This window comes from Marinactinospora endophytica, assembly GCF_054780875.1.
The window spans coordinates 1-113196 of sequence record NZ_BAAGVM010000008.1 but is presented as its reverse complement, the minus strand read 5'-3'; the positions used below and the strand labels follow the sequence as shown (position 1 = coordinate 113196).

At 71.0% G+C, this 113196-nt stretch carries 108 protein-coding genes and 2 tRNA genes (1 of these 110 only partly in view); 31 read left to right on the top strand and 79 right to left on the bottom strand.

Going from position 1 to position 113196, the window contains the following annotated elements:
- The 4 genes in view from proC to ACYVHU_RS16315 are tightly spaced (at most 10 nt apart) and all read right to left on the bottom strand, a layout consistent with a single transcriptional unit that may run on beyond the window.
- A protein-coding gene (gene proC, locus ACYVHU_RS16330) for a pyrroline-5-carboxylate reductase (protein WP_078763176.1) crosses the window boundary here: on the bottom strand, positions 1 to 678 show its 5' portion. Its footprint begins 117 nt before the window's first position; the window shows 678 of its 795 coding nt (coding positions 1-678); the start codon lies at positions 676 to 678; the stop codon falls past the left edge of the window.
- Positions 679 to 686: 8 nt separating this feature from the next.
- Positions 687 to 1571: a proline dehydrogenase family protein gene (locus tag ACYVHU_RS16325; protein ID WP_498948934.1), complete on the bottom strand. Its 885-nt coding sequence runs from the start codon at positions 1569 to 1571 to the stop codon at positions 687 to 689.
- Positions 1571 to 2206: a TetR/AcrR family transcriptional regulator gene (locus ACYVHU_RS16320; protein WP_498948932.1), complete on the bottom strand. Its 636-nt coding sequence runs from the start codon at positions 2204 to 2206 to the stop codon at positions 1571 to 1573. Before ACYVHU_RS16320 ends, ACYVHU_RS16325 begins: the two co-directional genes overlap by 1 nt.
- A 10-nt stretch (positions 2207 to 2216) precedes the next feature.
- On the bottom strand, positions 2217 to 3140 hold the full coding sequence (locus tag ACYVHU_RS16315) for a sugar phosphate isomerase/epimerase family protein (protein ID WP_078763173.1): 924 nt from the start codon (positions 3138 to 3140) through the stop codon (positions 2217 to 2219).
- A gap of 148 nt (positions 3141 to 3288) precedes the next feature.
- Between ACYVHU_RS16315 and ACYVHU_RS16310 the strand changes: the two genes are divergently transcribed.
- A complete protein-coding gene (locus ACYVHU_RS16310; RefSeq protein WP_200813718.1) occupies positions 3289 to 3906 on the top strand; it encodes a class I SAM-dependent methyltransferase in 618 nt (205 codons plus the stop codon).
- Positions 3907 to 3949: 43 nt separating this feature from the next.
- Here ACYVHU_RS16310 and ACYVHU_RS16305 read toward each other — a convergent pair whose 3' ends face one another.
- Entirely contained in the window at positions 3950 to 4645 is a 696-nt protein-coding gene (locus tag ACYVHU_RS16305; protein WP_144390207.1) for a hypothetical protein, read from the bottom strand.
- A gap of 180 nt (positions 4646 to 4825) precedes the next feature.
- Positions 4826 to 5734, bottom strand: coding sequence for an SGNH/GDSL hydrolase family protein (locus tag ACYVHU_RS16300; protein ID WP_078763170.1), 909 nt, complete (start codon positions 5732 to 5734; stop codon positions 4826 to 4828).
- A gap of 298 nt (positions 5735 to 6032) precedes the next feature.
- Between ACYVHU_RS16300 and radA the strand changes: the two genes are divergently transcribed.
- Positions 6033 to 7394, top strand: coding sequence for a DNA repair protein RadA (gene radA, locus ACYVHU_RS16295; protein WP_078763169.1), 1362 nt, complete (start codon positions 6033 to 6035; stop codon positions 7392 to 7394).
- Between the two features lie 34 nt (positions 7395 to 7428).
- On the opposite strand, the gene ACYVHU_RS16290 is transcribed toward radA, so the two are convergent.
- The gene (locus ACYVHU_RS16290) at positions 7429 to 8196 is read right to left on the bottom strand and encodes a hypothetical protein (protein WP_235001107.1); all 768 of its coding nucleotides are present in this window, start codon (positions 8194 to 8196) and stop codon (positions 7429 to 7431) included.
- Between the two features lie 86 nt (positions 8197 to 8282).
- Between ACYVHU_RS16290 and ACYVHU_RS16285 the strand changes: the two genes are divergently transcribed.
- Complete coding sequence (locus ACYVHU_RS16285) at positions 8283 to 9158, top strand: iron-sulfur binding domain-containing protein (protein ID WP_078763168.1); 876 nt, start codon at positions 8283 to 8285, stop codon at positions 9156 to 9158.
- 9 nt (positions 9159 to 9167) lie between these two features.
- Here the strand turns inward: ACYVHU_RS16285 and ACYVHU_RS16280 are convergent, their stop codons facing one another.
- The 4 genes from ACYVHU_RS16280 to ACYVHU_RS16265 form a co-directional block, all read right to left on the bottom strand.
- A complete protein-coding gene (locus ACYVHU_RS16280) occupies positions 9168 to 9755 on the bottom strand; it encodes a thioredoxin-like domain-containing protein (protein ID WP_235001106.1) in 588 nt (195 codons plus the stop codon).
- A 426-nt stretch (positions 9756 to 10181) separates the two neighbouring features.
- Positions 10182 to 12689 (bottom strand): ATP-dependent Clp protease ATP-binding subunit, encoded by a 2508-nt coding sequence (locus tag ACYVHU_RS16275; protein WP_078763167.1) that lies wholly within the window; start codon positions 12687 to 12689, stop codon positions 10182 to 10184.
- 440 nt (positions 12690 to 13129) lie between these two features.
- Positions 13130 to 13468, bottom strand: coding sequence for a histone-like nucleoid-structuring protein Lsr2 (locus tag ACYVHU_RS16270; RefSeq protein WP_078763166.1), 339 nt, complete (start codon positions 13466 to 13468; stop codon positions 13130 to 13132).
- A gap of 220 nt (positions 13469 to 13688) precedes the next feature.
- On the bottom strand, positions 13689 to 13964 hold the full coding sequence (locus ACYVHU_RS16265; RefSeq protein ID WP_078763165.1) for a hypothetical protein: 276 nt from the start codon (positions 13962 to 13964) through the stop codon (positions 13689 to 13691).
- Positions 13965 to 14535: 571 nt separating this feature from the next.
- On the opposite strand from ACYVHU_RS16265, the gene ACYVHU_RS16260 reads away from it, so the two are divergent.
- Positions 14536 to 17805 carry a UvrD-helicase domain-containing protein gene (locus ACYVHU_RS16260; RefSeq protein WP_078763164.1) on the top strand — a complete coding sequence of 1090 codons (3270 nt, stop codon included), beginning with the start codon at positions 14536 to 14538 and terminating at the stop codon, positions 17803 to 17805.
- A 24-nt stretch (positions 17806 to 17829) separates the two neighbouring features.
- On the opposite strand, the gene ACYVHU_RS16255 is transcribed toward ACYVHU_RS16260, so the two are convergent.
- The 21 genes from ACYVHU_RS16255 to dacB form a co-directional block, all read right to left on the bottom strand.
- Positions 17830 to 18360, bottom strand: coding sequence for an amino-acid N-acetyltransferase (locus tag ACYVHU_RS16255; protein WP_078763163.1), 531 nt, complete (start codon positions 18358 to 18360; stop codon positions 17830 to 17832).
- Positions 18361 to 18428: 68 nt separating this feature from the next.
- A complete protein-coding gene (locus tag ACYVHU_RS16250; RefSeq protein ID WP_078763162.1) occupies positions 18429 to 18743 on the bottom strand; it encodes a LuxR C-terminal-related transcriptional regulator in 315 nt (104 codons plus the stop codon).
- Between the two features lie 649 nt (positions 18744 to 19392).
- The gene (gene lysX / locus ACYVHU_RS16245) at positions 19393 to 20889 is read right to left on the bottom strand and encodes a bifunctional lysylphosphatidylglycerol synthetase/lysine--tRNA ligase LysX (protein WP_078763161.1); all 1497 of its coding nucleotides are present in this window, start codon (positions 20887 to 20889) and stop codon (positions 19393 to 19395) included.
- A gap of 76 nt (positions 20890 to 20965) precedes the next feature.
- On the bottom strand, positions 20966 to 21748 hold the full coding sequence (locus ACYVHU_RS16240) for a type III pantothenate kinase (RefSeq protein WP_498948928.1): 783 nt from the start codon (positions 21746 to 21748) through the stop codon (positions 20966 to 20968).
- Between the two features lie 29 nt (positions 21749 to 21777).
- Positions 21778 to 24342, bottom strand: a complete 2565-nt coding sequence (locus ACYVHU_RS16235) for an L-aspartate oxidase (protein WP_078763159.1) — start codon at positions 24340 to 24342, stop codon at positions 21778 to 21780.
- A gap of 34 nt (positions 24343 to 24376) precedes the next feature.
- Entirely contained in the window at positions 24377 to 25249 is an 873-nt protein-coding gene (gene panC / locus ACYVHU_RS16230) for a pantoate--beta-alanine ligase (protein ID WP_078763158.1), read from the bottom strand.
- Between the two features lie 32 nt (positions 25250 to 25281).
- Positions 25282 to 26175, bottom strand: a complete 894-nt coding sequence (locus ACYVHU_RS16225) for a Rossmann-like and DUF2520 domain-containing protein (protein ID WP_498948927.1) — start codon at positions 26173 to 26175, stop codon at positions 25282 to 25284.
- 167 nt (positions 26176 to 26342) lie between these two features.
- On the bottom strand, positions 26343 to 26597 hold the full coding sequence (locus ACYVHU_RS16220; RefSeq protein WP_498948926.1) for a chaplin family protein: 255 nt from the start codon (positions 26595 to 26597) through the stop codon (positions 26343 to 26345).
- A gap of 273 nt (positions 26598 to 26870) precedes the next feature.
- Entirely contained in the window at positions 26871 to 28148 is a 1278-nt protein-coding gene (locus tag ACYVHU_RS16215; protein ID WP_498948925.1) for a PH domain-containing protein, read from the bottom strand.
- Between the two features lie 882 nt (positions 28149 to 29030).
- Positions 29031 to 29609, bottom strand: coding sequence for a PH domain-containing protein (locus tag ACYVHU_RS16210; protein ID WP_498948924.1), 579 nt, complete (start codon positions 29607 to 29609; stop codon positions 29031 to 29033).
- Between the two features lie 91 nt (positions 29610 to 29700).
- Positions 29701 to 30204 (bottom strand): DUF3180 domain-containing protein, encoded by a 504-nt coding sequence (locus tag ACYVHU_RS16205; RefSeq protein WP_078763154.1) that lies wholly within the window; start codon positions 30202 to 30204, stop codon positions 29701 to 29703.
- The gene (gene folK, locus ACYVHU_RS16200) at positions 30205 to 30726 is read right to left on the bottom strand and encodes a 2-amino-4-hydroxy-6-hydroxymethyldihydropteridine diphosphokinase (protein WP_078763153.1); all 522 of its coding nucleotides are present in this window, start codon (positions 30724 to 30726) and stop codon (positions 30205 to 30207) included.
- Positions 30723 to 31100: a dihydroneopterin aldolase gene (gene folB, locus ACYVHU_RS16195; protein ID WP_078763152.1), complete on the bottom strand. Its 378-nt coding sequence runs from the start codon at positions 31098 to 31100 to the stop codon at positions 30723 to 30725. Before folB ends, folK begins: the two co-directional genes overlap by 4 nt.
- Before the next feature lies 1 nt (position 31101).
- Positions 31102 to 31545 carry a nuclear transport factor 2 family protein gene (locus ACYVHU_RS16190; RefSeq protein WP_078763151.1) on the bottom strand — a complete coding sequence of 148 codons (444 nt, stop codon included), beginning with the start codon at positions 31543 to 31545 and terminating at the stop codon, positions 31102 to 31104.
- The gene (gene folP / locus ACYVHU_RS16185; RefSeq protein WP_078763150.1) at positions 31542 to 32450 is read right to left on the bottom strand and encodes a dihydropteroate synthase; all 909 of its coding nucleotides are present in this window, start codon (positions 32448 to 32450) and stop codon (positions 31542 to 31544) included. The genes ACYVHU_RS16190 and folP overlap by 4 nt, the downstream gene beginning before the upstream one ends.
- A gap of 105 nt (positions 32451 to 32555) precedes the next feature.
- Positions 32556 to 33173, bottom strand: coding sequence for a GTP cyclohydrolase I (gene folE / locus ACYVHU_RS16180; RefSeq protein ID WP_498948921.1), 618 nt, complete (start codon positions 33171 to 33173; stop codon positions 32556 to 32558).
- A complete protein-coding gene (gene ftsH, locus ACYVHU_RS16175; protein ID WP_498948919.1) occupies positions 33170 to 35200 on the bottom strand; it encodes an ATP-dependent metallopeptidase FtsH/Yme1/Tma family protein in 2031 nt (676 codons plus the stop codon). The genes folE and ftsH overlap by 4 nt, the downstream gene beginning before the upstream one ends.
- 362 nt (positions 35201 to 35562) lie before the next feature.
- On the bottom strand, positions 35563 to 36117 hold the full coding sequence (gene hpt / locus ACYVHU_RS16170) for a hypoxanthine phosphoribosyltransferase (RefSeq protein ID WP_078763148.1): 555 nt from the start codon (positions 36115 to 36117) through the stop codon (positions 35563 to 35565).
- 104 nt (positions 36118 to 36221) lie between these two features.
- Positions 36222 to 37193, bottom strand: a complete 972-nt coding sequence (gene tilS / locus ACYVHU_RS16165; protein WP_498948918.1) for a tRNA lysidine(34) synthetase — start codon at positions 37191 to 37193, stop codon at positions 36222 to 36224.
- A 75-nt stretch (positions 37194 to 37268) separates the two neighbouring features.
- Positions 37269 to 38381: a zinc-dependent metalloprotease gene (locus ACYVHU_RS16160; protein ID WP_498948917.1), complete on the bottom strand. Its 1113-nt coding sequence runs from the start codon at positions 38379 to 38381 to the stop codon at positions 37269 to 37271.
- Positions 38382 to 38475: 94 nt separating this feature from the next.
- Positions 38476 to 39840, bottom strand: coding sequence for a D-alanyl-D-alanine carboxypeptidase/D-alanyl-D-alanine-endopeptidase (gene dacB, locus ACYVHU_RS16155; protein WP_498948916.1), 1365 nt, complete (start codon positions 39838 to 39840; stop codon positions 38476 to 38478).
- Positions 39841 to 39924: 84 nt separating this feature from the next.
- Between dacB and ACYVHU_RS16150 the strand changes: the two genes are divergently transcribed.
- A complete protein-coding gene (locus ACYVHU_RS16150; RefSeq protein WP_078763144.1) occupies positions 39925 to 40443 on the top strand; it encodes an inorganic diphosphatase in 519 nt (172 codons plus the stop codon).
- Positions 40444 to 40514: 71 nt separating this feature from the next.
- Here the strand turns inward: ACYVHU_RS16150 and ACYVHU_RS16145 are convergent, their stop codons facing one another.
- Positions 40515 to 41111 carry an RNA polymerase sigma factor gene (locus tag ACYVHU_RS16145; protein ID WP_498948915.1) on the bottom strand — a complete coding sequence of 199 codons (597 nt, stop codon included), beginning with the start codon at positions 41109 to 41111 and terminating at the stop codon, positions 40515 to 40517.
- Between the two features lie 169 nt (positions 41112 to 41280).
- Entirely contained in the window at positions 41281 to 41874 is a 594-nt protein-coding gene (locus tag ACYVHU_RS16140; RefSeq protein ID WP_235001105.1) for a hypothetical protein, read from the bottom strand.
- Between the two features lie 694 nt (positions 41875 to 42568).
- Here ACYVHU_RS16140 and ACYVHU_RS16135 point away from each other — a divergent pair.
- A complete protein-coding gene (locus ACYVHU_RS16135) occupies positions 42569 to 43129 on the top strand; it encodes a hypothetical protein (RefSeq protein WP_498948914.1) in 561 nt (186 codons plus the stop codon).
- A gap of 5 nt (positions 43130 to 43134) precedes the next feature.
- On the opposite strand, the gene ACYVHU_RS16130 is transcribed toward ACYVHU_RS16135, so the two are convergent.
- Together ACYVHU_RS16130 and ACYVHU_RS16125 are read right to left on the bottom strand one after the other, a co-directional pair.
- Positions 43135 to 43506, bottom strand: coding sequence for a hypothetical protein (locus ACYVHU_RS16130; protein WP_078763141.1), 372 nt, complete (start codon positions 43504 to 43506; stop codon positions 43135 to 43137).
- A 146-nt stretch (positions 43507 to 43652) separates the two neighbouring features.
- Complete coding sequence (locus ACYVHU_RS16125) at positions 43653 to 43871, bottom strand: hypothetical protein (protein ID WP_078763140.1); 219 nt, start codon at positions 43869 to 43871, stop codon at positions 43653 to 43655.
- Positions 43872 to 44072: 201 nt separating this feature from the next.
- On the opposite strand from ACYVHU_RS16125, the gene ACYVHU_RS16120 reads away from it, so the two are divergent.
- The 3 genes from ACYVHU_RS16120 (at position 44073) to ACYVHU_RS16110 (ending at position 47281) form a co-directional block, all read left to right on the top strand.
- Positions 44073 to 44933, top strand: coding sequence for a 3'-5' exonuclease family protein (locus ACYVHU_RS16120; RefSeq protein ID WP_498948913.1), 861 nt, complete (start codon positions 44073 to 44075; stop codon positions 44931 to 44933).
- A 284-nt stretch (positions 44934 to 45217) separates the two neighbouring features.
- Positions 45218 to 46990 carry a BCCT family transporter gene (locus tag ACYVHU_RS16115; RefSeq protein ID WP_498948912.1) on the top strand — a complete coding sequence of 591 codons (1773 nt, stop codon included), beginning with the start codon at positions 45218 to 45220 and terminating at the stop codon, positions 46988 to 46990.
- 141 nt (positions 46991 to 47131) lie between these two features.
- On the top strand, positions 47132 to 47281 hold the full coding sequence (locus ACYVHU_RS16110) for a hypothetical protein (RefSeq protein WP_498948911.1): 150 nt from the start codon (positions 47132 to 47134) through the stop codon (positions 47279 to 47281).
- 11 nt (positions 47282 to 47292) lie between these two features.
- On the opposite strand, the gene ACYVHU_RS16105 is transcribed toward ACYVHU_RS16110, so the two are convergent.
- Complete coding sequence (locus ACYVHU_RS16105; protein ID WP_078763135.1) at positions 47293 to 48456, bottom strand: carbohydrate kinase family protein; 1164 nt, start codon at positions 48454 to 48456, stop codon at positions 47293 to 47295.
- Between the two features lie 204 nt (positions 48457 to 48660).
- On the opposite strand from ACYVHU_RS16105, the gene ACYVHU_RS16100 reads away from it, so the two are divergent.
- Positions 48661 to 50022 carry a 6-phospho-beta-glucosidase gene (locus ACYVHU_RS16100; protein WP_498948910.1) on the top strand — a complete coding sequence of 454 codons (1362 nt, stop codon included), beginning with the start codon at positions 48661 to 48663 and terminating at the stop codon, positions 50020 to 50022.
- A gap of 12 nt (positions 50023 to 50034) precedes the next feature.
- Here the strand turns inward: ACYVHU_RS16100 and ACYVHU_RS16095 are convergent, their stop codons facing one another.
- Positions 50035 to 50475: a hypothetical protein gene (locus tag ACYVHU_RS16095; RefSeq protein ID WP_498948909.1), complete on the bottom strand. Its 441-nt coding sequence runs from the start codon at positions 50473 to 50475 to the stop codon at positions 50035 to 50037.
- Positions 50476 to 50725: 250 nt separating this feature from the next.
- Between ACYVHU_RS16095 and ACYVHU_RS16090 the strand changes: the two genes are divergently transcribed.
- A complete protein-coding gene (locus ACYVHU_RS16090; RefSeq protein ID WP_498948908.1) occupies positions 50726 to 51772 on the top strand; it encodes an FUSC family protein in 1047 nt (348 codons plus the stop codon).
- Between the two features lie 18 nt (positions 51773 to 51790).
- On the opposite strand, the gene ACYVHU_RS16085 is transcribed toward ACYVHU_RS16090, so the two are convergent.
- The 4 genes from ACYVHU_RS16085 to ACYVHU_RS16070 form a co-directional block, all read right to left on the bottom strand.
- On the bottom strand, positions 51791 to 52582 hold the full coding sequence (locus ACYVHU_RS16085) for a glucose 1-dehydrogenase (RefSeq protein WP_498948983.1): 792 nt from the start codon (positions 52580 to 52582) through the stop codon (positions 51791 to 51793).
- A 639-nt stretch (positions 52583 to 53221) separates the two neighbouring features.
- A complete protein-coding gene (locus ACYVHU_RS16080) occupies positions 53222 to 53689 on the bottom strand; it encodes an NUDIX hydrolase (RefSeq protein WP_498948906.1) in 468 nt (155 codons plus the stop codon).
- Positions 53676 to 54155 (bottom strand): transcriptional regulator, encoded by a 480-nt coding sequence (locus ACYVHU_RS16075; protein WP_498948905.1) that lies wholly within the window; start codon positions 54153 to 54155, stop codon positions 53676 to 53678. Before ACYVHU_RS16075 ends, ACYVHU_RS16080 begins: the two co-directional genes overlap by 14 nt.
- 654 nt (positions 54156 to 54809) lie before the next feature.
- Complete coding sequence (locus ACYVHU_RS16070; RefSeq protein ID WP_078763127.1) at positions 54810 to 55235, bottom strand: ATP-binding protein; 426 nt, start codon at positions 55233 to 55235, stop codon at positions 54810 to 54812.
- 155 nt (positions 55236 to 55390) lie between these two features.
- On the opposite strand from ACYVHU_RS16070, the gene ACYVHU_RS16065 reads away from it, so the two are divergent.
- The 4 genes from ACYVHU_RS16065 to ACYVHU_RS16050 all read left to right on the top strand — a co-directional run bounded on the left by ACYVHU_RS16065 (position 55391) and on the right by ACYVHU_RS16050 (position 57648).
- Complete coding sequence (locus tag ACYVHU_RS16065; protein ID WP_498948904.1) at positions 55391 to 55699, top strand: putative quinol monooxygenase; 309 nt, start codon at positions 55391 to 55393, stop codon at positions 55697 to 55699.
- The gene (locus ACYVHU_RS16060; RefSeq protein WP_078763125.1) at positions 55696 to 56907 is read left to right on the top strand and encodes a helix-turn-helix domain-containing protein; all 1212 of its coding nucleotides are present in this window, start codon (positions 55696 to 55698) and stop codon (positions 56905 to 56907) included. The genes ACYVHU_RS16065 and ACYVHU_RS16060 overlap by 4 nt, the downstream gene beginning before the upstream one ends.
- Positions 56908 to 57060: 153 nt before the next feature.
- Entirely contained in the window at positions 57061 to 57465 is a 405-nt protein-coding gene (locus ACYVHU_RS16055) for a plasmid replication, integration and excision activator (protein ID WP_498948903.1), read from the top strand.
- A gap of 39 nt (positions 57466 to 57504) precedes the next feature.
- Complete coding sequence (locus ACYVHU_RS16050; RefSeq protein WP_498948902.1) at positions 57505 to 57648, top strand: integrase; 144 nt, start codon at positions 57505 to 57507, stop codon at positions 57646 to 57648.
- Positions 57649 to 57714: 66 nt separating this feature from the next.
- On the opposite strand, the gene ACYVHU_RS16045 is transcribed toward ACYVHU_RS16050, so the two are convergent.
- From ACYVHU_RS16045 to topA, 7 genes are all read right to left on the bottom strand, one after another.
- A tRNA-Thr gene (locus tag ACYVHU_RS16045) sits at positions 57715 to 57788 on the bottom strand.
- Between the two features lie 75 nt (positions 57789 to 57863).
- Positions 57864 to 59354, bottom strand: coding sequence for a molybdenum cofactor sulfurase family protein (locus ACYVHU_RS16040; protein ID WP_498948901.1), 1491 nt, complete (start codon positions 59352 to 59354; stop codon positions 57864 to 57866).
- 126 nt (positions 59355 to 59480) lie between these two features.
- Positions 59481 to 61013, bottom strand: coding sequence for an alpha/beta hydrolase (locus tag ACYVHU_RS16035; RefSeq protein ID WP_498948900.1), 1533 nt, complete (start codon positions 61011 to 61013; stop codon positions 59481 to 59483).
- On the bottom strand, positions 61010 to 61861 hold the full coding sequence (locus ACYVHU_RS16030) for a PSP1 domain-containing protein (protein WP_078763118.1): 852 nt from the start codon (positions 61859 to 61861) through the stop codon (positions 61010 to 61012). Before ACYVHU_RS16030 ends, ACYVHU_RS16035 begins: the two co-directional genes overlap by 4 nt.
- 76 nt (positions 61862 to 61937) lie before the next feature.
- Positions 61938 to 63110, bottom strand: coding sequence for a DNA polymerase III subunit delta' (locus tag ACYVHU_RS16025; protein ID WP_078763301.1), 1173 nt, complete (start codon positions 63108 to 63110; stop codon positions 61938 to 61940).
- Between the two features lie 609 nt (positions 63111 to 63719).
- A complete protein-coding gene (tmk, locus tag ACYVHU_RS16020) occupies positions 63720 to 65777 on the bottom strand; it encodes a dTMP kinase (RefSeq protein WP_078763117.1) in 2058 nt (685 codons plus the stop codon).
- 214 nt (positions 65778 to 65991) lie between these two features.
- Positions 65992 to 68733, bottom strand: a complete 2742-nt coding sequence (topA, locus tag ACYVHU_RS16015) for a type I DNA topoisomerase (RefSeq protein ID WP_498948899.1) — start codon at positions 68731 to 68733, stop codon at positions 65992 to 65994.
- A 242-nt stretch (positions 68734 to 68975) separates the two neighbouring features.
- Here topA and ACYVHU_RS16010 point away from each other — a divergent pair, with 242 nt between their 5' ends.
- Positions 68976 to 69161 (top strand): DUF5703 family protein, encoded by a 186-nt coding sequence (locus ACYVHU_RS16010; protein WP_078763113.1) that lies wholly within the window; start codon positions 68976 to 68978, stop codon positions 69159 to 69161.
- Between the two features lie 443 nt (positions 69162 to 69604).
- On the opposite strand, the gene ACYVHU_RS16005 is transcribed toward ACYVHU_RS16010, so the two are convergent.
- The 3 genes from ACYVHU_RS16005 to ACYVHU_RS15995 all read right to left on the bottom strand — a co-directional run bounded on the left by ACYVHU_RS16005 (position 69605) and on the right by ACYVHU_RS15995 (position 73696).
- Positions 69605 to 70621, bottom strand: coding sequence for a chaplin family protein (locus ACYVHU_RS16005; RefSeq protein WP_498948898.1), 1017 nt, complete (start codon positions 70619 to 70621; stop codon positions 69605 to 69607).
- A gap of 590 nt (positions 70622 to 71211) precedes the next feature.
- Positions 71212 to 72135 carry a hypothetical protein gene (locus ACYVHU_RS16000; protein ID WP_498948897.1) on the bottom strand — a complete coding sequence of 308 codons (924 nt, stop codon included), beginning with the start codon at positions 72133 to 72135 and terminating at the stop codon, positions 71212 to 71214.
- A gap of 238 nt (positions 72136 to 72373) precedes the next feature.
- Positions 72374 to 73696 (bottom strand): M20/M25/M40 family metallo-hydrolase, encoded by a 1323-nt coding sequence (locus ACYVHU_RS15995; RefSeq protein ID WP_498948896.1) that lies wholly within the window; start codon positions 73694 to 73696, stop codon positions 72374 to 72376.
- Positions 73697 to 73881: 185 nt separating this feature from the next.
- On the opposite strand from ACYVHU_RS15995, the gene ACYVHU_RS15990 reads away from it, so the two are divergent.
- Positions 73882 to 73969 (top strand) — tRNA-Leu (locus ACYVHU_RS15990).
- 118 nt (positions 73970 to 74087) lie between these two features.
- Here ACYVHU_RS15990 and ACYVHU_RS15985 read toward each other — a convergent pair.
- The 10 genes from ACYVHU_RS15985 to ACYVHU_RS15940 all read right to left on the bottom strand — a co-directional run bounded on the left by ACYVHU_RS15985 (position 74088) and on the right by ACYVHU_RS15940 (position 81400).
- Complete coding sequence (locus ACYVHU_RS15985) at positions 74088 to 75269, bottom strand: tyrosine-type recombinase/integrase (protein ID WP_498948895.1); 1182 nt, start codon at positions 75267 to 75269, stop codon at positions 74088 to 74090.
- A gap of 21 nt (positions 75270 to 75290) precedes the next feature.
- On the bottom strand, positions 75291 to 75467 hold the full coding sequence (locus ACYVHU_RS15980; protein WP_498948894.1) for a helix-turn-helix domain-containing protein: 177 nt from the start codon (positions 75465 to 75467) through the stop codon (positions 75291 to 75293).
- Positions 75464 to 76858, bottom strand: coding sequence for a replication initiator (locus ACYVHU_RS15975; protein ID WP_498948893.1), 1395 nt, complete (start codon positions 76856 to 76858; stop codon positions 75464 to 75466). Before ACYVHU_RS15975 ends, ACYVHU_RS15980 begins: the two co-directional genes overlap by 4 nt.
- Before the next feature lie 109 nt (positions 76859 to 76967).
- A complete protein-coding gene (locus tag ACYVHU_RS15970; protein ID WP_498948892.1) occupies positions 76968 to 77117 on the bottom strand; it encodes a hypothetical protein in 150 nt (49 codons plus the stop codon).
- 97 nt (positions 77118 to 77214) lie between these two features.
- Positions 77215 to 77661: a hypothetical protein gene (locus tag ACYVHU_RS15965; RefSeq protein ID WP_498948891.1), complete on the bottom strand. Its 447-nt coding sequence runs from the start codon at positions 77659 to 77661 to the stop codon at positions 77215 to 77217.
- Positions 77662 to 78215: 554 nt separating this feature from the next.
- Entirely contained in the window at positions 78216 to 79061 is an 846-nt protein-coding gene (locus tag ACYVHU_RS15960) for a hypothetical protein (RefSeq protein ID WP_498948890.1), read from the bottom strand.
- 103 nt (positions 79062 to 79164) lie between these two features.
- Positions 79165 to 79314: a hypothetical protein gene (locus tag ACYVHU_RS15955; protein ID WP_498948889.1), complete on the bottom strand. Its 150-nt coding sequence runs from the start codon at positions 79312 to 79314 to the stop codon at positions 79165 to 79167.
- The gene (locus tag ACYVHU_RS15950) at positions 79314 to 80642 is read right to left on the bottom strand and encodes an FtsK/SpoIIIE domain-containing protein (RefSeq protein ID WP_498948888.1); all 1329 of its coding nucleotides are present in this window, start codon (positions 80640 to 80642) and stop codon (positions 79314 to 79316) included. The genes ACYVHU_RS15955 and ACYVHU_RS15950 overlap by 1 nt, the downstream gene beginning before the upstream one ends.
- Positions 80643 to 80852: 210 nt before the next feature.
- A complete protein-coding gene (locus ACYVHU_RS15945) occupies positions 80853 to 81065 on the bottom strand; it encodes a hypothetical protein (RefSeq protein ID WP_498948887.1) in 213 nt (70 codons plus the stop codon).
- Positions 81065 to 81400 (bottom strand): SCO3933 family regulatory protein, encoded by a 336-nt coding sequence (locus tag ACYVHU_RS15940; RefSeq protein WP_498948886.1) that lies wholly within the window; start codon positions 81398 to 81400, stop codon positions 81065 to 81067. Before ACYVHU_RS15940 ends, ACYVHU_RS15945 begins: the two co-directional genes overlap by 1 nt.
- Positions 81401 to 81575: 175 nt before the next feature.
- On the opposite strand from ACYVHU_RS15940, the gene ACYVHU_RS15935 reads away from it, so the two are divergent.
- The 5 genes from ACYVHU_RS15935 (at position 81576) to ACYVHU_RS15915 (ending at position 86162) form a co-directional block, all read left to right on the top strand.
- Positions 81576 to 82322 carry a GntR family transcriptional regulator gene (locus tag ACYVHU_RS15935; protein WP_498948884.1) on the top strand — a complete coding sequence of 249 codons (747 nt, stop codon included), beginning with the start codon at positions 81576 to 81578 and terminating at the stop codon, positions 82320 to 82322.
- The gene (locus ACYVHU_RS15930; protein ID WP_498948883.1) at positions 82315 to 82740 is read left to right on the top strand and encodes an NUDIX hydrolase; all 426 of its coding nucleotides are present in this window, start codon (positions 82315 to 82317) and stop codon (positions 82738 to 82740) included. The genes ACYVHU_RS15935 and ACYVHU_RS15930 overlap by 8 nt, the downstream gene beginning before the upstream one ends.
- Before the next feature lie 1832 nt (positions 82741 to 84572).
- The gene (locus tag ACYVHU_RS15925) at positions 84573 to 84836 is read left to right on the top strand and encodes a hypothetical protein (RefSeq protein WP_498948882.1); all 264 of its coding nucleotides are present in this window, start codon (positions 84573 to 84575) and stop codon (positions 84834 to 84836) included.
- Positions 84833 to 85360: a GNAT family N-acetyltransferase gene (locus ACYVHU_RS15920; RefSeq protein WP_498948881.1), complete on the top strand. Its 528-nt coding sequence runs from the start codon at positions 84833 to 84835 to the stop codon at positions 85358 to 85360. Before ACYVHU_RS15925 ends, ACYVHU_RS15920 begins: the two co-directional genes overlap by 4 nt.
- Before the next feature lie 88 nt (positions 85361 to 85448).
- A complete protein-coding gene (locus tag ACYVHU_RS15915) occupies positions 85449 to 86162 on the top strand; it encodes a DUF7737 domain-containing protein (protein WP_498948880.1) in 714 nt (237 codons plus the stop codon).
- 506 nt (positions 86163 to 86668) lie between these two features.
- Here the strand turns inward: ACYVHU_RS15915 and ACYVHU_RS15910 are convergent.
- A complete protein-coding gene (locus ACYVHU_RS15910) occupies positions 86669 to 87361 on the bottom strand; it encodes a TetR family transcriptional regulator (RefSeq protein WP_498948879.1) in 693 nt (230 codons plus the stop codon).
- 39 nt (positions 87362 to 87400) lie between these two features.
- Between ACYVHU_RS15910 and ACYVHU_RS15905 the strand changes: the two genes are divergently transcribed.
- A complete protein-coding gene (locus ACYVHU_RS15905) occupies positions 87401 to 88285 on the top strand; it encodes a CPBP family intramembrane glutamic endopeptidase (RefSeq protein ID WP_498948878.1) in 885 nt (294 codons plus the stop codon).
- Positions 88286 to 88502: 217 nt separating this feature from the next.
- Here ACYVHU_RS15905 and ACYVHU_RS15900 read toward each other — a convergent pair whose 3' ends face one another.
- The 6 genes from ACYVHU_RS15900 to ACYVHU_RS15875 form a co-directional block, all read right to left on the bottom strand.
- Positions 88503 to 89450, bottom strand: a complete 948-nt coding sequence (locus ACYVHU_RS15900) for an aromatic prenyltransferase (protein ID WP_498948877.1) — start codon at positions 89448 to 89450, stop codon at positions 88503 to 88505.
- Between the two features lie 732 nt (positions 89451 to 90182).
- Complete coding sequence (locus ACYVHU_RS15895) at positions 90183 to 91397, bottom strand: SMI1/KNR4 family protein (protein ID WP_078763100.1); 1215 nt, start codon at positions 91395 to 91397, stop codon at positions 90183 to 90185.
- A 129-nt stretch (positions 91398 to 91526) separates the two neighbouring features.
- On the bottom strand, positions 91527 to 92567 hold the full coding sequence (locus tag ACYVHU_RS15890) for a FecCD family ABC transporter permease (protein WP_078763099.1): 1041 nt from the start codon (positions 92565 to 92567) through the stop codon (positions 91527 to 91529).
- On the bottom strand, positions 92564 to 93607 hold the full coding sequence (locus tag ACYVHU_RS15885; protein WP_078763097.1) for a FecCD family ABC transporter permease: 1044 nt from the start codon (positions 93605 to 93607) through the stop codon (positions 92564 to 92566). The genes ACYVHU_RS15890 and ACYVHU_RS15885 overlap by 4 nt, the downstream gene beginning before the upstream one ends.
- Entirely contained in the window at positions 93607 to 94629 is a 1023-nt protein-coding gene (locus ACYVHU_RS15880; protein ID WP_498948875.1) for an iron-siderophore ABC transporter substrate-binding protein, read from the bottom strand. Before ACYVHU_RS15880 ends, ACYVHU_RS15885 begins: the two co-directional genes overlap by 1 nt.
- A 294-nt stretch (positions 94630 to 94923) precedes the next feature.
- Positions 94924 to 95763 carry an AraC family transcriptional regulator gene (locus ACYVHU_RS15875; RefSeq protein ID WP_498948873.1) on the bottom strand — a complete coding sequence of 280 codons (840 nt, stop codon included), beginning with the start codon at positions 95761 to 95763 and terminating at the stop codon, positions 94924 to 94926.
- A 705-nt stretch (positions 95764 to 96468) separates the two neighbouring features.
- Here ACYVHU_RS15875 and cas6e point away from each other — a divergent pair.
- Positions 96469 to 97182: a type I-E CRISPR-associated protein Cas6/Cse3/CasE gene (gene cas6e / locus ACYVHU_RS15870; protein ID WP_327309028.1), complete on the top strand. Its 714-nt coding sequence runs from the start codon at positions 96469 to 96471 to the stop codon at positions 97180 to 97182.
- Between the two features lie 331 nt (positions 97183 to 97513).
- Here cas6e and ACYVHU_RS15865 read toward each other — a convergent pair whose 3' ends face one another.
- Both ACYVHU_RS15865 and ACYVHU_RS15860 read right to left on the bottom strand, forming a co-directional pair.
- Positions 97514 to 97825, bottom strand: a complete 312-nt coding sequence (locus tag ACYVHU_RS15865) for a hypothetical protein (protein WP_498948871.1) — start codon at positions 97823 to 97825, stop codon at positions 97514 to 97516.
- Between the two features lie 15 nt (positions 97826 to 97840).
- Complete coding sequence (locus ACYVHU_RS15860; protein ID WP_078763091.1) at positions 97841 to 98188, bottom strand: hypothetical protein; 348 nt, start codon at positions 98186 to 98188, stop codon at positions 97841 to 97843.
- A gap of 111 nt (positions 98189 to 98299) precedes the next feature.
- Here ACYVHU_RS15860 and ACYVHU_RS15855 point away from each other — a divergent pair, with 111 nt between their 5' ends.
- Complete coding sequence (locus tag ACYVHU_RS15855) at positions 98300 to 99214, top strand: helix-turn-helix domain-containing protein (protein WP_078763300.1); 915 nt, start codon at positions 98300 to 98302, stop codon at positions 99212 to 99214.
- Positions 99174 to 99302 carry a DUF397 domain-containing protein gene (locus tag ACYVHU_RS15850; protein WP_327308939.1) on the top strand — a complete coding sequence of 43 codons (129 nt, stop codon included), beginning with the start codon at positions 99174 to 99176 and terminating at the stop codon, positions 99300 to 99302. Before ACYVHU_RS15855 ends, ACYVHU_RS15850 begins: the two co-directional genes overlap by 41 nt.
- A 955-nt stretch (positions 99303 to 100257) precedes the next feature.
- Here the strand turns inward: ACYVHU_RS15850 and ACYVHU_RS15845 are convergent.
- The 3 genes from ACYVHU_RS15845 to ACYVHU_RS15835 are packed head-to-tail and all read right to left on the bottom strand — an operon-like array spanning position 100258 to position 102367.
- A complete protein-coding gene (locus ACYVHU_RS15845) occupies positions 100258 to 100458 on the bottom strand; it encodes a ferredoxin (protein ID WP_078763088.1) in 201 nt (66 codons plus the stop codon).
- On the bottom strand, positions 100455 to 101159 hold the full coding sequence (locus ACYVHU_RS15840) for a TetR/AcrR family transcriptional regulator (protein ID WP_078763087.1): 705 nt from the start codon (positions 101157 to 101159) through the stop codon (positions 100455 to 100457). Before ACYVHU_RS15840 ends, ACYVHU_RS15845 begins: the two co-directional genes overlap by 4 nt.
- On the bottom strand, positions 101153 to 102367 hold the full coding sequence (locus tag ACYVHU_RS15835) for a cytochrome P450 (protein WP_078763086.1): 1215 nt from the start codon (positions 102365 to 102367) through the stop codon (positions 101153 to 101155). Before ACYVHU_RS15835 ends, ACYVHU_RS15840 begins: the two co-directional genes overlap by 7 nt.
- A 426-nt stretch (positions 102368 to 102793) precedes the next feature.
- On the opposite strand from ACYVHU_RS15835, the gene ACYVHU_RS15830 reads away from it, so the two are divergent.
- The 3 genes from ACYVHU_RS15830 (at position 102794) to ACYVHU_RS15820 (ending at position 105289) form a co-directional block, all read left to right on the top strand.
- Entirely contained in the window at positions 102794 to 104119 is a 1326-nt protein-coding gene (locus tag ACYVHU_RS15830) for an MFS transporter (RefSeq protein WP_235001111.1), read from the top strand.
- Positions 104120 to 104328: 209 nt separating this feature from the next.
- On the top strand, positions 104329 to 104757 hold the full coding sequence (locus ACYVHU_RS15825; protein ID WP_432937267.1) for an MFS transporter: 429 nt from the start codon (positions 104329 to 104331) through the stop codon (positions 104755 to 104757).
- 115 nt (positions 104758 to 104872) lie between these two features.
- A complete protein-coding gene (locus ACYVHU_RS15820) occupies positions 104873 to 105289 on the top strand; it encodes a DUF6924 domain-containing protein (protein WP_078763083.1) in 417 nt (138 codons plus the stop codon).
- Positions 105290 to 105367: 78 nt separating this feature from the next.
- Here ACYVHU_RS15820 and ACYVHU_RS15815 read toward each other — a convergent pair whose 3' ends face one another.
- Entirely contained in the window at positions 105368 to 106447 is a 1080-nt protein-coding gene (locus ACYVHU_RS15815; RefSeq protein ID WP_078763082.1) for a maleylacetate reductase, read from the bottom strand.
- Between the two features lie 181 nt (positions 106448 to 106628).
- On the bottom strand, positions 106629 to 107417 hold the full coding sequence (locus ACYVHU_RS15810) for an MBL fold metallo-hydrolase (protein ID WP_078763081.1): 789 nt from the start codon (positions 107415 to 107417) through the stop codon (positions 106629 to 106631).
- Between the two features lie 90 nt (positions 107418 to 107507).
- Here ACYVHU_RS15810 and ACYVHU_RS15805 point away from each other — a divergent pair, with 90 nt between their 5' ends.
- The gene (locus tag ACYVHU_RS15805; RefSeq protein WP_078763299.1) at positions 107508 to 108116 is read left to right on the top strand and encodes a CGNR zinc finger domain-containing protein; all 609 of its coding nucleotides are present in this window, start codon (positions 107508 to 107510) and stop codon (positions 108114 to 108116) included.
- Positions 108117 to 108430: 314 nt separating this feature from the next.
- Here the strand turns inward: ACYVHU_RS15805 and ACYVHU_RS15800 are convergent, their stop codons facing one another.
- Entirely contained in the window at positions 108431 to 109090 is a 660-nt protein-coding gene (locus tag ACYVHU_RS15800; protein ID WP_078763080.1) for a TetR/AcrR family transcriptional regulator, read from the bottom strand.
- A 98-nt stretch (positions 109091 to 109188) separates the two neighbouring features.
- Between ACYVHU_RS15800 and ACYVHU_RS15795 the strand changes: the two genes are divergently transcribed.
- Positions 109189 to 110388 carry a DUF418 domain-containing protein gene (locus ACYVHU_RS15795; RefSeq protein WP_498948869.1) on the top strand — a complete coding sequence of 400 codons (1200 nt, stop codon included), beginning with the start codon at positions 109189 to 109191 and terminating at the stop codon, positions 110386 to 110388.
- 298 nt (positions 110389 to 110686) lie between these two features.
- Here the strand turns inward: ACYVHU_RS15795 and ACYVHU_RS15790 are convergent, their stop codons facing one another.
- Together ACYVHU_RS15790 and ACYVHU_RS15785 are read right to left on the bottom strand one after the other, a co-directional pair.
- On the bottom strand, positions 110687 to 111511 hold the full coding sequence (locus tag ACYVHU_RS15790) for a methyltransferase domain-containing protein (RefSeq protein WP_498948868.1): 825 nt from the start codon (positions 111509 to 111511) through the stop codon (positions 110687 to 110689).
- Positions 111512 to 112159: 648 nt separating this feature from the next.
- Positions 112160 to 113196 (bottom strand): beta-ketoacyl reductase (locus ACYVHU_RS15785; protein WP_498948867.1); only part of this gene is annotated, 1037 nt, incomplete at its 5' end.

The window sequence follows — 113196 nt, the reverse complement described above, 5'->3', positions numbered from 1 at the left end:
CGAGCTGACCGCCTCGCGCAGCACGACGGGGTGCTCCCCGGAGTCGCGCAGCATGGACGCCGAACCCGCGATCGTCTGCACGACCAGCTTCTCGGCGATGTCACGCGACATGCCCATCAGCACCCCGGCGTCGATCATCGTCTCGACGATGAAGTAGAAGTAGGCGGGGCCGCTGCCCGACAGGGCGGTCACCGTGTCCATGTGCCGCTCGGCGACGCGCAGCACCTCGCCGACCGGGCGGAGCAGCGCCTCGGCCCGGTCGAGGTGGTCGGCGGTGGCGTGCCGGCCGGCCGCGATGGCGGTCATCCCCTGGCCGACGACCGCCGGCGTGTTGGGCATCGCCCGCACGACCGCGACGTCACCGACCAGGTGCTTCTCCAGCAGGCCGGTCGTGATGCCGGCCGCCACCGAGATGACCAGCGTGTCGCCGCTGATCGCGGGCGCGACGTCGACGAGCAGGTCGACCATGTCCTGGGGCTTGAGCGCCAGGACGAGGGTGTCGGCGCGTCGCGCGGCCTCCTCGGCCGGGACGATCTCGACCCCGTAGCGCTCGCGCAACCGCCGCGCCTGTTCGGCCCGCGGCTCGGTGACGAGGACCTCGGCGGCGGCGTGGCCGGTGCCGAGGAGTCCGGCGAGCAGGGCTTCGCCCATCTTGCCCGCGCCGATGATCGCGATCATGTGGTCCCCTACCTTTCGACTGGGTCCCACGTTAGCGGTCCGGGCCCCAGGCGCGCCGACGGCGGTCCTCCCGGTGTGGACACCGGTCGAGGACCCCTGCGAGGACTCCCACGATGTCCCGGGCCGTAGGCGAGACCGACCCGTACCCGGGCACCCGGCTCGCCGATGTCACGAGGACGCGCGCCACGACCGACCTGGTACTCGATCTCCTCCGTCGCGAGCGCCGCGAGCGCGCCCGCGATCGCCATCAGACGGGGGTCGTGGGTGGCGACCACCAATTGGGCCCCGCTGTCGATGAGCCGGCGCAGCGCGCGGACATAGGCGAGGTCACCCTCATGACGGGAGAGCAACGTGGCCGCAGGTGCCCCCTCGGGAGCGCCCGAGCACAGCCGGACCCGGGAGCCGGGCCGTAGGGGAGGCTCGCCCGTGAGACGCGACCGGGGCCAGACCTCCACCCCGAGCCGGGGGTGGTCGGTGCGCACGGCGGCCACGAGGCGCGATACCGCCTCATTGGTTCCCCCGGTCCCCGCCCGCACGGTGACGGTCGCTCCCGTCCGCTCGGCCCCGGCGCAGAGCCGGGCGAGAGAGGCCACGGCCAGCGCTTCGCCCTCCGCGCCCAGGTGCAGGCCCAGTTCCGTGGGGTGCACCGACAGCTCGGTCACCGTCGAGAGCCCCTCCGCTGCCAGTCGGTCCAGGAGACGCAGGTGCCGGTGGAGGGCGGCCGACACCTGCTCGGGGTGGCGGACCTCCTCCCCGTGGTACTCGACGGAGGCGGACAGCCCCTGGTCGGCGAGCCGCCGCACCGCCCGCACCAGGGCCTCGGTCCCCTCTCCGACCGGAAACGGGCGCGGCCCGTGCCGGTCCCGCCTCCGCGGGGACGGTCCGATGTCCATCAACGTCCTCCTGGCTCGCCGGTTCCCGCGCGCCGGCCCTCGTCGTCCGGCTCGGCACCGTCCGCGTCGATGAGGGCGCGCAGGGCGGGCGCGTAGACCGCCACGATGTCGTCGACCGTCGCCGAGGCCAACGGCTCGACCTCGACCACGTAGCGCATCGCCAGCAACCCGAACACCTGGGAGAGGAGCGCGGTGGCGCGCAGCGGAGGAACCTCGAACCGCTCGGCGATGTGCCGGGAGAGGACGTCCTCCAGGAAGCCCCTGACGGTCACGGCGAAGGCGTCGTGGGCGGCCGCCGAGCGCAGCAGCGCCAGCAACGGCCCCCGGGTCCGGGGATCCTCCCACGCCCCCAGCAGGAAGCGGAGCAGCGCCTCGGCGCGGTCGTGCCGGGAGGAGGAGGCCGTGATCCCGCGCAGCACCTCGGCGGGATCGTAGGGCAGCCGCATCGCGGCGACGAACACCTGTTCCTTGGCCCCGAAGAAGTGGTGCACGAGCGCGGGGTCGACGCCGGCGGCCCGGGCGATACCGCGAACGGAGGCGCCCGTGTACCCCTTGTCGGCGAATTCCTCGCGGGCGACCTCGAGGATCCGCTCCCGGGTCACGGTCGCGCCGGGACGCCGTCCGGTACGTGCCACGGGTCCCGGTTCAGGTCTCGTCGACGATCGTGCCGTCGGGGCCGGCCGAGAACCGTCGGGGCGCGGTCTGGGCGGTCGCGCGCCGCAGGGCGATGCGCTCACGGCGGTCCGGCCTCTCGCCCGTCCCCCCGCCGGCCCTCGCGAAGTGCAGGCGGGCGAACGCCAGCGCCTCGGCCAGCTCGGTACGCCGGGTCTCGCGGTCGGGTGCCTTGCGGGTGCTGACCTCCAGGACGATCTGACCGTCGTACCCCGTGCCGGCGAGGTGTTCGAGCAGTTCCGCGCAGGGCTGGTTGCCGCGCCCGGGGATCAGGTGCTCGTCGATGTTCTGGCCGCCCAGACCGTCGGCGAGGTGGACGTGGGACAGCCGGTCGCCCAACTGCGCGGCCATGTCCATCGCGTCGGAGCGCGACATGGCGGTGTGGGAGAGGTCGAGGGTGACGTCGGGGTAGTCGCGGTCGAGCGGGTTCCAGCTGGGCGCGTAGGGGACGACCTCCTTACCGCGCATGTGGACCGGGTACATGTTCTCGACCGCGAACACGATGTCGGTCTCCTCCTGCATGCGCGCCAGTCCCGTCTCGAACTCCTTGGCGTACTCGCGCTGCCAGCGGAAGGCGGGGTGGACGACGACCGTCCGCGCCCCCAGGGTCTCGGCCATCTCCTTGGAGCGGACCAGCTTGACCCAGGGGTCGCGTCCCCACACCCGCTGGGTCACGATCAGACAGGGCGAGTGGACGGCGAGAATGGGGACCTGGTGATAGTCGGAGAGCCGCCGCAGCATGTCGACGTCCTGGCTGGCCGGCTCACCGGTGACCATGACCTCGACACCGTCGTAGCCGAGCTCAGCGGCGATCTCGAAGGCCGCGGGGGTCTTCTCCGGGTAGACCGACGCTGTCGAGAGGACGACAGGCGCGTCTGGAACCTGGATAGCGCTCACCTCATCAACCCTATGCGTTGTAACGGAAATTGGCTCGCACGCCAATGATGCGGATAGCGTCTGCCGAGTGAACGCGACGCCGTCGGGGGCGATTCCCAGCCCCAACATCTGGAACAGCCCGCAGGTCTATGAGCTGGAGAACCGGGCGGTGGATCCTGACGGGGTGATCGACGCCGCCATGCGCGCCATCCGCGACTGGGACGGCGCACACGTCCTCGACATCGGCTGCGGCACGGGCTACCACCTGCCCTACTTCGCGGAGCGCGCCCGCGGGGTCGTGGGCGTCGAACCGCACGCCGCCCTGGCCTCCGTCGCCCGCGCGCGCGTCCGCGACCTGCCCAACGTCGAGGTGCGCACCGGGGTCGCCCAGAGCCTGCCCGTCGCCGACGCCTCCGTGGAGGTCGCGCACGCCCGCTGGGCGTACTTCTTCGGCCCCGGATGTGAGCCCGGTCTCGCCGAACTGGAGCGGGTGATGCGGCGAGGCGGCGTCGCCTTCGTCATCGACAACGACGCCACCCGCAGCACCTTCGGCCGCTGGTTCCGCCGCTTCCTGCCCTCGTACGACCCCGTGGCGGTCGAGCGGTTCTGGAGCCGTCAGGGCTTTGCGCGCCGGCCGCTGGACATGCGGTGGCGCTTCGAACGGCGTGAGGACTTCGAGGCGGTGGTCCGCATCGAGTTCTCCGCCGCGATCGCCCAAGAGGTCATCGCCTCGCACGAGGGGCTGGAGGTGGACTACGCGGTCAACCTGTGGTGGCGGGAGTACTGAGGCCGTTCCCGCCCGCACAGACCGGCGGGCGAGCCCGTCCGGCTCAGACCATGGTGAAGCTGACGTAGCCGTAGGCGCTCACCTCGACGTTGTAGGACTCCACCCCGTACTCGGTCTGCGCGTCGCACACGACCCCGCTGTCGATGTCGGGGGTGGCGAGCTGGGCCTCGTCCATGTCGCAGCGCACGGCCTCGGCGTCGGCCCAGTAGCGCAGCGCGTCCTCGACCACGTCGCGGACCATCGGGACGCTGTCGGCGCGGTACTCGTAGCTGAAGATGTAGGAGCCGCCGGTGACGTCGACCGTGTAGGGGATCTGGAGCCCCTGGTAGGTGACGGTGCAGTCGATGGTCTCGTCCACCGACGCCTGCGTCTCGGTGCACTCCGCGGTGGAGGAGGGGTCATAGAGCAGCGACGCCTGGTTCGCGCTCTTGAGGACCTCCCACTCGATCTGCTCGGTGGGGGTGGCGGTGTCACCCGGTTCCGCCGGCAGGGTGGACTCGTCGAACTCCGGGGAGGACGCCGGGATCGGCCCGGTGCGGTAGTCACCGGAGACGAGGCCCTCGGTACCGTCGGCCTGCTGGGCGGGCACGGTCTCCTCGATCGGCACCTCGGGCTCGGGGGCGGGGACGAAGGGGAACGGGAAGAGCAGGCCGCAGCCGGAGAGCGCGAGGGTCGCACCGACGGCGACCGGCGTCATGACCACGGCTCGGGACAGTCGCTTCCTGGCGGGGGACGTCACGGGGGCCTCTTTCACTGCGCCGGGACAGCGGGAAGTCCGTCCCGGTCTGAGATGGAATGACCCTCATGGGACTCCGTGGGATCGGATCCGGTTCCCGATCCCCGCCCCCGTCTTCGCCACCGGTACCGCCCGGGACGACACGGCCGGAGGGCCGCGCCCTCCCGGACCCGCCCTCGGCGCCTAGGCCAATGGGGCCTGTTCGACGCCGACCGCCTCCAAGACGCGCTGCGCGGTCGCCGCCATGCCCGAGGCGTTGGGGTGGACCGGGGCGGCCGGCCGGGTGGGGAAGATGCCCTCGACCCACTTCTCGTCGGCGGCGGCGCATACGTCGTGCCCTCGTTCGCCGACGTCCACGAACACCGCGCCGGCCTCGGCCGCCTCTTTCGCCAGGACCGTGTTGAGGTCGCTCTGCGCGGCGTCGAGGTAGGCGACGTCCCCACGGGCGATGGGCACCAGCGGCCAGCATCCGCGCTCGGCCGGCAGGATCTGCAGGTAGCCGACGACGACCACGGTCGCCTCAGGGCTGCGCTCGGCGATCTCGGCGAGTACCGCGGCGACCTTCTCCCCGGTCTCGTCCGCTCGTCGGGCCAGTTCGTCGCCGCCCTCGTCGTCGACGTAGCGGTCCCGGCAGGGGTCGCCGGCGGGATCGGTGGCGCTCAACGTGGCGCAGGTGATCAGGATCTCCGCGAAGCCGAAGTCGTTGCCCCCGATCCCCAGGGTGACGAGGTCGGTGTCGGGGGTGAGGGCGTCGAGCTGGGGGGCGTTCTCGGTGTCGAGCGGCAGTCCTTGGGGCCGGGTCATGTGCTCGGTGGTCGCCCCGGAACAGCTGGCGTCGTGGAACTCGGCCGAGCCGAGCGCCTGCGCGACCAGGTTGGGGTAGTTCTTCCGGGAGCGCAGGCAGAACACCGGCCTGCCGTACTGTCCCGGGATGAGCGGTCCCGCGGTGAAGGAGTCGCCGAGGGCGACGTAGCGTCCCGTGACGTCCGCGGTGGCCGCCTCGGCCTGGGCGGGGACGGTGGCCAGGGCCAGGACTCCTGCGGCGCTGAGCGCGACGGCCGTGAGACGACGTGCGGTGGTGGTGGGGGACACGCGCTTTCCTCCTCGGGAACGCGAAGGCCGGGAACTCGAACGTGACCCGCCCCCGCCGTTCGGTCAACGAACAGGCCGACAACGGTCATTCACTTGACGCGACGAATTGTATACGTACAGTGACGCATTTGGGGAGGACTGTGCCGGTCATCCCGACGGCATGTCTGATATGTCGCTGCGGTGGGCCGATCGGACCAGCCGTGACGCTTGCCGCCGGCGAGGCAGCGGTCCCGCCGTCCACGGCGCGGGGCTGTGGAGGACCGTACGGAGTGTCACCGGGACACGCTAGCGTGCAGACATGGCCAGGTCTGCGAAAAGTACGTTCCGGTGCGCCGAGTGCGGCTGGACCACCCTCAAATGGGTCGGCCGCTGTGGCGAGTGCCAGGCGTGGGGCACCGTCGAGGAGGTCGGTCCCGCCGTCTCGGGAGGCCTGGTGGCGGCCAAGGTCAGCTCCCCCGCCCGCCCCATCACCGAGATCGACGTCGAAGCCGCCCATGCCGCCCCCACCGGTCTGGAGGAGCTCGACCGCGTCCTCGGCGGCGGCCTGGTCCCCGGAGGCGTCCTCCTGCTCGCCGGCGAGCCCGGCGTGGGCAAGTCCACCCTGCTGCTCGAGGTGGCGGCGCTGTGCGCCGACTCCGGGCCGGTGCTCTACGTCACCGGTGAGGAGTCCACCGGCCAGGTCCGTCTCCGCGCCGAACGCCTGGGGGCGCTGTCCTCCAAACTGTTCCTCGCCGCCGAGACCTCGGTGGCGGCGCTGGCGGGCCACGTCGACGAGATCGCGCCGAAACTGCTCATCGTCGACTCCGTGCAGACCATGAGCTCGCCCGACGTCCCGGGGGTTCCCGGCGGCGTCACCCAGGTCCGCGAGGTCGCCGGGTCCCTGATCAGACTGGCCAAGGCCCGTGGCATCGCCACCGTGCTGGTCGGCCACGTCACCAAGGACGGCTCCATCGCCGGTCCCCGGCTGCTGGAGCACCTGGTCGACGTCGTGCTGCAGTTCGAGGGCGACCGCCACTCCCGGCTGCGGATGCTGCGCGCGGTCAAGAACCGCTACGGCCCCACCGACGAGGTCGGCTGTTTCGAGCTCACCGACTCCGGCATCATCGGCCTGCCCGACCCCAGCGGCCTGTTCCTGACCCGCCGCAACGAGCCCGTCCCGGGCACCTGCGTCACGGTCACCCTTGAGGGACGTCGCCCCCTGATCGCCGAGGTCCAGGCGCTCGTCGCGCCCACCGCGCTGCCCCAGCCGCGACGCGCCACCTCGGGGCTGGACTCCGCCCGGGTCGCGATGGTCATGGCGGTACTGGAGCGCAGGGCGGGCCTGCGCATCGGCTCCTCCGACGTCTACGCCTCCACCGTCGGCGGGGTGCGGCTCGGCGAACCCTCGATCGATCTGGCCCTGGCCCTCGCGCTGGCCGGCTCCCACACCGACCTCGCGTTGCCACGCGGCTTCATCGCCATCGGCGAGGTCGGGCTGGCCGGGGACGTGCGCGCGGTCAGCGGCGTGCAACGGCGGCTCTCCGAGGCGCAACGGCTCGGTTTCACCAAGGCCATCGTCCCGCACAACAGCGACGAACCCGTCGACGGCATCGAGGCGATCGGCGTCGAGGACCTCGGCGAGGCGCTCCGCCTCGCCCTGCCCGCGAAACAGCGTCGTTGAGGATGGTGGCCGGGTGCCCTACCCGGCCACCGTCTCAGTTGAGCCGGAAGACCTGTGGCTCGGCCCCGTTGACGTAGTCGCCGTACAGCGTCACGACGTAGGTGCCCGGACGGGCCTGGCTGTCCGCTTCGCGGCAGTCCGGCCAGGAGCGTTCGCGCTCCCAGGTGACGGTCGTCGTGAGCGGCACCCCGCGGCGCAGCTGTTCGTTGTCGGTGCCCCGCCCCTCGACACAGTCGGCGGTGGAGAAGATCCGGTCCTCACCCGAGGTGATGCGCAGCTCCATCGCCTTGGGCCCGACGTCGATCGTGCAGGTCTGCTCCGCGGTGTTGACCACGGTGACCTCGATCTTGGGCTGGGCGTCCCAGGCGTAGTCGGTGCGGTCCGTCGCGAGGGTCACCACGACGTCCTGGGGACGACAGGGGTCCTCGGAGCGCTGCGGGGCCGGGATGTCGGGCGCTGCCCCGCCGTCCCCGCCTCCCGCGGGGGCCGCGGCGCCGGGACCGCCGGCCCCTCCCCCGGAGCCTTCCCCGCCCTCGCCGGCCGCCCCTTCGGACCCGCCCGCGTCCTCGTCCCCCGCGGGGTCCCCGTCCTCCGAACCGGCACCGGTGGAGGGCGATGCTGCGATACTGGGCGAGGCGGAGGAATCGGGCGACGCACCGGTACCGGGATCAGGGGACACGCCGGCCGCCCGCTCCCCGTCGTCCGAGGGGGAGGCCGAGCAGGCATAGGCGATCAGCGCCACTATCAGAAGTATCCCGGCCAGCACGAAGACACGCCGTTTCATGTACGTCTCGGAACTCACGGGTCCAGTGCTTGAGGGCATGGGCGTAGTATCCCGGCTTTCCGACTTTGCACCTACTCAACCCGCCGTTGGGCAACTGATTACGCATGAACGAAAACCCTTACAGCACAGCGGTTCTCGCATGGTACGAGGCCAACGCTCGCGACCTTCCGTGGCGACGTCCCGAGGCCACCCCGTGGGAGATCCTGATCAGCGAGATCATGCTCCAGCAGACGCCCGTGGTGCGGGTGCTGCCCGCCTGGGAGGCGTGGGTGGAGCGCTGGCCTCGACCGGCCGACCTCGCCGCGGAACCCGCGGGCGAGGCCGTACGCATGTGGAACCGGCTCGGCTACCCCCGTCGCGCGCTCAACCTGCACGCCTGCGCCCGGGCGATCGTGGAACGGCACGACGGGCGGGTGCCCGACTCCCACTCCGACCTGCTGGCCCTTCCCGGGGTCGGCCCCTACACCGCCGCGGCGGTCGCGAGCTTCGCGTTCGGGCAGCGCCACGCGATCCTCGACACCAACGTGCGCCGGGTGCTCGCGCGGGCGGAGACCGGAATTGAGTACCCTCCGAAAACCCAGACCAAGGCCGAGGTGAGGTTGGCGGAGTCCCTGCTGCCGGACGCGCCAGCCGTGGCCGCGCGCTGGGGCGTGGCCGTGATGGAGCTGGGCGCGCTCGTGTGCACGGCCCGCTCCCCCAAGTGCGCCGACTGCCCCATCCTGGACCGGTGCTCCTGGGTCCTCGCCGGCCGCCCCCCGCACGACGGCCCGCCCCGGCGCGGACAGACCTACGCCGGAACGGACCGCCAGGTCCGGGGCCGGCTCCTCGCGGTGCTGCGCGAGGCCCCCGGCCCGGTGGCCAAGGAGGCGCTCGACGCGGTCTGGGACAAGAGCGTGCAGCGCGAGCGAGCGCTGGACGCGCTCGTCGCCGACGGTCTGGTCGACCCCCTGGAGGACGGCACCTACGCTCTGCCCGGGTGAGCGACGGGGTCACACCCCGATGCTGCCGGCCTCGCCGACGCTGGGCTCGCCCATCCCCTCCGAACAGGGGGCGCCGGGCTCCGGTGTCTGCGGTCCCTGCTCGTAGCGGGCGATGAACTCCTGGAGACGCGGGTCGCCGGCGTCGTCCACCCCCAGCTGCTTTCCCCAGGCCGAGGCCACCACGGGCGCCGGCAGACCGGGGACCGGGCTGACCAGAAGGTAGCTTCCCGGCCGGTACAGCCCGGTGAGCAGGTCGACCTGCCCGTCGTCGATGGTTGGGTCGTAGGTGATCCAGACGACACCGTGTTCCAGGGAGTGGACGGCGTTCTCCGCCGGCACCTCCTCCGCGTAGACACCGCAGTTGAGCCAGACCGCCGCGTGGTCGCCGCCCACGGGCGGATTCTGCGGGTAGTCGACCGTCCCGGTGACGTGGTTCATCGACAGGCCGTCGAATGTCTGCACGCCGTCGATGTCACCGGCCTCGCTTCGCCCCTCGGCCAGGCCCGGGTGGGGGCCCGACGCTCCTCCGCCCAGGAGGAGGACGGTCGCGCCGGCGCCGACCAGGAGCACGACGACAAGCGCCGCGGCCCCCAGCACCCACCACAGCGCTCGCGGGCCGCGTCGGGGCGGAGTCGGCGGGCGGAAGCCGGGGGGAGCCCCCGGCGGATACGGACCGTGCGGATGGGCGCCTCCGGGCCCCTGCGGATACGGGCCGCCGGGAGCCTGCGGAGGAGGTCCGGGCGGCCACGCCGCGGACCCGTGCGGTGGGTGGGGGAAACCGGGTGGATACGGGCCGGGGGCGGGCACGCCCGGCCCGGGCAGAGGTCCCGGCCCGGGCACACCGGGAGGGTGCGGCCCGGGAACGCGCGGACCCTCAGGGCCGCCGGCCGGGCCGGATGGGGGGTCTGCTGGATTCGTCACGGTCCGGACACTACCGGCCGATGCCGGCGGGCACCGGCTCGTGGACACGGGAAAGGGGTGGCCATTACGGCCACCCCTTCGTCACCCGAAGCGGACGGGACCTCAGTCGCCCTTGCCCGCGGCGGTCTCGACCTGCGGCGTGTCAGGGACCGACGCCGGCTTCGGCACGCCCCGGAAGGTGAACTTCGCGTCCGTGCCGCTGCCCTCGGCGTCGACGATGACGATCTGTCCCGCCTTCAGCTCGCCGTAGAGGATCTTCTCCGAGAGCGCGTCCTCGATCTCGCGCTGGATCGTCCGGCGCAGCGGCCGGGCTCCCAGAACCGGGTCGTACCCGCGCTCGGCGAGGATCGTCTTGGCCGCCGGGCGCAGCTCCAGACCCATGTCGCGGTCCTTGAGGCGCTCGTCCAGCCGCGCGATCATCAGGTCCACGATCGTGATGATCTCGGTCTCGGTGAGCTGGTGGAAGACGATGATGTCGTCCACGCGGTTGAGGAACTCGGGCCGGAAGTGCTGCTTGAGCTCCTCACCGACCTTCGCCTTCATCCGGTCGTAGTTGGTCTTCTTGTCATCCTCCTTGGCGAAGCCCATGGAGACGCCGCGGGAGATGTCCCGGGTGCCCAGGTTCGTCGTCATGATGATGACGGTGTTCTTGAAGTCGACGTTGCGGCCCTGGGCGTCGGTGAGCCGGCCTTCTTCGAGAACCTGGAGCAGCGAGTTGAAGATGTCGGTGTGGGCCTTCTCGATCTCGTCGAACAGGACGACCGAGAACGGCTTGCGCCGCACCTTCTCCGTGAGCTGACCGCCCTCCTCGTAGCCGACGTAGCCGGGAGGCGAGCCGAACAGCCGGGAGACGGTGTGCTTCTCCATGAACTCGCTCATGTCGAGCTGGATCAGCGCGTCCTCGTCACCGAACAGGAACTCCGCCAGCGTCTTGGACAGCTCGGTCTTGCCGACACCGGAGGGGCCGGCGAAGATGAACGACCCACCCGGACGCTTGGGGTCCTTCAGGCCGGCGCGGGTACGCCGGATCGCCTGGGAGAGCGCCTTGATGGCGTCCTCCTGGCCGATGACGCGCTTGTGGAGCTCGTCCTCCATGCGCAGCAGCCGGGAGCTCTCCTCCTCGGTGAGCTTGAAGACCGGGATGCCGGTGGCCGTGGCGAGGACCTCGGCGATGAGCTCCTCGTCGACCTCGGCGACGACGTCCATGTCGCCGGCCTTCCACTCCTTCTCCCGCTGCGCCTTCTTGGCCAGCAGCTGCTTCTCGTCGTCGCGCAGGGACGCGGCCTTCTCGAAGTCCTGCGCGTCGATCGCGGACTCCTTGTCGCGGCGCACCTGGGCGATCTTCTCGTCGTACTCGCGCAGGTCCGGCGGGGCGGTCATCCGGCGGATGCGCATCCGCGAACCGGCCTCGTCGATGAGGTCGATCGCCTTGTCCGGCAGGAAGCGGTCGCTGATGTAACGGTCGGCGAGCTGCGCCGCGGCGACCAGCGCGCTGTCGGTGATGGAGACGCGGTGGTGGGCCTCGTACCGGTCGCGCAGGCCCTTGAGGATCTCGATCGTGTGCTTGATCGTGGGCTCGTCGACCTGGATCGGCTGGAACCGGCGTTCGAGCGCGGCGTCCTTCTCCAGGTGCTTGCGGTACTCGTCCAGCGTGGTCGCGCCGATGGTCTGGAGCTCGCCGCGGGCCAGCATCGGCTTGAGGATGGAGGCCGCGTCGATGGCGCCCTCGGCGGCACCCGCTCCGACCAGGGTGTGCAGCTCGTCGATGAACAGGATGATGTCGCCGCGGGTGCGGATCTCCTTGAGGACCTTCTTCAGGCGTTCCTCGAAGTCACCGCGGTAGCGGCTGCCGGCGACCAGCGCGCCGAGGTCCAGCGTGTAGAGCTGCTTGTCCTTGAGCGTCTCGGGGATCTCGCCCTTGACGATCTTCTGGGCCAGGCCCTCGACCACGGCGGTCTTGCCGACACCGGGCTCGCCGATGAGCACCGGGTTGTTCTTGGTCCGGCGCGACAGCACCTGCATGACGCGCTCGATCTCCTTGTCCCGGCCGATGACCGGGTCGAGCTTGCTCTCGCGCGCGGCCTGGGTCAGGTTGCGGCCGAACTGGTCGAGCACCAGGGAGGTCGACGGAGTCGACTCCGAGGAGGCACCCGTGGCCTGCGGCTCCTTGCCCTGGTAGCCGTGGAGGAGCTGGATGACCTGCTGGCGGACCCGGTTGAGGTCGGCGCCGAGCTTGACCAGCACCTGGGCCGCCACGCCCTCACCCTCGCGGATGAGGCCGAGCAGGATGTGCTCCGTACCGATGTAGTTGTGCCCCAGCTGCAGGGCCTCGCGCAGAGAGAGCTCCAAGACCTTCTTCGCGCGCGGGGTGAAGGGAATGTGGCCGGAGGGGGCCTGCTGGCCCTGCCCGATGATCTCCTCCACCTGCTGCCGGACCGCCTCGAGGCTGATGCCGAGGCTCTCCAGAGCCTTCGCAGCGACGCCTTCACCCTCGTGGATGAGGCCGAGCAGGATGTGCTCCGTACCAATGTAGTTGTGGTTGAGCATCCTGGCCTCTTCCTGGGCCAGGACCACCACGCGCCGTGCGCGGTCGGTAAACCTCTCGAACATGTCTCGTCGCTCCTCACAGAGCGGTCAGGCAGGGACGGAAGTTCCGACCCTCACTTTTCCGCATATCGGCCCTTCAAGGAGAAAGTCCCCCTGGAGGGCGCTCCCGCACCCGTCTCCACCGCGCCACCGGTTTTGCCGGCGCCCCGGCGAGCACATCCCACACGTCCCGTCCACACACGGGCCGTGCAAGAGACTTTCCCCGACGATAGGGCGTTCACCCTCATCCAACTACCAATCGGGCCTTCGATGTTCCAAGTACGCCGCAAGCGAACGGCCCGCGGCCCCCGAACAGGTGGGGACGCACGGGCCGTGATGGGCGTTCGTGCCGGAATTTGCTCTCAGCGAACAAGTCCCGTCGGTGATCGAGAACCGATTACCGGGTGCGCGGCAGACCGCATTCGCGCCGGGTCGGGCGCGGCAGGAAGACGAGCCTAGCGCTCCTAGCGCTGCTGGGCGGCGTCGTACTCGGCGACGATCGAGGCCGGGATGCGGCCACGCTCGTTGACCTGCTTGCCCGCAGCCTTGGCCCACGCCCGGATCTCGGCGCTGCGCTCACGGCTGGGGGCGTTGCGCTGCTGGCGACGGCTGCTCCGACCGCTCTTCGCCGGCGCCTTGCGGGCAGCCTCGACGAACGGAGCGAGCGCGTCGCGCAGCTTGGCCGCGTTCTTGCCGCTGAGGTCGATCTCATAGGACGAGCCGTCGACGGCGAAGGAGACGGTCTCCTCCGCCTCGCCGCCGTCGAGGTCGTCGACGAGAAGTACCTGAACCTTTTGCGCCATGGATACAGACCTTTCAGCAGAGCAGTGCGATGAGCACTTGAATATAAAGCTATACCGGATAGAACGGGAAAGACAATTCTCGGCGCGGCGAAAGTCGCCATCCCGCTATGCCGGTCCGGTGCCGTCTCTCGGTTTTTCGGCCCCAAGGCTCGATACGGCCCCGGCCTGACGGCCGGGACCGATAACGCTGGGGACGCGCCCCATTCCCTAACGTTGCCAGTTAGCGATCGGTCGAGCCACGCTCCGCACCGGTGACTTCCGGCGTGGAGTCCTGCCCGTCCTTTGCCCCGCCTTCGGCGGTAACGGCATCGGTATCCACCGGCGCCACCGAATCGGCGGCCGCGGGCTCGGTACTCGACGCGGTGCCGGGAGAACCGACGAGCCGCCCATCCGACGTTCTTGGCGCCATCTCCTTACGGAGCAGCCGATAGATGAACGTGCAGAAGACCGTCGCGACAACAGCAGGGGGGAGCAGCGCCGACAATACGTCCCACATCGAACGCAGGCCCCTTCCTTGTTGTGACTTTATGCAGTAATTACCCGTCTGGGGGTACTGGCCAGCTTACGCGCGCGTCAAGCCGGTCTCTCCCGCCCCCCACTAACACGCCCTCGACATCATAGACACCATGTGATCCGGTTCCGTCCACCGAGGGCGCCGGATCCCCTTTACCCCTCCCGGGTTAACCCACTCCCCCTTAGCGGACCGGTATGTCCCACTTGCCGGAAGCCCTTAAAGACAAGGGATCCGCGAAGACCGGCGGACGATAATGAGGGACCGGGCCCCTCTCGGCGAAGAGAAACCTTCCTCCGTGAAGACAGAGGGATCCAGCAATATCGAACTGGATCACCCAGGCCCGCGCCATGTGCGGGATGAACCAGAACCCGGCCGGTTCTTGGGCACTTTGCACAGAGCGCCCCTCGGGACCGGCTCTCGCCTGCCCCTCATTGGCGGTCGTGCCAGGCCGGTCATGGGATCGTGGCATCGTAGCGGGAAGGAACGGGCATCCACGCGAGGATCGCGTATGCGCCCGCGAGTCCGACATCGAGGGCATTGGGAGGGCCTGATCGTGGAGTTCCACGCAGATCTACATATTCACTCCAAGTACTCGCGGGCTTGCAGTAAGGATTGCGACCTTGAACACCTCGCCTGGTGGGCCGCCCGCAAGGGCATTGACGTGGTCGGTACGGGTGATTTCACTCACCCTGCCTGGCGCGAGGAGCTGCACACCAAACTCGTCCCGGCCGAGCCGGGCCTGTTCCGGCTGAAGCCCGAAATCGAGCGACAGATCGCCCGAACCCTCCCTCCCGCCAGTAGCCGCCTCCCTCGCTTCATGCTGTCGGTGGAGATCTCGACCATCTACAAGCGGGACGAGCGCACCCGCAAGGTCCACCATTTGCTCTACGCCCCGAGCATGACGGCTGCCGAGGCGATCACGGCCGATTTGGCGAAGATCGGCAATCTCGCTTCCGACGGACGCCCCATCCTCGGCCTCGATTCACGCGATCTGCTGGAGATCACGCTTTCCAGCGACCCTGGCTCCTATCTGGTGCCCGCCCACGTGTGGACCCCGTGGTTCGCGGCGCTGGGATCCAAATCGGGTTTCGACGCGATCGCCGACTGTTACGTGGATCTGGCCGAGCACGTCTTCGCCGTGGAGACCGGACTTTCCAGCGACCCGGCGATGAACTGGATGGTGTCTTCTCTCGACTCCTACACCCTCGTGAGCAATTCCGACGCGCATTCACCCCCGATGCTGGCTCGCGAGGCGACCCGCTTCGACACCGACCTGGACTACTACGCCATCCGAAGGTCGCTGGAAACCGGCGAGGGCTTCCGGGGAACGGTCGAGTTCTTTCCGGAAGAGGGCAAGTACCACCTCGACGGGCATCGCAAGTGCGGCATTCGGTTCGAACCGGAACTCACCCGTGAGCACGGAGGCCGCTGTCCCGTGTGCGGCCGGCCGTTGACCGTGGGCGTTTTCCACCGTGTCCACGAACTCGCCGACCGCCCCGTGGGATATCAGGTTCCGGGCGCCGCGGGATTCACCAACCTGGTCCCCCTGCCCGAGATCGTCAGCGAGATCGTCGGCGTCGGTCCGAAGAGCAAGCGGGTGCTCGGCGAGGTGGCCCGGCTCGTGGGTGAGATCGGCCCCGAGCTGAGCATCCTGCAATCCGTTCCCCTGGACGAGGTGACCCGGGTCGGCGGCGAACTGCTGGGCGAGGCGATCGGCCGGTTGCGGCGCGGCGAGGTCATCCGGGACGCCGGTTACGACGGCGAGTACGGCGTCATCCGGATGTTCCGGCCCGAGGAGCTGACCGCTTCGGCGAACGCCCCCGCCCTGTTCGAGGAGCACGAGATCGTCCCCAAGGAGGCACGGCGCGCCGGTGACGCGAAGAAGGGGAGGACGCGGCCGCGCCCCACCACCCGGCGCGACGGCCCCGGGGCGGCGCGTGCCGACGCTCCCCTCTCCGACACCACGGCCGACCTGTTCTCCGAGCCGTGGCCCTCCGGCAAGGACGACGCGGACCCGCTCGCCCACGACGGGACCGACGAGGGGGAGCCCGCGCTCTTTCCCGCGGAAGGCGACGAGCCCCCCTTGCGTTCCTCGAACCTGCTCACCGGCCTCGATCCGGAGCAGCGCGCGGCCGCCGGAAGCCCTCCCGGTCCCCTGCTCATCATCGCGGGGCCCGGCACCGGCAAGACCCGCACCCTCACGCACCGGATCGCCCATCTGGTCACCGAGGGCGCTTTGGCGGCCGAACAGTGCCTGGCGATCACCTTCACCCGGAGATCCGCGGAGGAGCTGCGCGAGCGGTTGACGGACCTGGTGGGAGCGCGGGCGCGGTCGATGACCGTGACGACCTTCCACGGCCTGGGCGCGCTCATCCTGCGCGAGCAGTACGAGCGCGTCGGCCTGTCCGCCCGTTTCCAGGTCGCCGACGACGCCCGGAGGCTGGAGGTCGCCACCGAGGTGACCGGCTCCCCGGCCTCGGCCCGTCGCCTCCTGGAGGCCCGTGACGAGGCGACGGCGCGAGGAGCCACCGCGGCGGCCGACGAGGGCGAGGCGGGCGCCTACGAGCGGCGGCTCCGCGAACAGGACCTCGTGGACTTCACCGACCTGCTCGCCCTGCCGGTCCGCCTGCTCGAGGCGGACAACGGGCTCGTCGAGCGCTACCGGCGCCGCTGGCGGTGGATCGGCGTGGACGAGTACCAGGACGTCGACGCCGCGCAGTACAGGCTGCTGCGCCTGCTCACCGCCCCTGACGGGGACATCACCGCGATCGGCGATCCCGACCAGGCCATCTATGGGTTCCGTGGCGCCGACGTGGGTTTCTTCCTGCGTTTCACCGAGGACTTCCCGGCCGCGCGGACCGTCCGCCTCTCACGCAACTACCGGTCCAACGCGACGATCGTGGACGCCGCCGTGCAGGCGATCGCGCCGGCCTCCCTGGTGCCGGGCCGCGAGCTGCGGGCCGTCGGGGACTTCTCCGATCCGCCGCGGATCGGGATCCACGTCGCCGCGGACGAACGCGCCGAGGCGTCGTTCGTCGCGCGGGCGATCGACCGCCTGCTGGGCGGCACCTCCCTGCACTCGCTGGACAGCGGGCGCGTGGGGGAGGACGGGGAGGAGGGGCTGTCCTTCGGTGACTTCTGCGTGCTCTACCGCACCGACGCCCAGAGCGAGGCGCTCGCCGCCGCGTTCGACAACGCCGGGGTGCCGTTCCAGAAGCGTTCCCACGACCGGTTGACGGCGCGTCCGGCGGTGCGCATGGTCGCCGGAGAGCTGGCGCGGGTCGCCGGTGCGGGTGTCGAGGAGCGCGTGCGCAACGCGGTCGCCGCACTGTGCGATCGGCACCACGGTGACACGGGTCTGACCACGTCCGTCCGCACCGCGGGGGAGCTCCTGGCGCCCCTGGCCCGGCGATGCGGCGACGACCTGGAGGGCTTCCTCGCGGAGTTGTCCCTGGGCGCCGAGGTCGACGCCCTGGATCCGCGCGCCGACCGGGTGTCGCTGCTGACCCTGCACGCGGCCAAGGGACTGGAGTACCCCGTGGTCTTCCTCGTCGGCTGCGAGGAGGGGCTGTTGCCCTTGCGCTTCCCCGGGGCGGAGCGTGACGACGACGCGGAGGAACGCCGGCTGTTCTTCGTGGGCCTCACGCGGGCCAGACGGCGCCTCTACCTTTCCCGGGCCCGCCGGCGGACCCGCCGGGGGTCTCGTGTCGAGAACGCCGCGTCCTCGTTCCTGGAGGCGATTCCGTCCCGGCTGACGATGCCGGTGGACGAGGAGACCGCGACCCGGCGACGGCCGAAGGACCGCCAGCTCCGTCTGTTGTGACGAGGGGGCTTGTCCCGTGTCGGGTCAGGCCCCCTCGTCCAGGGACAACAGCATGCGCGTGTTGCCCAGCGTGTTCGGTTTGACCCGCTCCAGGTCCAGGAACTCGGCGACCCCCTCGTCGTAGGAGCGCAGAAGCTCCTCGTAGACGCGCGGGGAGACCGGTGTGCCCTGGATCGGCCGGAACCCGTGCCGGCCGAAGAACCGGGTCTCGAAGGTCAGGCAGAAGACCCTGCGCACCCCCAGCTCGCGGGCCGTGCTCAGGAGTTCGGCGACGATCCGGTGGCCCACTCCGTGTCCTTGGGCCACCGGGTCCACCGCGACCGTGCGTACCTCGGCGAGGTCCTCCCACAGAACGTGGAGGGCACCACAGCCGACAACGGTGCGCTGGGCACCGTTGTCGGCCTCGGCCACCCGGAATTCCTGGATGTCCTCGTAGAGGTTGACCGTGCTCTTGGACAGGACGCGCCCCTCCCCACTGAACTCGTCGACGAGACGACGGATGTGGATGACGTCGCTGGTCCGCGCACGGCGGATGGTCACGTGTTCGACGGACATGATCGGCCCAGATTACCGGCCGGTCCCCCTATGGCCGGCCGGTCCTGGGACGATCAGGCCCGGGCTGCTCAGATGAGTTGGCGACGAGCCGCCCACACGACGGCCTCGATCGGCGTGTTGACCCCTAGACGGTCGCAGATCGAGCGCAGACGGCGCCGCAGGGTGCGAGCGCTCAGTTCGAGCCGGCGGGCGGCGACGTCGGTGGTGACTCCGGTGGCGATCTCGGCCAAGAGCTGGATCTCGTCCTCGCTCAGTCCCGGAAGCTGACTCCCGGCCGGGGTGATACCGGGCTCGCGCGGCGCGGGCGGGGTGACGATCCCCTCCCGAAGCTGCGAGACGCTCGGCTCCTTGGCGACGTGACGTACGAGTGTGGCCTGTTCCACTCCGTCCTCCCTCATCCGTGGTGAGTGCGGAACAACAACTCGTCGCCGCAGGGACCCCGGACAAGCCGAGGCCGAGACCTCCCGACGGACACGCTCGACAACCGGCCCGCGTCCACAGCCCGCCACCGGCACTCTCGTTTCCCTGGCACAGAAACGGGTGCGCCGGCGCGGCGAGGACCCGGGGAGCCGATCACGACGACCTGGGACGGACAGGTCGTGCGCGGGCGCGCCCGGCAAGGGATGCTGGAAACCGCCGAAGCCGATGTCAGCCATCCCTGCTCACCGTCTATTGGATCCGCTACGACAGACACGCGGAATTCTCCGCTCGCTTCGAAACGCTAAGCGGATGAGCAGCGAGCGTCAAGGTCCTTTTGGTTACACAGGGCGACTAAACGGTTCTTCCGGGTCACGGCAGGTCATCGAGAGAACCTACGACACGCGGGCTGACCTGCGAAAATATTCTTCGTCCCAACAGCGGTAAACAGTGCGCCGGGGATTCAAAGAGTATTCTCAAAGTGACTGTCGGGACAGACCCATTGGCCAGCGGTTTCCATATTGGCCGCCGCTGGCCAGCGACAAAACGTGGCCAGGACCACAGCGGGTAATGGACGGGGGCGGCCGCGCCGGCACGCGACCGCCCCCCGGAAGGTCAGTTCGGCTTCACGAGCGGGAACAGAACCGTTTCCCTGATGTTCTTGCCCGTGAACGCCATCAGCAGACGGTCGATCCCCATCCCGACACCGCCCGAGGGAGGCATCGCGTACTCCAGCGCGCGCAGGAAGTCCTCGTCGAGCTGCATCGCCTCGGGGTCGCCCCCCGCCGCCAGCAGGGACTGCTCGGTGAGACGGCGGCGCTGCTCCACCGGGTCGACCAGCTCGGAGTAGCCGGTGCCCATCTCCATACCGAACCCGATCAGGTCCCACTTCTCCGTGAGGAGCGGATCCTCGCGGTGCTGGCGGGTCAGCGGGCTGGTCTCCAACGGGTAGTCGCGGACGAAGGTCGGCTGGATCAGGGTGTGCTCGACGAGCTCCTCGAACAGGTGCTCGACCAGCTTGCCCGGACCCCAGGCCGGGTTCCACTCGATCTCCCGGGCGTCGGCCAGCTTGCGCAGGGACTCGACGGGGGTGCGCGGCGTGACCTCCTCGCCCAGCGCCTCGGAGACCGCCCCATAAAGCGTCACCGACGGCCACTCGCCGCCGAGGTCGATCTCCTGGTCGCCACGGCGCACCACGGTGCTGCCGAACGCGCCGACCGCGGCCTCCTGGATGAGCTCGCGCGTGACGTCGGCCATCACGTTGTAGTCGGCGTAGGCCTGGTAGAACTCCAGCATCGTGAACTCGGGGTTGTGCGTGGAGTCGGCGCCCTCGTTGCGGAAGTTCCGGTTGATCTCGAAGACCCGCTCGACACCGCCCACCACCAGGCGCTTGAGGTACAGCTCCGGGGCGATGCGCAGGTAGAGGTCGAGGTCGTAGGCGTTGATGTGGGTGGTGAACGGCCGCGCCGTCGCCCCGCCGTGCACCTGCTGGAGCATCGGGGTCTCGACCTCGACGTAGCCGCGACCGTGCAGCCCCTCGCGCAGCGCGCGGATGGCGTCGGCGCGACGGCGCACCATGTCGCGCGCCTCGGGGTTGACGATCAGGTCGACATAGCGCTGCCGGACCCGGGCCTCGGGGTCGGTGAGCCCCTTGTGCTTCTCCGGCAGCGGACGCAGGCACTTGGCCGTGAGCCGCCAGGAGTCGACCATGACCGACAGCTCGCCACGCTTGGACGTGATGACCTCGCCCTCGACACCGACGTGGTCGCCCAGGTCGATGTCGCTCTTCCAGGCGGCCAGGGAGTCGGCTCCGAGCTTGTCCAGCGCCAGCATGATCTGGATGTCACCGGAACCGTCGCGGATGGTGGCGAAGCAGAGCTTGCCCCCGGTGCGGTACAGCATGACCCGGCCGGCGATCCCGACGCGCTCCCCCGTGACCGTGTCCGGCCCGAGCCCGCCGTGTTTCTCACGGATCGCGGCGATGGAGGTGGTGCGGGGGTAGGAGACCGGATAGGGGTCCACCCCGTTCTCCCGCAGGCGGTCCAGCTTCTCGCGGCGGACCCGCATCTGCTCGGGCAGGTCGTCGTAGGAATCGTCCAGCACGTCACTCACAGGGACGATCCTATCCGCCCTACCACGTGCCCCGGTGTCCTTCAGCGCCCCGGTCCGCTCCCACGGGACGGCGGGTTCAGCCCACGTTGCGCTCGTAGATCAGGCGCAGGCCGATCAGGGTCAGCCAGGGCTCGTGCACGTCCACCGTCTCGCACTCGTCCACGACGAGCGGGGCGAGCCCGCCCGTGGCCACGACGGTCACGGAGTCGGCGTCGTCGGCGAGCTCCTGCGCCATACGGTCGACGATGCCGTCCACCTGCCCGGCGAACCCGTAGACGATCCCGGACCGCAGCGCCTCGGTCGTGTTCTTCGCGATGACCGCGCGCGGTTTCACGATCTCGACCATGTGCAGTTGCGCGCCGCGGCGCGACAGCGCCTCGACCGAGATGTCGATGCCCGGCGCGATCGCCCCGCCGACGTACTCGCCCTTCTCGCTGACCGCGTCGAAGGTGGTCGCGGTGCCGAAGTCCACGACCAGGCATGGACCCCCGTAGGAGTGCGCCGCCGCCAGAGCGTTGACGATCCGGTCGCTTCCCACCTCCCGGGGGCTGTCCATGCGGATGGGGACCCCGGTCTTGACCCCCGGCTCGACGATGACCGCCTGCACGTCGCCGAAGTGCCGGCGGAACATCTCCCGCATCTCGTGCTGGACCGAGGGGACCGTGCAGCACATGGCGATCCCGTCGACGTCGGTGCGCTCCACCAGCGTGGCCGCGCCGATGAGGCCCTGGAGGACCACCGCCCACTCGTCGGCCGTACGGCGCGGCTCGGTCGCGACGCGCCACTGCTCCATCAGTTCCTCGCCGTCGAACAGCCCGAGCACCGTGTGGGAGTTCCCGACGTCGATCGCCAACAGCATCGTTTCCCCATCCCCCGTCCGTCGTTGGGTCAGGGCGTTTCCCTGAGATCCAGCGCGATGTCCAGTGCCGGACTGGAATGGGTCAGCGCGCCAACCGCAAGATAGTCCACCCCGGTCGCCGCGACATCGGCCGCGACGTCGAGGGTGAGCCCACCGCTGGACTCCAGCCGGGCCCGGCCGGCGACCAGCGCGACGGCCTCGCGCAGCGCCTCGACGGTGAAGTTGTCGAGCAGGATCTCCTCGGCCCCCGCCTTCAGCGCCGGCTCGATCTGGTCGAGACGGTCCACCTCGACCTCCAGCGGGACATTGGGGAAGGCCGTCCGGACGGCCCTGACCGCTTCGGCGACCCCACCGGCCGCGACAACGTGATTGTCCTTGATCAGCGCGGCGTCGGCCAGTCCGTAGCGATGGTTGGTGCCCCCGCCGCAGCGCACCGCGTACTTCTCCAGGACGCGCAGGCCCGGCAGGGTCTTGCGGCTGTCACGGATCCGCGCCCCGGTGCCGGCCACCGCGTCCACCCAGGAGCGGGTCGCGGTGGCGACGCCGGACAGGTGGGTGAGGAGGTTGAGCGCGGTCCGCTCGGCGGTGAGCAGGTCACGGGTGCGCGCGCTGACCGTCATGAGGACGTCGCCCCGGGCCACCGGGTCGCCGTCGGCGGCACGGCGTTCGATCTCGACGATCCCCTCGCTGACCATATGGAATACCAGCTCGGCCAGTGGGAGCCCGGCGACCACGCCGTTGGCGCGCGCGACCACGTCGGCGGTGCTGATCTGGGCGGCGGGGATGGTGGCGGCCGTGGTGACGTCCACCGACCCCGGCGCGGGCAGGTCCTCGGTCAGTGCGCCGGCCACGAGCCGAACGAGACCGGCGGCGCCCCCGCCACCGGGCATGACGGAGGTGAGGGCGTCGAGCTCGGCGGTCAGCCCCGCGGGGAGGGGCGCGCCCGCGTCCCGGTGCGCGGCGGCCCCGCCGCCCAGCCGGATCCGGACGTTGCGGCGGTCGCGGGAGGACCCCGCGCCCCCGTCCGCCTCCGCGAGGTGACGGGCGCGGTACAGCGCGGCCTCGGTCAGCACGGTGGCCACGGTGAGCAGGTTGGTGGCCTCCCAGGCCGCGATCCCCGGTTCCGCGGTGGTGTTGCGCGGGTCGACGGCGAACGCGCGGAGCTCGGCCAGCGCCTGTTCCAGGCCGCGCGCGTCCCGGACGACGCCGACGTGGCGGGACATGACGGCGCGGATCGCCGGAACGAGAGCGGGTTCCACCAGGCCGGCCCGGCGTGACGGCGCTCCCGTCGCCCCCTCCACCGTGCCTCCCGTCGTCGCGGCGATGTGGCCGGCGACCCGTCGGGCGAACACGACGCTTTCCAGCAGGGAGTTGGACGCGAGCCGGTTCGCCCCGTGCACCCCCGTGCAGGCGACCTCGCCCACGGCGTAGAGCCCGGCCACGCTCGTCCGGCCGTCCAGGTCCGTGCGCAACCCGCCCGAGGCGTAGTGGGCGGCTGGGGCGACCGGGATCAGCTCGGTCACCGGGTCGATACCGTGCTCGCGGCACGACGCCAGGATCGTGGGGAAGCGGCGCTCCCACTTGTCGGCGCCGAAGTGCCGGGCGTCGAGGAAGACGTGGTCGGCGCCGGTACGCGCCATCGCCTCGGCGATGCCGCGGGCGACGACGTCCCGTGGGGCCAGGTCCGCGAGCTCGTGACGCCCCCGCATGAATCTGCGGCCCTCGGCGTCCACGAGGAACGCGCCCTCACCGCGCACGGCCTCGGAGATCAGCGGCTGCTGACCGCGGGCCTCGGCGCCGAGCCACAGCACGGTGGGGTGGAACTGGACGAACTCCAGGTCCTGGACCTCGGCTCCGGCGCGCAGTCCCAGGGCCACCCCGTCGCCGGTGGAGACCGCGGGGTTGGTGGTGGCGGCGAAGACCTGGCCGATGCCCCCGGTGGCGAGGACGACGGCGGCGGAGCGGACGGCGCCCACGCCGTCGCGCTCTCCCTCGCCCATGACGTGGACGGTGACGCCGCGGACCGCGGTGCCCGCCTCGCCGTCCTCCTCGAGGATCAGCTCGGGCACGAAGGCGTGCTCGATCACCTCGATGCGCGGTTGGGCCTGTACGGCGTCGATCAGCGCCCGTTCGATCTCCGCCCCGGTCGCGTCGCCTCCCGCGTGGGCGATCCGGTCGGCCCGGTGGCCGCCCTCCCGGGTCAACGCCAGTTCACCGGCCGAGGTCCGGTCGAACGCGGTGCCGACGCCGATGAGCCACCTCAGCGCGTCGGGGCCTTCGGTGACGAGGGCGCGGACCGCCGCGGCCGAGCACAGCTCACGGCCGGCCACGACGGTGTCGACCATGTGCGCCAGCGGGGCGTCGGAGGGGTCGACCACCGCCGCGATCCCGCCCTGGGCCCAGCGGGTGGAGCCGTTGGACAGCACGTCCTTGGTGACGAGCACGACCCGTCCCGTGGGGTGCGCGCCGACGTAGCGCAGCGCGGTGCTCAGGCCGGCGATGCCCGAACCGACGATCACCAGGTCGGTCTCGATGGCCCATCCGGGCTCTGGCGCGCGGAGCCGGGACGGTAGTGCAGTGTCGGGCGTGTTCACCGATTGCTCCCAAATCTGGGCGATATGAGGCGAATTACAGCGTCAGCGGCACGTTATCAATGAGCCTCGTCTCGCCCACCCACGCGGCCACCGCGAGCACGGCCGACCCCCGGTGACCTGGCCGGACATCGGTGAACGTCGCGGGATCGACCAGGGCCAGATAATCGACGAGCACCGGCGGGACCGCTCCCGCAGCCGCGTCGAGCACCTTGCGCGCAGCGGCGAGGATCGCCTCGGGTCCCCCCGACGAGGCGTCCGCCCCGGCCAGCAGCGCCCGGGACAGCGCAAGGGCGCTGTCCCGCTCCGCCGCCGAGAGGTAGACGTTGCGGCTGGAGGTGGCCAGCCCGTCGCCGTCGCGCACGGTCGGCGCGGCCACCACGGTCACCGGCAGGCACAGGTCACGCACCATCCGGCGCACGACCGCGACCTGCTGGGCGTCCTTCTGTCCGAAGACCGCGACATCCGGGCGGACCAGGTTGAACAGTTTGGCGACGACCGTCAGGACCCCCTCGAAGAAGCCGGGACGGAACTCCCCCTCCAGCACCCGGCCCATCTTCCCGGCGTCGACCGTCACGATCTGCTCGCCGGGATACATCACCTCGACCCCCGGCGCGAACACCACGTCCACCCCCTCCTCGGCGCACACCCGGAGATCGGCGTCGAGGGTGCGGGGGTAGCGGTCGTAGTCCTCGTTGGGGCCGAACTGGAGCGGGTTGACGAAGATGCTGACCACGACGGTGTCGGCGTGGCCGCGAGCGGCCGACATGAGGCTGCGGTGTCCCTGGTGCAGCGCCCCCATCGTCGGTACCAGCGCCACACGTCCCATCGAGGCGCGCAGACGGGCCAGTTCCTCGGGGGTGCGGACCACGGTGGGGGCCTTCGGCGTGGAGGGCGTCGTTTCGGTCATGCTCTGGCCTCCGGTCGTTCAGGGTGGGAGATCTATGTCTGGAGGACGTCCAGCAGCCGTTCGGCGTCCTGCGGTTTGAGCAGGCCCGCGGCGAGCGCGCGATCCGCGGTGAGCCGGGCGAGCGCCACGTAGGCCGCCGCGCTCTCGGGCGAGTGGGCGCGCAGCTCGGCGATGTGCTCCGCCACCGTCCCCGCGTCACCTCGCACGACCGGGCCGCTGAGCCCACCGACCCCCAGCCGCAGCGCGTTGTCCAGGGCGGCGCCGAGGAGGGGACCCAGCATCCGGGCGGGCTGGTCCACGCCCGCCTCCCCCAGCAGGGCCGCGCTCTCGGCGACGAGCGTGACGAGGTGGTTGGCCCCACCGGCGAGCGCCGCGTGGTACAGCGCGCGCCGTTCCTCGGCGATCCACACCGGTTCGGCGCCCATCTCGACGACGAGCGCCTCGGCGATGGGCCGGAGCGGCTCCGGGGCGGTCACCCCGAAGGAACAGTTCGCCAACCGGTCGATGTCCTCGGGCCGCCCGGTGAAGGTCATCACGGGGTGCAGCGCGAGCGGTAGCGCGCCCGCCTCGGTGAGAGGGGCCAGCACTCCGTAGCCGTACCGGCCACTGGCGTGCGCGACGAGCTTGCCCTCGACCCGCGTACCGGTCCCGACCAACCCACGGACGAGCGGGTCGAGCACGTCATCGGGCACGGTGAGCAGTACCAGATCCGCCGCCGACACCACGTCGGCGGGTTCGCACACCCTGGCACCGGGCAGCCGCTCGGCGGCCCGGTCACGGGAGGCGTCGGAGACCGCGGAGACCGCGACGACCTCGTGGCCGGCGCGGCGGAGGGCGGCCCCCAGGACCGACCCGACCCTGCCCGCGCCGATGACGCCGATGGCCAGGCGGGCGGGCCGCTGTCGTGTCTCTTCCGTCGGATCCATGTTCCTCGTTCCAGTCCACTCGGGGTACCGGACGTCGTGGCCACAGCCTACTGCCGGGGCTGATCAGCGTGGACGACGGGTTGGACCGGAGGGAAACGAGAACGGCGCCGGCCCATGACGGGCCGGCGCCGGCTGTCCTCGTCCTCGTCGGTGGAGGAGACGGTGGACTAGTCCTTGTCGATGTCCTTCTCGACCACGACCGCGCCGGACTCCTCGCACTCGGCGCTGGAGATGCCCAGGACCGCGACGGAGACGCCGCAAACGTTCACCGGGACGTTGGCGTCGACAACGAGCTGGTTGCCGCTGAGGACACCACCCGCACCAGAGGTCTCGACCTCGTCGGCGGAGGCGGGGGCAGCAGCGAAGAGCACGCCCGCGGCGGCAGCGGCGATGGCACCGGCGGCGAAGGTCTTCTTCAGCACAGCAATCTCCTCATCAGGCCGGAACGGGGGCTCCGGCCGATTCGTTGACAGTAAGCGTCACTTCGAACACGTTGCGTGTTCGTTGACCATCTAGCCATATCCGGGAGACTCGCGGGACCCTTTTCAAGAATTCGATCACTTTGTGCGACCAAGTCCACGCCCAGAGTGACCGGACATGTCCATACTTGCCGCATGAATTTCCTCGAAGGATCCTCATATGGTGATGGACATCACAAGCGGATGACTCGATCCGGGAGCGGTGGCGCGCCGTCCCTATCCGAAAAGGTCCCCACGCGTGGCCCACCTTTCGGGCCCCGCCGTGGTGGAGCGAGCGGTGTGGGCCCTCCGGGCCACCCCGTCGATCACCCGCCGGGCCTCGGCGACGTCGCGTCCGGTCGCCCGGGCGCGCACCGGCCCCGGCGGGGTGTCGGCCTCGACCGTGGCGGTGCCCCGCAGGCGCTCCACGGGCCCCACGGTCATCCGCAGCACCTGGGTCCTGGCGTGCGGAACGACGTCGATGACCCGGCACAGCAGTCCGCTACGGGTGACGAAGACACGGTCGTCCACGCCCAGAGCCGCCCCGGGCAGCCCACCCGGCTTCGCCGGGTGCAGCACCGCCCCGGCCAGGTCCGTCCCCGGAAACACCTCGTTCACCAGGGCGAACGCCAGACGCCGGGGAACAACGGGCAGCAACGTCGAGGAGTCCATCTGCCGCTCCCCCACATAACCGGCCACGTTCGCCTCGACCCGGACCACGCCCAGCGAGCGCCACAGCAGCGGTTCGACGATGCGCACGGCCTGGACCCGCCCCGGCGGGACCGTCTGCATCCGCGCCTGGAAGACCCCGTAGCGCAGCCGCAGACCATCGGGCGACAACGAGGCGTAGAAGTCCGTGTAGCGCAACAGCGGACCGAGGAAGCCGCGCATCAACCCCAGCAGCAGGGGGACCGCTCCCCCGAGCACCCCGAGCTCGCCGAACGCCAGCCCGGTCACGAGCAGGAGCAGGAGCAGCACGAACGCCCCCAGTACCGGGAGGCGGAACGCCAACGCGCCGAGGAGCAGCCCGAAGGGCAGTTTGTAGAACGGCCACTCCGGCGCCTCGGGCGTCCGGCCGGACAGCCCGGCGGCGTGGGCAAGCAGGACCGCCCGCAGCCGCTCCGCGGTACCACGGCCGAGGTAGCGCAGCCTGATCTCGCTGCTGTCGCCTCCCGCGAGCTCCACGCGCAGCTCTGCCAGCCCCATGACCTGCATCAGGAGCGGACGCACCACATCGACCGCCTGGAGCCTGCTCAGCGGGATCTCGCGGGACAGACGCCTGAACACCCCGGTGTGGACGACCAGATGGTCGTCTCGCAGTCCGAAGGTGACGTTCCACCAGGCCGCGAGCGCGTAGGCCGCGGCACCGAAGGCCACCGTCAGCGACAGCATCAGCACGAATCCCCAGCCGAACTCGACCAGCACCACCCCGGGCACGGCGAGGAAGACCAGGACGAAGACGAGCGCCTGGAACGGGATCGTCGCCCAGTGCAACCGGTGCGTTCCCGTCGTCACGTCGGGTTCGGGGGCCGGCCGCGCGGAAGGGCGCGGGACGGTCGCCCCCGGCGGGTGCGGGGGCGGCGATCCCGGCCCGGTCGGGGGCAGGAAGCGCACCGGTCCGGCCGGTGCGGGAGGTGGCAGGTGCCCTTGCGGCACGTGCCCCCCGGGCATCGGCGGCACGGGCGGAGGACCCGGCGGGCGCGGGGGCTGCACCGCGGGCCAGGGTCCCCCCGGCGGCACGAATCCGGTCGGCGGGCCGGAGGGCGGGGGCGCGGGCGCGAAGCGCGGACGGCCCCGTGGCGGGTCGGACGGCGCGCGGGAGGGCCCCTCGTCCTCGCCCGACCCCCGGGTCATGGGGCCGGCCGCGGGCGTCCCCCACAGGGGAGTGGTGCCGCGTCCGGGTCCCTTCCCGGGGCTCCCCTCCCACGGGTGGGCTCCGTCCGGGAGCGGACCGGCGTTCCGATCGGGTGTCCCCCTCAGCGGGGCGGACGCCGGCCGGTCGGACGGCCCGTCGCGGCCCGGTCCGAACGGTTCCGCGGAGCCCGATGCCTCGGGGCCGGCCGCCGTGTGCGGGGTGCGCCGCGCCGCGCGGCGCAGGTCCCCGAAGGTCCAACGCGCGATCGGCGGGGATTGGGGATCCTCAAGGGGAACCGCGTCGTTCGGCGCGGTCACCTCGCGCAGCCCGGAGCCGGATTCCCCGCGTGGGGCGGGATGCGGTTCCGGCGGGCCGGAAGCCTCGCGGGCGGCGGAACGGCGCCATCCGAACCATCCCCCGCTGTTGGAGGGGGAGCGCTGCCCCGGCGCGGTGTCCTCGGCCCGGCGGAGCCCCCTCCGGCCACGGAGATGGCCGGAGTCGGGTCCCTCCGGGGAGGAGGTCTCGTCAGGTCCGTTCACGTGTCACAACCCCGTGGAGAACGTCTCGCTGCGCGCCGCCAACCGGTCGCGCAGTTGCGCGGCGGCCTCCAGGCGCAGTCCCGGGACACGCGCGTCGGTCGTGGTGGCCGCGGTGCGCACTCGCACCGTGGCGATCCCCAGCGCCTGTTCCAGCAGGTTCGCGGTGACGTCGACGACCTGCATCCGTCCGTAGGGGATCACGATGAGCTGACGGACGAGGACACCGTGGGTCAGGTGGAAATCGGTCGGTCCCTCCGCGTACCCCCAGGAGGCGTGGACCCGCGGCGCGGTCACCCAGCCCAGCGCGCCGGCGGCCAGGACGAGCGCGACCAGCGGCACGGACCATCCCCATCCCGCCCACAGGCCCGCGCACAGGCCCACGACGGCGGCGGAGGGGATCGTGGCCGCGAGGATGAGCAGCCGCCGGTACCAGGTCAGGACGGGATCGACCCGGTTCCAGGTCGTTCCCCGTGGAGGGGCGAACGCCGTCTCCATGGGGGAGGGCACGTCCGGACCGGCGGGCGTCCCGGTGGACCCGCCGGTGGCCTCGGAGGGCGGCTGCGATGCGGAGATCTCCACCATTCCAGTCAATCATCCTGAAGGCGATAGAGCGTGCGACACCACCGAAAACGGCGGGAAAGCATAGAAATCAATCCCGTTGTCGGCTCTCGTGTCACGCCCCGCGGGGCCGATCGGATTCGTCCCCGCCCCCCGGGACCCGGCAGGCGTACTCCAGGAACAACGCGGCCCCCATGAGCGCCCCACCGGCCAACGCCGTTCCCGCGGCCGTGATCGCGTCCGTCCGGGGCGAGGGGATGTCGAGCATGTCCGTCAGGGCCAGCGCGACACCGCCGAAGACGCCCACCACGAGCGCCCCGAACAACGCGCTGGCCTTGGCCAGGGCCACCAACCGGGCCGCGCTGAGCGGTTCGACCGGTTCGGTCCCGGGGACCCGGCGGATGCGCCGGCGCGTCTGGACCCCGGTGACCAGCTCCCCGATGGCGAGCAACGACAACGTGGGGATGGCGGTCCAGGGCAACAGGGGCAGGGAGCCGTAGGCGAACTCGACGACCAGGTAGGCGACCACCCCGCCGACGAGGGCGATCCCCACGAGCAGCCGCCAGGAGGTCGGGCGCATGTTCCCCCGCCGCGGGGGGAGGTAGTCGTCCTCGCGCATCTAGGCCGACACCCTGAGCACGAGATCGTCCCGCCGGCTCAGCTCCTGGTCGCCGACCCCCGCGAGCAGGTCGCGAACGGCTCCCCGTCCGGGCAGGACCGCATCAGGGGCCACGTCGAACCAGGGGCGCAGCACGAACGCGCGCTCATGGGCCCGGGGGTGGGGCAGCTGGAGTCGGGGATCGTCGCTGGTGAGGTCGCCGTAGGTGATGATGTCGACGTCGAGCGTGCGGGGACCCCAGCGCACGTCCCGCACCCGCTCGAACGCCTCTTCGGCGCCCTGCGTCCGCTCCAACAGGAGCTCGGGGCCGAACACCGTGTCGGCGACGACGACGGCGTTGAGGTAGGGCCCCTGGTCGGGGCCGCCCACGGGAGCGGTCTCATAGACCGGGGAGACCGCGACGAGGGTGAGCCCCGGAGGCTCGAACAGCGCGTCGACCGCCCCCTGGAGCATCGCCATGCGATCGCCGAGGTTGCTGCCCAGCGCCAGAACGGTCCTGACCGTCCTGTCCGGTCCTGTCATTGACGCCTCCGATGGATGGTGACGGCCACGTCGTCGAACTGGTGGGGGATGGGCGCCTGGGGCTTGTGCAGCGTGACCTCCACCTCGTGGACCCCCGGCCGCGCCAGGCACGTGTCGGCGAGCCGTTGGGCCAGCGTCTCGATGAGGTTCACCGGTTCCCCCTCGATCACCTCGACCAGGGCCGTGGCGAGCAGACCGTAATGGACGGTACGGGACAGGTCGTCGGTGCGCGCCGCGGCGCGGCTGTCGACCCCCAGGACCACGTCGACGACGAACTCCTGCCCCTCGCGGCGCTCGTGCTCGAACACTCCGTGAAAGCCCCGGGCGCGCAGACCCCGCAGTGAGATCCGGTCGAGCGGTGTCTCCTGCCCCACGTCACTCCTCGTCCTCGTCGTCCTCTTCGAGCAGGACCGGGGAGGCGTGGTGGGACCACAACCGCCACCCCTGCGCGGTCCGGATGAAGAGGTTGGTGGTGACCACCTGACCGCCCGCCACGAAGCCGGGGCTGTCGTCCTCGGCGGTGAGGACGTTCTCACCGCAGGTGACCATGGCGATGTCGCCGTTGACCCCGATGTGGGTCTCGGTGAGCACGTACTGGATGTAGGGCACGTTCGCCATGATCAGCGACCAGGCGCGCAGGATCTCGGCGCGCCCGCGCAGAAGGGGCCACCCCGGGTTGACGCAGACCAGGTCCGGAGCCTGGTCCTCCTCGGCCCACACTCGGCGCATCAGGTCGATGTCACCGGTCTCGATGGCCTGGTAGAACTCGGCGTTGGCCTCGGCCACACGCTCCGCGATCTCGTGCTGGCGCGGGCTCACCGGCGGCTCCGACCACCGACGGGGTCGGCCCGTCCCTCGTCGAGCGCGGCTCCCCCGCTGCTCCAGGCGGCCGCGACCCGCACGGCGTCGGCGGTGGGGGCCACGTCGTGGACGCGGACGCACCAGGCGCCGTTGGCCGCGGCCAGGGTGGACAACGCCGCGGTGGCGGCGTCGCACTCGGTGAAGGGGCGGTCCCGGCCGTCGGCGTCGGCGAGCAGCCGGCCGAGGAAGCGCTTGCGGGAGCCCGCGATGAGCAGCGGCCGGCCCAGCTCGTGGAATCGGTCCATCTCGGCCAGCAGGGCCCAATTGTGGCCGCGGTCGGGTCTCTTGGAGAAGCCGAGACCGGGATCGAGGACGATCTGCCCCGGGTCGACCCCTTCGGCGATCATCGCCTCCATCCGTTGCCGCAGCTCCTCATGGACCTCGTGGACGACATCGGTGTAAACCGCGCGGTTCTGCATGTCGTGACTATGCCCACGCCAGTGCATCACTACATAGGCGACACCGGATTTGGCGACGAGACGGGCCATCGCCGGGTCGGCGAGGCCCCCGCTGACGTCGTTGACCAGCGCCGCCCCCGCCTCGACGGCGTGTTCGGCGACTTCGGCGCGCATGGTGTCGATGCTGACCGGAACCCCCTGACGGACGAGTTCGCGCACCACCGGGCCGATCCGGCGCAGCTCCTCGTCGCGGGAGACCCGCTGGGCCCCGGGCCGGGTGGACTCGCCGCCGACATCGATGATGTCGGCGCCCTCGTCCACCAGCCGCAGACCGTGCTCGATCGCGCGTCCGTGGTCGAACCAGTCACCGCCGTCGGAGAACGAGTCCGGGGTGACGTTGACAACCCCCATGACCAGACAGCGGCCGAGGTCGGGTAGGCCGGGAAGTTTCATCATCGACGCCATAGCAGCCACTTTATGGTTTCCTACAAGTCAGTGTGACCAGGCTTCCCAGGCAAGCAGCGCGCCCGGCCCCCTGGGGGAACCGGGCGCGTCGGTAGACGTCCGGGGCTAGTCGCGCAGGATCAGGCTCATCGCCTCGGCCCGGGTGCGATCGCGGTTGCGGAAGTCCCCTCGCACCGCCGAGGTGACCGTCTTGGCACCGGGCTTGCGCACCCCGCGCATCGTCATGCACAGGTGTTCGGCCTCGACCACCACGATGACCCCACGGGGCTCCAGGTGGGTCATGACCGCGTCGGCGACCTGGGTGGTGAGCCGCTCCTGGACCTGTGGCCGCCGGGCGTAGACGTCGACCAGCCGGGCCAGCTTGGACAGCCCGGTGATCTGCCCCTTGGCGTTGGGGATGTACCCCACGTGCGCCACCCCGTAGAAGGGGACGAGGTGGTGCTCGCAGGTGGAGTACAGCTCGATGTCCTTGACCAGGACCATCTCCTCGTGACCGGCCTCGAACACCGTGGTGAGCACGTCCTCGGGGCCCTGCCCGAGCCCGGCGAACTGCTCGGCGTAGGCGCGCGCCACCCGGGCGGGGGTGTCGCGCAGCCCGTCCCGGTCGGGGTCCTCGCCGATCGCCAGCAGGATCTCGCGGATCGCCTTCTCGATCCGGGGCTGGTCGACCTCGGTCGAGATCGGGTGCCCCAGGGTCAGGTCGTCTTCGACGGAGTCCGTCACGGCTCCTCACCCTGTTCCGGGGCGGGCTCGGCATCGGCGCCGCCCGACCCCCCTGTCCAGGAGGAACGCCCGTTGCCCCCGCCGGTCAGTCCCTCGACGTCCTTGGGTCCCATGAGGGCGAGCTCCTTGGGCGTCAGCACCGGAGGCTTGTCCGACGGCAGACGCTTGCCATAGCCCTTGTAGGAGCCTCGCGAGGGACGCTTGGTGACCGGGGCGAAGATCTCCAGGACCTCCTCCTTGGACAGGGTCTCCTTGTCCAAGAGCCCCAGCACCAGGTTGTCCAGGACCTCGCGGTACTCGACCAGGATCTCCCAGGCCTCGTCGTGCGCGGACTCGATGAGGCGGCGCACCTCCTCGTCGATGATGGAGGCGATCTCCTCGGAGTAGTCGCGGGAGTGCGACATCTCGCGGCCCAGGAACGGCTCGGTGTTGCCGTCCCCGAACTTGCGCGCCCCCAACCGCTCGCTCATGCCGTATTCGGTGACCATGTTGCGGGCCAGCGTGGTCGCCTTGTCGATGTCGTTGGCGGCGCCGGTCGTGGGCTCGTGGAAGACGAGCTCCTCGGCGGTGCGCCCACCGAGCATCATGGCGAGCTGGTCCATCATCTCCGAGCGCGTGGTGAGGAACTTGTCCTCCATGGGCAGGGTCATGGTGTACCCCAGTGCCCGGCCACGCGGCAGGATCGTCACCTTGTGCACGGGGTCGGCGTTGGGCAGCGCGTGCGCCACCAGGGCGTGGCCGCCCTCGTGGTAGGCGATGATCTTCTTCTCGGCGTCCGACATGACCCGCGTCTTGCGCTCGGGTCCGGCCATGACGCGGTCGATGGCCTCTTCGAGGGTCGCCATGTCGATCTGGTTGCGTCCCGCGCGCGCGGTGAGCAGAGCGGCCTCGTTGATGACGTTGGCCAGGTCGGCGCCGGTGAAACCGGGGGTCCGCCGGGCGATGACGTCCATGTCGACCGCGGGGTCGATGGGCTTGCCCTTGGCGTGGACGCGCAGGATCCCCTTGCGCCCCTCCAGGTCGGGGCGGTCCACGACGATCTGCCGGTCGAAACGGCCCGGACGCAGCAGGGCGGGGTCGAGGATGTCGGGCCGGTTGGTCGCGGCGATCAGGATGACGCCGCCCTTGACGTCGAAGCCGTCCATCTCGACGAGCATCTGGTTGAGCGTCTGCTCGCGCTCGTCGTGCCCACCGCCGAGACCGGCACCACGGTGGCGGCCCACGGCGTCGATCTCGTCGATGAAGATGATCGCCGGGGCGTTCGCCTTGGCCTGCTCGAACAGGTCGCGCACCCGCGAGGCACCGACGCCGACGAACATCTCGACGAAGTCGGAACCCGAGATCGAGTAGAAGGGCACACCGGCCTCGCCCGCGACGGCGCGGGCCAGCAGGGTCTTACCGGTGCCCGGCGGGCCGTACAGGAGCACGCCCTTGGGGATCTTGGCGCCCATGGACTGGAACTTGGCCGAGTTCTGGAGGAACTCCTTGATCTCCTGAAGCTCCTCGATGGCCTCGTCGGCACCGGCCACGTCGGCGAACGTGCTCTTCGGCGTGTCCTTGGTGATCAGCTTGGCCTTGGACTTGCCGAAGTTCATCACCCTGGAGCCGCCGCCCTGCATCTGGTTCATGATGAACAGGAAGATGGCGATGATGATGATCATCGGCAGGAAGCTGAACAGGAGCGAGACGAGGACGCTGTCCTGCGGGACGTCGACGTCGTAGCCCTTGAGGTTGCCGTCCTCGAGGTTGGCCTGAAGCTGCTGGGCGAGCTCCTGGCCCTGGCCGTCGACCCAGTACGCCTCGTAGACCTCACCGTCGGTGGTCGTCAGCTCGATCCGCTGTTCCTTGTCGACGATCTGGGCGTCTCTGACCTGGTCCTGCTGGATCAGGGAGAAGACCCTGGACGTGTCGACCTTGACGGGTGCGGACGAGCCCCCCACGCCCGAGAAGTTGAATACGACAATGATCATGAGGGCGATGGCCAGAAGCCAGAGCCACGGCCCACGGTACAAACGCTTGAGATTCATCTATGCGGAACCCCGCTGGGTCCGTCCCTCCTGACCAGGCGGTCTGCCCCGGGAGCCGTGGAGGGACCGACCGGAAGAACAGGCGGACCGGCGCTCGCATCGGCGCCGGAACTCCACCGCCCCACCGAAGGGCCTCTTCATGGCCACCGGAAGCGGGACCTATCGGACATGTGCTCCCTACAATGATGCCGGGATAACCGACGGTACACCCCTGCAACGGGCCGTCGCATGTACGCGCGGGCCGTCCGTCGTGGTAATCCGTCAAGAGACCAACGCTCACGGACGGCCCGGTTGTTCCCGGCGGGTGGGGTGACGCGGCCCGCTCACGGCTGTGCGGGGGCGCACCCGCCCACGTCAGGGAGTCAGCCCTGGTACATGTGCGGCGCCAACGTGCCGATGAACGGCAGGTTGCGGTACTTCTCGGCGTAGTCCAGCCCATAGCCGACGATGAACTCGTTCGGCAGGTCGAACCCGATGTACTTGACGTCGAGGTCGACGTCGAAGGCCAGCGGCTTGCGCACCATCGTGCAGATCTCGACCGAGGCCGGGCCACGGGACTTCAGGTTGCCCACGAGCCACGACAGGGTCAGCCCGGAGTCGATGACGTCCTCGACGATCAGGACGTTGCGGTCCTTGATGTCGGTGTCGAGGTCCTTGAGGATGCGCACCACGCCGGAGGAGGTCGTGCCCGCCCCGTAGGAGGAGACGGCCATCCAGTCCATCTCACAGGGGTGGTGCAGTTCGCGGGCCAGGTCGGCCATCACCATGACGGCGCCTTTGAGGACGCCGACGAGCAGCAGGTCCTTACCGGCGTAGTCGGCGTCGATCTCGGCGGCCAGCTCTGCGTTCCTGGCCTTGATCTGCTCTTCGGTGACCAGGACCTTCTCAAGGCCGTCGCCCATGTCTTTCGCGTCCACGCTTCAGTATCCTCGCTGCTCAGCTCGCGGTTGCTGGAACGCCAACCAGGATAAAGGGCCTAAACCGCTGTCCAGGTGGAGGACCCGCTCACGCCCCACGTGGTTCACCCGTGGAACCGGATCCGGCCCTCGACGCGCCGCCCCGCCACCCCGCCCGGCAGATCGACGTGGGCCTGTCCCCGCCAGCGCGTCACCAGGCGTTCCAGTCCGGCGACGTGGCCCGCGGTGAGCGCGCCGGCCGGGCAGCCGGCCGCTATCGCCGCTCGGCGCAGCACCCGGGTACGGATCGCGCGTGGCAGGTCGGCCAGGACCTTCACGTCGAGCCCTTCCCCCGGCGCCTCGGCGTCGCGGGCCGCCTGTTCGGCCCAGGAGTCGAGCGCGTCGGCGTCGTCGCGCAACAGCGACGCGGTGCGCGCGAGCGCGGCGGCGATCCCGGGCCCCAGGGTCCGCTCCAGCGCGGGCAGCGCGTCGTGGCGGACCCGCGACCGGGCGTAGGAGGGATCGCTGTTGTGCGGGTCGATCCACGGATCGAACCCCATCTCGGTCGCCGCGGTGTGCACCGTGGCGCGGTCCAGCTCCAGCAGGGGGCGCAGGTAGCGACCGGAGCTCGGGGCCATGCCGGCCAGCGACCGGGCCCCCGACCCCCGGGCCAGACGCAGCAGCACGGTCTCGGCCTGGTCGTCGCGGGTGTGGCCGAGCAGGACCGCCGCCGCGCGGTGGCGGTCGGCCGCGGTCTCCAGGGCGGCGTAACGAGCGGTACGCGCGGCCCCTTCGGGCCCGCCCCGCGCGGCCACGGTCACCGCGACGTCCTCGACCGGGTCCAGGCCGAGGCCGCGGAGCGTGGCCGCGACCTGCGCGGCGCGCTCGGCCGAGCCCGGTTGCAGCCCGTGGTCGACGGTGACGCCGCCCGCGCGCAACCCGGCGCGCGGCGCGACGAACGCGGTCGCCGCGGCGAGCGCGAGGGAGTCGGGCCCCCCGCTACAGGCGACCAGGACCAGGTCGCCGGCCTCCAGGTCGGCGAGGGCGCGGCGCACCGCGACGCGCACCGCCGCGACGGCGGGTGGAGGTCCGGTCATCGTCTCCTCGAAGAGATCCGGTCGGCGCCGGAAGGGGCCGCCCGGTCCGGACGCCGGGCATGGCCGTGGCGGTGATCAGGGGGCGGGGTCGGTGTCGGGCTCGGCGGGCGGCAGGGGTGCGGCGGGCTGGAGCACGCGGCTGATCCAGGTCTCGGGGGCGCGGATCTCCTGGAGGGTGGGCAGCGTCTCGGGGGACTCCCACACCCGGTTGAAGTCGGCCATCCCCACCCGGGCGACGACCGCGCGGACGAAGGCCGCGCCCTCCTCGTACTGCTTCATCTTCAGGTCGAGGCCGAGGAGCTGGCGGATGATCCGGTCGACGGTGCCGACACCCTCGCGGCGGCGCTGGAACCGCCTGCGGATCTCGGCGACACTGGGCACCACCTCGGGACCGACCGCGTCCATGACGTAGTCGCCGTGTCCCTCCGCCAGGGTCATCACCGCGGTGACGCGGTCGAGGATCTCGCTCTGTTCCGGCGTCTGGAAGGCGTCGATGAGGTTGGCCTCACCACCGCGCACCACCTCGGCCACCGCCTCGCCCGCGGCGCGCAGCCGGTCGAGGAACGCCGAGGCGTCGAGGTCGGAGGCGAGCAGGAAGTCGCGCATGCTCTCTTGCACGTAGTCCCGCAACCAGGGGGTGGAGGTGAACTGGGTGCGGTGGGTCTCCTCGTGCAGGCACACCCACATGCGGAAATCGCGAGGATCGACGTCGAGCTCGCGTTCGGCCTGCACGATGTTGGGGGCGACCAGCGTCAGCCGGCCGGTGGGGGCGTTCCCCTCGGGGTCGGGCGGCAGGAACAGTTCGTACTGGCCGAGGACCCGGCCGGCCAGGTAGGACAGCACGGCGCCGAGCTGCACACCGGTGACCCGGGATCCCACGGCGGTGGCCAGGGAGCCGCCGGCGGCTCCGGGCCGGGTGGCGGCCAGACGTTCCAGGATGGGTTCGAGCACGACGCGGAACCCGTCGACGTTGGCCCTGATCCAACCGGGACGGTCGACGATGACCGCCGGGCCTGCGGGTTCGAGGCTGTGCATATCGGTGAACTCGCGCACGTGGCGCTGTGCCGTGACCGACAGCTCGCGGAGCTGCAGCACGGCCGCGCGGGCCTCGTCGAGTTCGACCTGCGGACCGGGCCGCACAAGGCGGACACCGGTATTGACGGCTACGTCCCAGTCGATGAAACTCACGATTTTCACAGTACCCACTGGTCCGTTTCCCCATTGGTTTCCACCGGAATCTCGGGGTTTCCTCAGGGGCTCCCCGCAGGGGCCGCGCCCGCCGTCACGAGCAGCCGCACTCCGCGAGCGTCGCCGCCAACGTGTCGAGCGCGCCGCCCGTGGCCGCGGGGTCGTTGGCCATGAAGGCGAACACCAGCAGCCGGCCATCGGCGTCGTGGGCCAGGCCGGCCAGCGTGCTGACACCGTTGAGCGTGCCCGTCTTGGCCCGCACCAGGCCGGCGCCGGCCTCCGCGCCGCTGTACTCGGAGTAGCGGTCGGAGAGCGTGCCGCTGAAATTGGCGGTGGGCAGGCCGCTGAGCACGTAGTGCAGGTCGGGCCGTTGCGGGTCGGAGGACAGGAGGAGCAGGTCCACGAGCGCCCGGGGGGTGATGCGGTTCTTGACCGACAGCCCGCTGCCGTCCTCGACGTGCACGCCCGGTACGCCCAGTTCCTCCAGCACCGCGTGGGTGGCCGTGGCGGCCCCGGCGAAGGACGGCTCCTCGCCACGGGCGATCGCGACCTGGCGGGCCAGCGCCTCGGCGATGTTGTTGTCGCTGCGCAGCATCATCATCTCGACGAGCGCGGAGATCGGGGCCGAGTCGACGGAGGCGAGTTCCTCCGCCTGGTCGGGAGCCCGCTCCTCGGCCGGCCTGCCCTCGACGTCGACGCCGAACCGCCGGAGCTGCCGCGCGAACGCCTCGGCCGCGGCCAACGGCGGGTCGGAGACCCGTTCGCTGTAGGACTCCTCGCGGTGGACACGCCCACCGTCGAGCATGAGCGCGTGGACCGCCGCGGTGCTGCCCTCGTCGATGTAGCCCTGCTTCCAGCCCGGGGCGAGGGCCGAGCCGGGGTAGAGGGAGTCGTCGTAGCCCAGCCGGACGGAGGTGATGCCATCGGCCTTGAGGGCCGCCGCGGTCTCCTCCGCCAGTTCCTGCATCGTGGGCAGGCGTGGATAGGTGCCCGCGCGGACGACCTCGGTGAGGGTCGGATCGCCCCCGCCGACCAGGATGATGTCGTCGGTCGCGGGTCCGCGCACGACACTCGTGGTGATCCGCTCGTCGGGGCCGAGTTCGTGCAGGACGGCGACGGAGGTGACGATCTTGGTCGTGGAGGCCGGGGTCGCGCCCTCGTCCTCTTCCAGGGCGTACAGCCGCTCACCGGTGACCGCGTCGGCGACGTAGGCCGAGAGCCCCTCGGTGAGCCCGGAAGCCGACATGGGATCATCGAGCTTGTCCGCGAGCCGTGCCGGATCGACCGGGGGGGCGTCCGACTCCGCCGCGGCGGGCGCCTGTTCGGCGTGCGCGACAGGGTAAGGCATGGTCTCCGGTGGCCGTGACCCGGTCACGTCCCAGGCGACCACGCCTGTGACCAGGACGAATATGTTGAGCAGGGCCAAGGTGAGGAGAGCCTGGGCTCGATCGTGCCGCACCCCCGGTACCTGCCTTCCTTTGGCAATCGCGAGAACCTGACAACCGACGTAGCGACACTAGTCGCAAGGGAAGCCGAGAACAGCATGGAATTCGACGTAACGATCGAGATCCCCAAGGGTGAGCGAAACAAGTATGAGATGGACCACGAGACAGGCCGGATCCGCCTGGATCGGATGCTGTTCACCTCGACCAGCTACCCCGCTGACTACGGGTTCATCGAGGGGACGCTGGGTGACGACGGCGATCCGCTCGACGCTCTGGTGCTCCTCAAGCACCCCACCTTCCCCGGTTGCCTGATCCGTTGCCGCGCCATCGGCATGTTCCGGATGCGCGACGAGGCGGGCGGGGACGACAAGGTGCTGTGCGTGCCGTCCACCGACCCCCGCATGGAACACCTGCGTGATATTCACCACGTCAACGAGTTCGAGCGGCTGGAGATCCAGCACTTCTTCACGGTCTACAAGGACCTGGAGCCGGGCAAGTCGGTCGAAGGCGCCACCTGGGTGGGCCGGCACGACGCCGAGGAGGAGATCAAGGCGTCGATCAAGCGTGCCGAGGAGGCCGGTGTGCACGGCGACACCACGCACATCAAGATCGACTAGCGGTGTCGCGGGGACGTCCGGGGGCGGTGCGGGCCATCACGCACCGGCTCCGGACCTCCCCGGTCTCGTCGTCATCCCGCGGTGTGGGGCGGCCGGGTCATCCAGGCCGTGAGGGGCTGTGAGGAGAGTCCGGCCATCTCGATGACGACCAGCGCGGTCAGCGCCAACGCGCAGGCCACGATGATGAGGCCGGGAATCAGGTAGGAACTGGGAGGAACCGGGCGCTGGCAGCGGGGCGGGAGCGGAAAACCCGCCCGGTCGAAGCGGTCGGCGCGCCGGGCGACACGCGCGTGGTAGGCCGCGAGCTCGGGGGCGGTGGCCCCGGTGAGCACGCGGACACGCAGCGACGCGACCGGAAAGACGGTCTGATCCTCCTCCCATCGGGGGGTGTCGGCGGCCTCGACCGCGGCCCTCAGGCGTTCGCATTCGGTGTCGGCGATGGCGGAGAGCCATTCCGCGAGCCGGCGCGGATCGCCCAACTGGTCGATATGGGCGCGCGCCACGACGAAGGTGTCCCTGAGCGCGGTGACCGCCGCCCCGTGGTCTCCCAACATCGACCGACAGCGCCGGTACAGCTGCGCACCGTGTGCGTCGAAGAGCAGTCCGCAGGCCCGCGCGGCGGAGACGTCCCCTGAACGCAGGGCGCTGACCAGTTCCCGGTCCCTCATGATCATGAAATCTACGGTTATCCGGGCGCCAAGGACACTGTTTTCAACGATAAAACATCGTTAATGCTGCAAATCATGGGATCGGCGCTGTTTCACGTCCCATCCGCAGATTCTCGGAAGGATCCGGAGGATTATGAAAATAATTCGTAATCCTCGGAGAGCCGCGTCGTCACAGCTCCGGGGACCGTTCGCTCGCCCCCCTCGCGATCGCTTCGACCTCCTCTTCGTCGAGCACCCGCGGACGGCCCAGAATGTGGCGTACCGCGGCGCGCGGACGGGCCACGACCACCGTCCCCGAGCGCATCACCGGCTCGGGCAACGGGCCGGCCACCGTGATGAGCGGCACCACTGAAACGCCGGCCCACATGTCGGGGAGTCCCAGCAGCCGTTCGATCCGGGCCGCGTGGGCGGCGATGCGCTCCACGGCGCGCTCGGCCGGTTCGGCGCCGATCCACCAATTGCCTTCGCCCCGGGACAGGGCGTGCCGCCAGACGCGCGTCTCCAACAGGTAGACGCCCCCGGGACCGACCGCGAGATGGCGCGCCATGCCGCCCGGGATGACGTGGTAACCGCGGCGCTGGAGACCGCGCAGCAGCCGGCCACGCCCATAGGGCGCCCGCAGACGGGGCGCCACCGTGGCGAGCAGCACGTAGGTGAGGGCGACCAGGGTCGCCACCAGCAGACCGGCCCGCCAGCCGAGGAACCCGCCGGCCATGACCCCGGCGGCGAGGACGACGAGCGCGCGGGCTCCCAGGAGCGTCAACCACGCCGCCGCCGAGTCGGACCCAGAGGTCCGTTCCCCCGACCTTTCGACGGAGCCCGGCTCGCCCTCCCCCACCTGACACCTCCGGCACACCACGTTCAACGGCTGATGGGGATCCGTGTCCCTCCCCGCCTGTCGGGCCTCCCCGTCACCGGCGTCCCCGCTCAGGGCTCGCCTCAGAGGGGCCGGGCCTTCGGCAGTCCTTTATGCCATCACCGAATGCATCGGAATCGCAATCTGTTCGCCGAAAAACCGGCCTGTCCGCATCAATGATTCTGGACCGGGCGAACCGGACGTCCTCACCCGGACACCACCGACCGGAGGGGTGATACAGGCGACACACCGCTCCCGGGGAACCGCTTGACATCGACTCCCCCGGTTGGTCTGCTTACAAACATGCACTCGCGCACCTCTCCGGTCCGGCCGGTCATGGCACGCAAGGCCCCCGTGGCCTTCCGCCGTGTGGCCAGCGCGTTGTGTCCGCTTCCTTCGTGTAGCCGCTGACCGCGCTCTCTGCCGTCACGCGCCCTCCCCGGACGGGGGGCTACCGCGCGTGACCGATCCTCACGGTCGTCTCTTTCCCGGTCCCCCGTGCGATACGCGCACCGGTGCGTCCGGACCGACGCCTGACCTCTTCTCGGCTTCAGCCCGTGCACGCGCCGCTCGCGCGCCCTCACCACGAAGGTCCCTTTCGATGTCCTACGACGTCTCCGGCCACACGCGCCCCCAGTCCGTTCCCGCCCGTTCGGCCACCGCCCTGGCCCCGGCCCCCACGGCCACTGACCTGTCCGCCTCGCTCGCCGGGATCGGCGACATCTCGATGGCGGGCCACCGCAGCGGCTACGCCCACCTGGACACCCGGCCCTCCCCCACGGTCGGACGGCTGTCCGCCGCCGCGCGCGGCGCCGCCGAAGCGCTGTCGCGGCCGAGCCTGTGGCCACGGCGCCGCGGCGTCTGGCAGCCGGCCCCGCGCACCGTCCGGCGGCGGGCCGACGGGCGGATGCGAGTCGCGATCGTGGCCCTGGACCCCGACCAGTTCGTCTCGCTGCCCGCCGCGCGCGACCGTTCGGCCGCGGCCGAGGTGCTCCACCTGGTCCACGGCCGGGCGCACACCGTGGCCACCTCCAAGGACGGCCGGATGCTGGCGGTGCAGCGGCTCGGCGACGGCCGGATCCGGGTGTTGAGCACCACGGAGGGGCACCAGCTCGTCAACACCGGCACCGAGACCGCCGTCGTGGTGCGGGTGAGCGGCTGAGCCCATCACTCCTCCGGTCGCGTGGCCGCCCCACGCAGCGCCTCGTCCACGAGGTCGACGGCGCGCAGCGTGGCGGCCGCGCGCCTCCCCTCCTCGAGATAGGCGTTCATGACCTGGTCGAGGGCGTGCGGCGGCAGGTAGTCGCGCAGGTCCAGGCGTAACGTGCGATACCCCTGGCGGGCCCCCTCCAGGCATCCGGCGACGTGGTGACGGACCAATCGGGCCAGCGCGACGGGATGGCGCCGCAGCACGCCGTGCAACCGGTAATCCGCGGGAACCTGGTCGAACAGCCAGACGACCGCGGTCTGCTCGAACGTCTCGGCTCCGGGCGGGTGCACGCCCGCCGGCCAATCCGGGGACAACTGCTGGTCGGCCATGGGGACAGCATAACCCGTGCATTCGAACACGGGTTCGAACCGTCCACATGGCGCGTCTCCCTCCGGGCCCGAGAGGGGCGGGCCGGACGATCAGAATCCGGGCGTCCCGGGGCCCTGACGGCCACGGCCGGCCCCGTCGGCACGGCTCAGCCGATCCGCCCCTCGGGCGCGCTCCCCTTCGCGTCCTCGTCCTTGCGTCGCTCCAGCTCGACCCGGATCGCGTTCTCCGCCGCGTCCACCGCGGCGCGCGCGGTGATGGCGTTGGTGTGGGCCCGCTCCAGCTCCTCCAGGGCGATGCAGTCGAACGACACCCGCGCGTCGTGGATCGCCGCTTCGAGCTGGCGCGCCGCCTCGTCAAGACTCATGGCCGTCTCCTTCTCCGCTGTCCCGCCGCGTACCGCAGGAGGGCCCGTCCCCTGCGTCAGGGGGGAGGACCTCCGCGCCACGGTTGTGTACCCGTGTGGGTCCTACCCCATGTCCGGGGAGTATGTACGTGTGCGCCGAAGGCCCACGTCCACCGCCCCTCGCCGCTTACCATTGCGGTGGCCGCGAAGAGGGGGAACCGCATGCGCAACCGTTATCCCGGAGCCTGCCGGACCTGTGGCGTCAAGGTGGCGGCCGGAGCCGGTACCGCGACCCGGGGCGATGGACGCTGGTACGTCCACTGCGCCGAACACGCCCCCGCCGCCGCGCCCGCCGCGCCTCCACCGCCGCGCGGCGACCATCCCGGCTGGCACACCTCGCTCCTGGCCGGCTACGACTGCGAGACCTCCGGCCGCGATCCGCGCTCGGCCTTCCTCGTCTCCGCCGCGCTGGTCGACACCCGGGGCGAACAGCGGAGCTGGCTGGTGGACCCCGGCGAGCGGGAGATCCCCCCGGCGGCCGTGGCGGTCCACGGCATCACCACCGAGCGCGCCCGGGCCGAGGGAATCCCCGCCGAGCAGGCCCTCGACGAGATCGCCGAGGCCCTCTCCGCGCACCTGGCCGCGGGGCGCGGACTGGTCGTCTTCAACGCACCGTTCGACCTGACCGTCCTCGACGCGGAACTCGCCCGACGGGGTATGAAATCCCTCACGGAACGGGTGGGACGCCCTCCTTCCCCCGTCATCGACCCGCTCGTGATCGACCGCGGCCTCGACCCGCACCGCGGGGGCCCGCGCACCCTCGGCGCGATGTGCGCCTTCTACGGGTTCGAGGTGGCCGGCGCGCACACCGCGAACGGCGACGCCACAGCATGTCTGGAGCTGGCGCGCGAACTCGGCGCCCGCTATCCGGAGATCGCCTCCGACTCCCTGGAGGAGCTGCACGAACGGCAGGTGGAGTGGGCCTCCGCCTACGCGCGGAAACGGCGCGGGAGAAGAGACGGGCCCCAGGGCGACGTCGGCCGCAGGGAGTGGCCCGTCCCTTTCCCCATCGAAGGCGGATAACGTAAGGTGACCGTTTTGTCCACGCCGCCAGCTCGACGGATGACATTGCGTGCCGCTTTCGCCACGCCCCGGAGGGATCGGAGACGGCCCCGGGAAGACGAATGTTCATCCTGGCCCCGAATGGGTACAAGGCGTCTGCCCTGACCGAACCGCGCACGGCTATGGCCTCCGCGAAGTGCGAAGACCCCCGACGCCGGGGCCGCGATACGGGCTGGCGAAGAACAACGGCCTGAGAGGAGGCGGCGCCCGACGCGCCGATCACCGTGGCGGTAGACAACGGACATATGCGACCGGACGACCAATCCGGTTCTACCGAGAGCACCGGATCCACGTCCGGTGAGCTGTACACAACCGAGGACCTGCTGTGGGAACCCCCGCAAACGACCAAGGCCGACCGCGCGCCGAAGACCGACTGGGTGGTGTTCGGGGTCGCCGGAGCGCTGACCCTCGCCTTCGTCGCGTGGGGCGCGCTGTCCTCCGAGTCTCTGGGGAACGTCGCGGGAGCGGCCCTCGGCGGCCTGATCCACTACGGCGGCTGGGGCTTCGTCCTCGCCGCCTCGGCCTTCGTCTTCCTCGCCCTGTGGCTCGCCTTCAGCAAGTACGGCAACATCACACTGGGCCGCGACGACGAGCCCCCGCAGTACAGAACCCTGTCATGGATCGCCATGCTGTTCGCCACCGGCATGGGCATCGGCCTGATGTTCTACGGCGTGAGTGAGCCCCTGGCCCACTTCACGACCTCTCCCCCCGGAATGGAGGGGAGCAACCCCGCGACCACCGCGATGGCCACCACCCTGTTCCACTGGACGCTGCACCCGTGGGCGATCTACGCCGTGGTGGGCCTGGCCATCGCCTACGGCACCTACCGGCGCGGCCGCCGCCAGCTGATCAGCGCCGCGTTCATCCCGCTGATCGGGGAGAAGGCGGCGAACGGCCCCATCGGCCGCCTCATCGACGTGCTCGCGATCTTCGCGACGCTGTTCGGTTCGGCCTGCTCGCTGGGCCTGGGCGCGTTGCAGATCGCCGGCGGCCTCCAGGAACTGGGCTGGGTGAGCACGATCGGGATCGGCCTGCTCATCGGCATCATCGCCGCCCTGATGGTGTGCTTCGTCCTGTCGGCCGTGTCCGGCATCGACAAGGGCATCCAGTGGCTGTCCAATATCAACATGGGGATGGCCGCCCTGTTGCTGCTGTTCCTGCTGATCACCGGCCCCACCGTCTACATCCTGGACATGATCCCCACGTCGCTGGGGACCTACTTCCAGGACTTCTTCGCCATGGCGGCCCGGACCGAGGCCTCCGGCGGCGAGGGGACCGGCGACTGGCTCGGCGGCTGGACGATCTTCTACTGGGCCTGGTGGATCTCCTGGACGCCGTTCGTCGGCATGTTCATCGGCAAGATCAGCCGCGGCCGCACCATCCGTCAGTTCGTCTCCGGCGTGATCCTGGTGCCCAGCGCCGTCAGTCTCGTGTGGTTCGCGATCCTCGGCGGCACCGCGATCGACCTCCAGTCCTCCGGCGTCGACCTCGCCGGGCAGGCCAGCGCGGAGGCGCAGCTGTACGGGCTGTTGCAGAACTTCCCGTGGGCCACCGCGGTCAGCGTGCTCGTGGCGCTGCTCGTCGCCATCTTCTTCATCACCGGGGCGGACTCCGCGTCGATCGTCATGGGCACCCTGTCCCAGCGCGGCGCGAACGACCCGAAGCGGGCGATGACCGTGTTCTGGGGCATCCTCATCGCCGCGGTCGCCGCGATCATGCTGCTGGTCGGCGGGACCGACGGCGACGCGCTCGACGGTCTGCAGAACCTCACGATCCTGGTCGCCGCGCCCTGGACGCTGGTGATGATCCTGTTGTGCGCCGCCCTGGTGAAGGACCTCCAGCGCGACCCGTTGATCGTCCGCTCCCACAAGGCGCGCGAACTCGTCACGGCGGCCGTGGTCACCGGCGCGCAGGAGTACGACGGCGACTTCCAGATCGAGATCTCGCCGATCGACGACGAGCCCGACACCCCCGACGCCGCCCCTCACGTGGTCGTCCGCAAGAAGGACGATCACTAGGCGTTCGCTCCGAAATGTCGTGTTCGAAGGGGGTCCGCTCCGGCGGGCCCCCTTCGCCGCTTCCCACAGCCGCATGGCCGTCCCGGCCGCGGGTAGGGACCGGACCATCCCGCCCGAAGGGAGTACAGGGAGGAGACCGCCATGCTGAACCTGGTCCTGCTGCTGGCCGTCTGGCTGGTCCTGGCCATTCTCGGACTCGTCGTCAAGGGCCTGTTCTGGCTGTTCGTGATCGGCGCGGTCCTGTTCGTCGCCACCGCCATATGGGGGTGGGTGCAGCGACGGGGCACCTGACCCCGGCTCGGTCAGTGGCGCAGGCCGATGGTCGCGCTGGCCCGTCGCCGGTCGGTGGGCCGCCACGGCATCGGCACGAGATCGGACAGGAAACCGTACTCCTCGGCGAGCCGGCGTTCCGCGGCCCGCGAACCGGAATGGACCCGCACCCACCAGGTGGCGATGTCGGCCCAGCCCGGCGCCGACAGCGACCCGCCCGTGTGCTGCACCGACAGCGCGGCGCACAGGTTGGCGAACCGCAGCCGCTGCTCCAGCGGCCAGCCGGCGAGCGTCCCGACGATGAAGGACGCGCCGAACACGTCCCCGGCCCCCGTGGTGTCGATCGCGTCCATGACCAGGCCGTCCACCTCGGCGCTCTCGTCGGTGAGCTGGTCCACCGCGAGCGCCCCGCGTGGACCGTCGGTGACGACCGCGATCGGGACGTACTCGGTCAACGCGGCCAGCGCTGAGGCCGGGCTGCCGGTGCGGGTGTAGGACATCGCCTCGATCGCGTTGGGCATGAAGGCGTGGCAGTGGCGCAGCTGCTCCAGTACCGACTCCGGCCAGCGCTGGCTGTCGTCCCAGCCGACGTCGGCGAACAGCTTGGCCCCGTTGGCGGACTGTTCCAAGGCCCACTCGGGAACGTCGGCGTCGGCGCCCAGGCTGATGAACGCGGCCCTGGCCCGGGGCAGCCCGCGCGCCATCTCCTCCAGGGGCAGGGGCGAGGGGTGTTCGTGGGTGACCATGCTGCGATCACCCCGGTAGGCCAGTGAGACGGTGAACGGGGAGTGCCAGTCGGGGATGCGGCGGGACGCCCCGAGGTCCACCATCTCCTGCTCCGACAGCGTCTCCCAGCAGAAGTCCCCGTAGACGTCCTCCCCGAACGCGGCGGCCACCGCCGTGCGCAGGCCCAGCCGGGACGCGGCGACGGCGAGGTTGGCCACACCCCCCGGACAGGACCCCATGCCCTCGGCGTCGACCTCGGTGCCACTGGCCGGGGGCGCGACGAGCCCCGTCAGCACGATGTCGAAGAAGACCGTGCCGCTCAGCGCCAGGTCGATCTCGGGACCGTCGCTGGAACGCTCGCCGGCCAACAGGTCACGCGGCTCGCCGACCAGCGGGGTCGTCTCAAGCTTGTCGTACTCCGGCTCGTGGCCGGCGGCGTTCTCGCCCTTCGCTCGCCCATTCGTCGCCATGCTGGCTCTCCTGCCCGCGTTCCCCGTGATCGGAAGTGGTGATCCGGCATATCCGCCCTGCGCCCTGGCGAGGTCCGGGCGGCTTGGAGTGAAGGGTAGCCAACGTGTCCGTCATCCGCCGCCGATCATGCCGATCGTCACGTGGGACGATCGGGCCGCGCACTACTGTGGGGCGCGGTGGCGACGGACGGAAGGGAGCTGGGCGTGCGACTGACGATCCTCGGCGGGGGCGGGTTCCGGGTGCCGCTGGTCTACCGGGCCCTGCTGTCCGACGTGTCGCGCGGAGACTCCCCCATCACCGAGGTGGTCCTGTTCGACCAGGACCGGCGGCGCCTGGAGGCGATCGGTGCGGTGGTCGAACACCACCGGGCCGAACACCGCGCCGCCCACGGCGGTTCCGGTCCCCCGGTGCGCGTCGAGACCGACCTCGAGACCGCCCTCACCGGCTGCGACATCGTCTTCTCGGCGATCCGGGTGGGCGGGATGGCCGGGCGGATCCTGGACGAGCGGGTGGCGCTGGCCGCGGGCGTCCTGGGCCAGGAGACGGTGGGCGCCGGAGGGATCAGCTACGGGCTGCGCACCCTTCCCGTGGTCACGGAGATCGCGCGCGTCCTCGCCGAACGCTCCCCCGACGCCTGGGTCATCAACTTCACCAACCCGGCGGGGCTGGTCACCCGCGCAATGGCCGACGTGCTCGGCGACCGGGTGATCGGCATCTGCGACTCCCCCGTCGGGCTGGGGCGGCGGGCGGCCCGCGCCCTCGGTCTGGACCCCGCCACCGTCCGGTTCGACTACGCCGGTCTCAACCACCTGGGCTGGCTGCGCGGGCTGTACCACGACGGCCGGGACCGGCTCGGCGACCTCCTCGCCGACGAGGCCGCGCTGGAGTCCTTCGAGGAGGGGCGGCTGTTCGGCGCGGCGTGGCTGCGCGCGCTCGGGTCGCTGCCCAACGAGTACCTGCACTACTACTACATGGGGGACGGCGCGGCCGACGCCGGGGAGGCCACACGCGGCGAGCAGATCACGGCCCAGCAGGCCGACTTCTACCGTGAGGCGCCCGGCCGGCCCCGCGAGGCCGCCGCGCTGTGGGAGCGGGCCCGGCTGGCGCGCGAGGAGACCTACATGGCCGACAACCGCCGCGCCGCCGGTGGGGTCGAGCGCGCCGCCGAGGACCTCGACGGCGGCGGCTACGAGCGGGTCGCGCTGGCGGTGATGCGGGCGATCGCGCGGGACGAGCCGGCCCGGCTCATCGTGAACACCCGTAACCGGGGGACGATCGACGGCCTGGACGACGACGCGGTGGTGGAGGTGTCGTGTCTGGTCGACGCCAACGGCGCCCGTCCGCTCGCCGGCGGGCGTCTCAGCGCCCACCAGTCGTCCCTGGTCCAGGCGGTCGCCTCGGTCGAGCGGGACGTGGCCGAGGCGGTGCGCACCGGATCGCGCACGCCGGCCCTGCGCGCGTTCGCCACCCACCCCCTGATCGGTTCGGTGCCCGCCGCCCGCGCCCTGCTCGACGGTTACCTGCGGGCCTTTCCCGCACTCGCCGAGGTGCTGCCCCGCCCGTGATCCGGTCGCGGCTCAGCGCCCCTCCCCGGCGCGGACGCGATCCACGGTCTGGCGGGCCCGGTGCAGGTCCATTCCGGTCGCCTCGCGCACGACCGCCACGGCGTCGTCCTCGCGCCCCAGCGCGATCAGCTCGCGGACGCGCTCGAAGGGCAGGTCGGGCAAGGGCGGAGCGTCGGGGACGAGGCTCCCGTGCGGGTCCTCCCCCGCGAAGGAGGCGTTGGGCCCGGTCGGCGCCTCCGCGTCGGCGGGAATCGGGTCCTGCGCCGTGGCCTCCTCGCGCCGCTCCTCCGACGGCGCGACGGGCGCGGACGGCTCCCCGCCGCCCTCAACAGTGCGGGCGTTCCCGGTCCGCCGCTCCCCCAGAGCCATGCGCGCCCATGCCGTCACACCGGCTCCGGCCCCCAGTACGACGAGCGCCCCGAGCAGGGCCATCACCATGAGTAGCAGGCTCATGACCCGACCCTAGTCCGCCGTGCCGGTCCGGCCCGGGAGCGGCACGACGACCGGAAACGGTCAGCGGCAGGAGTACAGGAGCAGCAGGAGCAGGGCCGTCAGGGCCACCGAGACGGCGATGGAACCGAGGCAGCCGAGCCGGTTGCTGAAGAAGAAGAACATGTCCCCGTCCTTCCCGCCGAGGACGGCCCCATACATGGCCCCGGCCTGGCGCGTTGCCAGCGCACCCCCCTGCCGTTGTACTGGGCCTATGGGGCTCCTCGCGAACCTGCTGTCGCGTTCGCGACGCCAATTGCGGTCGGCCTGGTGGCCCTGTCTCCAGGCCGCGGCGACCGCCGGGGTGGCCTGGTGGATCGCCCGGGACCTGCTCGGCCACTCCCAGGCCTTCTTCGCCCCCATCTCGGCGATCGTGTGCCTGTCCGCGGGGCTGGGGGCGCGCGGCCGGCAGGCCGTGGACATGCTGACCGGCGTCGTGCTGGGCGTGGCCATCGGGGAGGTCACCGCGGTGGCGCTGCACTTCACGGGCGGGGTCGCCGTCGCCGGGGTGGCGTTCGTCGGGATGCTGGCCGCGACCGCGGTCATCGCCCGGCCGCTGCCCGTGGTGCAGGCCGGCGCCTCGGCGGTGCTGGTGGTGGCCACCCAGGACCAGCAGGGCGGCATCGAGCGCCTGGTGGACGCGCTCGTGGGGGGCGGGCTGGCGCTGCTGGTCAGCCAGGTGCTCTTCACGCCGGGCCCGTGGACGCGCGCGATCGAGCTCACCCGGGCGGTCCTGGGCCGGCTCGACGAGGGGGTGCGCCGGGCCGTCGAGGCCGTGGAGGAGGGGGACCCGGGCCGGGCGGTCATCGGGATACGCCGGATACGCGCGGCCCAGCTCGACCTGGCCGCGGTGACCGAGGCGCGCGACAGTGGACGGCGGATGACCCGTCTCACCCTGCGCGGCTGGGGGACACGGCGGCGCGACTACCGGATCGAGCACCGGATCGCCGAGTTGGACCTGCTGTGCGCGAGCGTCCTGGAGGCCGTGCGCGGAGTCCACCGCTGGCTGGAGGAGGGGGAGCGCGAGGGGCATGACGCGGCCGTCGTCGCGGTGGCGCTGACCGACCTGGCCCGCGGGCTGCGCGCCACGGCCCGGGCCGACCTGGCCGCCGAGCGGCCCACCGGGGACGAATCCGCGGTCCCCGGCGGCCCCGAGGGCCTGGGCGGCGACGGACACGACCCGGCCACCGCCGACGTGCTCAACCGGCTGAGGTCGGCCGCGCGCGACCTCGACCGGCTGGGCGGGCGCCGGCCGGGCTGAACCGGCGCGGCGCGAGGGTCACATGATCGGTGTTCCGCCGGTGACGGCGACGCAGGCACCCGAGGTGTAGCCCGACTCGTCGGAGGCGAGCATGACGTAGACGGGCGCGAGCTCGGCCGGCTGCCCCGGGCGTCCCAAGGGCGCGTCCGCGCCGAACTGGGCGACCTGTTCGGCGGGCATGGTCGAGGGGATCAGCGGGGTCCAGATGGGCCCCGGTGCCACGCTGTTGGCCCGGATGCCCTTCTCCCCGAGGAGCTGGGCCAGGCCCCCGGTGAAGTTGACGATGGCCGCCTTGGTCGCGGAGTAGGCGAGCAGCATCGGCTTGGGACTGCTGTAGTTGACCGAGGAGGTGTTGATGATCGAGGACCCCGGCCGCATGTGGGGGACCGCGGCCTTGCACAGGTGGAACATCGCGGTGATGTTGGTCTGGAAGGTGTGGTCCCACTCCTCGTCGGGGATCTCCTCCAGGGACGCCCGGGTCATCTGGAAGGCGGCGTTGTTGACGAGCACGTCGATCCGGCCGAACGCCTCGACCGCGGTCGCGACGATGTGGCGGCAGTGCGCGGGATCGGCGACGTCGCCCGGCACCTGCACGGCGGTGCGGCCGGCCTCCTCCACCAGCCGGACGGTCTCGCGCGCGTCCTCCTCCTCGTCCAGGTAGGAGACGAGGACGTCGGCGCCCTCGCGGGCGAAGGCCAGGGCGACGGCCCGGCCGATCCCGGAGTCGGCCCCGGTGATGACGGCCTTCTTGCCCTCAAGCCGGCCGCTGCCCCGGTAGGTGCGCTCGCCGTGGTCGGGCCGCGGGTCCATCGCCGCCGTGTCGCCCGGGGGACGTTGCCGCTGCTCGGAGAACTCCGGACGCGGGTACCGCTCCCCCGAACCGCCGGATCCCTGTGCCGCTGAGGCCATCTCGACCTTCCCTCCTGGTTCGCGCGGGTGCCTACCGTGGCCGGTTACCCGAGGCCCCCCGGCACAAACGGTGGGGGACCCCTGCGGGGACGGGAGGTCCCGCCTTCCGGAGATCCGGCCGCCGGAGCCCTGGAGAGCGGGGGCCCCGCCTCCCGGCGTAGAGAACCGGCAGGGAGGAGGGACGCGGTGTCGCCCTTGCCGTCGCGGCCCCGAGGGGCGCACCACCACCCCTGGGCGCATGTTCCGCGCGGTCGATGGGGCCGACGGCGCCGGGGCCTCGATCCGGGCCAGCATCGCCTCACCGTCCTTCTCCGCGCCGTCGGCGGGAACGACCTCGCCCCGGACGCCGGCGACGGCCGAGAGGGCCGGCCGCGCCACCCATCCGGCGCGAGACAGGCCGGGGTGAGACTCCGGTCGGCCGTGGACGGACCGAACGGCTCGGCGACGGCCGCCTGGGCGTGGTCGGAAGGCGCTCCGGTCCACGTGGTGGCGGCTCGGCCGGGCCACGCCGAGCGGAGGCATCGAGGCGGCGCCGGCCGCTCAGCCGAGATAAGGGTAGGTACCAGCCAGGTAGTCCCCGATCTGCTGGCGCATGCTCGGGTGGATGTCGTACTGGTCGAGGTCGGCCGCCTGGACGAAGCGAACCCCGTCGGCCTCGTCGTTGATCGTGGGAGCTCCGCCGACGGGACGGCCGATGTAGGTGTTCTCATACTGCTGGCGAATCTCTCCGTCGCTGTAGGCGACGATGTGATTCGGGTTGGTGTAGACGCCGAGAAAGCCGGTGATCTCGGCGACGATGCCAGTCTCTTCCAGACACTCGCGTACCGCGCACTCTGCCGCCGTCTCGCCGATATCCTGCGCGCCTCCAGGAAGCGCCCACTGGCCGGTGTCGCGGCGGCGCTGAAGAAGGATGGCTCCGGTCTCGTCGACGACGAGCAGGTTGCTGGCCGGGATGAGGGTGTTCGCCTTCGGGGCAGCCGGGTCGTTGTAGTACTCAGTCCTGCCCATGGGTGACGGTCCTCTCATGGTCCGGTGTCCAGGGCCGCGCAGCGGCCCAGACGGAGTCGAAACTCTGAGCGTAATTATCGAACCACCCGGTTCCTTCAGTTCTCTTGAGGTGAAGCAGAGGGTTGGCGCTCGCCGGCCGCCCCCAGATGTGGGGGTTGACCAGAAGGTTGTCGTCGTAGCGGAACAGGGATGTGTAGAGCGTGGTGTCGTGGAGGCGTGCGGCACACCCGGCCTCCCCCAGGAGGGGCCGATAGGACGTCAATGACGCCCGGATCTTGGCGGCCAGAGTGTCACCGATTCCCTCTTCGCGGCCTCGGATCGCAACCGCTTGGCCGTCCGGGTCGCTGAGGCACAGGCGCACCTGGACTCCCTCCGCAGCGCGCTCGGAGAGCATCTCGGCTACATGCGGATTGGACTGAGCGAAGAACGCGCCGGAGAACCCGAACAACACAAAACCCCAGGTCACATAGTTTGTGACCTGGGGTTTCCCTGAGCCGCCTGTCGGAATCGAACCGACGACCTACGCATTATGAGTCTGGCGAGAGATGTCCGGGGACGTCCGGGTCCGGTGTCTGAGCTGGGTGAACGCCTTTCCGAGAGGGCGATGATTCCGGGACTATCCAGACCTGTCCGAGGCCGTTGTTAGCAGCCGTGTTAGCACGGGAGGCGACGCCGAGGGATTGGGGACCGCCTTGCGTCACCTGAGATCTCGGCAACCACAGCGGTGGGCAACCACGGTCCTCGGTCCGTGGTGCTCGATCGCGCCGGAGTCCTCAGCCACAGACAGGCAGAGTCGCGCGATCGAGTGCCACGGGACCCGAGGACGTCAGGAACCACAGCTCGATAACTGCGGCGGTTGGGCGGTCGCCTGCGGCAAGCGGCATCAGAAGCCTTTTGGGGGTGGCTCCGGACCGGGCGGCAGCCCGCAGCCGGAGCCACCCCCAGACATCGCGACGGCGCGAAGCGCCGTCGCCTTGATCTCATACAGCTCAACTCGGCAGCGAATGGCCATTCAAGGCGTCATCACGCAGAGGCGCAGGTGGAAACAGGCCGATCATGTGTCCACCTCTCCTTCTCCGGGATGCGCTCGCCGGTCCAGGGACATTCCGTGCAGGGGTGTTCACCTGTGGCAGTCAAGCTCGAACCAGGTCTTGCGTCCGAGGTGTTCCCTGCGGGTGCCCCAGCGGCTCGCGATGGAGTTGACGAGGAACAGGCCGCGCCCATGTAGGGCGTCGGGCGCGGGGAGGGTCGCGCAGGGCTTCTTGTCCGTTTCCAGCGCACCGGCGTCGCGCACGGTGACGCGCAGGCGGAGTCCGGGGGTGTGGTCGACGGTCAGCAGGAATCCGGTGCGCCAGCGTCGTGAACGCGTGTGGCGGATGGCGTTGGTGGCCAGCTCACTGGCGAGAAGGCTCGCGTCGTCGGCACGGGAGCAGCCGTGGAGCCGGTCGATGACGAACCAGCGGGCGGCCGCCACCTGGGAGGGGTAACCGGGAAACCAACGGCAGTGGGAGTCGGAGGGTCGATCCTGGTCGTTGATACGAAACATGCTGGTTTCACCTCACGAGTCAGGCAGCCCTGAGAGACACTGAGCTGCGTCTCTAGTACTATTAGTACGGCTACCGTACACGAGGTATCTGTTACTGGCGCTACGTTTGGCGCACAATTAGTACTACTGCTGTCCATGCAAGCTGAGGAGTCCACATGTTCGGACTGTTCGTCCGATTCACGCTGAAGGACGCGGAGAGCGCGGCCGGCTTCGACGGCCTGGTGGCGGAGACGCTTCCGCGCATCAGGGAGAACGAGCCGGGCACGCTCGTCTACGCGGTGCATCAGGTCGACGGCAAGCCGCTGGAGCGCGTCTTCTACGAGCTGTACCGCGACCGGGCCGCGTTCGACGCGCACGAGGAACAGCCCTATGTGAAGAGGTTCCTTGAGGCGCGCGGCGCCTACCTCGACACCTTCGAGGTGGACTTCCTGGCTCTCCAGGATGGCAAGGGCGTGTCCGGGTGAGCGAGGACTACCAGCGGGCACTCGGGCGCAAGATCGCCAAGTACCGCAAGCGGCGCGGGCTATCCCAACGTGAGTTCGCGGGCCGTGTCGGCCGATCGGAGGCGTGGGTATCCCAGGTCGAACGCGGGGTGCGCAAGATCGACCGGATGTCGGTGCTGGAGATCATCGCCGACGTCCTTGAGGTGCCGCTGAGCGACCTCGCCGCCGAAGCGCCCATCGTCGCCTCGACTGCGGAGGAGACGCCGGGAAACAGTCGTCTGCGCCTGGTCCTCAGTGGCGCGCACGCTCTGAGCGCCATGCTGCGCGCGGACCACGAACCCGTCGACGTGGCGGAACTGGGTCGGCGGGTGGAACGCGCCTGGACCCTGACTCACGAGAGCCGCTATCTGGAGCTGACCGAAGAGCTGGAGTCGCTGATCCCCACCCTGGAGGCTGCGGCGCGGGCGGTGCCCAACGGGGATCGCGTGGAACTGTTCCGGCTCCTCAACGCCACCTATCAGGCGTGCTCCTCGGCGCTGACCAAGATGGGCGAGTTCGAGGCGGCCTGGATCGCTGCGGACCGCGCCATCACGGCGGCGGAGCGGGCCGGTGACCCGCTGCTCATGGCGGCCGGGGAGTTCCGGCTCTGCCTGACCTTCCAGGGAGCGCGTCACTTCGATCAGGTGGAGGCGACCGCCGGGACCGCCTGCGAGGCGCTGTCTCCGCTGGCCGAAGGCGGTGGGGATCCGGAGGCGATGTCGATCTTCGGCGCTTTGACCTTGCAACGGGCCGTGGCCGCAGCTCGGCGCAACGACGCGACCGCCGCCTACCGCAACATCGCGCACGCCCGGTCGGTGGCCGAACGCATCGGGACCGAGCGCAACGACTACAACACCGAGTTCGGGTTGACCAACGTCGCGCTCCATGAGGTCGCCGTCGCGGTGGAGCTGGGGGACGCCGGCGTCGCCCTGCGGGCGGCCGAAGGGGTCGACGCCTCGGGGCTGTCCGCGGAGCGGCAAGGGCGCTTCCTCATCGACGTCGCACGGGCTCACCTCCAGCGTCGCAACGTCGATCAGGCGGTGTCCACGCTGGAGCGAGCCGAAGAGGTCACTCCCGAACAGGTGCACACCCACCCATTGGTGCGGCAGGCGATCGGGGATCTGCTGACGATTCAGGACCCTCCCGGTCCCGCGTTGCACGCGCTCGCGCGAAGGGTCGGCGCACTCTGAGTACTAGGTGGTACATGAAGTACTAGACAAAACTAAAAGTACGGTTTAGCGTGTGGGTCATCGCCGCTCACCTTCCGTGTCCGGAAGGGGCGATGTCCCACACGCTTTCGTATGCGTCCGGCCTGGTCGGGCGCCGATTGAAGGAGGTTGTCGATGGCGATTCAGGGCGCGATCCCGGTGGAGTTCACAACGGTGTTCCCGCACGGCTGCTACGCGCTCGGGGTGGGGGCGATCACCGACTTCGAGACCAAGCGTCCCCAGACCGACAGGGCCACCGGCCTGCCGCTGTGGTCCGTGGATGTGATCGACGCCGACCCCGAGGCGCGCGGCAAGGCCAAGAGCGTGAAGGTCAAGGTGGCCTCCGAGGTCTGCCCCACCCTGCCGGACGAGGTACCGGGGCTGCCGTTCCGGCCGGTGGAGTTCGAGTCCATGTCGGTCATGCCCTACGTCGACGACAACGGGCGCCGTCCCCGGGTGGCCTACTCGCTGCGCGCCAAGGGTGTGAAGACCCCAGGCGCCTCGTCCTCACGCAAGGTCCCGACCGCCTCCGGCGCGTAGGACACCGGTCTTCGGCACCCGCACGCGACAACGCTGCTCATGGCGGGCGTTCCGGTCCATGTGGTGGCGGCTCGGTTGGGGCACGCCGATCCGGCGATCACGTTGCGGGTCTACGCGCACGTGGTGCGCGACGCCGAGACGGCGGCGGCCGAGGTCTTCGCCCAGGCGCTCGCCGACGGCTGAGCGCGTGTTAGCAAGGGTGTTAGCAAAGGGCCTCTCCCGAGTGCGGGAGAGGCCCTTTGACCTGGGAGCCGCCTGTCGGAATCGAACCGACGACCTACGCATTACGAGTGCGTCGCTCTGGCCGACTGAGCTAAGGCGGCACGTCTCGTCGCTGACGAGACGACCACCAGTCTAACCCCCTCCGGAGAGTGCTCGCGCCCCGCCGCGGCGCGGGATCAGGGGCCGGGGCGGGACAGCAGGCCGCCCCGGTCGGGGAAGCGATCGAGGTAGGTGTCAACGGCGAACTCGACGAAACGCGACACGTCGGTCAGGTCGGAGACGATGCCGGTCGAGACGCGGACCGCCCGCGCCGGAGACGGCCCCAGGCGGTCGAGGACCTCGTCGACGACCATGGCGGGCGCCGGCCGGGCCGACAGACGGTCGCGGTCGAGGGCGAGCGCCGCGGCGGCCGCTCCCGGGTTGTGGAAGTCCCCGACGCGCAGCGTTATGCGCTGGGCCGCGGCGTCACGGGCGACGATCCGCTCGTCCACCACGGCCCCGGAGGGGTCGAGGAGGTTGAAGGTGACGATGCCGCCCCGTCCCTCGGCGCCGTCGGGGCCGTAGACCCGCACCAAGGGCATCCCGGTCGCGTGCCGGGCCGAGGTGAGGCGCTCCAGCAACCGGTCGGTGAGACACCGGACGCGCAGGTCCACGGTGTCGACGTCCACCTCGTCGAGGAGGCGCAGCCCCTCCAGGAGCCCCTGGAGGGCCGCGGGGCCCGGCACGTCCTCCTCGCACACCCCCGCCAGCGGCCGCTCCAGCCGGGCCAGCGCGGCACGGCGGGCGACCAGGCTCCCCAATCCGGCGGGAGGGCCGAACACCTTGTACCAGCTCACCGCGACGAAGTCCGGGGCCACCGCGCCCAGGTCGAGCCGGCGGGAGGACACGGACGCGGCGGCGTCCAGGAGCACGTCGAAACCCCGTTCGCGGGCAAGGCCGACCCACTCCAACGGGTGGCGGACACCGGTGAAGTTGCTCTGCGCCGGATAGGCGAACAGGCCGGCGCCGCCCCCCGCCCCGCCGTGGGCGCGGCGCAGCCTCGGCCGCGCGGCGGGCCGTTCGAGGAGGGCGCGCAACCGCGCCTCGTCCCCGCGCAGTTCGGGGCCTGCCAGGCCGACGGTCCGCACCTCGGCCCCCTTGGCCCGGGCGAACCCACGGATGCCGTTGACGGCCTGGTGCCCGTCCAGCAGGTGCACGAACCGTCCGCCGGGTCCGAACCGGTAGCACTCGCCGACGAGGCGGCACGCCTCGGTCGCCCCCGCGGTGAAGACGACCGTGTACTCCTCCGGAGAGGCGCCGAAATGCCGCAACACCGCGGAACGCGCCTGCTCGATCAGGTCCGCGTGGGAACGGGAGGCCCCGAGTCCCACCGACCCCACCCGGACCGCGCGCAGGCGCTCGGCGTGCCGCACACTCTGGGCGCGGGTGGGCAGCCCCGCGCCCGCGTAGTCGAGGTAGACGTGCCCGTCGGCGTCGAGGTGGGCGTACTCCTCGGCGCGTAGTTCGTCGAGCCGCGCGGTGAGCCCGTACTCCGGGTGGGCGGAGAGAAAGGCCAGCCGTCCGGGGACGGCGTTGCCCGGCCGAGGCCGGGGGCGGGGCTCCGGAGCGCGGAGACGGCGTAGTTCCGGCAGCAGGTGTGGTGGCGACGGGTAGTCGGCCCTCGTCATGGTGCATCCCCCCGCCGGGATCTTCCCTCCGGGGAGAGCACCGAGCCCACGCCGCCGCGGACTTTGTGGAGAATTTAGCCGACCGGGCGAACCCCTCCCGCCGGTCCCCGTGCCGGCGGGGACCGGTCAGGCGCAGACGGTGCCGTCCTCCGGCACCCGCTCCTCCAGCAGATAGGCGTCCACGGCGGCGTCCACGCAGGGGTCACCGGTGCGGTATGCGGTGTGCCCGTCGCCCTCGCGGGTCACCAGCACGCCCGACTCCAGCGCTCCGGCGAGATTCTGCGCCCACTGGTAAGGGGTGGCCGAATCCCGGGTCGTGCCCACGACCAGAATCGGGGGCGCGCCGCTCCCGTCGATGTCGACGGGTTCGGCGACCGCGTCGCGCGGCCAGTAGGCGCACGGCAGCGCTCCCCACGCCAGCGACGGGCCGAACAGGGGGGACGCCTCGGCGGCGGCGTCCGCCGCCTCCTCGTAGGCGGCGATGTCCCGGGGCGCGGCGCGGTCGGCGCAGTTGACGGCGATGAGCGCCGCCGTCGAGTTCTCGTACCCGCCGCCCGGCTCCCTGCCGTACAGCTCGTCTCCGAGTTCCAGCAGCGCGGTCCCGTCTCCGCGCTCGAAGGCGTCGGTGAGCGCCGAACGCACCCGCGGCCAGTAGGACTCGCTGTACAGCGCGGCCAGGACCCCGGTCTCGACCCTGGCGCGGTTGACCTCGCGCCCGTCCCCGAGCCCGTTGCGCAACGGCTCCTCGGCCGTCCGCTCCAGCAGGTCGGTGAGACGCCCGTTGGCCTGCTCGACGGTGGTGCCGGCGCCCTCGGCCAACGGGCACTCCGCCTGGGAGAGACAGTCCTCGACGAAGGCGGTCAGCGCCGTGGTGAACCCCTTCGCCTGCTCCACGCTGGTCTCCAACTGGCCCAGCTCCGGGTCCATGGCCCCGTCGAGGACGAGCGCGCGCACCCGGTCGGGGTGGAGTTCGGCGTACATCGCCCCGATGTAGGTGCCGTAGGACTTGCCGAGGTAGGTGAGCCCGTCGTCGCCGAGGACCCCGCGCAGCACGTCGAGGTCGTGGGCGACGTCGGCCGTACCGATATGGGGCAGCAGGTCACCGGAGTGCTCGACGCACCCCTCGACGAACCCCCGGTTGGCCTCCTCCAGCTCCGCCAGCCCTTCGGGGGTGACCTCGGTGGGATCACCGTCGCCGTCCTCGGTGTCGTACTGGCCGCCCAGGTAGGCGTCCAGTTCCTCGCGGTCCAGGCAGTGGACGGGGCTGCTGCCGCCCACGCCGCGCGGGTCGAACCCGACGACGTCGAACCGCTCTCGCACCTGTTCGCTGACGATGTGCTCCGCCGCGCGCGCGTAGTCGACCCCCGAGGCACCGGGCCCGCCCGGGTTGACCAGCAGCGACCCCACCGGATCCGCGCCGGAGGCGGGCAAGCGGATCACCGCGATGGTCAGCTCGGCCCCGGCCGGGTCGTCGTAGTCGAGCGGGACCCGCACGTCGGCGCACTCGAACCCGCCACCGCAGTCCTCCCAGGCGACCTCCTGCTCGTAGAAGGCCCGCAGGGGCGCGGGGGCCTCCTCCTCACGGGGGGAGGCGCCGCCACAACCCGAGGCGAGGAGCGCCAACGCCAACGCGGCCCCTGGCACCGCGAACCTGTTCACCGGTCGTTTCCTTCCTCCGTGCCGGTCCGCGCCGGCGGGTGGGCGCTGTCATAGGCCCGGCGAGGTCCGCAGACGTCGGCGCGGTCGCAGGCGCAGCGTCGCCCGCTGCCGCTGATCCGCACCACCACCCGCTCCCTGGGAACGTCGTGCCCGACGACCACCCCGTCGCCCTCGGGGGTGGACACCCGGCTGCCCGGCGCGGGCGTGGTGGCCTTGAACTCCTGGTAGAGGGGGTGCTCGTACTTGAGGCAGCACATGAGCCGGCCGCAGGCACCGGAGATGCGCATGGGGTTGACCGGCAGGTTCTGCTCCTTGGCCATGCGCACCGAGACGGGCTCGAAGTCCTTGAGGAAGGTGGCACAGCACAGGTCCCGGCCGCACGGGCCGATCCCCCCTTGGAGGCGCGCCTCGTCTCGGGCGCCGACCTGGCGCAGCTCCACCCGGGCGCCCAGCGCCCGCGAGAGTTCGCGCACCAGCTCCCGGAAGTCCACGCGCCGGGGAGAGGAGAAGTACACGGTGAAGACCTCGGGGGAGGGGACGTAGTCGATCCCCACCACCTTCATGGGCAGCCCGTGGGCGCGGACGAGCCGTTTGACGACCGGGCGCGCGGCCCCACGGCGCCGCCGGTTGCGCTCGTCCCTGGCGAGGTCGGCGCGCGTGGCGATGCCCGCGCACACCGGCAGCCCCTCGACGTCCTCGCTCACCCACTGCGGCGCCCACACGCACTCGGCGACCTCGGGACCGGAGTCGGTGGGGACGAGGACCTTGTCCCCCACGGCCGGGGTGAGCCCGCCCGGATCGAGGTAGTACAGCCGGCCGTACCGTTCGAAGCTGACCGCCATCATCATCCCCACGGAGGTCACCCTATGGGGTGGGCGGCGGCCCGGGAGGGATGAGGCCGGGACGGGCCACGGCCTTTCCGGCTCACCCGAGGTACAGGGCCGCGGTCATGGCCTCCATCGCGATCTGCGGGTGGACGTTGGCGCCGATCCTGCGGCGGCACTCCATGATGGCGTCGATGCGGCGCAGGGTGGACTCGGGCGTCGAGGAGGCCGCGACCCGTTCCAGGTCGGCCCGGCGGTTCGCCGTGCTCAGTTGCACGGTCGCCCCCATCTGCACGGCGAGGACGTCCCGGTAGAACGCGGCGAGATCCATCAGCGCGAGGTCGTAGGCGTCGCGCTTGATCCGGGTGGCGCGGCGTTTCTGCTGCTCCTCAAGGTCCTTGAGGGCCCCGGCGGCGCCGCGGACCGCCTTGGCGACCCCCTTGCCGGTGGACCCCTCGCCGAACGCGGCCTTCATGTCGGCCTTCTCGCGTTCGTCGAGCGCGCTGGTGCTCTCCTTGGCGTCGGCCTCGGCGAGCTCGTAGAGGCGGGCCGCCGCGGAGACGCACGCGCCCAGCCCGTCGAGGCGCGCGGGGATGGACAGCACCTCCTCGCGCCGGTCGCGGGTGGCGGGGTCGGTGGCGAGCCGACGGGCCCGCTCGACATCGCCGGCCGCGGCGCGGGCCGCCTCGGCGGCGACGCCGGGGTCGACACCGTCGCGCCGCACCAGCGCGTCGACGACGGCGTCAGTGGTGGGCGTGCGCAACGTGACCAGGCGGCAGCGGGACCGGATGGTGACCAGGAGGTCCTCGGCGGTGGGCGTGCACAGCAGCCACACGGTGCGGGGGGCGGGCTCCTCGACCGCCTTGAGCAGCGCGTTGGAGGCGGCCTCGGTGGCGCGGTCGGCGTCCTCGAACAGCACGACGCGGAACCGCCCCCCGGTGGGGCTGGAGGCCGCGCGCAGGACGAGGTCGCGGGTCTTGTCCACCCCGAAGCTCAGGCCGCTGGGGCGTACGTACAGCACGTCGGCGTGGGTGCCGGTGAGGACCTGGTGGCAGGAGGGGCAGTGGCCGCAGCCGCCGTCAGGGCACTGCAACGCCGCGGCGAAGGCGCGCGCGGCCTCGGAGCGGCCCGAGCCGGGCGGTCCGGTGAACAGCCAGGCGTGCGTCATGCCCGCGCCGGCGCCGCCGGCCAGCAGGTCGTCCGCCGCCCGCGTGGCCGAGCGCAGCTGCTCGATCACCGTGTCCTGGCCCACCAGGTCGTCGAAGACGCTCATCGTGAACCAGCATAGGAGCCCGCGGGGACGCGCCGGGCGGTGATCCACACGACGTCCCCCGTCCCCTTCCTCGTGGACGGCCCGGGTGTCCCCGTCATCCCGGCCGGCTCCGGCGCGGCTTCGCGGGCCAGGCGGGGCCTGGGGTGACCGCCGTGGTGGGCGTCGCTGGTCGCCGGGCCGGGGCCGCCTCCTCGGCGTTGTCGGCGCCCGGGACGCCGTGGGCCGGGCGGCCGGGAAGGTACGCGACGCGGGCACCCCGCGAGCGGCCCGCGTGGCCCGGCCGGAGGCGTGGGATGGGGGTGGCGGTCGTGCCGGCGAAACGGCCGGCACCTCGGGCGTCTCCGGTCCGCCGGGAACCCGCGCGGTGCGGCGCCGCCACCGCTCAGTGCACCCGGAGCGGACACCTTCCCCGGGCCACGCGAGCGGCCCGCCGACTCCCCCGACGACACCCGTCTTCCAAAACCGGTGACGGCCCTGGACGCCACGGTCGAACGCGCGACGCCCGGCCGGGAGGTCCCGGCCGGGCGTCCGGCCACGCTCGCGCCCCTCGGCCGGCCCCGGCGCGGCGCGCTCCGGCCGCCGCCCCGGGGCACCCGCGGGGTGCCGTGCTCAGTCCTTGATGATCGGCAGCATTCCGGTGATCTCCTCGGCGTCCCCGGGAACCGGGTCGGGCAGGATCGGGCGGATGCGACGCCGGATCTCGCGGGTGATCTCCTCCTGCGGCCGCTGCGCGTCGAGCACCAGGTAGCGTTCCGGGGCGCGCTCGGCGAGCGCGCGGAACCCCGCGCGCACCCGCTCGTGGAACTCCTCGGGTTCGGCCTCAAGCCGGTCGGCGGGCCGGCCGTGGCGGGCCATCCCCAGGCCGACCGGGAGGTCGAGCAGGATGGTCAGGTCGGGGACCAGCCCCCCGGTAGCCCACTCGTTGATCCGGGCGACGTCGCTGGTGGCCAGCTCGCGCCCGGCCCCCTGATAGGCGAGGGTGGAGTCGACGTAGCGGTCGCTGACGACGATCGCGCCACGCTCCAGGGCCGGCCGGATGACCGAGCTGACGTGCTCGGCGCGGTCGGCGGCGTACAGCAGCGCCTCGGCGCGCGCCGACATCCCGGTGTGCTCCTTGTCCAGCAGCAGCGCGCGCAGCCGCATGCCGAGCTTCGTGGCGCCGGGCTCGCGCGTGGTGACCACGTCGAAGCCCTCCTCGCGCAGCCAGATGGCCAGCTGCCGGGCCTGCGTGGACTTGCCGGCGCCCTCTCCCCCCTCCAGCACGATGAACGTGCCACGGACACCGGCGGCCTCCTGGGGACGCGACAGCGGCACCCCCCGCACCGCGGCGACCAGCTCGGTGAGCAGGGAGACCTCGGGGGAGTCGTTCATCTGCCGGTAGGAGACGAAGGCCACCAGCAGCAACAACAGCGCCGCGATGAGCAGGACCCCGGCCGAACCGGAGAAGTCGTAGGTGAGCTCGCGCACCTGCCAGCGGTGCGAGCCGATCAGTCCGGCCAGCAGCGGGGCGACCGCGACCGAGCCCATGAGCACGATCTTCGCGGCGGCGTGCAGGAACGCGAAGGTCCGCCCGCGGATGTCGTCCTCGACCTCACGGCCCAGCATCGTCAGCCCGGTCACCCAGGCGACACCCGCGCCCGCGCCGACGAGCACGGTCATCCCGGCGGCGAAGACCATGTTGGGGATGAGGCCCACCAGCAGCAGGGCGACCGCCGACATGCCCAGGCCCAGGCCGAACAGCCGACGCCGGCTGAAGTCGCGCAGGATGCGCGGGCCGGCGAACATCCCGACGGCCATGCCGGCGAACACCGCGCCGAACATCACACCGAACCCGGCGTTGCCGGCGCCCAGCGTCTCGACGAACAGGCGGGCCACGCCGACGACCGCGCCGCCGGCCGCGAAGGCCCCGAGCATCCCCAGGAGCAGACCGCGGACCAGGGGGGTGGTGCCGGCGAAACGCCATCCCTCCCAGATCGTGCGCAGGACCGAGGAACGGTCGGCGGTGGCGGGCTCCCGCGCGGGGACGGGCAGGCGCCAGATGACGACCGCCGCGACGAAGAAGGTGACGCCGTTGATGTAGAGGGCGAGGTCGGCCTCGGGGGTGCCCAGGGAGGGGAACAGCCCGCCGAGCACCGAGCTGAACGCGGCCAGGAGCGCGAACAGTCCCGCGGCGACCGGGGCGGAACCGTAGGTGCTGAACAGGCTGAGCTGGTTGGCCTGTTCCAGCTTGTTCTTGGGGACGAGGTTGGGGACGGTGGCGTCCTTGGCCGGGGCCCAGAACAGGGCCACGCACTCGGCCAGGAAGTTGGCGATCAGCAACCAGTCGAGGCGGCCCACGATCGGGATGGAGATGTAGAGCAGACCGCGCAGGATGTCGCCGACGACCATGGTGAGGCGCCGGTCGATGCGGTCGGCGAGGGCCCCGGCGAGGGGGCTCAACAGGATCGAGGGCAGCAGCTTGAGCAGGACCACGCCGCTGACGGCGAAGTACTGCACGAGCGGGCTGCGGTCCTGGGTGAGGATCGTGGCCAGCGACATGAGGGCGAGCAGGCTGAGCCAGTCGCCGAGGCTGGACAGCGACAGCGAGATCCACAGCCGCCGGAACGGCTTGATCGCCAGGACGGAGCGGGTCTCGCCCGGCTCCCCGAATGGTCCAGATCTGCTCATGGCGAAAAGCGTAGCGACGGTTCAGACCCTAACCGCGCTTTCGGTCCAGCTCCTATTCGTGACGGAACGCGCATAACGCGGCCCTCCTGCGTGTTCACCCCTCCGACAACACATGTGATCCACAACACACTACCGCGTGGGGAAGGCCCGGACACGGCCGTGCCGCGGCCCCGGGCGGGACCGCGGCACGGCCGGTCAGGCGGGTGTCGCCGGGTCAGGACTTCTTCGGCGCCGGCTTCTTCTTCGCGGCGGGCTTCTTGGCCGCGGGCTTCTTGGCGGCCGGCTTCTTCGCCGGCGCCTTGGCCCGCCGTTCGGCGAGCAGCTCGGCGGCCCTCTCGTCGGTGATCGACTCCACCTCGTCGCCCTTGCGCAGGGAGGCGTTGGTCTCGCCGTCGGTCACGTACGGTCCGAACCGGCCGTCCTTGACGACCATCGGCTTGCCGCTGACCGGGTCGTTGCCGAGTTCACGCAACGGCGCGGCGGCCGACGCCCGCCGGCCCCGCTGCTTGGGCTTGGCGAACAGCTCCCTGGCCTGGTCGATGGTGACCGTGAACATCTGCTCCTCGGTCTCCAGCGAACGGCTGTCGGTGCCCTTCTTCAGGTAGGGACCGTAACGACCGTTCTGCGCGGTGACCTCCTCGCCGTCGATCTCGCCGACCACGCGCGGCAGCGACAGCAGTCTCAGCGCGTCCTCCAGTGTGACCGTGTCCAGCGACATCGACTTCAGCAGCGAGGCGGTGCGCGGCTTGGGCGCCGCGGCCTTCTTGCGCGTCTTGGTCTTGGTCCCGCCCTCGGGCTCGGCCGCGGGCTCCTCCAGGACCTCGGTCACATAGGGGCCGAACCGCCCGTTGCGCGCCACCACCAGACGGCCGGTCTCGGGATCGGTCCCGAGCTCGCGGTCGCCGCTGGGCTGGGCGAACAGCTCCTCGGCCTTGTCCTTGGTGAGCTCATCGGGCGCCAGGTCCTCGGGCACGTTGACCCGCTGGCCGTCGCGTTCGAGGTAGGGCCCGAACCGCCCGACCCGGATCATGATGTCGGTGCCGGCCAGCGGGAAGGAGCTGACCTCCTTGGGGTCGATGTCGGCGAGGTGGTCGTCGACCAGTTCCTTGAGACCGGCCTCGTCCTCACCGCCGTGGTAAAAGCGGCGCAGCCACGGCACCCGTTCGGCCTCGCCCCGCGCGATGTCGTCGAGCATGTCCTCCATGCGCGCGGTGAAGTCGTAGTCGACCAGGTTGCCGAAGTGGCGCTCCAGCAGCTGCACGACGGCGAACGCGAGGAAGGACGGCACCAGGGCCGAGCCCTTCTTGAACACGTAGCCGCGGTCCAGGATCGTGCCGATGATCGAGGCGTAGGTCGAGGGGCGGCCGATCTCGCGATCCTCCAGCTCCTTGACCAGGGTGGCCTCGGTGTAGCGCGCGGGCGGACGGGTGCTGTGCCCCTCGGCCTCGATGCTCTCGGCCTTGAGGGTGTCGCCCTCCTCCAACGGCGGCAACCGGCGCTCGCGGTCGTCGAGCTCGGCCTCGGGGTCGTCGGCCCCCTCGACGTAGGCCTTGAGGAAGCCGTGGAAGGTGATGATCTTGCCGGAGGCGCCGAACTCGACGTTCTCCCCTGAGGTGGAGGTGCCCGCCACGCGCACGCTCACCGACTCGCCGACGGCGTCCTTCATCTGGGAGGCGACCGTGCGCTTCCAGATGAGCTCGTAGAGCCGCAGCTCGGCGCCGCTCAGGCCGGTCTCGGCCGGGGTGCGGAAGGAGTCGCCCGCCGGGCGGATGGCCTCGTGCGCCTCCTGCGCGTTCTTCACCTTGGCCGCGTAGACGCGCGGCTTGTCGGGCACGTGGGAGGCGCCGTACAGCCGGGTCGCCTGGTCGCGGGCCGCGGCGATGGCGCTCTCCGACAGCGTGGTGCTGTCGGTCCGCATATAGGTGATGAAGCCGTTCTCGTAGAGCCGCTGGGCCACCTGCATCGTCTGCTTGGCCGAGAAGCCGAGCTTGCGCGACGCCTCCTGTTGCAGCGTCGTGGTGCGAAACGGCGCGTAGGGGGAGCGTCGGTAGGGCTTGCGCTCGACCGAGCGGACCGCGAAGTGCGCGCCGACCAGTCGGCCGGCCAGCGCCCGGGCCGCGTCCTCGTCCAGGTGGAGCACGCCCGACTCCGAGCGCAGCCGTCCCTGGGCGGTGAAGTCGCGCCCCTGGGCGACGCGGGCGCCATCGACCGAGACGAGGGCGGCGGGGAAGACCGAGGGGTCGGCCCCCGAGCCGTTCCCCGCGGCGTCGAAGAGCGCCTTGAGACCCCAGTACTCGGCGGCGGTGAACGCGATCCGTTCGCGTTCGCGTTCGACGACCAGGCGGGTGGCCACCGACTGGACCCGGCCCGCCGAGAGTTTCGGCATGACCTTCTTCCACAGGACCGGCGACACCTCGTAGCCGTAGAGCCGGTCGAGGATGCGACGGGTCTCCTGGGCGTCGACGAGCCGCAGGTTGAGGTCGCGGGTGTTCTCCGCCGCGCGCCGGATCGCGTCCTTGGTGATCTCGTTGAACACCATCCGCTTGACCGGGATCTTCGGCTTGAGCTCCTCGCGCAGGTGCCAGGCGATGGCCTCGCCCTCGCGGTCCTCATCGGTGGCGAGGTAGAGCTCGTCGGCCTCGGCCAGCAGCTCCTTCAACTTCTTGACGTGGGACTTCTTGTCGGCGGTGACGACGTAGAGCGGTTCGAAGTCGTGGTCGACATCGACGCCCAGGCGCGCCCACGGCTCGCCCTTGTACCGGGCCGGGATCTCGGCGGCCTTGGTCGGCAGGTCGCGGATGTGGCCGATGCTGGACTCCACGACGTAGCCCCGGCCGAGATAGCCGGCGATCGTCTTGGCCTTCGCAGGCGACTCGACGATGACGAGGCGGTTTCCTCCGCCCCTTCCGGTGTCGTTCGAGCCGTTCCTGCCGGCGCTGCCCTTCTTGGGTGGCACGCTCTTCCCCTACATCTAGCCTTGCGTCGTCGTCTGCGCGATCGAGTCGGCGGATCGCGAGTATCGGTCCCCAGCCACTGACGGTAACCGAAGGGGTCGGTTCTTCGCCGCCCGAGTCGGCGCGGCCGGCCGGTTCCTCGTCTTTTCCGAGAACCGCAATGTCCTGTGGGAGCGGTGGGGCGATCACCCGCGTGAGTGAACGCTATGGCACAACACCCTCCAGCAGTCGCAGAATAGGCGCAATGCTTGAGTACGAGTACCAGGAGCTCCGCTTTCCGCGCGGCACGTCGCGTAGCGCCGCCCGGCAGGCCCTGACCGAGCACGCCGAATACGGGCGATGGGAACTCGCCCGGGTCCGGCTGTATCCCGACGGGACCCGGAAGGTGACCCTGCGTCGCAAGATCATCCGACAGAATCGCTTCATGTGATTTACATCACTGCACAGGTGCCGGGAGACGGGTGGAATCCGGCACGGGGAGACCCCATGCCCACCCGGCCCTGTAACGCCAAGGAGCGGGCCACCCCGGTTATTCCGGGGTGGCCCGCCTAGGTTGTTCGGCGACTTCGGTCGGCCCCTCCGCCCGTCCGCCGCAAGGAGGACGTCGGGACCGGCCGGTCGCCAGGCGTGGCACGTCGACGGGACCGAGCGTCCGCGCCCCTCCGCCCGTCCGCCGCAAGGAGGACGTCGGGACCGGCCGCTCACCGGACGTGACACGCCAACGGGATCAGATCGTCCGTCCAGCCCCTCCGTCCGTCCGCCGCAAGGAGGACATCAGGGCCGGTCGACGACCGGACGCCCGTAAGATCCGGGGCCCGCGCACCGGCCGGACCGGGACGGGTCCGGCCCGGACGGTGCCGGGCTCCGGGGAGCCTACAGGCCGGTCATGTCCATCGTCTCGCCCAGCCTGGGCAGGCCGCTCATCTCGGGCAACGCCCGGTGCGTGACGCTCTCCGCCGCGCCGGCCAGCATGGACTCGGTGTGCGCGCCGATCTTCGGCAGCGTCTCGGCGGGCTCGGGGAGCAGGTTCTCCAACGGGCCGGTCGCGTTCCCGCCGAGGCCCGTGGTGGGGTGGTGGCGCATCTCGCCGCGCTGCGACTCGCGTCCGTCCCGCAGGAAGGAACCGGTCTGCTCGACCGCCGCGTCGGCGCGGTCCACCAGCCCGGTGATCCCGCGGTCCGCGGTCCGGGGCTCGGCGACCGTGCCCATGACCGATCCGGCGTGCTCCACGACCGAGCCGACGGCGCGCACCGGCCCCGTCACGTTCTCGGCGTCGCCTTCGCTGGGCGAGAACTGGTGCTGACGCTCGACGCTCTGGGGCACCCCGGCCATCACACCGCCGGTGTGCTCCAGGATCCGGCCCGTGGTGCCGAGCGGGGCCAGCAGGTTGTTCTCGGTCTCCTCCACCGCGGAGAGCTGGTGGGTGCGGTAGGCGTCGTGGTGGCGGTCGGTGGAGCGGTGTCCTCCCTCGATCACGGCCGCGCCGGTGTCCTCGGAGACGGCGGCGGCCGTGGCGAGGACGGCCGCGACGGCGTTGCCCGAGACGTTGACCGGGACGTCGGCGTCGACCGCGGCCTGGTTGCCGCCGGCCACCGAACCGTCGCCGGAGGAGGTGAGGTCTTGGTCATCACCCCCCTTACCACCCTTGTCGTAGACGACCGCGCCGGTGTCCTCGGAGACCGCGGCGGCGGCAGCGGCGACAGCGGCGACCGCGTTGCCGGAGACGTTGACCGGGACGTCGGCGTCGACGACGAGTTGATTGCCGCCCAGGATCGAGCCGTCACCAGAGGTGACCGCCTCGGTGTCGGCGAAGGAGATGCCGCTGCCGAGGGCGACGAAGCCCGCGGTGAGCAGGGCGGTCTTGGCCGAGGTACGGACCCACTTCCGCATGTGGGTGTTCCTTTCGAACGAGTCTTGCGAGATGAGATGGGCTCTGCGGGCCTCGGGACGGGCCGCTCCTGGCTGGAGCGCCGTTCCGGGCCGAAGGCCGCCCGGGATGTCGCACCTGGCGGGTGCGGTTCGGGCGGGGAGGGACGCGCTGCGCTTCCCGGGGGAGGCGCGACGTGTGGTGCACGTCCGGTCGGCTCCGCCCTGGAGGGGCGGTGACCGACGTGAACCCCGCGAACGTCGTCGCGGCGCGGGACTCACGTCGACCCCCGGTCGATGGGACCGGGCAGCCGGGTTCCGCCCTAACCGGGCGGGAGGGCCGTGGTCCGGCTCGCGGTGGGAGCCGTCCCGGTGCTGACATGAGCGACGAATCGTGTTTTGTGCTTCTCGATGGACATGGGTGACCCCTGCAATCTCGAAAGGAGCGCGGTGGAGCGTCGGACGGGGAACCGGTTCGGTCCGGGGCGGCGGTCACGGCGGAGAACGGGCGCGCCGGTGTGCAGACCAATGGGACGAGGCCCTGACGGTCTGGTCGGGTCGGCGCGAACAGCGCGGCTCAGGCGCGGGGTCGGCGACCGCCCGGGAGAGACGAACTAGTCAGGAGAGAAAGAGGGGTCGTCGGCGGCGTCGCGGACGACAAGAGTGGGGTCGCCGGGCAGGGCGACGCGCTCGGCGAGCGGCCGGAGCGTCCCGAACTGCTGGGCCAGGAAACCCGCGGCGGCGGGACCGGGCGAAGGGGAGGACGAGGACACGGTTCCAGCGGAGTCGGAGCCGGCGTGCCCCCACGCGCGTCCCCCCGAGGTGGCGGGGTCCGGCGTCTCGTCGGGAGCGGTGTCGGAGGCGGTGGAGAACAGGAGGGGCGCGGCGCTCATCGGCACCACCACCTCCTGGTCGCCGGAGACCTCGTCGACGTCCTCCGGGGTTTCGGAGGGTTCGGGAGCGTCGTCGCGCTGGGCGGACTCGGCCGCGACGCCGGTCGGGTGCTCGGCGGGCAGGTCGCCCCGCTCGTGCGCCCCCGGCCGGACGGTGATGATGTCACCGGGCTGTTCGAGCGTGTCGCGGATCAGCCCGAGTTCGTCACCCGCGAGGCCGGTCAGCGGCCCCCCGGACTGGTGGGGGTCGATCGCCCGCCCGAGCCCGTCGCGCAGCCCGGCGGCGGGTTGGGCCAGTCCTTCGGAGACCTGTTCGGTGAGAGCGGTGTCGCCACCCCCGAGGGAGCGGTCGAGTCGCGCGCCGATCTCGCGGCCGGTACCGACCGCCTCGGCGACGGAGACTCCGGCGCCATGGGCCAGGGAGCCGACCGCGTGACGCGCGGCCTCGCCGGTCTCGTGGGTGTCGGTGAGACCGGTCACGTCGGCCGTCTCGGAAGAGGACGGCGCGGCCAGGCGTTCCGCGGAGAGCACCGCGGACGGACCGGCCGCAAGGGTGTCGGCGGCGACGGGCGCGGCGCCGGCGACGAGCCACCCCGCGGCGGCGAGGCCGCCCAGGGCGAGAAGACGGCGGATCGAGGGGGCCACGGCGCCACAAACCGCGCGGAGGGCATCGCCCCGCCGCTTCCGGTCTGTCAGCACCATGGAAAACCTCTCGGTTCGGCACATCGAAGGATCACGCGAAGACGTCGCGCGAGCGGTGTACGGAGAATCACCTCCGGCAACCGAGAGTTACCGTAGCACTACGCAGAGGTGTGCGCGCAACCCGAACGGGAGGATCGACGCGCCCCGGGCCGCCGGAACGGTCCGACGGCCCGGGACCGCCTCAGCTCAGGTCCAGGAAACGGTCGAGGACGCGGACGCCGAAGCGCAGCCCGTCCACGGGGACACGCTCGTCCACGCCGTGGAACATGCCGGCGAAGTTCAGTTCCGGGGGCAGCTTCAGGGGCGCGAAACCGTAGTTCCTGATGCCCAGCTTCTGGAAGCTCTTGGCGTCGGTCCCCCCGGACAGGCAGTAGGGGACCGCCATGGCGCCCGGGTCCTCCGCCAGGAGCGAGTCGGCCATCGCCGAGACGATCCCGCCCTCGAACTCCGTCTCGACCGATGGCAGGTACTGGATGAACTCGCGGCTCACCTTGGGGCCGAGCAGCCGGTCGATCTCGGCGAAGTACTCCTCCTCGGTCCCGGGCAGGAACCGGCCGTCCACCTGCGCCGTCGCCGACCCCGGGACCACGTTGGCCTTGTAACCGCCGCTGAGCACGGTCGGGTTGACCGAGTTGCGCAGCGTCGCGCCGATCATCGTCGCGATCGGGCCGAGGCGGGCGACCGTCGCCTCGACGTCGTCCTCGTCGAACTCGACGCCGAACGCCTCGCACACCTCCTCCAGGAACAGCCGGACCGTCTTGGTCAGGCGGACCGGGAAGCGGTGCCGGCCCAGCCGGGCGACCGCCTCGGCGAGCTCGGTGACGGCGTTGTCGTCGTTGACCATCGACCCGTGCCCTGCGGTGCCGCGGGCGGTCAGCCTCATCCAGGCGATGCCCTTCTCGGCGGTCTCGACCAGGTACATGCGCCGGTTCTCGCCGACCGTGAGACTGAACCCGCCGACCTCGCTGATCGCCTCGGAGCAGTCGGCGAACAGCTCCGGGTGCCGGTCCACCAGCCACTGGGCGCCCCAGGAGCCGCCGGCCTCCTCGTCGGCGAGGAACGCCAGGACGATGTCGCGCGGCGGCGTGCGCCCCTCGCGCATCCGCTGCCGCACCACCGCGAGGACCATGGCGTCCATGTCCTTCATGTCGACCGCGCCGCGCCCCCACACGCACCCGTCGGCGACCTCGCCGGAGAAGGGGTGGTGGGTCCAGTCGTCCGCGTCGGCCGGGACCACGTCGAGGTGACCGTGGATCAGCAGGGGCGGGCGGGCGGGGTCGGCGCCCGCGATGCGCGCGACCAGGCTGCTGCGGCCGGGATGCGACTCGTAGATGCGGGACTCCACCCCCACCTCGTCGAGTTTCTCCGCGACGTACTCGGCCGCCGCCCGCTCCCCCGGACCCGAGTGGTCGCCGTAGTTGGAGGTGTCGATCGCGATGAGCTCCCGGCACAGGTCGACGACCTCGACCTCCGCCGCGCTCGGCGCCTCACGCTCGTTCGCCATGCCAGATCGCTTCCTCTCCGTGTCTGGACTGCCTGCCCTCCCCATCGTCCTCCCTCTCCCCCTCGCGTGTCGCTCCCTCGTGACGTCTCCCACCGCGCGATCGGTTCGGCGAAAACGATGTACGGGTAACGCCTGACGTTTGCTATCGTTGACCTTGTTCGGCGGCAAGGACCGCCGGAAACCCAGTCCGGGTGGCGGAATAGGTAGACGCGCTAGCTTGAGGTGCTAGTGCCCGTTAAGGGCATGGGGGTTCAAGTCCCCCCTCGGACACCAGAAAACCAGTCCCACAGCAGGTCAGAGGCCCACAAAGGACTGGAGACATCAAGGCCGCACCAGAGCGTTGCACATACAGTGCACATGATCCGGTGCGGCCTTTAGGTTTTGGTGGCCTCTACTCAGCCCGCCTCCTGGCTGTCTCAGACCGGCGCACGTCGAGGATGTCCGCCACTTCGTCCAACCGGTCCGGCCACAGATGCCCGTAGACATCGAGAGTCATTGACGGCTTGGCGTGGCCGAGCATCTTCTGAACCACGTAGACGTCAGCCCCCGCCGCAATGGCCAGTGAGGCCGCGGTGTGCCGGAGCTTGTGCGGAGTGAGACCGATCCCATCAAGCCCCGCCTTCTTCCGCGCCATGGCGAACTCCCGATAGCGCCAGTTCCGCAGACGCAGCGGGTTACCCCGATCGGTGGTGAACACTAAGGCATCAGCGTCACGACCAGCGAGCAGCGGCTCAAGCTCAGCGACGAGGAAACGAGGAACCGGAACTGATCGTCGCTCCCCCGTCTTCGGTGTGTCCTCGTACAGTTCCCCATCATCCTCAGCGAAGGCGCTGACCACGCGAATACGGCGCTTGCCGAGGTCAACCGAGCGGACCCGCAGCGCCGCGGCCTCACCCCAACGCAGCCCGGTATAGGCCAGCAGCAGCACCAGGGCGCGGTTCACCTTCGCAGTCGCGAGCGGGTGACCGTGCTTCGTGGTCAGTGATCCAATCGCGTCCGCGAGGTCTTCCACCTGGTCGTGAGAGAGGTAGACGTGATCACTCGGAGGAAGCTTCGGCAGCGGCACGCCCTTTGCCGGGTTCACCGGGATACGCCGAGGCACGCACCAGTCCAGCACCATCGACAGCACCCGGTGGATACCCCGGACATGCGAGGCGCTCAGGCCCTTGCCCTGGTGCAGCTCCACAATCCACACCGCGATGTCCTCGAACTCGATGGCGGACAACGGCAGGTCTCCCCACCGCCCCAAGATGTGGACGTCAAGTGCGTCCCGGTACTTCGACCGGGTGGATCGCTTCAGATTCGACCGGGCCGCCAACCACGCTTCCGCCATCTCACGGAACCGCACCTTGCCCGCCGCAGGATCACGGTAGACGCCCTCAGCGAGCTTGGCCTCAATATCGGTCTTATAGGCCTCAGCTTGCGGCTTCTTGACGAAGGTACGCGCCTTGGGCTTGCCCGCCGGGTCATACCAGCGGACCTGCCAGCGGCCGGGAGGAGTGCGTTTGGCCGTCTTGGCCTTGGCCACCGCTTCGCGGTAGCGCTTGTCGTTCTGCCGGTCGTAGATCCACACGCGAGCCACTGAGCAGCCTTTCTAGCACTGTTCGCGCACCCACGCGCGCAGGTCGTCAGGGAAGTAGCGGACGTGGCGGCCGACGAGGTAGGACGGCGGACCGACCTCCCGATAACGCCAGTCGTAGAGGGTCTTGACCGAGACGCCGAGGAAGGCCGCGGCTTCCTTCGGGGTCCACAGCCGTTCGAGGGTCTTCACGATGCGGCTCCTTCGCTGGGAGAGCGGCCGGTGATGACGGCGACCAGGGCGAGCTCGCCGGGGGTGAGCCCTTGGCCGAGGTAGCGCCAGTCGGAGAGGACGAGCGTGGTGTCTGCGCTGTCGTCGGGGCGGGTCGGGGTCCAGGTCTCGGCATCCCACGGGTAGCCCGCCGAGTAGTCGGCGCGTGCCTGGCGCAGCGCGCCCAGAGTGGTGGAGTAGCGACGGGACTTGGTGGCGAAGTGGCCCCGGAAGCCGAGCATGTGCGCCCACTTGCGCAGGTTGAGGTGTTCCAGGTGCGGGTGAACGTGGCGGTTGCCCAGTCGCCAGCACGTCTCGATCAGTCGCGCCACGTGGGGGCGGACCTGGTCGGCGTCCAGGTGGGCAAGGTCAGTGAGCCGCCGGTCCAGGCCCCCGGCCTCCTCGGCGGCCTTGGTGGCGTACTTGGCGATGTAGCCGGCCACCGCCGTGTCCGACAGCGCCCCGTGGTCGGGGCCGAAGTCGCCGATCGGCCGGATGTCGTACTGGTTGCCCCACGCCAGCCGGTAGGACTCGCCGCCCGCCGAGACCTCAAGGGAGGTGGCACGGATGGCCGAGTCCGCGGCCGAGGTGAGCATGTCCAGCGACGCCCACACCGGGGGCAGCGGCCAGGAGCGAGGCTCACGGGAGGCCCCGTCCAGGCGGATCACCGCATGGAAGTGGATGACCCCGCGCGCTTGGAACTCGGCCACCTTGGCGTAGGAGACGCGCACCCGTTGGGCGAACTCGGCCCGGGTGAGTCCGGCGGCCGAGGCCAGGTGGTGACGCAGGTGGATGGTGAACCTTCTCCACAGCTCCCCCGCGTGCGCCTGCCACAGCACGTGGCCCACGTAGTCGTAGGACCCAGGGTCCAGGGGTTGGCCGATCAGCGGATCCTCGGCGCGGTGGTGGGCGAAGCACGACGGCCCCGACCGGCGCGGGTGGCAGATGCGGGTCTTGCCGTCCTTGCCCGGCCCTCGGTGCACCGCCCCGAAGCTGGGGGCGGTCAACGTGATGAACACCCGAGGATGCACCCCCACCGAGGCAGGCACGCCCTTGGAGCCGCCCGCGACACCGGCCTTGATGAGCTGGTAGGTATCGGCCCGGTACTCCTCTGAGCAGGCCGCGCACACCGCCGCCCGCCGGTTCTTGCACCGCACCAGCAGTTCCCCGCGCGGCTCGGCCGCGGTCGAGTAGGAGCCCAGCACCTCACCGGTGCCGGAGTCCACCCGGATCTTCTCTCCGGCCAGGTGCACCGGGTTGGTGCAGCCCCGCAGCGAGCGCACCCGGTCGATCCACCGGTCAAGCGCGTCGCCCTGGTCGAGCTCGGCCAGCACCGGACCGAGCAGCCCGCCAAGCTGGGCGGGTTCAGGCATGACGAAACACACCTTTCGGGTCGTTGGGTTCGTTGGGCGCCCGTGGCGCGGCAGTGTGGAAGCGGTCCGCGCCACGGGCGGGAGAAGGTCAGTCAGGCGGGGCGGTGGGTCACCGCCGGTGCCCGCAGTCCGGACAGGGGACGGTGTAGGTCTCGGTGATGTAGCCCGCGGGTGAGACCGCCCGCCCGTTGTCGGGGGCGCGGGTGCTGCGGTGCTGGACCACCGTTCCGAGGTCGAGGCAGCGGACGCAGACGCTCACGACAGCCGCCCCCGGTAGGCGTTGCACTCGTGGCAGAAGACCGTCTCGTCGTCGACGTCCTCCACGAGCGAGGAGGTGCAGGCAGCGCACCAGGCCATCAGCGCCCACCCCCGCTCGCGATGAGAGCGGAGCAGAACAGGGCGGCATGGTGCATGGCCTGGTCCACGTGCGCGGCCCCGCCCGCCTCGTAGAAGGCCCGGGACCCGGTGCGGGTCATCCACTCCCGGACGGGCCATCGCCGGTCGATCACCGAATGGGTGATCCAGGAGAACGCCACTCCAGCGGCCAGCCGCACCGGGTTCAGACGCAGCCCCAGCACACGGGCCGCCGCGACCACGGCCGCGACCTGGACGGCGTGGTAGGAGGCCACGTGAGCCTGGTTGGCTGCCCACGACTCGACTTCGCCAACCGGCTCGGTTCCGGCCCGGTCGGCCCGTCCCGGCTTGCACACGGCCTGGTGGTCGGTCTGGACCAGATAGTCACCCACCTGGTGGGCGGCGTTCATCGCCGCGTACACAGCGGCGAACCTGATTGCGGATGTCATACTGGTTGTGCCCTTTCGAATCGTTGGGTTCGTTGGGTAGGTGAAACCGTGGCGCGGCAGTGTGGAAGCGGTCCGCGCCACGGGCTTTTCAGTTGGCCTTGCGGCAGTCGGGGCAAGCGATGTAGGTGAACTGCACCGACTCTTCATCGGGTACCGCGCCCAGGCCGCCGCAGGTACGGCAGTCCTCGGAGGTCACCGGCCACCCCGCAGGATCGTCTTCGGCCCGGTTTCCTTGGTCTCCTTGGGGTTGTCCCAGCAGCCCGACATGAAGGGTCCCGTTCCTCTCGTTGGGTCGGTTGGTCAGGTGAAGCGGTCGCGGCAGTGTGGAAGCGGTCCGCGATCAGTCGTGGTCGGTGTCCTGGCCTGAGCCCTTGCAGGCCGGACAGGTGGCGCCTTCGCTGGTGACGCCCAGGCCGTAGCAGGTCGAACAGATCGTTCTCACCAGCGCCAGCCCTGGCCGTTGCAGTTGGCGCACGGCACCGTGCCGTTCTTGCTGCGTTGGGTCCGGGTGCCCTTGCACCACGGGCATTCGATTCCCACCAGTGCACCTCCTTTCAGACGAGTTGGGCATGGAGTCGAGCCGCCACCGCATCGGCCACGCCCAGGCGGTGGCGCAACGTCTCTGCCGGGATCGGCTGACCGTGGGTCTGCCGGTAGGCATCGGCGACCTGGGCCGCGTAGCCGAGCAGCGGATCAGCCGGTTCGACCACCGGAGGCGAGGCCGATGGGGCCGGAGCGGTCGGCTCAGACGTTGAGGTAGTGACCGGAACCGAAGAAGGCGTCGAAGCCGAGGCCGCAGGGGCCGAGGAGGGAAGTTCGGGCACCGGTTCCGGTTCGGGCTCGGTCGGGACGGATTCGACCGTGGTCGAGGCCGCGGGCTCGTCGAGCCGAGGCAGGGAGGCAGCGGCTTTGTGGACGGCTTCGGTGATGCGTTCCCGCCCGGTGGGCAGCACCTCTGCGCAGACGAACACCACCAGCGGCGGCACGGAGTGGACCAGGATGCCCGCAGCGTCCAGCCCGGCCCAGGCATGCCAGGTGTTCATGGCATAGGTCGCCGACAGCGACCCCCATTTGAGGACCCGCGCCCAAACACCGAGCGGCACCTCGTAGCGGGTGGTGGCCTGCTCCAGGACCAGCACGCCGATGAGCGGCAGTGAGACCATGACGTCCAGCAACCACGCCGTGATCCACACGATGGACCAGGGCTCGGCGTCTCCGGCCACGAACTGCTGCACGTTGGGCACCGTGAACCCGAGCCCGAGCACGATGCCCGCCCACACCAGGCCGGTTCCCAGCACGGCGCGGCGCTCCAGCCGATAGGCCACCACGTCCGGATCAGTGTCGTAACGGCGCACCTGGGCCGCCGCATCGGCCCGGCGCTTCAACGTCTCCGCCTTCATCGGGTCACCTCCCCCACGGTTGGTCGTGTTCGTCGCAGACCCACTCGCCGGCCCGGGTGCGGGTGGTCGCCTTCTTGCAGCAGAAGTCGCACAGGTACACGGCTCACCACCCCCACACGCGCAGGCCGCGCAGGTCACCGCCGAAGTTGGCCGCCATGTCCGCGTAGTGGTCATCGCACACCCACGCCGACTCGCCCTCCGAGGCCGCCCGCGTGGTCGCCGGTCGAGAGCAGAACTCGCACTGCCGGGCCATCACGCCACCTCCGCGAACTCGGCAGCGTCCCGCAGGTCCACCACCGGCGCGGCCGGAGCAGTCAGCGCCTCCCACGACGGGGCCAGGTGCGCGAACTCGGCCGCGGCCTGCTCCGCCTCCTCCTCGGTGGTCAGGAAACTCCGTGCCCGGTGCCAGCGCCCGTCCGCGCCCACGGTCACCGCCACCCCCGGCATGCCCGCCGGAATGCTCAGGGCCGCCTCCAACGCCGTGGGGGCGAGGTCGCCGAGCGCCATCTTGGCCGTCTCGGCGTCGTTGACCCGGTGACAGATCCGCCCCGAGAGCTGGGAGCGCAGCGCGGTCACCCCGGGGCCGAGATCGGAGCCGACCCGCTGCCCGCACACCACCAGGTGCACCGCGAACGCCCGCCCGAGCTGGGCGATACGCAGCAGCGCCGTCGAGGTGGTGGCCACCGCGTCCTTCTGGGACTTGTCGGCCATCAGGTACAGCTCGGCGACCTCGTCTACGAACACCACCACCGGCACCGCCCGCTCCTGGCGGACTTCCTCGGGCAACTTCCAGACGTTGCGCACCCGGTGCTCACGGCAGAGCGCCATCCGATCAGCGAGCAGGCCGAGCAGGTCATCCAGCAGCTCCCCGCACTCCTCCCGCGTGGTGGCCAGCGCCGACAACCGAGGCTCATACGGAGTCAGCTCCACCCCGCCCTTGAGGTCCAGGCCCGCCAAGGCCACCGGCTGCGGGGCCAGCGCCCGAATCATCGCGTTGACGTCCGTACTTTTGCCGGACTGGGTCGCGCCGATCACCAGCCAGTGCGGCACCTGGCGGAAGTCGACCACCCACGGCTCCCCCGTCTCCAGCCGCCCCAGATGCACCGTCAGCAGACCCGCCGACTCGCCGCCCGAGGCGGCCTTGAGGTTCACCAGCGGATCCCGGGTGGTGGCCACCACCTCGACCCAGCCCGGCCCCCAGTCGCGCACCCGCACCGCGTGCACCTGCCAGGCATGCGCCAACCGATCCACGACCTTGGAGACGTCGGCCGGGGTCTGGCCGTCGTGCAGCCGCACCCGCACCCGGAACCCGTAGGCCGAGGGCCGGAACCGCCGCAGACGCGGAGCCCGCTCCACCTGCCGCCGCTGCGGTTTGCCGTCGACCACCACCAGCCGGGACCGCCGACGCGACAGCCCGCAGCCCTCGGCCACGTGCGACCACGTCAGATGCACCCGCAGCGCAGAGCCGAGCGCGCCCGGACCGTAGTTCCACGACTGCGGCGACCAGTTCCGCCACACCGCCGCCCCCAGCGGCACCGCCGCCGCAGCAGGCGGCACCACCCACAGCACCTCAGGAAACACCGTTGTCCTCCCACTCCTGCGCACACGAGAAGTGGCACGGCACCCCACGCGGGGAGCGCAGCACCGCGCCCCCACCGCAGATCACGCACGGGGCCAGATCGGCCGCCGTCCACCCATGCGGAGACACCATCACCGGCCGTCCTTCCTGTTCATCCACTCGTCCGCCCAGTCCCGCACCGACTGCGGTTCGCCGGTCGGCCACGTCGCCACTCAGACCACCCCCAACTCGTCGCGCTCCAAGCTGAAGAAGTCCACGATGAGCTGCCGCGGTCCGCACCCCAGGTCCTCGGCCATCTGACGCATCAGGTCATCCAGCACGGCCGACCTGGTCGCCCCCGGCAGCACCGTGGTCGTCCCAACTGCCGTCACCCGCTGCCCCCGAGGCAGCGTGAGCGTCAGCACGTAGTGGAAGCGCGCCCCCATCACGCCACCTCCGGACGGCCCGCCTGGACCACCTCGACCGACGCCGCAGAGAACGCCACCCCGTGACGCCCGTTGGCCTCCCACGGAATCGCCACCAGCCCCGCCACCCGCAACGGCACGCCCAGCCGCAACTGCGGCGGCGACTGCGCCGGGAAGGAGACCGTCAGCGCCTCCCCGTCCTGCTCGTCCACCTGCGCCAGCACCTTGACCTGCCACAACTGCACACCAGCCGCGTTGACCTTGATCTCGCCCGTCTGCCGGTTCACCAACTTCGGCCGCACCGGCCCCGCCGCGATGACCGTCATCCGCGACGTGTCCACCGGAATACTCCGCATGAAATAACTCCTAACTGTTAAGTGTTAGGTAGGTGTGAGGCTGAGCGTCGAAGCACGATTCGCCCTCACACAAAGCTAACACATAGCGGTTAGGTGTCAAGACTGCTGCTGAGTGCAGGAGGTCCCCTGGTACCTAAGCGTTAGGGTCAGAAGGACGGCAGCGAAGGGAGTCCGGGTGGCACTACAGAAGCCCAAGGCACGCTATGAGCAGGTAGCCGACCAGTTGCGTGACGCCATCAAGCGAGGCAAGTACAAGCCTGGCGAGATGCTCCCCAGTCAGCCCGCGCTTGCCCGCGAATACGGGCTTGCTCAGACTTCCATCGGCCGTGCCATCGCTCTTCTCAAAAGAGAAGGTCTTGTGCGGGTCGAGGATGGCCGCGGGGCCACAGTACTTGAGGTTCCCACGGTCAAGCGCACTCGACGCACCGGCTACCAGGGCCCAGGCGGCAGTTTCGCTGAGGAGATGAGGCGAGCTGGTCTCGAACCGCATACCCGGCTGGACCCGGTCAAGGAAGTCACTCCGCCACCGGAGGTTGCCGATTACCTCCAACTCGGCAACGAACGGGTCATGATCCGCAAGCGTCGGATGTTCGCTTCCGGACGCCCCATGCAACTCGCAACCTCCTACATCCCCATGTCAGTCGCAGGAACACTGGACATCGCCACGCCCGACACTGGTCCTACCGGCATGTTCAAACGCCTTGCGGTCAGAGGTCACCGTGCCACCCGCTTCGTGGAGACCATCGAAGTCCGTCCCGCACAACAGAGCGAGGTCGACTTCTTCAACATCGCTGACGCCGCCCCCGTTCTCGAAGTAGTCCGCATCGCCTACGACCAGGACGACAAGCCCATAGAGACAGCCGTGAATGTCTTCCCAGCATCACAGTGGAAGCTGTCCTACGAATGGACTGCCAATGCCTGAGCTGCCCCGCCACTCGGTCAGCGTGACCGGGATCGTGTTCAACGAGCACGACGAAGTCTTGGCCATCCAGCGCCAGGACGACGGCCGCTGGGTGCCACCTGGCGGTGTGCTGGAGTTGGACGAGGACCCGCGTGCCGGAGTCGTGCGCGAAGTCTGGGAAGAGACCGGTGTCAAGGTCAGCCCCGGAAAGCTGGTCGGGATCTACAAGAACATGCCCCTGGGAGTGGTCAGTATTGCTATCCGATGCACTGTGGAAAGCGGCGCCCCCACCGCCACCGAGGAAGCCACCCAGGCCCGATGGATCAGCCTGGACGAGGCCAAAGAGCGCATGCCGCAGGCCCGACTTATTCGAGTCCTCGACGCCCAACGAGAAGACGGCCCGTTCATCCGATGTCACGACGGAACCAACCTCATCTGAGCCAGCAGAACTATGAAGCCCGGTGAGTCGATGAGACCACCGGGCTTCTTCGTGCTCAGAGACTGTTGAGAAGTTTCTTTACGTCTTCAAGCCCGCGCCTGACGGCGCGGGAGGGCCGCCGAAGGTGGGCCGGGTCTGGCCTGTGCGGCTTGGTGACCTGGGGCGTCCCGCACCAGAGCGGGACGCCTCTGTGCTGTCCGGCGCCTGGGGCTGTCCGGTGGCATGGGGTGGCGACCGAAACCGGGGCCAAGCCGGGCGGTGAGGTTCCAGCGGTCGAGGGCTTGGGCAGGACACGCCGAGGGGTTGCTGTGGGCGGGTGGCTGAGGTGGTGGCCGAGGTGGCAGTCACCGCCGGGATGGTCTGGGGTGGCCCGGCGAGGGCCGGGGAGGGATGAGGACCAGGAGGAAAAGGAAGTAAACCGCGGGAAGGGGTTCCTTCGTGGAAGTTGCCTGGTGAGCCGATCCCCGAGGGATCGGTGCGCGAACAGGACGCCCCAGAGTCCCAGCAGCCCCGAGAAGCCGCAGCGGGAAGAGGATCGAGGATGCGGGAGTGTGGGCGGGTGGTCAGGAGAGCAGGCCGAGCGTTGCACGTCTCGCGCATCACGACCAGGGCGGTGATGTGGGACCTTGTCCGGCTCCGAGCAGCCTCCGAGCACGCGGGTGTTCGTTCGGGAGATCGGCGCCGGCGCGGGGCGCGCCCGCGCTCGCCAGCGTTCCGCGCGGCGCGGGCTTCCCCGCGCCACGCCATGCCCTACGGGCACGACGTTCGATGAGATCGACCAGGGGCCAAGACACCAGCCTTGGAAGGCCGAACAAGGCAGACCGAGGCCGAGCACCAGGACCAGCACACCACCCGACCAGACCCACCCCATGCCATCGTCGAGCAGGACCAGGAGCAGCACAGCGCAGCAGCCACACGGAGAACAAGAGAGGGAAGGGCAGGAGGAAAGGGCAGAGAGCCGCTGAAAGGCAGGAGGCTTCCTTGTCGCCTTTTAAGGATGCCGACGCGGAACGGTCCGTCAAGGACGCTGCGCGCCGCTACGCGGTGGCCTACGGCCATCCTTGACGCCCCGCCCCGCTCTCGGCGAACTCGCGGCGACGACAAGGAACAACCAAAAAGCAGGAGAGACCGAGGAATGCACATCCAGTGCACATGAGAGTCTGAGACAGCCGGAAACAACCGGGAAGGACCAAGGCATCCTGCCAGCTCATGGCCACCACACGTGTCCGCTTTGCAGGTCGACCGATGCCCCCGAGTCAATAAGGGCATGGGGGTTCAAGTCCCCCCTCGGACACCACTAAAGGTCCTGGTCACAGGGCCTTTTTTGTTGCCCAGGTCGCAACCAAGGGGGCAACCAGGGCGGATCGTGCGCGCCCCGGCCCGCGGACGCGCCGGAAGACGCCCGAACTCGACTTCGCGAAACCGCTGACATGCCCCGGCCTTTGCACGCCGCGGCCGGAGCGGGCTGACACATCGCCCTCGGCAGCAGCTCGCCTCGTGGGAATCACCGTGTTCGCCGGCCCGTCCTCGCGCCCCGCCGACGTCGGCGGGGCGCGCGCCACCGTCGCCTCGACCGATCTGCGGATGGCATTTCGGCCCCGTGCGCCGCCGCGTCCTCATCGGCCTAGCCGGCAAGCGCCTCCCGGGAAGACGGCGGCCGGACAGGGGACCGACCCCTGAACCAGGGAGAACCCGGCACCGTAGTGGTCCTCGACGGGGAGTCCGGCCAGTCCTGGAAGTCAGGGTCGCCGGGATCCGTGCCGCCCATCCTCTGACCGGCCGGCGACCGCGTCCTGACCGCGGGCGCGGCCCGCCTCGGCAGCATCACGGCGGTGACGCTGATCTGCGTCGTCGTGCTCCTGCCCACCGTGGCGGAGCCGCGTCGGTTCACCTCCGCCTGGGACTGGCGTATGGTCTGGCACCTGAACTCTCCCTGGCGGGGGATCTCGGCGGATTCGTCCCGCACTCGGCCGCGCAGAATGTGGTCGGGTCTGCAGCTCGTGGCCGTGGTGATCGCCGAAGCGGACCTCCCGATCCCGCCGACGCCTCGCTCCGCCGCCTCCACTACATCGGTCTCAGACAAGGACATCAGTTGACGTTCACCCGGCTCCTCACCCCGGACGACGCCCCGGAACTCACCAAGATCCTCACGGACAACCGCGGCTTCCTCGCGGAGTGGGATCCCCTCCGCGACGACGACTACTTCACCGTCGAACGCCAGTCGGCCCTGCTGGAGCAGGACGCTCGCGACCACCAGGACGGCACCTTGGTCCCATTGGCCATCCTCGACCCCGACGGGCGGATCGTCGGCCGCCTCAACATCGGCAACATCGTCCGCGGCGCCCTGCAGTCGGCCCGCCTCGGCTACTGGGTGAGCCGTTCCCACAACGGCCGGGGCCTGGCCACCAGGGCCGTCGCCGAGGCCAGGGAGATCGCCTTCGGCCGGCTGGGACTGCACCGCCTCCAGGCCGAGACCCTGATCAAGAACACCAGATCACAACGGGTCCTGGAACGCAACGGGTTCACGACCTACGGGATCGCCCCGCAGTACCTGCTGATCGCCGGCCGGTGGCAGGACCACATCCTCTACCAGCTCCTCAATCCCGAATGGTCCGAATAAGGCACCGCAGACCCCGCGCCAGCGGTCTCAAAGCCGGCGAGAACTCCTACGCGGGGTGGATCGTCCGCATCGAAGCGAGGCGGTCGCGGTGGCCACGCCGGCCTTAACGGCCGGGGTAACGGCATCCGAGACCGCCGATATCCACGCCGGGCCCCTCCTCGGCGCCGCGCGCGACGCCTTACCCCACGGCAAAGGCGCCTACGCGCTGCTGGCCACCGACCAGGTGCGGTTCTATCCGGTCGACACACCGCAGAACCTGGTCGGCACCATGGATGACGGCGGGTTCTTCATGCCCGGGCCGGTGAAGGTGGAGCCGCTGCCGCTGGAGGAGATACCGGTCCGGGTGCTCAGCGAGGCGCTGCGGGACGTGGACCTGTTCGTCGGGGTCACCAGCGTCGGCAACGACCCCACGTGGCAGGACGGCGGCCCCGAGGGGCGCTACCAGGCGTACTGGTCCTCCCACGGCTTCGGCGAGCTGGGCGAGACCGCCCGGACGCGCCGGGACCTGCTGACGCGGCTGCCGCCCCGGCTGGCCGTCGGCGACCGCTGCCACGTCGAGGGCCGTTTCCTGCACCTCAAGGGGGAGCTGAACACCTACCGGATCCACTTGTGCTCGGGGAACATCCTGATGGTTTCGGGCGACCGGTACCTGTGCATCGTCCCGGGCGACGTGCCCGTCACCTATCTGCCGTTCGACGGCGATCGGATGCTGTCGATCATCCTCAGCAAGGCGCTGCTGCTCGCCGAGGACACGAAGATCACCGACCCCACGATCCTCGGCCAGATCCGGCGAGGCGGGTAGCCGGTCCATCCGCCGGCTCCGATCGGTGCCGGCGACGAAGCGCCCGGTGCGGCTTGCCTCCGGCGCCCGCAGTCTCGAACCACGCGCCGGGGATCACCGGCCGTGACGGTCCGCGTCGGCCGGCCGGTCGGGCGTCCAAACCGGTGGGCCTCCCGATTCGGGCGCCCCCACGCTCGCCGAACCGTACCCGCCACGGCGGTGCGCGGCGTGGGCCGGCCCGGCCGGTGGGGCCACACCGCTGCTCCGGCCGGGCCGCACGACTACGGCGCTCGAACGACCGGGCGAAGCGGTCCGGCGACAGCAGCGCGGGGAGGCCGGCCGCGCCGCCCCCGGCGGATATCGGGTGACCGGTCGGCGTGCCGGCCGGGAGACGGCCGGCGCCCCGGGCCCCGTGTTCTCCCGGGCGGGCCGTCCACCCGCGCGGCCGTGGGGACCGAGGGCCCTCCCCGGTTCGGTGCAGGCACTCCCCGCCCGCTCGGCCGGGGCCGGCGCCCCGGCCCCGACGGTCACCGTCCCCGGGTGCCGCGCCGCGCCTTGACGCCTTCCACGATCAGGTCCAGCGCCTGGTCGAAGTAGGTGTTCTCCACGGCCAGAAAGTCCGAGTCCGCCACCGCGGTGGCGACGGTCTCCTCGTGTTCCTGCGGGGACCTCGACTTGGCCACGCGCATCGCGACGGCGGAGGTGGCCGCGCCGAGGATCTGGTTCGACACCGCCCGGATCGCGACCGCCCGCGCCTCCTCGTCGCCGCCGGACTCCTGGATGGCGGCGACGACCCTCCGGGACAGGGCGACCGCGTTCGGCCCGATCAGCGGCCGGGAGCCCGCGAACTCCGCCGCCCAGGTGTGCGCGGTCAGCGCCGAGTAGAACCGGCGGGCGGTCTCCTTGAGCGCGGTCTCCCAGGGCATGTCCGAGGCGGGCAGGGCCGCGGCCGCCTCGGCCAGGATCTCGTCCACGGCGAGGTCCACGAGGTCCTCCCTGCGCTCCACGTACCAGTAGAGGCTCGTCGCGTGCACTCCCAGTTCGGCGGCGACCTTGCGCATCGTCAGGGCCGTGGCGCCCTCGCGGTCGAGTAGCGCGATCGTCGCGGCGACGATGCGTTCGCGGCTGAGAGCGGGCTGGGAGCGGCGGCGGCGCTGTGGACGGTGGAAGACGCTGTCGAACTGCTGGTCGGGTCCTGGTTCAGCCATGTCCAACAGCATACCGGGAATCCAACATTGTCGGATTGAATCAAACGATGTATGTTGCTGGCCATGGCAACCGACCTCCCCATGACCCGACCGCGCCCCTCCGCCTCGCCGGCCACCCCTGACCCGGCGCGCACGACGGCCGTCGCCCCCCAGGGCCTCACCGCCTTCCTCGTGATCGCCTTCGCCTTCTCCTGGACCGCGTGGTGGGCCGGACCTCAACTGATCACCGGCAACCCGATGCCCTACGTCCTCGTCGGCGGGTTCGGGCCGATGGTGGCCGCGATCCTCGTCACCGCCGCCACCCAGGGCCGAGCCGGGGTGGGCGCACTCTTCCGGCGGTACTCGCCGCGGCGCAGGGGCGGCATCGCGCCCTACGCGATCGCGCTGCTCGCGCTCCTGGCCATCGCGGCCTCCGCCGCGCTCCCGGTGTTCCTGGAACAGGCGCCGGTGGACGAGGCGCTGCTGAGCGCCACGCTGGCGATGGCGCCCGCCCAGTTCCTCCTCATCGCGCTGGCCGGCGGCGGCAACGAGGAGCTGGGCTGGAGGGGGTTCGCGCTGCCCCGGCTCCAGGGTGTGCTGCCCCCGCTGGCGGCGAACGTGGTGCTCGGCGCGGTCTGGGCGGTGTGGCACGCTCCCCTGTTCTCCGTGCCGGGGACCGCCCAGCACGAGATGCACTTCCCCTCCTACGCCCTGCTCTGCGTCGGCTTGACGGTCATCCTCGGCCACGTCTTCAACTCCGCCCGCGGCGGCGTGCTCGCCGCGGTGCTCGCCCACGCCGGGATCAACGTCGTCTCGGGCGTCAAGGGAACCGTCATGGGCAACCCCGCCAGCGCGGGTGAGGTCATCCTGGTCGCCCTCGCCGCCCTGTTCCTCGTGGCCATCACCCGTGGCCGCCTGGGACTGCGCCGCGCCGAACACCGGACACCGTCGTCCTGACGGTCTTGCACCGGGAATCCGCACGGCCCCGGCCAAGGTCGCGGCCCACCATGGACGGTGGGCCGCGACCTCGCGCTTTCCCTGGACGGAGCGGCGGCACATCCGGGCGAAGGCCGGGGCCGCTCCTGTTACGCCCGAACCCCGTGTACGACGGCCGGCCGCGCCACCCGGCGCACCGATTCCCTCAGCCGGCGCGCCGCGACCGGCACCCCATCGGTCATGGCGTGGCCACGGGGTCCAGGACCGGGCCGGCCTGCCCGCCACGCCCCGGCAGAGCCATCCAGTCCCGGAGCAACCCGGCCAGGTCGCCGCAGTAACTGCGCTCGCCCTTGACATAGGACGTGCCTCCGGCGCCGAAGGACCATCCGACGATGTGCACGTCCGTCGGATCGTAGGAGGGCGCGTCGCGCAGGAACCCCGCCAGGCGGGGGCCGACGTCGGGGATGCGCCCCTCGGGAATGTGCGGGGCGTAGAAGCAGGCGCGCTCGAAGCATCCCGTGTCGGCGGACCAGGTGAGGGCCGCGAGGTAGTGCTCCTTGCGCATGTAGCCGCCGATCTCCTCGACCAGCGCGGCGTCGGCGGGCGGGCTGTGCACCAGCTCCGCGACGGCCGCTTGTTGCCCGGCCCGGAACCGGCCGAGCACGCCGAAGTAGAGGTTCACGGTCTGATGCCGGAAGTCCACCGAGACGTGCCTGACGAATTCGAGTCCCCGGCCGGCCAGGGCCGCCTCCTGCCGCCGCAGGGCCTCGGGCATGTGGTCGACGGCGAGCACCTCCTCCAGACGCAGCATCCCGCCCAGGAACACCCAGCACTTGGCGAGGCCCCGGTCCGCGTCGAAGTCGCAGGACTGGAGGGCGGCACCGCCGTTCATGGCGCTCAGCGAGGCGACGAGGGGGACGAGCGGCGACCTGACGTCGATGAACCCCGCCCGCGCCGCGATCTCAACGGTGTCGGTGGGCTCACGGGAGTAGAAGCGGTAACTGAGGGCGTCGCCCGCGCGGCTGGTGGTCTTCCACAGGACGGCGCCGGTGCTGAAGCTCTGTTCGTAGGCGTCGATGGCCCGGCGGGTCCGCTCCTGGTCGAAGGCGGCGCCGATGCTCGCCGCCGTGCCCTGGACGTCCTTGATGAAACGCGACGGGGAAAAGGCGTTCGGAGGCACGTTCATTCCATCTCCCGGTGCCGGTGGTCTCTGCGAAAAGGAACGACGGTGAACCATTCAGCTTGATTCCCATCTTCCCCCCGAGAGGAACCTGGGTTTTCACGGAGAACCGTCATCGGGGAGGGATGAACCAGCGCGCGCCCCCTGTTCAAGCGCGAATCGAACAGCCCGCCCCCCGCTTCGGTCCAGTCGGCACCCCTTCTCCGGCCGACCCCCTCTTAAATTCCGCATCTCCTTCCGAGAATATCTATTCCACCCTCATAACAGACAAGTTCGGAATTCCATGTTTCCGGGGTGAAGTTCCGCCTTCACCCGAACGTCATCCGCACCCACGATGATCTGACAAGGTTTCACGTCTCCTTTTCATCGTCGGGCGAGGAATGGATATCGCCGGCGAGCGCGTCGCCTCCCCGCTCATCGCCGCGAGGCTCGATGGAGGACGGTTCCCATACCCGTGCCCCTCACAGGAGGGCCGAGCCACCCGGATTGTGGCGCCTCCGAGCGCTTCTCCCCCGAAGGGTCCCAGGATGTGGTGCCGCCGCGGTCCCCCCGCCCGTGGTGAGCGCCCGCCTCGGACGTCCTCGAAGCCATGCCCCTTACTCCCCCGCAGCGCGGCGCGCGAAGGAGCCCGCGAGGGCGGACCGCCCGGGCGACGGGTGGCCGCGGCAGCAGCCGGGCACCTGGACGCGCCCCGCCCGTCGGACGGCGGGGCGCGTCCGGCCACACGACTGTTCCTTCTCAGTCCCGGCCGGCCCGCCCAACGGCGTCGCCGCCGCGGGGAGTGGACACCACCTCACGGGCGCGGTCCGGGGTGACCACGTCGCGCAGGGCGGGATCGGTGAGCAGGACGACCGGGGCGACGCGGTTCGGCGAGGTCGGGGTCCAGTCGGGAAGCGCCCGCCGGACGACCGTCCAGGCGTCGTCGCCCCGGCCCTCGGCCGCCAGCGCGCGGGCGGTCTCAAGGGCCCGCTCGAAGGCCGGGGGTTCGGGCACGCGCCGGGCGACGATCCAGGCGTCCGGGTCGGCCGTGGCCCCGCCGCTGTCCGCGAGGAGCTCGGGCAGGGCCTTCGTGAAGTCGCGGGCCGCCTCCTCAAGGGGCGTGCGCCCGACCGGGGTGGTGGAATCGCGGGCGTGGTGGACCAGGTAGAGCGGAACCGCCTCGGCCGCAAGCTGCCCGGCTCCGATCGCGGCGACCACGTGCGGGCGGTCCAGGATCCCGCGGAGCAAGTAGTGCAGTCCCGTCTCGCCGAGGAAGGCTCCGAGGATGACCTTGAGGTAGGAGGCGGCACCGGACCCCTTCACCTCGGCGCGGTCCAAAAGATCCAGCGCGGCCTCGACCTCGCCGCGCAACGCCGCCCGGCGCCCCTGGTCCAGCAGCTCCTCGGCCCCCTCGGGGTGCACCGGGTTGCCCGCGCGCCCCTGAAGCCACTCGAACTCGGCGCGTTCGGTGGCGACGAGGTCGGCGAAGCTCCGGCACCGCTTCCCCAGTCCGCCGTTCCAGGGGGACCAGGTGTAGGCCGCCCATTCGCCGTCGGGCGAGACGTCCCCCGAGTCCAGCAGCCAGGACTGGAGGTCGCTGTCGCCGGAGATCAGCAACGGCCGTCCCAACAGTTCCTCCATGCCCCACACATCGACGTGCTCGACGTCGGGGTCGTCCAGCCATGCGACGTCGCGGGTCGCCAGCAACTCGTACATGAACCGGCTGATCCTGCCCCAGCCGTTCGAGGCGGCGAGGAAGGAACGGTAACTGGGCGGCAGCGCCGTGCCGAGGCGCTCCTCCAGCGCGGTGAGCTCGGCCTCGGTGGCTCCGGCGTGGCCGAGCCACCCGGCCGCGCGCTGCTCGTCGTCGAACTCGCCCGCATCCGCCACGCGCAGCATGTCGCGGCTGTACTCGGCCAGATAGGTCCGCCAGTGCTCGACGGTGTCGGGGAGCGCCGCCGTGTCGTCTGCCATGTCGTTTTCGCCTCGGGGTCGGAGTGGCCGGAGACCGGGCTCGGGCCGCGTGGTCGGGATCCGCTCAGAACCTAGTTCCGGAGTCCGACATTTCATGGCGCGCCGTCCCGCCCGCTCCCGGTCACACGCTCACAGGGAGCCGCCCGTGCGGTTGGTGCGGATGATCAGGTAGACGAGGTAGGGCGCGCCCAGCACGCCCGTGACGACCCCGACCGGGTAGCGGGTCCCGAAGGCGAACTGTCCGCAGAAGTCGGCGACCAGCACCAGGAGCGCCCCGACCAGTGCCGCGGGCACCAGCAGCGACCCGTTGCCGTTGCGTCCGATGATGCGGGCGGCGATCGGGCCGGAGAGGAAGGCGACGAACGCGATCGGCCCCGTCGCGGCCGTCGCGAACGCGATGAGCCCCACCGCCCCGATGACGGCGACGAACCGGACGAGGTCCACCCGGACGCCGAGGGCCGACGCGGTGTCGTCGCCCAGCTGGATCATCGACAAGGGGGTCGACTGGGAGAGCAGCACGGGGCCGATGACGAGCAGCGCGACGCAGACGAGGACGACGTTGTCCCAGCCGGCCCCATTAAGGCTGCCGGTCAGCCACCGCATCGCCTCCTGGAGGTCCCAACCGGCCGCCTGGTCGAGGATGTAGGAGGTGATGCTGTCGAGCATCGCGGCGATGCCGATACCGATGAGGATCAGCCGGGTTCCCGAGACCCCGTTCTTGAACGACAGCACGTACACGACCACCGCCACCAGCAGTCCAGCGACGACCGCGAAGGCCGCCACCCCGGCGTCGTCGAGCGAGAGCGTCACGATCGCGAAGGTGGCCGCCGCGCTGGCCCCCGCGCTGATGCCGATGATGTCCGGGCTGGCGAGGGGGTTGCGCAGCAGGGTCTGGAACGTGACGCCGGCGAGCCCGAAGCACAGCCCGGCCAGTACCGCGAGCACGGCCCGCGGCAGCCGGAGCCGGCCCACGGTGAAGGAGGCGCCCGGCACGTCCTGGCCGAGGATCACCCGCGCCACGTCGCCGGGGGGATAGAAGGTCTGCCCGACCATCAGGGACACGGCGAACATGAGGACGATCAGCGCGGCGAGGACGCCGATGACGCCACGCCGCCGACGCGCGCGGAGCACCCGGTCGCGGGCGGCGGATTCGACGGTGGAGATGCTCACAGCGAACGGACCTTCTGGCGACGGACGATGTAGATGAAGAAAGGGGCACCGATCAACGCGGTCACGATCCCCACATCGACCTCTCCGGGACGGGCCACGATCCGGCCGGCCACGTCCGCCGCGGTTAGGAGCGCGGCCCCCGCGAGCGCCGAGAACGGCAGCAGCCACCGGTGGCCGACACCGACCAGCAGCCGGCACACGTGCGGCACGACGAGGCCCACGAACCCGATCGGCCCGGTGACCGCGGTGGTCGCGCCGCACAGCACGACGGCCCCGAGGGAGGCCACCCCCCGCGCGAGCGCGACGCGCGCCCCCAGCCCGGCGGCCAGGTCGTCGCCCAGGGCCAGCAGGTCCAGCCCGTACGCCGACAGCAGGCAGACCGCCATCCCCACCACGAGGAACGGCAGCACCTGCGTGACACTGTCGAACGTCCCGCCGCCGACGCCGCCGATCTGCCAGGACCGGACGTCGTCGGCGATGTCGTTGCGCGGGAGCACGACCGCGCTGATGAACGACGTCAGGGCGGCGGAGGTCGCCGTTCCGGCGAGGGCGAGTTTGAGCGGCGACGCCCCGCCCCGGCCCAGTGAGCCGATGACGTAGACGAACACGGCCGTGATGGTCGCCCCCACGATCGCCACCCAGGCGAACCCGGCCGCCGTCGTCAGGCCGAAGTAGGCGATGCCCGTGACGACGGCGAGCGAGGCGCCCATGTTCACGCCCAGGATGCCGGGGTCGGCCAGCGGGTTGCGGGTCACCCCCTGCATGACCGCGCCCGAGACGCCCAGGGCCGCGCCGGCGACGACGGCGAGCAGTGTCCGGGGAATCCGCTTGGCCACCGCGGCCTGGTCGAAGCCCTCGGCCGATCCGCCCAGCGCCGCCACGATGTCGGGCCACTGCACGTTGCGGGAGCCGACGGTGATCGAGAGGAACATGAGCGCCACCAGCGCGACGAGCAGGCCGAACAGCCACAGGAGCCTGCCGCGTTTCCGGGCGCGCAGGACTGCGGCGCCCGGAGCCGGCGGCGCGTCGGTCGCCGTCACTACGCCTCGGCGGCTTCGGCGAGGAGCGACAGGTAATCCTCCAGGACCCAGGAGATCGACAGCGGCGTCGGGTTCGCGGCCGTGCCGAGGGGGCTCTCACCGGGGAGGTTGACGACCGCGCCGTTCTCCACGGCCGGCATCTGCGACAGCAGCGGGTCCTCCTCCAGGCTGGTCACGAGTTCGTCGCCGCCGTAGGTGACGATGATGTCGACGTCGTTGAAGGCGTCGGCCTGCTCGGCGCTTCGGGTCAGCGAGAACTTGTCGGTCTCGGCCGAGGCGGTGGCGACGCTCTCGGGGGTGGCCATCCCCAGGTCCTCGAAGAACATGGCGCGCGTGTCGTGCGTCGTGTAGAAGCTGACCTCGCTCAGGTCGGTGGCGTCCACGTGCGTGAGGAACATCGCCGACTTGCCCTTGATCTGCGGGTACTCCGCGACCGCCGCGTCCATCTCCTTCTCCAGGTCGGCGATGAGCTCGGCGCCCTCCTCGGCCATGCCGAGGGCCTGGCTGTTCAGTTCGATCACCTCCCGCCACGGGGTGCCCCACGCGGTCTCGGGGTAGGCGACGACCGGGGCGATCTCGCTGAGGGTGTCGTAGTCCTCCTGGGTCAGGCCGGAGTAGGCGGCGAGGATCACATCGGGCTGGGTGTCCGCGACCGCCTCGAAGTCGATTCCGTCCGTCTCGTCGAACAGCACCGGCGTCTCCGCGCCCAGCTCCTCCAGCTTCTCCTCGACCCACGGGAGCGTGCCGTTGCCGTCGTCGTCGCCGAAGTTGGCGGCGGCCATGCCGACCGGTACGACGCCCAAGGCCAGCGGGACCTCGTGGTTGGCCCAGTTGACGGTCGCGACCCGTTCGGGCTTGGACTCGATGGTGGTCGTGCCGAGCGCGTGCTCGATGGTGACGGGGGTCCAGTCACCGGAGGCGCTCTCCTCCTCTCCGGTGGACGAGGAGGAGGAGCAGGCGGCGAGCCCGAAGACGAGCAGGGGGGTCGTGGAGAGCGCGACCAGCCTTGAGACGCGGGGCATGGTTTCCTTCCGGTTATGGCCGGTTGTGCGGCCTCCGCCATGGCGGTATCGGGGTTCGGCTCTCGCCTCCCGCGGCGCCCGTGGCGCAGCGGCAGCGTACGCCCCAAGGGAGCGGTCATCAGCCAAAACGCCTCGGTGCGATGCGTCGGTGTACTCGTACACGCCGCCGCGACCATGACGACTAGTTAGCTTTGCCTAACCAAATCTAGAAGAGCGCACGAGGGGTCGCAATACCGCATATATGACACGCTTTGTAGTGAAACGGACAGGTCGGAGCGGGCAGCCCAGGGGAGGTCACTGCGCGCGGAACATGCCCGGACTCATCCCGGTGATCCGCCGGAAGGCCGCGCCGAACGCGCTCGCCGAGTGGTAGCCGACGCGGATGGCGACCTCGTCGATCTCCTCCCCACGCGCCAGCATCGTGATCGCGTGCTGCACACGCACCGTCGCCAACCACCGACTGAACCCGGTACCCGTCTCCGCCCGGAACGCCCGGGCGATGGTGCGGGTGCTCACCCCGAGCCGCACCGCCCACGCGGCCAGCGTCGTGGTGTCGGCGGGATCCTCGTGCACGGCGGCGACAATGGGGGCCAGCAGCGGCGACCCGGGAATCTGGAAGCTCAGCCCGTGCCGGACGGGCGTGAGGACGTCGAACACGATCGCCTCGGTCCGCGAACGCGCGTCCGGATCGAGGTCCTCAGTGCCGAGCCGGTCGAGCAGGAGCCGCAGCAGCGGCGTGGCCTCCACCGCGACGGGCTCCTCGGAGATCGACGGCACCGCGTGGATGCCGAACTGGGCGGCCCGGTGCAGCATCCCCGCGGGTGCCCAGCCGGAGTGGGGCACGCCGGCCGGTATCCACAGGGCGGCCATCGGCGTGATCGCCCAGACCCGCCGGCCGACCGTCGCCCACGACACCCCCCGCTCGGTCCAGATCAGCTCGTGCGTCGGATGCGAGTGCTCCTCCCAGAACGTGTCATGGGGGATGACCTCGGCGTGGGTCGCGATGGCGAACGGCACATCGATCTCCCCCGCGGCGTAGAGGGGGAACCTGCGGCTGTCGACCGTGCCGCGCCGCACCGGTCCGGCGGCGCGCGCCCGGGTCGCCGGATTCGACCGGATGTCTCGTATGACCACGTCACCAAGGCTAGGCAGCCGAAGGCACCCCGGCGGAGTGGCGTTGTGCACGCTCCCTCACCGGCGCCCCGTGGGAACGGGCGGCCGGGGCGCGGGACCCCTGAACAGCGGGACAGAAGCCGGGAACCGGTTCGACGCTCCCGGTACGAGAACGGGGCGTGAGCACGCGAGCACAGTGGACAAGGAGGCTCGGGCCTCCCGGCGGGACAGTGTCCATCGTCTGTCCGGCGGGGACGAGACCGGCCACCTGCCTCGTCCCCGGGAAGCGCTGGGACCCGGCAGCCGGCCAGGACCAGGGCGCGTGGACCGCGTAGCAGCGACGAGGATCGGCACGCGTCACCGGCTCTCCGTGGCCGGACGAAGCACACGGGCAGGTCTCCAGCGCCAGGCCGGTCCCAGAGAGCACCCCGCACTCCGGTTCGTTCCGTCCGCTCGTTCGCCCGGCCTCAGCGCTCCTGAAGCGGTCGACAACGACCAGGACAGGGCCGGCCCCGCTCTCTCCGGCCCGTCTTGGGCACGTGCGCCCTCCCGGCCTTCAACACCGACTTCACACCGTTCCGTTCCGGAATAAATGGAAACGGAGCGACATAAGGGAATTTCACGTCCGTATCGAACGCTCCACGCCTGGTCGAAAATATGAATCGGCTCTGCCCTGAATAGCCGCACGACCATAGCAGAGAGCCGGTATCCGGCTCCCCGTCCTCGATTGTCCGCGGCACGCCCTCCATTCACGGCAGAGCGTTCGCGGTAGTCGGACAGGGGAGCTCAGGGAATGGCCAGCGCGGTGGTGGTCGATCCGATCGGGAACGACGGCAGGCGGCGATACGCCGCGATGCCGAGCGCGCGTCGAGAGAGGCGGCGCGCCGTGAGCGCGGCCTGCTTTGGAGGATGGACTCGATCCGCTCCGGCCACCTCCTGCTCGTTCAGAGCAGCATGCCTCCGGATCGGGGAAGGCTTCCCGACGGATACTTGGCGGGGGAGGCTCAGACACGCCCTATCGACGGTGTCCTGGAGGCGATCATCCCCGGCCGATCGCTGATGTTCCGCCTCACCGCCGACCCCACTCGGATCGTGCGCGCTCCGGACGCTCCGAAAGAGGGGCGCGGAAGACGGGTGGCGTTGCACGACCCTAAGGAGCAGCTGGGCCGGCTGGCCCGTAAAGGGGAGCAGTGCGGCTTCGTGGTGCCCGCCGGCGCCGACGGCGGGATGGCCGTGACCGTCTCTCCGTGTCCGCCTGTGGTCGGCTATAAGGACGAGAACGGGAAGCGGAACAAGATCACGATCTCCCCTACCCGTTTCGACGGCCGTCTCGTAGTCACCGACGCCCGTCTCTTCGCCGACGCGGTACGCACGGGCATCGGCCGGGCCAGGGCCTATGGCTGTGGCCTGGTGAGCCTGGCACCGGTCACCGCAGGCTGAGGCCTGCCGGACCGGACAGGCGGGCGCTCAGAAGCTCACACGTCCCCCACACCGTGCGTGGATCCGGACGGGCCCTCTGCGGTGTGTTCTGAGAGCCATTCCTCCTGCCCCGGCCGTTCGGCCGGGGCAGGAGGCGAACCATGGCCCCTGCGAGGGATTCCATCGAGGCGCGTTCCGGTCCCCGTGGGGACAGGCCCGCGTGGCGGCCACGGGCCTAGGTGATGCGGGATCGACCGCGTCGGGGCGGCCGCGTTGGGGCTCCGCGAGGTTCACGGGAACGCCGGAGGTCGCCCCTCCTCGCCCCTCCGGCGCTCCCGTGAACCCGCCGAGGTCACCCGGGACGTTCCGGCCCCGGGCCGTCGCCCCCACCCCACGGCCGCTCCCTCCGGGCGAACATCGCGACGATCAGCTCCGCGCACTCGTCCGGCCTGTCGGCGGAGATCGCCACCCACCCGCCGGACGGCTCCCGGAAGTGGAAGAAGAGCCCGCAGCTCGTCACCGTGACGTGGCCGATCCCGTCGTCCCCGTGCAGGGAGGGCCCGTACCGCGCGTCCGCGGGGATCAGGCGGCTGCCCGCGCCCCTGGCCCGCAGCTCCTCCCCCAGGGCGCGTAATTGCCGGGTCTGGGTCCGATGCGCCCGCATGCCCGCAACCGCCGATCACGCCGGCGCGAGGGCCGCGGCCACCGAGGCCGTCGCCGCCGCGACATCCGCGACGGACGCCCTCCCCGGGACACCGTCGCGGTCCTCCCAGCAGAAGTGACCGTCCTCGATCACGATCAGGACATCGGGGACCCCCACCCGCGAACCGGCCCCCACGAAAGGCGGATAACCGGGTTCCCAGTCATACGGCCCCTTGCCTCCCCTGACCGGAAGGGGGCTCCCATAGATCCGGCTGGGGACCTCCACATCCTCCAGGCCCTTTTGCAACTCCCGCAGCCTGAACCACCGATAACGACGTTCCCCGCCGGGCACGATCGCCCGCCACTCGGGTTTCACCCTGCTCATGTAGCGAACCTTTCACCTTTTCCCAAGCGGAATCCATACCCCCGCCACAACTGCGCGGGAGGAGTGAAGGCCGGTAGCAGGGTGTTGTGAGGCTGTGGTTAAGTGGTTGCCATGGGACAGCGAAAGCCGCAGGACAACCCCGCGTTGCGGAAGTTCGGCAGAGAACTCGCCCGACTGCGTGGTTTGGCTGATATGTCTCAAGAAAGGCTTGGAAAGGCGCTGAACGTTTCCGGTTCCCTGATCGGCCACTACGAACGCGCCGAGAGGAGACCCAGCCGGGCGTTCACCGAGAAGGCGGATGAGGCCCTGAACGCGGGCGGCCGGCTTTTGGAGTTGTGGCCCAAACTCCGGAAAGCCGGTTATCCGGAATACGCCGGTGACTTCCTCGAAGCCGTCCCCCTCGCCTCCATCATGCGCGACTACCACCCCACGCTGATCCCCGGACCGTTGCAGACGGAGGCCTACGCCCACGCCACACTGAAGGCCGGGAGCGCCCTCGCGACCGAGGAGGAGGTCGCCGTGCTGGTGGCGGCCAGGATGGAACGCCAGCACACGCTTTTGGAGGCCGGCTCCCCCGCCATCTGGGCGATCATCGACGAGGACGTGATCAGGCGCCTCACCAGCGACCCCGACATCCTGCTCGGCCAGCTGGACAAGCTGCTGGAGCTGTCGGAGTCGGGCCGCGCGGACATCCAGATCGTCCCGTCCAGTGTCAGCATCCGGCGCCATCCCGGCCTGTCAGGCCCACTCACCATCCTGTCCTTCACCGACAAACCCGACGTGGTTTATGTGGAGGGATTCGGAAGCGGCAATCTCATCAGCGACCCCGAAACAGTCGAGGAGATCTCGCTCGTGTTCGGGAAGATCCAGGCCGCTGCCTACCCACCGGAACAGACGGTGGACCTGCTCAAGCAGATCAGAGGGGAATTCAATGGAACCGGTTTGGCACACGTCCAGCTACAGCAATGGCCAGGGAGGGCACTGCGTGGAGGTGGCCGAGACTCCACGAACGGTCATGGTTCGTGACACCCGCAATCGCGATCTCGGTCATCTCTGCTTTCCCGCCGACGAATGGGCTTCCTTCCTGGAGGGTGTGAAAACCGGCGAGGTGTAGCGGCCCCGCGCCCTTCCGGGAATCACCGCGAAGGGCTCACGCTCTCCTCGACGGACCGTAGACGATCACAGCTCTCCGTCTTTCTCCCACCCTTCTTTGTGAAGGGATCCGGTGGTTTTCGTTGGCGAATCACCGCCGGAAGAGAACGGGACATCCGTATAACGTCGGTGTGGACCGCGTGACAGTGGGCGTCTTCCGCGCGCCTCCGGCGGAGACCGAGAACCAGGACAGGCCGGCTCATCCTTCCCGGTGCCGAGCCGGCCTTCCAACGGGACGGAAGACTCCCGTCGAAGACGGGTCCCGCCGAGTGACCGCGCTACGCCCTCGAACGCGCTCGGGGGCGCTTCCGCCCGGGGCACGGCGGTGAGGACGGACGGGGGTCCGCCCGCCGTGCCGGCCACGTGTCGGCCGGCCGATGCGGCGCCTCCCCATCGCCCGGCCCGCCGGCCGGTGCCACGCCCGCGAGAGGCCGGTCCCGAACGGCGCGGACGGGCCGCACGGGCATGTTCCCGCCGGGCACGGCCCGGCTTCCACCCGGTGGCGGGCGACGAAGCGGCCGACCGCCGGCTCCTCTTGGCGTCCTCCACGCCGACGCAGAGGACGCCGGCGACCTGGAGCCCGGTGTCGGACCGATCGGTCCACCCCGGTGGGACGGCAGCGCGTGGGACCGTGGGCGCCGAGGACGGCGCGGGCGGCGACCCACCCGGTGACGCCGGCCCGGTCTCCCCAATGCACCGGCCTCCCCTGCGTGGCGCGCCACCGGGGACTCGCCCGGACGCGGCCGGCTCCGCTCGGCCTTAGCAGACCCTCACGGAGGGGGCCGGCCGGCCGTGGGACGGGGGCTTCCCGGCTCCCGCGACGGCGCGGGGACCGCTGTGGCCGCCACACCACAGCGCCTCCACGCTGGCCGGGCCGGCGGTCGAGGCACCGGCCCCGGGCACTCGGGAGGTACGGCTCACCCGTCCTCGCTCACCGCGATCGCCGCCCCCGGGCACACCTCGGCCGCCTCCCGCACGATGGCGTGCAGGGACGGCGCGGGTTCGGCGTCGAGCAGGACGACGATCCCGTCCTCGTCACGCTGGTCGAACACCTCGGGGGCGAGCAGGACGCACTGGCCCGCACCACAGCACCGATCCTCATCGACGGTGACCCTCATGCCGGTTCCTCCTTCGTCGTCGTGCGCGGGTCCCGGATCCCGCCGTCCGGTCCGGTGATGGGAGCGGTCCACAGGCCGACGAGGGCGTCGACCAGCCCCGCGGCGGTCATGGCCCAGCCGTCCCGGCCGGCGGCGCCCCCTTCGGCGAGCGCCAGCTCCCGTTCCGCGCACATGTGCACCATCAGGAGCCGGGCCATGTCCCCGCGCTCGGCGCGCACGCGCGCCGGCATGCCGGGAAGGCAGCGGTCGAACCCGCGTATGGCCTCGATCAACGACGGGGAGCGGAAGGTCTCCTCGTACATGATCGAGCGCGACGCCGGATCGGCCGTCATCTGGGCGCTGAAACGGGCGAACCAGGTGGGAGGCCCCAGTTCGGCGAGGTGATCGGTGGCCGGGTGCACCAGGCAGGTCGCCCAGGCGCGCACGTCGGTGGAGTCCCGCACCTGGCCGACCATGGCCGTGCGCAGCTGTTCGATGCGTTCGCTGTGTCTGCGCACGATGGCGCGGAGCAGGTCGGCCTTGGTACCGAAGTGGTAGCCCACCGCCGTGTTGTTGCCCTGGCCCGCGGCCTCGCTGATCTGGCGGTTGGAGACCGCGAACAGCCCGTGCTCGGCGAACAGCCGTTCCGCCGTGGTCAGGATGAGTTCGCGGGTCGCCGCGGAGCGCTCGCCCCGTGATCGGGTCCCGCCGGCCCTCACCATCGGACCGGGACCGCCCGCAGTCCCCCGACGACGAGCCCGTCGACCCGCTCCAGCTTCTCGGGCGCCACCGCCAGTTCCAGGGTGGGCAGCCGGTCGAGCAGGACCTCAAGAACGGTCTGCAACTCGGTGCGGGCCAGGGCCTGGCCGAGGCAGGAGTGGGCGCCGGTGCCGAAGGCCAGGTGCGGGTTGGGGGAGCGTTCGAGGACCATCTCATCGGCGTGCTCGAACGCCTCTTCGTCGCGGTTGGCGGCGGCCATGCTGCACATGACGGTGGTGCCGCGCGGGATGACGGCGCCCCCCACCTCGACGTCCTCGGTGATGTAGCGGGGCAGGCCGATCCCGGAGTTGGCGTCGTAGCGCAAGGTCTCCTCGACGGCCACGCGCACCAAAGAGCGGTCGGCGAGCAGCCGCTCCCAGCGGGTGCGGTCGGCCAGGAGCATGGCGACCATCTTGCCGATCATGTTGGCGGTGGTCTCGTGTCCGGCGACCAGGAGCCCGAGACCGGTGGCGATCAGCGTGGTCTCGTCGAGTCCCTTCCCGTCGGGTCCCGTCTCGGTGAGCAGGCTGCTGAGCAGGTCGTCGCCGGGATCGGCGCGTCTGGCCGCGACCTGACGGCTCATGTAGCCGAAGAACTCGACCTGGGCCTCCGTGATCTCCTGGTCGCTGTAGCGGGTCAGGTTGAGCAGGGTGTCGGACCAGTGGGAGAACCGGTCCCGGTCGGACTCGGGGACGCCGAGCAGGTCGCAGATGACCCACACGGGCAGCGGAAAGCCGAGGGAGGCCCTGAGGTCGGCCGGCCGACCGTCGTCGACCATCGCGTCGATGAGCTGCTCCGCCATGGCGGCGATGCCGGGGCGCAGAGCGGCGATGCGTTTGGCGGTGAACCACCTGCCGACCATGCGGCGCCAGCGCTGGTGGTCTTCGCCGTCCTGGGGGATCGCCTGGGACATGGGGCTGCTGAACACGCCGCCGGACTCGTTGGCCGCGACGCGGGCGCCGCCCGCCGCGCCGAGGTCGCGGGTGAACCGGGGATCGGCCAGGACCTGCTTGACGTCGGAGTAGCGGGTGAGGAGGGCGGCCTGGTCACCGCTGGGCAGGCGGATCGGGGCGACCGGGCAGCGACCGCGCAACTCCGCCCACTCCGCCGGTGGCTCCAGGGCCTCATCACTGGGGATGGGGTAGGCCAGTGGCTCAACGTGCCGCTCCATGCCGCGCCTCACTATCCGTCACTGGGATGTGCGGTTTCAGTCAACATGGGCCGCCTTATTCAGTCAAGCGACTGACTTAAATGTCGCGAATTCAGCTCCGAGTACCGTTTCCACCCATTTTTCCCTGTCACACCACGGCATCCGGCACCACCACGACGAACCGGTCCCTACTCGCTCTCGCGGAAGAAGATCCGAAATCTCCGAAGATCTACAGGGCGTTCAACGTTGAGTCATCACCCTTTGTCACCGAAGATACTTTTTCCGTTAAGGCGCGATGATAAATTCAATCAAGTGACTGAATTGAACGGCGTGCACCGTCCCGCTCACTCCTCCGGCGCACCCACGGCGCGGGCGGACAACCCCCCGTCTTCGAGCCCCAGGACCGTCATCGCGGTGCTGGCCTTCACCGGAATCGTCGTCTCGCTGATGCAGACCCTGATCGTCCCGCTGGTCCCCCTCCTGCCCCGTCTCCTCGACACCACGGCGGCGGGGGCCTCCTGGGCGGTGACCGCCACGCTCCTGGCCGCGGCCGTCGCGACCCCCGTCATGGGCCGCCTGGGCGACATGTACGGCAAACGACGGATGCTCCTCGTCAGTGTCGCCTTGCTGGTGGCCGGCTCGGTCGTCGGGGCGTTGAGCGACAGCCTGGCGCCGATGGTGGTCGCGCGGACCCTCCAGGGATTGGCGTCCGGCGTCATCCCGCTCGGGATCAGCATCATGCGCGACGCGCTCCCCGCCGAGCGGCTCGGTTCGGCGACCGCCACGATGAGCGCCTCTCTCGGCGTGGGTGGGGCGCTGGGCCTGCCGGCGGCGGCGCTGCTGGCCGAGCGCACCGACTGGCACGCCCTGTTCTGGGTCTCGGCGCTCTTCGGTGTGATCGCCCTGGTTCTGGTGCGCGTCCTCGTGCCCGAGTCAGCGACGCGCACCGGGGGACGGTTCGACCTGGTCGGCGCCGTCGGGCTGTCGGCCGCGCTGGTGTGCCTGCTCCTGGTGATCTCCAAGGGCGCGGACTGGGGGTGGACGAGCGGCCCCGCCCTCGGCCTGGCCGCGACCGGCGCCGTGGTCCTGTTCCTGTGGGCGCTGTGGGAGCTGCGCGTCCCGCGTCCGCTGGTCGACCTGCGCACGACCGTCCGCCGCCAGGTGCTGCTGACCAACGCGGCGTCGATGGTGTTCGGCTTCTCGATGTTCGCGATGTCACTGGTTTTGCCCCAGTTGCTGCAACTGCCGACCGCCACCGGTTACGGGCTGGGGCAGGGCCTGTTCGCCGTCGGCCTGGTCATGGCCCCCTCGGGCCTGGTGATGATGGCCATGGCTCCGGCGTCCGCGCGGATCACCCGGGCGCACGGCCCCAGGACGACCCTGATGGTGGGGGCCGGCGTGGTCGCCCTCGGCTACGGCCTCAACATGGTGCTCTTGTCCTCGCTGTGGCACCTGGTGCTGGTCTCCAGCGTCATCGGCGCGGGGATCGGGCTGGCCTACGGGGCGATGCCCGCGCTGATCATGGACGCGGTGCCGGTCACCGAGACGGGGGCCGCCAACAGCCTCAACACGCTGATGCGCTCTGTGGGCACCTCGGTCTCCAGCGCCGTCGTGGGCCTCCTGCTCGTCCGGTTGAGCGCGCCGATGGGCACCGGCACCGTCCCCACTCTGGAGGGGTTTCGCGTGGTGATGGCGCTCGGCGCCACGGCGGCCCTGACCGCCCTGGCCATCGCGGCTTTCATCCCCCGTTATCGCAACGCCCGGACGGCCTGACAGACACCGGACGGCTTCGCGCGTTCGGTCGTCGGGGGAGGACCGGGAGGGCGGCGCGTCTCAGCCGACGATGCGGCGCAGGTCCTCCCGGCAGCGACGGTAGAGGGCGGCCGGGTCCCCCGCGTCCCCCTCGGCGGCGATCCCGCCCCGCCTCTCCCAGCAGGCGCGCCACACGGCCACGACGATCGATCGGGCGGATCTACGACAGGGTGGGACCGCGCCCGCTGGTGATCCCCGGCGCGCTGCTGCTGTGCGGCGGCCAGTGGTGGCTGAGCCGAGTGGACGCCGACACCTCGCTGGACCTCGTGGTGGCCATGCACGTGGTGTTCCGCATCGGCATGGCCATGCCGATGACGCCGCTCATGACGCTGTCGCCGGGGTCGCCGCCGCGTCGCCTCTACGCCCACGGCAGCGCCATCATGAACACCCTCCAGCAGCCGGCCGGCGCCATGGGCACCGCCCTGCTCGTGGCGGCCCTGTCCCTCGGTGCCGCAGCGGCGATGTCGGCCGGCGACGCCCTGGCCACGGCGCAGGTGGCGGGCGCGCAGAAGGCGTTCGTCCTCGGCGGCCGCCTGGGACTCGTCGCCGTGGTGTGCCCGCCGTTCGTGCGGCGCCTCCGCCAGGACGCCACCACCTGATCCGGACGGGCGCGCGGGGCCGGCCGGGAGCCATCCCGGCCGGCCCCGGGCGTCGTCCCGCTGTCAGCGGGCTGCGCGAGGATGAGGCGATCCCCACCCCAGGAGGCCGGAACCGATGCCCGAGTTGCCCCAGACCGAGGTGCCGATCGTGGTCCGCACCGACTACTCCGACCAGGCCGGTTGGCGGGCGCTGAGAACAGCGATCGAGGCGACGGTGCCCGAGGACGAGGGCTCCTACGTCTTCGTCGAGGATCCGCTCCGGTGGGACCTCCCCGAGCAGCGCCTGCTCGACCTCCTCCCCGCGCGGGAGGAGGACCCCACGTTCCTCCTGGTCGCCGACCGGCAGGCGGTTCACGGAGAGGAGCCCACCCTCCTCGTCGTCGACCTCTTCCCGGAGAACCACGGCGCGGCCTTTCGAGCGGTCCTGCCCGAGGTGTGGCTGATCGCCGTCAACCTCTTCCTCGCCAACATGGACTTCGAGGACTTCGCCGACGCCGTGGGACCCGACGGCGTGTTCCGCGGTTTCGACTGACCTCGCGTCCCCGCCCGCACCCCATCGGCTCCTCCTCGGCGACAGCGGGAACCGTGCCCCGTTCGCGACCCCTGCGGCCTACCACGCCCCGTTGAGCAGATCGGTGACCTCCTCGACGGTCAACGCCCGGGGGTTGGGGTAGGGCGCGGCCACCACCCGCTCGGCGACGTCGCGGAGGCGCCCGCGGGCAACGCCGAGGTCGGCCAGGCTGGTCGGCCCCTCGTAGCCTTGGGCGAGCCCACGGACCACGGCGACCGGGTCGGGCCCGGCCACCCGGGACAGCCGCTCCCCGGCCGCCGGAGCGGCCGGCAGGTTGACCGCCATCACGTGCGCCAGCAGCATCGTGTGCAGTTCGGCGTGGGGAAGGTCGAAGGTACCGCCGAGGACATGTGCGAGCTGGTGGTGCAGGCCCATACGGGTCTGGGCCAGGCACACCCCGGCGAGCCAGGCGGCGGACTGCAACCGCCCACGCGCTCCGGGATCGCGCGGCGCGGCGAGGACCTCGGGCAGCGCGGTGAGGATGCCTCCGACGGCCTCCGTGGCGAGCGCGTCGGTGTAGCGGGTCGCATCGGGGGCCCACAGGGCCTCGACGGCGTGGGCGAGCGCGTTCATCGCGCTGGTCCTGGTCAACCCCGGTGGCATCGCCAGGGTGAGGTCGGGGTCGTAGACGACCGTGCCCGGGGCCAGGGCGGGGTCGCGGCGCGTGGTCTTGCGCCCGTCCTCGGTCTCGCCCAGGACCGGCGTCACCTCGGACCCGGCGTAGGTGGTCGGTACGGCGACCTGCGGCGCCCCGATCCGCGCCGACACCGCCTTGCCCAACCCGATCGCCGACCCGCCACCGATGGCGACCACGCAGTCCACGGCCGCGGCCTCGGCGGTCGCCACGGTCTTCGCCGTCACGGCCACCGGCGTGTGGGGGACCGGCCGGTCGAAGCGCGACGCCAGCCGCTCTCCCAGCCCCTCCGCGACCCGATCGGCGGCCGCGGCCGCGGAGGGTGTCGCGACGAGCAGGACCCGCCGCGCGCCCAGCCGCGCGGCCTCGTCGGCGACCCGGCCGCACGCGCCCCTGCCGATCAGGACACGGGCCGCGAGGGTCTGGTGGACGGCGACGGACTCCCCCTCCGTCGGCTCCGGTCCCCTCGCGGTGGTGGCGCCCATCGGCCGTCCCCCTCGTCTCGTCGCGTGCCGCGACCCGTCCGACGTCCCCGGCCGGGGCCGCGACACCACCGTAGGGGACGCGGCCGGCGCGGGGGTGACGCCCCACGGCCGGGGCGGCCGGCGGCGTCCGTCCGGCGGCTGTTGTCGTCTCCCACGGACGATGGGCGGCGGGGTGGTGGAGTCAGGCGCCCTGGACCCAGTCCCGGTCCAGCCGGTCGGTCAGGCCGGCGGCGGTGAAGGCCGCCTCCAGCTCGCCGCGCCCCTCGGTGAAGTGGGCCCAGCTGTCGTGGTGGACGGGGACGACACGGCGGGCGTCGAGGAGCCGGGTGGCCTCGGCGGCCTGGGCGCTGTCCAAGACGAGCGGCGCACCGTCGAAGAGCATGGGGAAGCGGGGGGCTCCGGCGAAGAGGATCGCGGTGTCCACCGGGGCGAAGCGCCCGGCGATCTCCCTGACCGCGTCGAGGGAGGCGTTGTCACCGCTGACGTAGACGGTCGGTAGGCCGTCCCCGGTCAGGACGAAGCCGACGACCTGGCCGGTGAACGGTTCGACCTCCTCGCGCGGGCCCGGGCCGTGGATCGCGGGGACGCCGGTGACGGTGACCGTGCCGCCGCCCGGGCGGTCCAGTTCGACCGATTCCCAGTCGGCCAGGCCCCTGGCCCCGCCGCCGAGGCGCTGACCACCGCCGGGGGTGGTGAGGGTGAGGGGGACCTCGGTGAGCAGGGCGCGGCCGGAGGTGTCGAGGTTGTCGGCGTGCTCATCGTGGGAGAGCAGGACCACGTCGATGGGGCCGAGGTCGGCGGGGGTGGCGCTGGCGGGGGCGGTCTTGGTCAGGAGCGGACCCGGCTGGGGGTAGTCACCGGGGGCGTCGAAGGTGGGGTCGGTCAGGAAACGGAGACCGCCGTACTCGAAGAGGGCCGTGGGACCTCCGAACGTGCGGACCTGGAACTGTTCGGCGCCGTGTTGGGACATGCTCCTCATTCCTCACGGATTATCTGCAAGTTTTCCGTGAGGAAGGTTAGGCAGATGTCATGGAAAAACGCAAGCGTTACCATGATGCGCATGGAAGAGGCCACGGTCACCGACAGCACGCCGACCACTCTCCCCCCGGCTCCGGGAGCCGATCGGTACCGCTGCCTGGACTTCGCCGACACCACCGCGACCCTGCCCGCCGGGCAGAACTACGACCTGCTCGCCACCCCCGGGTCCGCCATGCGCTGGCTCGCCGCACACGGCCTGACCCCTCCGGACGTCCGGCTGTACGAGGTGTGCGCACAACGGATGCGAACGCTGCGTGGGCACATACGGGCCCTGTTCGCCTCCCGCGTCGAAGGCGTCACCCCGCCCGAGGAATCCCTGCGGGCCGTCAACGAGGCGATCACCGCCGTTCCCACCGCGCCCCTGCTCGCCTGGGACCCGGCGCGAGGACCGCACCGCGTCCAGGCCCACCCGGCCGACCAGGCCGTCAACCACGCGCTCGCGATCCTCGCCGCCGACGCCGCCGACCTGCTCACCGGACCGGACGCCGACCTGCTCACCGCCTGCGGTTCCACCCCCTGCGACCGTTTCCTCCTGCGCACCCACGGCCGGCGCCACTGGTGTTCCACCCGCTGCGGCGACCGCGCCCGAGCCGCCCGCGCCTACGCGCGCCGCAACCGTCCCCCCTCCTGACGCCGGGCGCCCGCGCGCCCTCACCCTCGTCGAACGGTCGAGAGCATCCCGGCCACCGCCGACCGTCCCGCGCCCCGCTCGGGACAACCCGCGGGAACGTCGCCGCGGGACTCCTCGGCGATCCGGACGTCACGCGGGTGCGAACGGCGAGGAGCCCCGGGAACGCCGTTGACAGCGCGCCGGCGGCCAGTGCCCCGGCCGCGTCCGTGTAGCCCGCACGGGCCGCCTCCCGCAGGACTGCCGCGATCCTGGAGAGCGGGCTCGTCGAGGGGTACGCCCTTACCGGTCGAGGGCGGGGAGAGCGACGGGCAGCGTCACCCCGCGGGTCTCCCCCGTCCCCCGGTATCGCATCCGGCGTCGTGGCCGAGCGCGGGGAGGATCGCCTGGTCGACGATCGCGGCGATGTAGGCGTCGTCGGGAAGCTTCGCCTCGTCGACGCCGTACTTGATCATCAGGGCCTCGCCGATGTCGAGGACGACGGGGGTGAGCCGGGCGGGGTCGACCTTTCCCCGCTCGGCGTAGTGGTACAGGACGGTGCGGGTGAAGCGGCCCCCGCGCGGTTCGAACACCTCGCCATAGAGCCGTTCGCGCAGTTCGGGGTTGCGCTGCGCCTCAGCGAGGATGGCGGTCACCACCGCGCCGTAGAAGGGCTGCATGAACTTGTCGCGCATGAGGGTGAGCGCGGCGATGAGGTCACCGCGCAGATCATCGGCCATCGGCGACGGCTCCTCCACCGGGAGGACGTGGTAGAGCGCGTCGAGGACGATCTCCTCCGGGGATGACCAGCGCCGGTACAGCGAGGTCTTGGCGGTCCCGGCCCGACGCGCGATGCCCTCCATGCCGATCCGCCCCAGTCCCTGCTCGGCGGTCTCCTCCAGGGCAGCCTGATGGATGGCCGCGATCAGCTCCTTACCACGACGGCGCCGCGCCGGCTCGGGTCTCTCCGTGGCCTGTGTCCGGTTCCGGTCAGACATACCCACCCATTTTCTTAGATACGGCTCCGTATCCTATATTCCTCTTATTAGATACGTCAGCGTATCTATCTCGACTCACCCTTGGAGGACGTCCCCCCATGCCCCATACCACCACGCCCCACAGCGGTCCCCCTCCACCCCCGGGCGCTTCCCTCGGCGCACTCCCCACCTCCGAGCGCTCCCTCGCCCCCGACCTGGCCCGGGGCGTCATGCTGCTCATCATCGCCACCGTCCACGCCCACATGTTCCGCGTCGCCACCACCGGAGACGGCTACTCCCTCGACGGCGCGCTCGACATCACCGCCACCGCCGCCATGGCCCTGTTCGGCGAGAACCGGGGCTACCCGATGTTCGCCGCGCTCTTCGGGTACGGCCTGGCCGGGATCTACCTCCGCCGTACCGCGGAGGGCCGCCCCTGGCCCTGGACGCGGGGACTGCTGCGCCGGCGCGGCCGCTGGATGGTGGTCATCGGCGTGGCCCATACGGCCCTGCTGTTCTACGGCGACGTCATCGCGGTCTACGGGCTGCTCGCGCTGTTGTTCGCCTCGGTCCTGCGCTTCTCCGACCGCCGACTGCTCGCGCACGCGTTCGCCTGGATGGCGGCGGGCTCCCTCGGCTACGCCCTGACCGAGAAGGCCTTCTTCGCCGGCATGCAGGAGAGCGGCGACGGGAACGTCTCCGCCCTGCTCGACATGGTGATGCGGTTGATGACGCTGCCGCTCTTCTGGCCGATGATGATCGCGATCTCGGTCTTCCCCTTCTTGATCGGCGTGTGGGCCGCGCGGCGCCGTCTGCTGGAGGATCCACAGCGTCACCGCGCGCTGCTGCGCCGCGTCGCGCTGTGGGGAATCTCCACGGCGGTCGTGGGCGGCGTCCCCCAGGCCCTGATCAACATCGAGTTGTGGGACGTCTCCGTGCCGGCCCAGGTCGCCTTCTTCTGGCTGCACCTGGCCACCGGGTACGCGGGTGGATTCGGCTATGCGGCGCTGATCGCCCTCGTCGCCCTGCGGCTGGGGCAGCGGCGCGGCCCGATCGTCACCGCGCTCGCCGCGACCGGACAGCGTTCGATGACCTGCTACCTGCTCCAGTCGGTGGCGTGGGCCGTGCTGATCCCGCCCTACGCGCTGGGGATCGGGCCCGCGCTCGGCGACGCGGAGGGGGTCGCGCTCGGCGTCGCCGTGTGGCTGGCGACCGTCGTGGCCGCCGACCTCATGCGCCGGGCCGGCTTCCGGCAGGGCCCCGCCGAGTGGTTCCTGCGCCGGATGACCTATGGCCGCCCGGCCGTGTCCCGGAGCTGAACGCCGGCCAGGGGTGCCGCCGCTCTCACCGAGACGGCGGTACCCCGCGTTCATGAGGCGTCGGGGCCGTCCACCCGGGCGCGGTCCCGGTGCCTCTCACCCCGGACGACCCGGGGGCGTCGGTCCCCGCCCGTACGCACGCGACCCGGACGCCCCGCTTCCCGACGGGCCCGCCGAAGCCGGCGATGCGGCACCCGGGCGCGGTCCCGACGTCCTCATCCCGAGCGGAGCGGAGACCGGGAGAAGGCTCCTCGGCCGAGCCGGCGTCCCGCACCGGCTGGTCCGCGCTCCGGACGGGTCAATGGATCCCCGACTCCGACTTGTGCGCGATGAAGAGCGCCCAGCCGATCTCCCCGTCCTCGACGGCCGCCTGGACCAGGGCGCAGGAGGACGCGAGCCGCAGGATCCGCTGCCGGTCCACGGGGTCGGCCGTCCGCTCGGCGCGTTCACGCAGGGTCTCGGCCCGGGCCCGGAACCTCCGCACGAGGTCGTCGCCGAGGTCACGGCTGAGGACCGTCTCGAACCCCGCCCTCTCCAAAGCGGTCCGGTACTCCGGCAGGGACGGTCCCCCCGGCCAGCCGAGCCGCTCACAGACGGCCTGCCGGACGGCCGGTGACATCTCCGCGCGGGATTGGACGAAGTCCGTGCAGGCGAGAATGCCCCACGGGCGCAGCACCCGGTAGATCTCGGCCCGGACTCGATCCCCATCGGGCATCCCGCACATCGCGTTGCGGCCCACCACATGGGTGAAGCCTGCCTCGGGGTAGGGGAGCCGGTCGGCCGGGGCCCACCGGAAGTCGATGCCGAGGCGCCGCCGCCGGTGGCACAGGATCTCCCGCGCGAAGTCGACGTACTCCTCGCTGTGGAACACCGCCTCTCCACAGCAGCCGAACCGCTCGGCGAGGTGGACGAGCATGCTCTCGCCGCCGGCGCCGATCTCCAGAACCTCGGAGGACTGGTCGATGGCCGCCTCGGTGGCCAGGAAGTCCGCCGCGCGCTCCGCATCCGTACGGAATTCGTCGTCCTGTATCACGTCGTCAAGGCCCTGGGCATGGTGGACCTCCTCCAGGACCACATCGGTCTCACGGGCTCGAAAAGGAATCTGCAGACTCTGCTCTTTCACGTCCCCGGTTTCCCTTCGAGTCGTGGAGATGGCCGCGGAACGGCCACGGGATCGTCTTCCCCATCCCGGGGGTGGTGACCGAAGAGACGATGGAGCCGATGCCTCCCCGGCTTTCCGGGATCGTCTTCCAGGGTGCTAAACCCCGTCTGAGCGGGCAATGGTGTGCTCTTCTCTTCCAGAGAGGGGTGTGTACCCCACCGGGGAGGGGGCGCAGCGGAGAGGATCCATATGCAACCCTTTGCCCGGTTTGGGAGAAATCCACGGAGCCTAACGGTGATTTCCTCCGGCCTGTCCGGCGAGCACGGCTTTCGTTAAACCCTATGGCGTCCAGAGGGGACAAATAATCCGTTCATCCCGTAGCTGAATCGCTATCACAAATAGCGCGGACGGCGGGTTCCCGCAAGCGGGATGACGACCGCGCCGGTTTTCGGCGCAGCCCCCACGCCACGTCACCGCCCTCTCCCCGCAGACGGCCCCGAGCGGGTCCGCCCTTCACCGGAAAGCGCCCAGCAGCGGAGGAGCGGAGCCCCGTCCTCCCATCTCCCGGGGCCACCACGCCGGTACACGAACGGGACGCCGCCCCGGCTCTCCACCGGTCCGGCGCCCCGTTGCCCGCTGTAGCGTCCGCCTACGGCGTCCCCCGCGTGCTCACAGCCCCTTGTCGATCAGGGCGAAGAGCTCGTCGGCATCCGCCGTCCGGACGTCACCGGCCGCGCCGTCCCCGTCCGCGGATCCTCCCTGCCAGCCGTCCAGCAGCTCCCGGAGCCGGCCGGTGATGGCGGTCCGTCCCTCCTCGTCCCCGGGTACCTGCCGCAGCAGCTCCGCCAGCGCATCCAGGCTCTGGAGGACCTGCGGCGTGACCGGCTCCTTCTCGGGCAGGATCTCCTCGCCGATGTGCTCGGCGATCGCGAGCACGTTGGGGTGGTCGAAGACCAGGGTGGCGGAGAGGCGCAGACCGGTCGCGCGGCCCAGCCGGTTGCGCAGCTCCACCGACGTGAGCGAATCGAACCCCAGCTCGCTGAAATTGCGCTCGGGGTCGATCCGATCCGCCGAGGCGTGCCCCAGCACCGCCGCGGCCTCCCCGCGCACCAGCTCCACCAGCACCTGCCCGGCCTCCTCACGGGACAGCCCGGCCAGCCGCTGCTCCAACGACGTCCCGGCCTCCTCGGCGGGCGCCGCGGCCTGCGCGGTCCGCCGAACCGGTGCCCGCACCAACCCGCGCAGGAGCTCGGGGATACCCGCGTCGCGGGTGGCCAGGGTCCGTTCGTCGAACGGCGCCAGGACCACCGACGCCTCCGGGGCGGCCATCGCCGCGTCGAGGAGTTCCATGCCCTGTTCGGCCCTCAGGGGCAGGAATCCCGAGGCGGTGATCCGCTGGAGGTCGGCCTTCTCCAGGCCGGCGGTCATGCCGCCCGTCTCCGGGGACCACAGTCCCCAGGCGAGGGATTGGGCGGGGAGGCCGTGGTCTTGCCGGTGGTGGGCCAGAGCGTCCAGGAAGGCGTTGGCCGCGGCGTAGTTGCCTTGTCCGGCGCCTTCGAGGGTGCCGGCGGTGGAGGAGTACAGGACGAAGGCGGTGAGGTCGTGGTCGAGGGTGGCCTGGTGCAGATACCAAGCCGCATCAGCCTTAGCCGCCAGCACCCGATCGATCCGTTCAGGGGTCAACGAGGTGATCAACCCGTCGTCCA

What these genes read in the sequence shown, in the direction of transcription:
- ftsH (WP_498948919.1), bottom strand. Translation starts at nt 35,200, where the DNA reads ATGAATCTCAAGCGTTTGTACCGTGGGCCGTGGCTCTGGCTTCTGGCC.
- ACYVHU_RS15975 (WP_498948893.1), bottom strand. Translation starts at nt 76,858, where the DNA reads ATGCCTGAACCCGCCCAGCTTGGCGGGCTGCTCGGTCCGGTGCTGGCC.
- ACYVHU_RS15995 (WP_498948896.1), bottom strand. Translation starts at nt 73,696, where the DNA reads ATGGCGAACGAGCGTGAGGCGCCGAGCGCGGCGGAGGTCGAGGTCGTC.
- ACYVHU_RS16125 (WP_078763140.1), bottom strand. Translation starts at nt 43,871, where the DNA reads ATGAGTCTTGACGAGGCGGCGCGCCAGCTCGAAGCGGCGATCCACGAC.
- ACYVHU_RS15820 (WP_078763083.1), top strand. Translation starts at nt 104,873, where the DNA reads ATGCCCGAGTTGCCCCAGACCGAGGTGCCGATCGTGGTCCGCACCGAC.
- ACYVHU_RS15795 (WP_498948869.1), top strand. Translation starts at nt 109,189, where the DNA reads ATGCCCCATACCACCACGCCCCACAGCGGTCCCCCTCCACCCCCGGGC.
- ACYVHU_RS16225 (WP_498948927.1), bottom strand. Translation starts at nt 26,175, where the DNA reads ATGGATCCGACGGAAGAGACACGACAGCGGCCCGCCCGCCTGGCCATC.
- ACYVHU_RS15905 (WP_498948878.1), top strand. Translation starts at nt 87,401, where the DNA reads ATGTTGCTGGCCATGGCAACCGACCTCCCCATGACCCGACCGCGCCCC.
- ACYVHU_RS15860 (WP_078763091.1), bottom strand. Translation starts at nt 98,188, where the DNA reads ATGAGCAGGGTGAAACCCGAGTGGCGGGCGATCGTGCCCGGCGGGGAA.
- ACYVHU_RS15880 (WP_498948875.1), bottom strand. Translation starts at nt 94,629, where the DNA reads ATGCCCCGCGTCTCAAGGCTGGTCGCGCTCTCCACGACCCCCCTGCTC.
- ACYVHU_RS15840 (WP_078763087.1), bottom strand. Translation starts at nt 101,159, where the DNA reads ATGGTGAGGGCCGGCGGGACCCGATCACGGGGCGAGCGCTCCGCGGCG.
- ACYVHU_RS15910 (WP_498948879.1), bottom strand. Translation starts at nt 87,361, where the DNA reads ATGCTGTTGGACATGGCTGAACCAGGACCCGACCAGCAGTTCGACAGC.
- ACYVHU_RS16130 (WP_078763141.1), bottom strand. Translation starts at nt 43,506, where the DNA reads ATGGCCGACCAGCAGTTGTCCCCGGATTGGCCGGCGGGCGTGCACCCG.
- ACYVHU_RS15855 (WP_078763300.1), top strand. Translation starts at nt 98,300, where the DNA reads ATGGGACAGCGAAAGCCGCAGGACAACCCCGCGTTGCGGAAGTTCGGC.
- tilS (WP_498948918.1), bottom strand. Translation starts at nt 37,193, where the DNA reads ATGACCGGACCTCCACCCGCCGTCGCGGCGGTGCGCGTCGCGGTGCGC.
- folP (WP_078763150.1), bottom strand. Translation starts at nt 32,450, where the DNA reads ATGGCGTCGATGATGAAACTTCCCGGCCTACCCGACCTCGGCCGCTGT.
- ACYVHU_RS15945 (WP_498948887.1), bottom strand. Translation starts at nt 81,065, where the DNA reads ATGGGGGCGCGCTTCCACTACGTGCTGACGCTCACGCTGCCTCGGGGG.
- ACYVHU_RS16080 (WP_498948906.1), bottom strand. Translation starts at nt 53,689, where the DNA reads ATGGGCAGGACTGAGTACTACAACGACCCGGCTGCCCCGAAGGCGAAC.
- ACYVHU_RS16270 (WP_078763166.1), bottom strand. Translation starts at nt 13,468, where the DNA reads ATGGCGCAAAAGGTTCAGGTACTTCTCGTCGACGACCTCGACGGCGGC.
- ACYVHU_RS16085 (WP_498948983.1), bottom strand. Translation starts at nt 52,582, where the DNA reads ATGGACCCGCGGCCCGACCACGGCGAGCGCACCTACCGGGGCAGCGGC.
- ACYVHU_RS16055 (WP_498948903.1), top strand. Translation starts at nt 57,061, where the DNA reads ATGGCGATTCAGGGCGCGATCCCGGTGGAGTTCACAACGGTGTTCCCG.
- ACYVHU_RS16240 (WP_498948928.1), bottom strand. Translation starts at nt 21,748, where the DNA reads ATGCTGTTGGCGATCGACGTCGGGAACTCCCACACGGTGCTCGGGCTG.
- ACYVHU_RS16005 (WP_498948898.1), bottom strand. Translation starts at nt 70,621, where the DNA reads ATGCGGAAGTGGGTCCGTACCTCGGCCAAGACCGCCCTGCTCACCGCG.
- ACYVHU_RS15965 (WP_498948891.1), bottom strand. Translation starts at nt 77,661, where the DNA reads ATGACATCCGCAATCAGGTTCGCCGCTGTGTACGCGGCGATGAACGCC.
- ACYVHU_RS16135 (WP_498948914.1), top strand. Translation starts at nt 42,569, where the DNA reads ATGTCCTACGACGTCTCCGGCCACACGCGCCCCCAGTCCGTTCCCGCC.
- ACYVHU_RS15900 (WP_498948877.1), bottom strand. Translation starts at nt 89,450, where the DNA reads ATGAACGTGCCTCCGAACGCCTTTTCCCCGTCGCGTTTCATCAAGGAC.
- ACYVHU_RS15815 (WP_078763082.1), bottom strand. Translation starts at nt 106,447, where the DNA reads ATGGGCGCCACCACCGCGAGGGGACCGGAGCCGACGGAGGGGGAGTCC.
- ACYVHU_RS15845 (WP_078763088.1), bottom strand. Translation starts at nt 100,458, where the DNA reads ATGAGGGTCACCGTCGATGAGGATCGGTGCTGTGGTGCGGGCCAGTGC.
- ACYVHU_RS16110 (WP_498948911.1), top strand. Translation starts at nt 47,132, where the DNA reads ATGCTGAACCTGGTCCTGCTGCTGGCCGTCTGGCTGGTCCTGGCCATT.
- ACYVHU_RS15940 (WP_498948886.1), bottom strand. Translation starts at nt 81,400, where the DNA reads ATGCGGAGTATTCCGGTGGACACGTCGCGGATGACGGTCATCGCGGCG.
- ACYVHU_RS16255 (WP_078763163.1), bottom strand. Translation starts at nt 18,360, where the DNA reads ATGTCCGTCGAACACGTGACCATCCGCCGTGCGCGGACCAGCGACGTC.
- ACYVHU_RS16040 (WP_498948901.1), bottom strand. Translation starts at nt 59,354, where the DNA reads ATGACGAGGGCCGACTACCCGTCGCCACCACACCTGCTGCCGGAACTA.
- ACYVHU_RS16145 (WP_498948915.1), bottom strand. Translation starts at nt 41,111, where the DNA reads ATGAGGGACCGGGAACTGGTCAGCGCCCTGCGTTCAGGGGACGTCTCC.
- ACYVHU_RS16210 (WP_498948924.1), bottom strand. Translation starts at nt 29,609, where the DNA reads ATGGTGGAGATCTCCGCATCGCAGCCGCCCTCCGAGGCCACCGGCGGG.
- ACYVHU_RS16065 (WP_498948904.1), top strand. Translation starts at nt 55,391, where the DNA reads ATGTTCGGACTGTTCGTCCGATTCACGCTGAAGGACGCGGAGAGCGCG.
- panC (WP_078763158.1), bottom strand. Translation starts at nt 25,249, where the DNA reads ATGACCGAAACGACGCCCTCCACGCCGAAGGCCCCCACCGTGGTCCGC.
- ACYVHU_RS16325 (WP_498948934.1), bottom strand. Translation starts at nt 1,571, where the DNA reads ATGGACATCGGACCGTCCCCGCGGAGGCGGGACCGGCACGGGCCGCGC.
- ACYVHU_RS15930 (WP_498948883.1), top strand. Translation starts at nt 82,315, where the DNA reads ATGCCTGAGCTGCCCCGCCACTCGGTCAGCGTGACCGGGATCGTGTTC.
- ACYVHU_RS16010 (WP_078763113.1), top strand. Translation starts at nt 68,976, where the DNA reads ATGCTTGAGTACGAGTACCAGGAGCTCCGCTTTCCGCGCGGCACGTCG.
- tmk (WP_078763117.1), bottom strand. Translation starts at nt 65,777, where the DNA reads ATGAGCAGATCTGGACCATTCGGGGAGCCGGGCGAGACCCGCTCCGTC.
- ACYVHU_RS16105 (WP_078763135.1), bottom strand. Translation starts at nt 48,456, where the DNA reads ATGGCGACGAATGGGCGAGCGAAGGGCGAGAACGCCGCCGGCCACGAG.
- ACYVHU_RS15865 (WP_498948871.1), bottom strand. Translation starts at nt 97,825, where the DNA reads ATGCGGGCGCATCGGACCCAGACCCGGCAATTACGCGCCCTGGGGGAG.
- radA (WP_078763169.1), top strand. Translation starts at nt 6,033, where the DNA reads ATGGCCAGGTCTGCGAAAAGTACGTTCCGGTGCGCCGAGTGCGGCTGG.
- ACYVHU_RS15895 (WP_078763100.1), bottom strand. Translation starts at nt 91,397, where the DNA reads ATGGCAGACGACACGGCGGCGCTCCCCGACACCGTCGAGCACTGGCGG.
- ACYVHU_RS16090 (WP_498948908.1), top strand. Translation starts at nt 50,726, where the DNA reads ATGGGGCTCCTCGCGAACCTGCTGTCGCGTTCGCGACGCCAATTGCGG.
- folK (WP_078763153.1), bottom strand. Translation starts at nt 30,726, where the DNA reads ATGACAGGACCGGACAGGACGGTCAGGACCGTTCTGGCGCTGGGCAGC.
- ACYVHU_RS16120 (WP_498948913.1), top strand. Translation starts at nt 44,073, where the DNA reads ATGCGCAACCGTTATCCCGGAGCCTGCCGGACCTGTGGCGTCAAGGTG.
- ACYVHU_RS15960 (WP_498948890.1), bottom strand. Translation starts at nt 79,061, where the DNA reads ATGAAGGCGGAGACGTTGAAGCGCCGGGCCGATGCGGCGGCCCAGGTG.
- ACYVHU_RS16265 (WP_078763165.1), bottom strand. Translation starts at nt 13,964, where the DNA reads ATGTGGGACGTATTGTCGGCGCTGCTCCCCCCTGCTGTTGTCGCGACG.
- ACYVHU_RS16050 (WP_498948902.1), top strand. Translation starts at nt 57,505, where the DNA reads ATGGCGGGCGTTCCGGTCCATGTGGTGGCGGCTCGGTTGGGGCACGCC.
- ACYVHU_RS16025 (WP_078763301.1), bottom strand. Translation starts at nt 63,110, where the DNA reads ATGAGCGTCTTCGACGACCTGGTGGGCCAGGACACGGTGATCGAGCAG.
- ACYVHU_RS15810 (WP_078763081.1), bottom strand. Translation starts at nt 107,417, where the DNA reads ATGTCCCAACACGGCGCCGAACAGTTCCAGGTCCGCACGTTCGGAGGT.
- ACYVHU_RS16205 (WP_078763154.1), bottom strand. Translation starts at nt 30,204, where the DNA reads ATGCGCGAGGACGACTACCTCCCCCCGCGGCGGGGGAACATGCGCCCG.
- ACYVHU_RS15805 (WP_078763299.1), top strand. Translation starts at nt 107,508, where the DNA reads ATGGAAGAGGCCACGGTCACCGACAGCACGCCGACCACTCTCCCCCCG.
- ACYVHU_RS16285 (WP_078763168.1), top strand. Translation starts at nt 8,283, where the DNA reads ATGAACGAAAACCCTTACAGCACAGCGGTTCTCGCATGGTACGAGGCC.
- ACYVHU_RS15835 (WP_078763086.1), bottom strand. Translation starts at nt 102,367, where the DNA reads ATGGAGCGGCACGTTGAGCCACTGGCCTACCCCATCCCCAGTGATGAG.
- ACYVHU_RS16275 (WP_078763167.1), bottom strand. Translation starts at nt 12,689, where the DNA reads ATGTTCGAGAGGTTTACCGACCGCGCACGGCGCGTGGTGGTCCTGGCC.
- ACYVHU_RS16070 (WP_078763127.1), bottom strand. Translation starts at nt 55,235, where the DNA reads ATGTTTCGTATCAACGACCAGGATCGACCCTCCGACTCCCACTGCCGT.
- ACYVHU_RS16150 (WP_078763144.1), top strand. Translation starts at nt 39,925, where the DNA reads ATGGAATTCGACGTAACGATCGAGATCCCCAAGGGTGAGCGAAACAAG.
- ACYVHU_RS15955 (WP_498948889.1), bottom strand. Translation starts at nt 79,314, where the DNA reads ATGGCCCGGCAGTGCGAGTTCTGCTCTCGACCGGCGACCACGCGGGCG.
- ACYVHU_RS15800 (WP_078763080.1), bottom strand. Translation starts at nt 109,090, where the DNA reads ATGTCTGACCGGAACCGGACACAGGCCACGGAGAGACCCGAGCCGGCG.
- ACYVHU_RS15830 (WP_235001111.1), top strand. Translation starts at nt 102,794, where the DNA reads ATGCAGACCCTGATCGTCCCGCTGGTCCCCCTCCTGCCCCGTCTCCTC.
- ACYVHU_RS16030 (WP_078763118.1), bottom strand. Translation starts at nt 61,861, where the DNA reads ATGATGATGGCGGTCAGCTTCGAACGGTACGGCCGGCTGTACTACCTC.
- ACYVHU_RS16115 (WP_498948912.1), top strand. Translation starts at nt 45,218, where the DNA reads ATGCGACCGGACGACCAATCCGGTTCTACCGAGAGCACCGGATCCACG.
- ACYVHU_RS16095 (WP_498948909.1), bottom strand. Translation starts at nt 50,475, where the DNA reads ATGAGCCTGCTACTCATGGTGATGGCCCTGCTCGGGGCGCTCGTCGTA.